This is a genomic window from Pantoea sp. UBA5035 (assembly GCF_002415245.1).
Classification (GTDB): domain Bacteria; phylum Pseudomonadota; class Gammaproteobacteria; order Enterobacterales; family Enterobacteriaceae; genus Pantoea; species Pantoea septica.
The window spans coordinates 1-106,791 of record NZ_DICD01000001.1 but is presented as its reverse complement, the minus strand read 5'-3'; the positions used below and the strand labels follow the sequence as shown (position 1 = coordinate 106,791).

Annotated in this window: 97 protein-coding genes, 1 tRNA gene, 2 pseudogenes and 1 riboswitch; of the genes and pseudogenes, 62 read left to right on the top strand and 38 right to left on the bottom strand. The window is 60.9% G+C overall.

Annotated features, from left to right (window positions below):
- Positions 1-27 precede the first annotated feature (27 nt).
- A tRNA-Trp gene (locus B3229_RS00495) sits at positions 28-103 on the top strand.
- Between the two features lie 108 nt (positions 104-211).
- Here B3229_RS00495 and hdfR read toward each other — a convergent pair.
- Positions 212-1,036 (bottom strand): HTH-type transcriptional regulator HdfR, encoded by an 825-nt coding sequence (gene hdfR / locus B3229_RS00490; protein ID WP_033753511.1) that lies wholly within the window; start codon positions 1,034-1,036, stop codon positions 212-214.
- A gap of 121 nt (positions 1,037-1,157) precedes the next feature.
- On the opposite strand from hdfR, the gene B3229_RS00485 reads away from it, so the two are divergent.
- Entirely contained in the window at positions 1,158-1,496 is a 339-nt protein-coding gene (locus tag B3229_RS00485; protein WP_033753510.1) for a DUF413 domain-containing protein, read from the top strand.
- A gap of 27 nt (positions 1,497-1,523) precedes the next feature.
- Here the strand turns inward: B3229_RS00485 and B3229_RS00480 are convergent, their stop codons facing one another.
- Positions 1,524-3,044: a YifB family Mg chelatase-like AAA ATPase gene (locus B3229_RS00480; RefSeq protein WP_286867687.1), complete on the bottom strand. Its 1,521-nt coding sequence runs from the start codon at positions 3,042-3,044 to the stop codon at positions 1,524-1,526.
- Positions 3,045-3,372: 328 nt separating this feature from the next.
- On the opposite strand from B3229_RS00480, the gene ilvL reads away from it, so the two are divergent.
- The 6 genes from ilvL (at position 3,373) to ilvA (ending at position 9,931) form a co-directional block, all read left to right on the top strand.
- Positions 3,373-3,471, top strand: coding sequence for an ilv operon leader peptide (gene ilvL / locus B3229_RS00475; RefSeq protein ID WP_071813600.1), 99 nt, complete (start codon positions 3,373-3,375; stop codon positions 3,469-3,471).
- A gap of 149 nt (positions 3,472-3,620) precedes the next feature.
- Complete coding sequence (gene ilvG, locus B3229_RS00470; protein WP_286867679.1) at positions 3,621-5,267, top strand: acetolactate synthase 2 catalytic subunit; 1,647 nt, start codon at positions 3,621-3,623, stop codon at positions 5,265-5,267.
- Entirely contained in the window at positions 5,264-5,527 is a 264-nt protein-coding gene (gene ilvM, locus B3229_RS00465; RefSeq protein WP_033753506.1) for an acetolactate synthase 2 small subunit, read from the top strand. The genes ilvG and ilvM overlap by 4 nt, the downstream gene beginning before the upstream one ends.
- A gap of 12 nt (positions 5,528-5,539) precedes the next feature.
- Positions 5,540-6,469 (top strand): branched-chain amino acid transaminase, encoded by a 930-nt coding sequence (locus tag B3229_RS00460; RefSeq protein ID WP_033753504.1) that lies wholly within the window; start codon positions 5,540-5,542, stop codon positions 6,467-6,469.
- 60 nt (positions 6,470-6,529) lie between these two features.
- On the top strand, positions 6,530-8,380 hold the full coding sequence (gene ilvD / locus B3229_RS00455) for a dihydroxy-acid dehydratase (protein ID WP_048783303.1): 1,851 nt from the start codon (positions 6,530-6,532) through the stop codon (positions 8,378-8,380).
- A gap of 3 nt (positions 8,381-8,383) precedes the next feature.
- Positions 8,384-9,931, top strand: a complete 1,548-nt coding sequence (gene ilvA, locus B3229_RS00450) for a threonine ammonia-lyase, biosynthetic (RefSeq protein WP_048783300.1) — start codon at positions 8,384-8,386, stop codon at positions 9,929-9,931.
- On the opposite strand, the gene ilvY is transcribed toward ilvA, so the two are convergent.
- A complete protein-coding gene (gene ilvY / locus B3229_RS00445; protein WP_286867675.1) occupies positions 9,932-10,813 on the bottom strand; it encodes an HTH-type transcriptional activator IlvY in 882 nt (293 codons plus the stop codon). It abuts the gene before it with no gap.
- A 162-nt stretch (positions 10,814-10,975) separates the two neighbouring features.
- On the opposite strand from ilvY, the gene ilvC reads away from it, so the two are divergent.
- The gene (ilvC, locus tag B3229_RS00440) at positions 10,976-12,451 is read left to right on the top strand and encodes a ketol-acid reductoisomerase (RefSeq protein WP_096072244.1); all 1,476 of its coding nucleotides are present in this window, start codon (positions 10,976-10,978) and stop codon (positions 12,449-12,451) included.
- Between the two features lie 61 nt (positions 12,452-12,512).
- Here the strand turns inward: ilvC and B3229_RS00435 are convergent, their stop codons facing one another.
- From B3229_RS00435 to B3229_RS00415, 5 genes are all read right to left on the bottom strand, one after another.
- Positions 12,513-13,511 carry an aldo/keto reductase gene (locus B3229_RS00435; RefSeq protein WP_286867696.1) on the bottom strand — a complete coding sequence of 333 codons (999 nt, stop codon included), beginning with the start codon at positions 13,509-13,511 and terminating at the stop codon, positions 12,513-12,515.
- Between the two features lie 81 nt (positions 13,512-13,592).
- Positions 13,593-14,513: a LysR family transcriptional regulator gene (locus tag B3229_RS00430; protein ID WP_286867671.1), complete on the bottom strand. Its 921-nt coding sequence runs from the start codon at positions 14,511-14,513 to the stop codon at positions 13,593-13,595.
- 80 nt (positions 14,514-14,593) lie between these two features.
- Entirely contained in the window at positions 14,594-15,928 is a 1,335-nt protein-coding gene (locus B3229_RS00425) for an MFS transporter (protein WP_048783293.1), read from the bottom strand.
- A gap of 275 nt (positions 15,929-16,203) precedes the next feature.
- Positions 16,204-17,220 (bottom strand): inner membrane protein YhjD, encoded by a 1,017-nt coding sequence (yhjD, locus tag B3229_RS00420; protein WP_033753488.1) that lies wholly within the window; start codon positions 17,218-17,220, stop codon positions 16,204-16,206.
- Between the two features lie 45 nt (positions 17,221-17,265).
- Positions 17,266-18,165: a LysR family transcriptional regulator gene (locus tag B3229_RS00415; RefSeq protein WP_286867668.1), complete on the bottom strand. Its 900-nt coding sequence runs from the start codon at positions 18,163-18,165 to the stop codon at positions 17,266-17,268.
- 115 nt (positions 18,166-18,280) lie between these two features.
- On the opposite strand from B3229_RS00415, the gene B3229_RS00410 reads away from it, so the two are divergent.
- Positions 18,281-19,039 carry an SDR family NAD(P)-dependent oxidoreductase gene (locus B3229_RS00410; RefSeq protein ID WP_286867666.1) on the top strand — a complete coding sequence of 253 codons (759 nt, stop codon included), beginning with the start codon at positions 18,281-18,283 and terminating at the stop codon, positions 19,037-19,039.
- 105 nt (positions 19,040-19,144) lie between these two features.
- Here the strand turns inward: B3229_RS00410 and B3229_RS00405 are convergent, their stop codons facing one another.
- Positions 19,145-19,993: a PhzF family phenazine biosynthesis protein gene (locus tag B3229_RS00405; RefSeq protein ID WP_286867664.1), complete on the bottom strand. Its 849-nt coding sequence runs from the start codon at positions 19,991-19,993 to the stop codon at positions 19,145-19,147.
- 98 nt (positions 19,994-20,091) lie between these two features.
- On the opposite strand from B3229_RS00405, the gene B3229_RS00400 reads away from it, so the two are divergent.
- Complete coding sequence (locus B3229_RS00400) at positions 20,092-20,715, top strand: glutathione S-transferase family protein (protein ID WP_033753474.1); 624 nt, start codon at positions 20,092-20,094, stop codon at positions 20,713-20,715.
- Here B3229_RS00400 and B3229_RS00395 read toward each other — a convergent pair.
- Positions 20,682-22,169: a PLP-dependent aminotransferase family protein gene (locus B3229_RS00395; RefSeq protein WP_286867662.1), complete on the bottom strand. Its 1,488-nt coding sequence runs from the start codon at positions 22,167-22,169 to the stop codon at positions 20,682-20,684. The two genes, B3229_RS00400 and B3229_RS00395, sit on opposite strands and share 34 nt — an antisense overlap.
- A 135-nt stretch (positions 22,170-22,304) precedes the next feature.
- Here B3229_RS00395 and B3229_RS00390 point away from each other — a divergent pair, with 135 nt between their 5' ends.
- The gene (locus B3229_RS00390) at positions 22,305-22,886 is read left to right on the top strand and encodes a LysE family translocator (RefSeq protein ID WP_286867660.1); all 582 of its coding nucleotides are present in this window, start codon (positions 22,305-22,307) and stop codon (positions 22,884-22,886) included.
- Here the strand turns inward: B3229_RS00390 and B3229_RS00385 are convergent.
- From B3229_RS00385 to B3229_RS00375, 3 genes are all read right to left on the bottom strand, one after another.
- The gene (locus tag B3229_RS00385) at positions 22,883-25,267 is read right to left on the bottom strand and encodes a phosphoketolase family protein (RefSeq protein ID WP_048783284.1); all 2,385 of its coding nucleotides are present in this window, start codon (positions 25,265-25,267) and stop codon (positions 22,883-22,885) included. The genes B3229_RS00390 and B3229_RS00385 overlap by 4 nt on opposite strands.
- A gap of 203 nt (positions 25,268-25,470) precedes the next feature.
- The gene (gene mqo / locus B3229_RS00380) at positions 25,471-27,087 is read right to left on the bottom strand and encodes a malate dehydrogenase (quinone) (protein WP_286867658.1); all 1,617 of its coding nucleotides are present in this window, start codon (positions 27,085-27,087) and stop codon (positions 25,471-25,473) included.
- A gap of 513 nt (positions 27,088-27,600) precedes the next feature.
- Entirely contained in the window at positions 27,601-27,843 is a 243-nt protein-coding gene (locus tag B3229_RS00375) for a DUF1158 domain-containing protein (RefSeq protein ID WP_033753469.1), read from the bottom strand.
- Between the two features lie 303 nt (positions 27,844-28,146).
- On the opposite strand from B3229_RS00375, the gene mntP reads away from it, so the two are divergent.
- From mntP to B3229_RS00325, 11 genes are all read left to right on the top strand, one after another.
- On the top strand, positions 28,147-28,722 hold the full coding sequence (mntP, locus tag B3229_RS00370) for a manganese efflux pump MntP (RefSeq protein ID WP_048783280.1): 576 nt from the start codon (positions 28,147-28,149) through the stop codon (positions 28,720-28,722).
- A 119-nt stretch (positions 28,723-28,841) separates the two neighbouring features.
- Positions 28,842-28,919: a stress response protein AzuC gene (gene azuC / locus B3229_RS21245; protein ID WP_120457375.1), complete on the top strand. Its 78-nt coding sequence runs from the start codon at positions 28,842-28,844 to the stop codon at positions 28,917-28,919.
- A 251-nt stretch (positions 28,920-29,170) separates the two neighbouring features.
- Complete coding sequence (gene dgcN / locus B3229_RS00365) at positions 29,171-30,178, top strand: N-acetyltransferase DgcN (protein WP_048783278.1); 1,008 nt, start codon at positions 29,171-29,173, stop codon at positions 30,176-30,178.
- A 1-nt stretch (position 30,179) separates the two neighbouring features.
- On the top strand, positions 30,180-31,145 hold the full coding sequence (gene dgcA / locus B3229_RS00360; protein WP_286867655.1) for an N-acetyl-D-Glu racemase DgcA: 966 nt from the start codon (positions 30,180-30,182) through the stop codon (positions 31,143-31,145).
- A gap of 17 nt (positions 31,146-31,162) precedes the next feature.
- Positions 31,163-33,025: an ABC transporter ATP-binding protein gene (locus tag B3229_RS00355; RefSeq protein ID WP_286867653.1), complete on the top strand. Its 1,863-nt coding sequence runs from the start codon at positions 31,163-31,165 to the stop codon at positions 33,023-33,025.
- 31 nt (positions 33,026-33,056) lie between these two features.
- Positions 33,057-34,598, top strand: a complete 1,542-nt coding sequence (locus tag B3229_RS00350; RefSeq protein WP_286867651.1) for a glutathione ABC transporter substrate-binding protein — start codon at positions 33,057-33,059, stop codon at positions 34,596-34,598.
- A gap of 30 nt (positions 34,599-34,628) precedes the next feature.
- A complete protein-coding gene (locus tag B3229_RS00345; protein WP_048783271.1) occupies positions 34,629-35,561 on the top strand; it encodes an ABC transporter permease in 933 nt (310 codons plus the stop codon).
- On the top strand, positions 35,558-36,442 hold the full coding sequence (locus B3229_RS00340) for an ABC transporter permease subunit (protein WP_286867649.1): 885 nt from the start codon (positions 35,558-35,560) through the stop codon (positions 36,440-36,442). The genes B3229_RS00345 and B3229_RS00340 overlap by 4 nt, the downstream gene beginning before the upstream one ends.
- A gap of 2 nt (positions 36,443-36,444) precedes the next feature.
- Complete coding sequence (locus B3229_RS00335; protein ID WP_286867648.1) at positions 36,445-37,497, top strand: P1 family peptidase; 1,053 nt, start codon at positions 36,445-36,447, stop codon at positions 37,495-37,497.
- Positions 37,494-38,315 (top strand): M55 family metallopeptidase, encoded by an 822-nt coding sequence (locus B3229_RS00330; protein ID WP_286867645.1) that lies wholly within the window; start codon positions 37,494-37,496, stop codon positions 38,313-38,315. Before B3229_RS00335 ends, B3229_RS00330 begins: the two co-directional genes overlap by 4 nt.
- Before the next feature lie 93 nt (positions 38,316-38,408).
- Entirely contained in the window at positions 38,409-39,245 is an 837-nt protein-coding gene (locus B3229_RS00325) for a fumarylacetoacetate hydrolase family protein (RefSeq protein WP_286867643.1), read from the top strand.
- Here B3229_RS00325 and B3229_RS00320 read toward each other — a convergent pair.
- Genes B3229_RS00320 through B3229_RS00295 form a run of 6 tightly spaced genes read right to left on the bottom strand, consistent with a single transcriptional unit; the run spans position 39,235 to position 45,822 of the window.
- Positions 39,235-40,746 carry a serine hydrolase domain-containing protein gene (locus tag B3229_RS00320; protein WP_286867640.1) on the bottom strand — a complete coding sequence of 504 codons (1,512 nt, stop codon included), beginning with the start codon at positions 40,744-40,746 and terminating at the stop codon, positions 39,235-39,237. The genes B3229_RS00325 and B3229_RS00320 overlap by 11 nt on opposite strands.
- Positions 40,743-41,483 carry an ABC transporter ATP-binding protein gene (locus tag B3229_RS00315; protein WP_048783265.1) on the bottom strand — a complete coding sequence of 247 codons (741 nt, stop codon included), beginning with the start codon at positions 41,481-41,483 and terminating at the stop codon, positions 40,743-40,745. The genes B3229_RS00320 and B3229_RS00315 overlap by 4 nt, the downstream gene beginning before the upstream one ends.
- Before the next feature lie 9 nt (positions 41,484-41,492).
- On the bottom strand, positions 41,493-42,320 hold the full coding sequence (locus B3229_RS00310) for an ABC transporter ATP-binding protein (RefSeq protein ID WP_286867636.1): 828 nt from the start codon (positions 42,318-42,320) through the stop codon (positions 41,493-41,495).
- Complete coding sequence (locus tag B3229_RS00305) at positions 42,321-43,217, bottom strand: ABC transporter permease (protein WP_048783263.1); 897 nt, start codon at positions 43,215-43,217, stop codon at positions 42,321-42,323.
- Positions 43,217-44,230 (bottom strand): ABC transporter permease, encoded by a 1,014-nt coding sequence (locus tag B3229_RS00300; protein ID WP_286867631.1) that lies wholly within the window; start codon positions 44,228-44,230, stop codon positions 43,217-43,219. Before B3229_RS00300 ends, B3229_RS00305 begins: the two co-directional genes overlap by 1 nt.
- Positions 44,227-45,822: an ABC transporter substrate-binding protein gene (locus tag B3229_RS00295; protein WP_048783259.1), complete on the bottom strand. Its 1,596-nt coding sequence runs from the start codon at positions 45,820-45,822 to the stop codon at positions 44,227-44,229. The genes B3229_RS00300 and B3229_RS00295 overlap by 4 nt, the downstream gene beginning before the upstream one ends.
- Positions 45,823-46,012: 190 nt before the next feature.
- On the opposite strand from B3229_RS00295, the gene B3229_RS00290 reads away from it, so the two are divergent.
- The 4 genes from B3229_RS00290 (at position 46,013) to B3229_RS00275 (ending at position 50,399) form a co-directional block, all read left to right on the top strand.
- The gene (locus B3229_RS00290; protein ID WP_286867627.1) at positions 46,013-47,101 is read left to right on the top strand and encodes a dipeptidase; all 1,089 of its coding nucleotides are present in this window, start codon (positions 46,013-46,015) and stop codon (positions 47,099-47,101) included.
- A gap of 2 nt (positions 47,102-47,103) precedes the next feature.
- A complete protein-coding gene (locus tag B3229_RS00285; protein WP_286867624.1) occupies positions 47,104-48,012 on the top strand; it encodes a LysR family transcriptional regulator in 909 nt (302 codons plus the stop codon).
- 82 nt (positions 48,013-48,094) lie between these two features.
- Positions 48,095-49,015, top strand: a complete 921-nt coding sequence (locus B3229_RS00280) for an alpha/beta fold hydrolase (RefSeq protein ID WP_048783255.1) — start codon at positions 48,095-48,097, stop codon at positions 49,013-49,015.
- On the top strand, positions 49,008-50,399 hold the full coding sequence (locus B3229_RS00275; RefSeq protein ID WP_286867620.1) for a hypothetical protein: 1,392 nt from the start codon (positions 49,008-49,010) through the stop codon (positions 50,397-50,399). Before B3229_RS00280 ends, B3229_RS00275 begins: the two co-directional genes overlap by 8 nt.
- A 27-nt stretch (positions 50,400-50,426) precedes the next feature.
- Here the strand turns inward: B3229_RS00275 and B3229_RS00270 are convergent, their stop codons facing one another.
- Together B3229_RS00270 and B3229_RS00265 are read right to left on the bottom strand one after the other, a co-directional pair.
- Complete coding sequence (locus tag B3229_RS00270; RefSeq protein ID WP_286867617.1) at positions 50,427-51,779, bottom strand: MFS transporter; 1,353 nt, start codon at positions 51,777-51,779, stop codon at positions 50,427-50,429.
- Between the two features lie 166 nt (positions 51,780-51,945).
- Positions 51,946-52,848, bottom strand: coding sequence for a GntR family transcriptional regulator (locus tag B3229_RS00265; protein WP_033792735.1), 903 nt, complete (start codon positions 52,846-52,848; stop codon positions 51,946-51,948).
- Between the two features lie 137 nt (positions 52,849-52,985).
- On the opposite strand from B3229_RS00265, the gene B3229_RS00260 reads away from it, so the two are divergent.
- Positions 52,986-54,014 carry a zinc-binding alcohol dehydrogenase family protein gene (locus B3229_RS00260; protein ID WP_286867612.1) on the top strand — a complete coding sequence of 343 codons (1,029 nt, stop codon included), beginning with the start codon at positions 52,986-52,988 and terminating at the stop codon, positions 54,012-54,014.
- On the opposite strand, the gene B3229_RS00255 is transcribed toward B3229_RS00260, so the two are convergent.
- On the bottom strand, positions 53,995-54,921 hold the full coding sequence (locus B3229_RS00255) for a nucleoside hydrolase (RefSeq protein WP_286867610.1): 927 nt from the start codon (positions 54,919-54,921) through the stop codon (positions 53,995-53,997). The genes B3229_RS00260 and B3229_RS00255 overlap by 20 nt on opposite strands.
- 145 nt (positions 54,922-55,066) lie before the next feature.
- On the opposite strand from B3229_RS00255, the gene B3229_RS00250 reads away from it, so the two are divergent.
- The 4 genes from B3229_RS00250 to B3229_RS00235 all read left to right on the top strand — a co-directional run bounded on the left by B3229_RS00250 (position 55,067) and on the right by B3229_RS00235 (position 57,294).
- Complete coding sequence (locus B3229_RS00250; RefSeq protein ID WP_286867608.1) at positions 55,067-55,336, top strand: type II toxin-antitoxin system Phd/YefM family antitoxin; 270 nt, start codon at positions 55,067-55,069, stop codon at positions 55,334-55,336.
- Complete coding sequence (locus tag B3229_RS00245; protein WP_286867605.1) at positions 55,317-55,757, top strand: type II toxin-antitoxin system VapC family toxin; 441 nt, start codon at positions 55,317-55,319, stop codon at positions 55,755-55,757. The genes B3229_RS00250 and B3229_RS00245 overlap by 20 nt, the downstream gene beginning before the upstream one ends.
- 117 nt (positions 55,758-55,874) lie before the next feature.
- Positions 55,875-55,951: riboswitch (Fluoride riboswitch) on the top strand.
- A gap of 89 nt (positions 55,952-56,040) precedes the next feature.
- The gene (gene crcB, locus B3229_RS00240) at positions 56,041-56,418 is read left to right on the top strand and encodes a fluoride efflux transporter CrcB (protein ID WP_033753408.1); all 378 of its coding nucleotides are present in this window, start codon (positions 56,041-56,043) and stop codon (positions 56,416-56,418) included.
- A gap of 72 nt (positions 56,419-56,490) precedes the next feature.
- Positions 56,491-57,294, top strand: a complete 804-nt coding sequence (locus B3229_RS00235; RefSeq protein ID WP_048783241.1) for a sugar phosphate isomerase/epimerase family protein — start codon at positions 56,491-56,493, stop codon at positions 57,292-57,294.
- Here B3229_RS00235 and B3229_RS00230 read toward each other — a convergent pair.
- The 4 genes from B3229_RS00230 to B3229_RS00215 all read right to left on the bottom strand — a co-directional run bounded on the left by B3229_RS00230 (position 57,291) and on the right by B3229_RS00215 (position 60,712).
- Positions 57,291-57,896: an alpha/beta hydrolase gene (locus tag B3229_RS00230; RefSeq protein WP_286867601.1), complete on the bottom strand. Its 606-nt coding sequence runs from the start codon at positions 57,894-57,896 to the stop codon at positions 57,291-57,293. The two genes, B3229_RS00235 and B3229_RS00230, sit on opposite strands and share 4 nt — an antisense overlap.
- Positions 57,897-57,906: 10 nt before the next feature.
- The gene (locus B3229_RS00225) at positions 57,907-58,848 is read right to left on the bottom strand and encodes a glutathione S-transferase family protein (RefSeq protein ID WP_048783239.1); all 942 of its coding nucleotides are present in this window, start codon (positions 58,846-58,848) and stop codon (positions 57,907-57,909) included.
- 76 nt (positions 58,849-58,924) lie between these two features.
- Positions 58,925-59,848, bottom strand: coding sequence for a LysR family transcriptional regulator (locus B3229_RS00220; protein WP_048783238.1), 924 nt, complete (start codon positions 59,846-59,848; stop codon positions 58,925-58,927).
- A gap of 39 nt (positions 59,849-59,887) precedes the next feature.
- The gene (locus B3229_RS00215; RefSeq protein ID WP_286867593.1) at positions 59,888-60,712 is read right to left on the bottom strand and encodes an oxidoreductase; all 825 of its coding nucleotides are present in this window, start codon (positions 60,710-60,712) and stop codon (positions 59,888-59,890) included.
- 144 nt (positions 60,713-60,856) lie between these two features.
- Here B3229_RS00215 and B3229_RS00210 point away from each other — a divergent pair, with 144 nt between their 5' ends.
- Positions 60,857-61,777 (top strand): AraC family transcriptional regulator, encoded by a 921-nt coding sequence (locus tag B3229_RS00210; RefSeq protein WP_286867693.1) that lies wholly within the window; start codon positions 60,857-60,859, stop codon positions 61,775-61,777.
- A 73-nt stretch (positions 61,778-61,850) separates the two neighbouring features.
- On the top strand, positions 61,851-62,978 hold the full coding sequence (locus B3229_RS00205) for a GNAT family N-acetyltransferase (protein ID WP_286867590.1): 1,128 nt from the start codon (positions 61,851-61,853) through the stop codon (positions 62,976-62,978).
- Here B3229_RS00205 and B3229_RS00200 read toward each other — a convergent pair.
- The gene (locus B3229_RS00200) at positions 62,972-64,804 is read right to left on the bottom strand and encodes an ABC transporter ATP-binding protein (RefSeq protein ID WP_286867587.1); all 1,833 of its coding nucleotides are present in this window, start codon (positions 64,802-64,804) and stop codon (positions 62,972-62,974) included. The two genes, B3229_RS00205 and B3229_RS00200, sit on opposite strands and share 7 nt — an antisense overlap.
- A gap of 63 nt (positions 64,805-64,867) precedes the next feature.
- On the opposite strand from B3229_RS00200, the gene B3229_RS00195 reads away from it, so the two are divergent.
- The 3 genes from B3229_RS00195 (at position 64,868) to B3229_RS00185 (ending at position 68,341) form a co-directional block, all read left to right on the top strand.
- Positions 64,868-65,374 carry a GNAT family N-acetyltransferase gene (locus tag B3229_RS00195; RefSeq protein ID WP_286867584.1) on the top strand — a complete coding sequence of 169 codons (507 nt, stop codon included), beginning with the start codon at positions 64,868-64,870 and terminating at the stop codon, positions 65,372-65,374.
- Between the two features lie 297 nt (positions 65,375-65,671).
- A complete protein-coding gene (locus tag B3229_RS00190; protein WP_286867581.1) occupies positions 65,672-67,063 on the top strand; it encodes an MFS transporter in 1,392 nt (463 codons plus the stop codon).
- 114 nt (positions 67,064-67,177) lie between these two features.
- A complete protein-coding gene (locus B3229_RS00185) occupies positions 67,178-68,341 on the top strand; it encodes an HD-GYP domain-containing protein (protein ID WP_048783227.1) in 1,164 nt (387 codons plus the stop codon).
- Here the strand turns inward: B3229_RS00185 and B3229_RS00180 are convergent.
- Both B3229_RS00180 and B3229_RS00175 read right to left on the bottom strand, forming a co-directional pair.
- Complete coding sequence (locus tag B3229_RS00180; RefSeq protein WP_286867577.1) at positions 68,338-70,428, bottom strand: TonB-dependent siderophore receptor; 2,091 nt, start codon at positions 70,426-70,428, stop codon at positions 68,338-68,340. The two genes, B3229_RS00185 and B3229_RS00180, sit on opposite strands and share 4 nt — an antisense overlap.
- A complete protein-coding gene (locus B3229_RS00175) occupies positions 70,425-71,522 on the bottom strand; it encodes an ABC transporter substrate-binding protein (protein WP_286867690.1) in 1,098 nt (365 codons plus the stop codon). Before B3229_RS00175 ends, B3229_RS00180 begins: the two co-directional genes overlap by 4 nt.
- A gap of 239 nt (positions 71,523-71,761) precedes the next feature.
- Here B3229_RS00175 and kdpF point away from each other — a divergent pair, with 239 nt between their 5' ends.
- From kdpF to B3229_RS00145, 6 genes are read left to right on the top strand one after another with little or no spacing between them, the layout of a single operon-like run.
- Positions 71,762-71,851, top strand: coding sequence for a K(+)-transporting ATPase subunit F (gene kdpF / locus B3229_RS00170; RefSeq protein ID WP_033753373.1), 90 nt, complete (start codon positions 71,762-71,764; stop codon positions 71,849-71,851).
- A complete protein-coding gene (gene kdpA, locus B3229_RS00165) occupies positions 71,851-73,539 on the top strand; it encodes a potassium-transporting ATPase subunit KdpA (RefSeq protein ID WP_048783223.1) in 1,689 nt (562 codons plus the stop codon). Before kdpF ends, kdpA begins: the two co-directional genes overlap by 1 nt.
- Positions 73,536-75,581, top strand: a complete 2,046-nt coding sequence (kdpB, locus tag B3229_RS00160; RefSeq protein WP_286867569.1) for a potassium-transporting ATPase subunit KdpB — start codon at positions 73,536-73,538, stop codon at positions 75,579-75,581. Before kdpA ends, kdpB begins: the two co-directional genes overlap by 4 nt.
- Before the next feature lie 10 nt (positions 75,582-75,591).
- Positions 75,592-76,155 carry a potassium-transporting ATPase subunit KdpC gene (kdpC, locus tag B3229_RS00155; protein ID WP_286867566.1) on the top strand — a complete coding sequence of 188 codons (564 nt, stop codon included), beginning with the start codon at positions 75,592-75,594 and terminating at the stop codon, positions 76,153-76,155.
- Positions 76,156-76,163: 8 nt separating this feature from the next.
- The gene (gene kdpD, locus B3229_RS00150) at positions 76,164-78,836 is read left to right on the top strand and encodes a two-component system sensor histidine kinase KdpD (RefSeq protein ID WP_286867563.1); all 2,673 of its coding nucleotides are present in this window, start codon (positions 76,164-76,166) and stop codon (positions 78,834-78,836) included.
- 54 nt (positions 78,837-78,890) lie between these two features.
- Positions 78,891-79,394 carry a TIGR00645 family protein gene (locus tag B3229_RS00145; RefSeq protein WP_033753356.1) on the top strand — a complete coding sequence of 168 codons (504 nt, stop codon included), beginning with the start codon at positions 78,891-78,893 and terminating at the stop codon, positions 79,392-79,394.
- Positions 79,395-79,417: 23 nt separating this feature from the next.
- Here the strand turns inward: B3229_RS00145 and B3229_RS00140 are convergent, their stop codons facing one another.
- Positions 79,418-80,359: a LysR family transcriptional regulator gene (locus tag B3229_RS00140; protein ID WP_286867562.1), complete on the bottom strand. Its 942-nt coding sequence runs from the start codon at positions 80,357-80,359 to the stop codon at positions 79,418-79,420.
- 95 nt (positions 80,360-80,454) lie between these two features.
- Between B3229_RS00140 and B3229_RS00135 the strand changes: the two genes are divergently transcribed.
- From B3229_RS00135 to B3229_RS00120, 4 genes are all read left to right on the top strand, one after another.
- Entirely contained in the window at positions 80,455-81,663 is a 1,209-nt protein-coding gene (locus B3229_RS00135) for an MFS transporter (protein ID WP_286867561.1), read from the top strand.
- A 59-nt stretch (positions 81,664-81,722) separates the two neighbouring features.
- Positions 81,723-83,072 (top strand): cation:proton antiporter, encoded by a 1,350-nt coding sequence (locus B3229_RS00130; protein ID WP_286867559.1) that lies wholly within the window; start codon positions 81,723-81,725, stop codon positions 83,070-83,072.
- Positions 83,073-83,101: 29 nt separating this feature from the next.
- Positions 83,102-83,452, top strand: a complete 351-nt coding sequence (locus tag B3229_RS00125; RefSeq protein ID WP_286867556.1) for a hypothetical protein — start codon at positions 83,102-83,104, stop codon at positions 83,450-83,452.
- Between the two features lie 166 nt (positions 83,453-83,618).
- Positions 83,619-84,515: an alpha/beta hydrolase gene (locus B3229_RS00120; RefSeq protein ID WP_286867554.1), complete on the top strand. Its 897-nt coding sequence runs from the start codon at positions 83,619-83,621 to the stop codon at positions 84,513-84,515.
- Here the strand turns inward: B3229_RS00120 and B3229_RS00115 are convergent, their stop codons facing one another.
- Positions 84,516-85,430, bottom strand: a complete 915-nt coding sequence (locus B3229_RS00115) for a bestrophin family protein (protein ID WP_048783201.1) — start codon at positions 85,428-85,430, stop codon at positions 84,516-84,518. It abuts the gene before it with no gap.
- Between the two features lie 237 nt (positions 85,431-85,667).
- On the opposite strand from B3229_RS00115, the gene B3229_RS00110 reads away from it, so the two are divergent.
- Together B3229_RS00110 and B3229_RS21240 are read left to right on the top strand one after the other, a co-directional pair.
- Complete coding sequence (locus tag B3229_RS00110) at positions 85,668-86,309, top strand: hydrolase (RefSeq protein ID WP_033753334.1); 642 nt, start codon at positions 85,668-85,670, stop codon at positions 86,307-86,309.
- 151 nt (positions 86,310-86,460) lie between these two features.
- Positions 86,461-86,586: pseudogene (locus B3229_RS21240) on the top strand (Rpn family recombination-promoting nuclease/putative transposase); the annotation flags it as partial.
- Between the two features lie 225 nt (positions 86,587-86,811).
- On the opposite strand, the gene gorA reads toward B3229_RS21240, so the two are convergent.
- Complete coding sequence (gene gorA / locus B3229_RS00100; protein WP_286867545.1) at positions 86,812-88,164, bottom strand: glutathione-disulfide reductase; 1,353 nt, start codon at positions 88,162-88,164, stop codon at positions 86,812-86,814.
- A gap of 124 nt (positions 88,165-88,288) precedes the next feature.
- On the opposite strand from gorA, the gene rnz reads away from it, so the two are divergent.
- On the top strand, positions 88,289-89,200 hold the full coding sequence (gene rnz, locus B3229_RS00095) for a ribonuclease Z (RefSeq protein ID WP_033753329.1): 912 nt from the start codon (positions 88,289-88,291) through the stop codon (positions 89,198-89,200).
- Position 89,201: 1 nt separating this feature from the next.
- Here rnz and B3229_RS00090 read toward each other — a convergent pair whose 3' ends face one another.
- Positions 89,202-90,044: a 23S rRNA (adenine(2030)-N(6))-methyltransferase RlmJ gene (locus B3229_RS00090; RefSeq protein WP_033753328.1), complete on the bottom strand. Its 843-nt coding sequence runs from the start codon at positions 90,042-90,044 to the stop codon at positions 89,202-89,204.
- Positions 90,045-90,268: 224 nt separating this feature from the next.
- On the opposite strand from B3229_RS00090, the gene prlC reads away from it, so the two are divergent.
- Positions 90,269-92,311: an oligopeptidase A gene (gene prlC, locus B3229_RS00085; protein ID WP_048783192.1), complete on the top strand. Its 2,043-nt coding sequence runs from the start codon at positions 90,269-90,271 to the stop codon at positions 92,309-92,311.
- 8 nt (positions 92,312-92,319) lie between these two features.
- Positions 92,320-93,078 (top strand): 16S rRNA (guanine(1516)-N(2))-methyltransferase RsmJ, encoded by a 759-nt coding sequence (gene rsmJ, locus B3229_RS00080; protein ID WP_286867539.1) that lies wholly within the window; start codon positions 92,320-92,322, stop codon positions 93,076-93,078.
- 115 nt (positions 93,079-93,193) lie between these two features.
- Here the strand turns inward: rsmJ and B3229_RS00075 are convergent, their stop codons facing one another.
- Both B3229_RS00075 and uspA read right to left on the bottom strand, forming a co-directional pair.
- Entirely contained in the window at positions 93,194-93,436 is a 243-nt protein-coding gene (locus B3229_RS00075; protein WP_033753320.1) for a hypothetical protein, read from the bottom strand.
- Positions 93,437-93,881: 445 nt separating this feature from the next.
- A complete protein-coding gene (uspA, locus tag B3229_RS00070) occupies positions 93,882-94,319 on the bottom strand; it encodes a universal stress protein UspA (protein ID WP_033753318.1) in 438 nt (145 codons plus the stop codon).
- Positions 94,320-94,744: 425 nt separating this feature from the next.
- Between uspA and uspB the strand changes: the two genes are divergently transcribed.
- Complete coding sequence (gene uspB / locus B3229_RS00065) at positions 94,745-95,080, top strand: universal stress protein UspB (RefSeq protein WP_033753315.1); 336 nt, start codon at positions 94,745-94,747, stop codon at positions 95,078-95,080.
- Between the two features lie 43 nt (positions 95,081-95,123).
- Here uspB and pitA read toward each other — a convergent pair whose 3' ends face one another.
- Entirely contained in the window at positions 95,124-96,626 is a 1,503-nt protein-coding gene (gene pitA, locus B3229_RS00060; RefSeq protein WP_048783186.1) for an inorganic phosphate transporter PitA, read from the bottom strand.
- Between the two features lie 241 nt (positions 96,627-96,867).
- On the opposite strand from pitA, the gene B3229_RS00055 reads away from it, so the two are divergent.
- The 3 genes from B3229_RS00055 to B3229_RS00045 all read left to right on the top strand — a co-directional run bounded on the left by B3229_RS00055 (position 96,868) and on the right by B3229_RS00045 (position 99,272).
- Positions 96,868-98,052 carry an NAD(P)/FAD-dependent oxidoreductase gene (locus tag B3229_RS00055; RefSeq protein WP_286867536.1) on the top strand — a complete coding sequence of 395 codons (1,185 nt, stop codon included), beginning with the start codon at positions 96,868-96,870 and terminating at the stop codon, positions 98,050-98,052.
- Between the two features lie 214 nt (positions 98,053-98,266).
- Positions 98,267-98,464, top strand: coding sequence for a hypothetical protein (locus B3229_RS00050; protein ID WP_033753308.1), 198 nt, complete (start codon positions 98,267-98,269; stop codon positions 98,462-98,464).
- Position 98,465: 1 nt separating this feature from the next.
- Positions 98,466-99,272 carry a hypothetical protein gene (locus tag B3229_RS00045; RefSeq protein ID WP_048783183.1) on the top strand — a complete coding sequence of 269 codons (807 nt, stop codon included), beginning with the start codon at positions 98,466-98,468 and terminating at the stop codon, positions 99,270-99,272.
- Here the strand turns inward: B3229_RS00045 and B3229_RS00040 are convergent.
- The gene (locus B3229_RS00040) at positions 99,250-100,269 is read right to left on the bottom strand and encodes a LacI family DNA-binding transcriptional regulator (protein ID WP_286867533.1); all 1,020 of its coding nucleotides are present in this window, start codon (positions 100,267-100,269) and stop codon (positions 99,250-99,252) included. The two genes, B3229_RS00045 and B3229_RS00040, sit on opposite strands and share 23 nt — an antisense overlap.
- Positions 100,270-100,863: 594 nt before the next feature.
- Between B3229_RS00040 and B3229_RS00035 the strand changes: the two genes are divergently transcribed.
- The 5 genes from B3229_RS00035 to B3229_RS00015 all read left to right on the top strand — a co-directional run bounded on the left by B3229_RS00035 (position 100,864) and on the right by B3229_RS00015 (position 106,225).
- Positions 100,864-101,577 carry a gluconate 2-dehydrogenase subunit 3 family protein gene (locus tag B3229_RS00035; RefSeq protein WP_048783179.1) on the top strand — a complete coding sequence of 238 codons (714 nt, stop codon included), beginning with the start codon at positions 100,864-100,866 and terminating at the stop codon, positions 101,575-101,577.
- A 32-nt stretch (positions 101,578-101,609) separates the two neighbouring features.
- Positions 101,610-103,382 carry a GMC family oxidoreductase gene (locus B3229_RS00030; protein ID WP_048783177.1) on the top strand — a complete coding sequence of 591 codons (1,773 nt, stop codon included), beginning with the start codon at positions 101,610-101,612 and terminating at the stop codon, positions 103,380-103,382.
- Between the two features lies 1 nt (position 103,383).
- Positions 103,384-104,694, top strand: coding sequence for a c-type cytochrome (locus tag B3229_RS00025; RefSeq protein WP_048783175.1), 1,311 nt, complete (start codon positions 103,384-103,386; stop codon positions 104,692-104,694).
- Between the two features lie 129 nt (positions 104,695-104,823).
- Complete coding sequence (locus B3229_RS00020; RefSeq protein WP_286867532.1) at positions 104,824-105,486, top strand: SDR family oxidoreductase; 663 nt, start codon at positions 104,824-104,826, stop codon at positions 105,484-105,486.
- Positions 105,487-105,565: 79 nt separating this feature from the next.
- Positions 105,566-106,225, top strand: a complete 660-nt coding sequence (locus B3229_RS00015) for an epoxyqueuosine reductase QueH (RefSeq protein WP_033753289.1) — start codon at positions 105,566-105,568, stop codon at positions 106,223-106,225.
- Between the two features lie 145 nt (positions 106,226-106,370).
- Here B3229_RS00015 and B3229_RS00010 read toward each other — a convergent pair.
- Positions 106,371-106,562: pseudogene (locus B3229_RS00010) on the bottom strand (AraC family transcriptional regulator); the annotation flags it as partial.
- Positions 106,563-106,633: 71 nt separating this feature from the next.
- On the opposite strand from B3229_RS00010, the gene B3229_RS00005 reads away from it, so the two are divergent.
- The coding region (locus B3229_RS00005) for an IS1 family transposase (RefSeq protein WP_349679541.1) at positions 106,634-106,791 on the top strand (158 nt) is incomplete at its 3' end.

The window sequence follows — 106,791 nt, the reverse complement described above, 5'->3', positions numbered from 1 at the left end:
AGTCCCGTCCGCACCGCCACCCTCTTTAGGGGCGTAGTTCAATTGGTAGAGCACCGGTCTCCAAAACCGGGTGTTGGGGGTTCGAGTCCCTCCGCCCCTGCCAGAAAAAAGAATCCTTTGCTTCGGCAAAGGATTTTTTTTGCTTTTTATTCGGCAAAAAGATCAAAAAAAGGCCGACAACGTCAGCCTCTTCCCTATTTAGCCTGCAATGTCAGCGCGCCAGTACCGGAAACTTAAGCAGCTGTCGAATATGCGCCTGCTGATCGCTGTTCTGCAGCCACACGGCATATAAAGGACGCACCGCAACCGGCGTATCCGGGATCACCATAAGATCGCTGTACAGGCTATGCCAGTAGTCTGGCAAAAAGGCGCAGGCGCCCGTGGTATAAAGCAGCTCGCGCGTCACGTGCGCCGAGGTGGTGGTTAGCACCGGAACATCATCGCCGCCTGACAAATAGCTTTCATGCTGATGAAAGTCCGCACCCCATTCCAGCTTGATGTAATCGTACTTCTCTCGCTTCTCTGTTTTACGCGCCCGAAACAGCGCCAGAGAGATATGGCCGATCTGCTGGCTGGTCAGCTCATCCATCTTCGGCGCTTCGGTAGTGATCAGCAGATCCAGCTGGCGCTCATGAAGCTGCTTAACCAGAAGATGCCTCTGTGCCACGCGCGCTTCAAGATGCAGGCTCTCTCGATTCTCATACAGGGTTTGCAGCCACGGCGTCAGATAGGCCTCCCAGAGCGACGCGCTGGCCCCTATTGACAGCTCGTGATGCTGCTGCGTATGCGAAACCTCTTTTTTCGCCATCATCCATGTGCTCATCAGGCTTTCCGCATAGGGCAGCAGGCGTTCTCCCGCCGACGTCAGCCGTATGTTATTGCGATGACGAGTAAAAAGGTTAACGCCCAGCTGATTCTCCAGCTGACGGATGCGAAAGCTGACGGCGGACTGTGTGAGGTAAAGTGCTTCCGCAGCCCGCCCAAAATGGCGAGTTCTGCTCACTTCCAGGAAAGTTTTCAGTAATTCCGTATCCACAGCTTTCTCCCAAAAAATGTTTGTCGTATAGATTTAAATGTTTTGTTTTACACTCTGTCAAGCCTATCTAATACTCCGCGCCATTAATAGCTCGGCCATAAGAGAATCAGGAGCGTGTAAGATGGCGGAAAGCTTCTCAACCACAAATCGTTTCTTTGATAACAAACATTATCCGCGCGGTTTCTCGCGGCATGGTGATTTCACCATTAAAGAAGCCCAATTGCTGGAACGTCATGGTTTCGCTTTTAATGAACTCGATTTAGCAAAGCGTGAGCCGACTACGGAAGAAGAGCGTCTTTTCTTAGAAGTATGTCGTGGTCTGCGTGAGCCGCAAACTGAAGCTGAGCGCGTATGGTCTAAATACACCACTCGCATTAAGCGCCCGAAACGTTTTCATACGCTCTCAGGCGGCAAGCCGCAGATGGATACGGTTGAAGACTACAGCGACAGCGATGACTAAACAAAATGGGGCAATCAGCCCCATTTTTTATTCCAGGCTGCGGTGAAGATGAATCATTAGCCGGTCGATGCTGCGATAAGCGACCGCCTCCTGCAGATGACTCCGTAAAATCCTCTCTTCACCCGTCAGATCGGCAATTGTCCGCGCCACCTTTAAAATGCGCTGCCATGCCCGCACGGATAATCCCAGCTGATTCAGCACCTCTTCGAGCCATTCCGCATCCTCTCTGGCGATATCGCACCACCTCTTGATGTCGACGTTACTCATATGCGCATTAATCTTGCCGGCACGCGCCATTTGCAGCGCGCGCGCCTTCATCACCCGCTCACCGACGCTGGCTGAACTTTCGCCCGCCTCGGGACGTCGGCTCAGCATCCCGCTCGGCAGCAGCGGCACCTCAATCGACAGGTCGAAGCGATCGAGAAAAGGCCCGGAGAGTTTGCTCAGATAACGCAGCACCTGCTGCGGCGAGCAGCGGTTATGCTGCCCCTGATAGTGACCTGTCGGGCTTGGGTTCATGGCGGCAATCAGTTGAAAGCGCGCCGGATAGGTCACTTTCGCGCGGGCGCGGGAAATGGCGATTTCGCCAGACTCGATAGGCTCCCGCAGCGCATCCAGCACCCGCCGATCAAATTCCGGCAGCTCATCCAGAAACAGCACGCCGTTATGCGCCAGCGAAATCTCTCCAGGCCGGGGCAGCGCCCCCCCGCCGATAAGCGCATAAAGCGACGCGCTATGATGAGGCGAGCGAAAAGGGCGCTTACGCCAGGCCTTTTGCAGCCTGACCTTATCTACCAGGCTGGCGATAGCGGCGCACTCCAGCGCTTCTGCGTCGCTGAGCGGCGGCATAATGCCGGGCAGTCGCGTAGCCAGCATGGTTTTGCCTGTGCCGGGAGGGCCAATCAGCAGCAGGTTATGACCGCCCGCTGCGGTAATCTCCAGCGCCCGACGTCCCTGTTCCTGACCAATGATATCGCTCAGGTCTTCCGTCGGTTCTTCAGACCGATCCTGCGGATAATGGGCGCGCGCAAGCTCGCCCTGATTTTGCAGCCAGGCGCAGACTTCCAGCAGATGGGCGGCGACAAGCGTATCGCCATGCTGAATCAGGCCGACATCCTGCTGATTCTCCGAAGAGAGGATCAGCTGCCGTCCGGCCCGCATCGCCGCCATCGCGGCCGGAATCGCGCCCTGAACGCCGCAGAGCGCGCCGTTGAGCGCAAGCTCGCCTACGAACTCATGCTGCGCCAGTTTCGCCTCAGGAAGCTGTTCAGACGCGACGAGAATCGCGAGCGCCATCGGCAGATCGTAACGTCCGCCCTCTTTAGGCAGGTCGGCGGGCGCCAGATTAATGGTGATGCGCTTTGCTGGAAAGCTGAAGCCGCTGTTAATAATGGCGCTGCGTACCCGTTCGCGCGCCTCTTTCACCGTGGTTTCGGGCAAGCCGACCAGCGTCAGCGCGGGCAGGCCGCTGCTGATATGCGCTTCTATGGTGACCTGCGGTGCTTCTACGCCTATCGCCGCTCGGGTAAGAACTCTGGACAATGTCATAACCGCTCCTTAACGGGGCGATTATGGCGAGGCCGAAAGGTGACAGCGAGAGCCAGAAATCTATCTTTCGGCAGAGTCCGCAGCAAAGCGGCGGGAGATTCACCCGAAAACATTTTTTCTGGAGCTGCTTAACAAATTGCGGGCTTAATTATTGCGTCACGGACGTGATGAATATTTGTCACGCATAAAATAAGCGTTTATTTACAGTCTGATATCTGATTAACGACGCAAGGGCCATAAAAAAACAGATGGAAAAAGTTGTCATCGCACCTCTAACTGTGATAACTCTGTAGGTATTACTTCGAACAAACGAAAAAACAGACAACAGATGAAAGCCCTTCTACAAGTGATTAGCCTAGTCGTGATTAGCGTGGTGGTGATTATTAACCCACCGTGCGGGGCTACGCTTGGAGAAAGAAAGGCTTAAAAATCAAGCCTGGAATTCGAAAAACCCCCGCACCGAAAGGTCCGGGGGTTTTTTTTCGACCAGCGCAAATATCAGCGGATTACCGAGGAGCAAACAATGAGCAGTAGCATAAAATTCTGTTGTTCCCCTAAGGATACAGGAGAATAACCATGACAGGTGCACAGTGGGTAGTTCAGGCTTTACGCGCGCAGGGTGTCGACACTGTATTTGGCTATCCTGGCGGCGCCATCATGCCAGTGTACGATGCGCTCTACGATGGCGGCGTGGAACACCTACTGTGTCGTCATGAACAAGGCGCAGTGGTCGCGGCGATCGGCTATGCGCGCGCGACCGGAAAAACGGGCGTCTGCATTGCGACCTCGGGCCCTGGTGCGACAAACTTAATCACCGGCCTGGCCGACGCGATGATGGATTCGGTGCCGGTAGTGGCGATCACCGGTCAGGTTTCATCGGCGTTTATCGGCACCGACGCCTTTCAGGAGATCGACGTGCTGGGCCTGTCGCTGGCCTGCACCAAACACAGCTTTTTGGTTGAGTCGCTGGATGAGCTGCCTTCCGTCATGGCGGAAGCCTTTGCTATCGCCCAGTCAGGCCGTCCTGGACCGGTGCTGGTCGATATCCCTAAAGATATTCAAATCGCCAGCGGCGAGCTGACGCCGCATCTGCTGCCGGTCGAAGAGACGTTCGCCCATTCGCCGCAGCATATCGAAGCGGCGCGCGCGCTGATGGCGCAGTCGCACAAGCCGATGCTCTATATCGGCGGCGGCGTCGGTATGGCGCAGGCGGTGCCTGCGCTGCGCGCCATGGCGCAGGAGACCGGCATTCCTGTGGTCGCCACGCTGAAAGGTCTCGGCAGCGCCGATAGCGAAAGCGAGGTTTATCTGGGCATGCTGGGTATGCACGGCACCAAGGCTGCGAACCTGGCGGTTCAGTCCTGCGATTTGCTGATTGCCGTCGGCGCGCGCTTCGACGATCGCGTCACCGGCAAGCTCGACACCTTCGCGCCGCACGCCAGCGTCATTCACATCGATATCGACCCGGCCGAGCTGAATAAACTGCGCCGCGCGCACGTTTCGCTGCAGGGCGACATGAATCAGATCCTGCCCGCGCTGAGCATGCCGATGCAGATCGCCGGCTGGCGCGAAGAGGTAAAGGCGATGAAAACGGAATTCAGCTGGCGCTACGATCATCCCGGCGAAGCGATCTACGCGCCGCTGCTGCTGAAACAGCTTTCCGATCGCAAACCCGCCAGCGCCGTCGTCACCACCGACGTCGGTCAGCACCAGATGTGGACCGCGCAGCATATGAACTTCAACGCGCCGGAAAATTTCATCACCTCCAGCGGCTTGGGCACCATGGGCTTCGGCCTGCCCGCCGCAGTCGGCGCGCAGGTCGCCCGTCCCGACGACACCGTGATCTGCGTCTCGGGCGACGGCTCGATCATGATGAATATCCAGGAGCTGGGCACCATCAAACGTAAAAAACTGCCGGTGAAAATCCTGCTGCTCGATAATCAGCGCCTCGGCATGGTACGCCAGTGGCAGCAGCTCTTTTTCGACGGCCGCTACAGCGAAACCATTCTGACCGATAACCCCGATTTTCTGACGCTGGCCAGCGCCTTTGATATCCCAGGCCAGCGTATTAGCCGTAAAGACGAGGTCGACGCCGCCCTTGATGCTCTGCTGAACAGTGAAGGTTCTTACTTCCTGCATGTTGCGATTGATGAGCATGAAAACGTCTGGCCACTGGTGCCGCCTGGCACCAGCAACGCAAACATGATGGAGAAAACCGTATGAACCAGCACCAATTGTCTATCGAAGCTCGCTTTCGCCCTGAAATATTGGAGCGCATTTTACGCGTCGTCCGCCATCGCGGTTTCCAGGTCTGCGCCATGAACATGGGCGCGGCGGCCAACAGCGAGAACATTAATATCGAAATGACCGTTGCCAGCCAGCGTTCAGTCGATTTACTGTCTTCGCAGTTAAGCAAATTAATGGATGTCGCTAATGTCGAAATCCAGCAACAAACATCACAACAAATCCACGCCTGGTCGTGAAAGGAAATAAGAATGAGCACGAAGAAAGCTGACTTTATTTGGTTCAATGGGGAGATGGTCAAGTGGGAAGACGCCAAGGTCAGCGTCATGTCTCACGCGCTGCACTATGGTACTTCTGTGTTTGAAGGCGTGCGCTGCTACGACTCGCACAAAGGCCCGGTAGTCTTCCGTCACCGTGAACACATGCAGCGTCTGCACGACTCAGCGAAAATTTATCGTTTCCCGTTGAAATACAGCGTAGAAGAGCTGATGGAAGCGACGCGTAAAGTGCTGCGCGACAACAACCTGAAAAGCGCCTACATTCGTCCGCTGGCCTTTGTCGGCGATGTCGGCCTGGGCGTGAACCCGCCGGACGGCTACACCACTGACGTGATCATCGCCGCCTTCCCGTGGGGCGCATACCTGGGTGCAGAAGCGCTGGAAAACGGCATCAACGCCATGGTTTCTTCATGGAACCGCGTGGCACCGAACACCCTGCCGACCGCCGCGAAAGCAGGCGGCAACTACCTCTCCTCGCTGCTGGTGGGCAGCGAAGCGCGTCGTCACGGCTATCAGGAAGGCATCGCGCTGGACACCAACGGCTATATCTCTGAAGGCGCAGGCGAAAACCTGTTCGAAGTAAAAGACGGCATTCTCTTTACTCCGCCGTTTACCTCTTCCGCGCTGCCGGGCATTACCCGCGACGCCATCATCAAGCTGGCGCAGGATATGGGCATTGAAGTACGCGAGCAGGTACTGTCGCGCGAATCGCTCTACCTGGCTGATGAGATCTTCATGTCCGGCACCGCCGCAGAAATTACGCCGGTACGCAGCGTTGACGGCATTCAGGTCGGTGAAGGCAAACGCGGTCCGGTAACCGAAAAAATCCAGAAAGCCTTCTTCGGCCTGTTCACTGGCGAAACCGAAGACAAATACGGCTGGCTGGATCAGGTTAACCCATAACAAGAGAGTCACGCGGGCGCAGCTGTGCCCGCGTCATTTACAGACTGGAGTAAACAGAGCATGCCTAAGTACCGTTCCGCCACCACCACGCATGGCCGCAACATGGCGGGTGCCCGTGCCCTGTGGCGCGCCACAGGAATGACCGACGCCGATTTCGGCAAACCGATTATCGCCGTGGTCAACTCATTCACCCAATTTGTGCCGGGCCACGTTCACCTGCGCGATCTCGGCAAACTGGTCGCCGAGCAGATCGAAGCGGCGGGCGGCGTGGCGAAAGAGTTCAACACCATTGCGGTGGATGACGGTATCGCCATGGGCCATGGCGGCATGCTCTATTCGCTGCCGTCGCGCGAGCTGATCGCCGACTCGGTGGAATATATGGTCAACGCGCACTGCGCCGATGCCATGGTCTGTATCTCCAACTGCGACAAAATCACGCCGGGAATGCTGATGGCGTCGCTGCGCCTCAATATTCCGGTGATCTTCGTTTCCGGCGGTCCGATGGAAGCGGGGAAAACCAAGCTCTCCGATAAGATCATCAAGCTTGACCTGGTCGACGCGATGATTCAGGGCGCCAACCCGAACGTGAGCGATGCCGACAGCGAGCAGATCGAACGCTCCGCCTGTCCGACCTGCGGCTCCTGTTCCGGCATGTTCACCGCCAACTCGATGAACTGCCTGACCGAAGCGCTGGGCCTGTCGCAGCCGGGCAACGGCTCGCTGCTGGCGACCCACGCCGACCGCAAAGAACTGTTTATCAACGCGGGCAAGCGCATCGTGAGCCTGACCAAACGCTATTACGAGCAGGATGACGAGAACATGCTGCCGCGTAACATCGCCACCAAAGCGGCGTTTGAAAACGCCATGACGCTGGATATCGCCATGGGCGGTTCGACCAACACCGTGCTGCACCTGTTGGCCGCCGCGCAAGAGGGCGAAATCGACTTCAATATTTCTGATATCGACCGCCTGTCGCGCAAGGTGCCTCAGCTCTGTAAAGTGGCGCCGAGCACCCCGAAATACCATATGGAAGATGTGCACCGCGCAGGCGGCGTCATCGGCATTCTCGGCGAGCTGGACCGCGCCGGACTGATCGATACCAGCGCCCGTAACATCCTGCAGCAGACGATGCGTGAGACGCTGGATCAGTACGACATCATGCTGACCAAAGACCAGGCGGTGAAGGATATGTTCCGCGCCGGTCCGGCGGGCATCCGCACCACCCAGGCCTTTTCGCAGGATTGCCGCTGGGACACGCTGGACGACGACCGCGCCGAGGGGTGTATTCGCACCCGTGAGCACGCCTATTCGCAGGATGGCGGTCTGGCGGTGCTCTACGGCAACCTCGCCGAAGATGGCTGTATCGTTAAAACGGCCGGCGTAGACAAAGAGATCCTGACCTTTAAAGGCCCGGCGAAAGTCTACGAAAGCCAGGATGACGCGGTCGAGGCGATTCTCGGCGGCAAAGTGGTGGCGGGCGACGTGGTCGTTATCCGCTACGAAGGGCCGAAAGGCGGACCGGGCATGCAGGAGATGCTCTATCCGACCACCTATCTGAAATCGATGGGCCTCGGCAAAAGCTGCGCGCTGATCACCGACGGCCGCTTCTCCGGCGGCACCTCCGGTCTGTCGATCGGCCACGCCTCGCCGGAAGCGGCCAGCGGCGGCACCATCGCGCTGGTTAAAGATGGCGACATCATCGAGATCGATATCCCGAACCGCGGCATCAAACTGGCGGTGCCCGACAACGAACTGCATGCGCGTCGCGAAGAAGAAGAGGCGCGCGGCGACGCGGCCTACACGCCGCACGACCGCGTGCGTCAGGTCTCTTTCGCGCTGCGCGCCTACGCATCGCTCGCCACTAGCGCCGACAAAGGCGCGGTGCGCGACAAGAGCAAGCTGGGAGGCTAACCGATGGCTGAGGCTCAACCGCTACCTGCGTCGCCCTGCGGCGCAGAATATCTGCGCGCCGTGCTGCGCTCGCCTGTTTATGAAGTCGCACAGGTGACGCCGCTGCAAAAAATGGAAAAAATTTCATCGCGTCTCGGCAACACCATTCTGGTGAAGCGCGAGGATCGGCAGCCGGTGCACAGCTTCAAGCTGCGCGGCGCCTACGCGATGATCGCCGGTCTAAACGAAGAGCAGAAAGCGCGCGGCGTGGTAACGGCGTCGGCCGGCAACCACGCGCAGGGCGTGGCGCTCTCCGCCAGCCGGCTCGGCATCAAATCGCTGATTGTGATGCCGGTGACCACGGCGGACATCAAGGTAGATGCGGTGCGCGCATTTGGCGGTGAGGCTTATCTCTACGGCGCTAACTTCGACGAGGCGAAAGCCAAAGCGATTGAGCTGGCGGAACAGCAGGGCTACACCTTCGTGCCGCCGTTTGATCATCCGGCGGTGATCGCCGGTCAGGGCACGCTGGCGATGGAGCTGCTGCAGCAGGACGCGCATCTCGATCGCGTCTTCGTGCCGGTCGGCGGCGGCGGTCTGGCGGCGGGCGTGGCGGTGCTGATCAAACAGCTGATGCCGCAAATCAAAGTGATCGCGGTGGAGTCGGAAGACTCCGCCTGCCTGAAGGCGGCGCTCGAGGCGGGCGAGCCGGTGGATCTGCCGCGCGTCGGGCTGTTTGCCGAAGGCGTGGCGGTAAAGCGCATCGGCAGCGAAACCTTTCGCCTGTGTCAGGAGTATCTCGACGACATCATCACCGTCGACAGCGACGCCATCTGCGCGGCGATGAAAGATCTGTTTGAAGACGTGCGCGCGATAGCGGAGCCGTCAGGCGCGCTGGCGCTGGCGGGCATGAAGAAATATATCCAGCAGCACGACATCAAAGGCGAGCGGCTGGCGCATATTCTTTCAGGCGCCAACGTCAACTTCCACGGCCTGCGCTACGTCTCCGAGCGCTGCGAACTGGGCGAGCAGCGTGAAGCGCTGCTGGCGGTGACCATTCCGGAACAGCAGGGCAGCTTCCTGAAGTTCTGCCAGACGCTGGGCGGACGTGCAGTGACTGAATTCAACTATCGCTACGCCGATGCCGACAACGCCTGCATTTTTGTCGGCGTGCGCCTGACGCGCGGGCTAGAGGAGCGCGGCGAGATTATCAGCCAGCTTACTCAGGGCGGCTATCAGGTGGTGGATCTCTCCGACGACGAGATGGCGAAGCTGCACGTGCGCTATATGGTGGGCGGACGTCCGTCGAAGCCGCTGCGCGAGCGCCTGTTCAGCTTCGAATTCCCCGAGGCGCCAGGCGCGCTGCTGAAATTTCTGCAAACGCTCGGCACCCACTGGAATATTTCGCTGTTCCACTACCGCAGCCACGGCACCGATTACGGCCGCGTGCTGGCGGCGTTTGAGATCAGCGACAACGAACCGCATTTTGAAACCTACCTCAACGAGCTAGGCTACGACTGCCACGACGAGGCCAACAACCCGGCGTTCCGGTTCTTCCTCGCCGGACAGTAGCTACAGCAGGTGCCAGAAGGCATGAATCAGCGGCTCCCCGAGCCGCTTTTTTTGTACGCAGACGCCCAGCTCCAGCGGCGCCACCGACTCCACGTCCTCCAGCGTCAGCACGCGATTGCGCACCGGCTCCGGGCTGTTCTCCAGCACCACGTCCGGCAAAAGCGCGATGCCGCAGCCGAGCGCCACCATCGACACAATCGCCTCATGGCCGGAAACCGTGGCGTAAATTTGCGGATTCGGGATGCGACGACGCCGAAACCAGAGATCGATGCCGCGCCGCGCCGGGCCCTGATCGGGCAGGATAAACGGAATCTGCGCCCAGTCGGGCGACGGTTGCGTCGCCTGGCTGCGCACCGGACAGGGCAGCGCCGGGGCGATCAGCACCAGCGGAATGAGGCCCAGCGGCGTAAAGTCGATGCTGGCGGGCAGCGACTCGGGCCGCCCGGCGATGGCCAGATCCGCCTCGCCGGACTGCACCATCTCAATGGCGTCGGCGGCGTCGCCGGTGGTCAGCTTGATCTCTACCTGCGGATGCTCGGCGCGGAAGCGATCCAGAATCGGCGGCAGATGGCTGTAGGCGGCGGTCACCGAGCAGAACAGGCGTAGCTCGCCGCTCAGCGACGGACCGTTGAGATCCATCACGTGGCGCAGCTGCTGATACTGCAGCAGCGTTTGCTGCGCGAACTGGCGCAGGCGTTCGCCCGCCTCCGTCAGGGCAACGGTGCGGTTATCGCGCAGAAACAGCGCGTGCCCCACATCCTCTTCGAGGCGCTGGATCTGGCGCGAGAGCGTTGAGGGGCTGACGTGCATGGCGCGCGCGGTGCGGCCGAAGTGGCAGCTTTCAGCCAGATGAAGAAACAGCTTCAGATCTCGTAAATCCATACGCCTTAACCTCTAAAGTAGCGTTGCAAATATTGCAATGTAACCTTGCTAATATATCAATTTAAGCAACGGATTTCCTGTCATATGATGGGGTCATTCGCGGCGCTGCTGTTCACGCCGTTACAGGACAAAAACAAACACAACATCTGACCGGAGTGCCCCATGGCTAACTACTTCAACACACTGAATCTGCGCAACCAGTTAGCGCAGTTAGGCAAATGTCGCTTTATGGCGCGCGATGAATTCGCCGACGGCGCCAGCTTCCTGAAAGGGAAAAAAGTGGTCATCGTGGGCTGTGGCGCACAGGGCCTTAACCAGGGCCTGAACATGCGCGATTCCGGTCTGGACGTCTCCTATGCGCTGCGCGCCGAAGCGATCGCCGAGAAGCGCGCCTCCTGGCGCAAGGCCACCGAAAACGGCTTCAAAGTCGGCACCTATGAAGAGCTGATCCCGCAGGCCGATCTGGTGGTTAACCTGACGCCGGACAAACAGCACTCTGCGGTTGTGCAGGCGGTACAGCCGCTGATGAAAGACGGCGCGGCGCTGGGCTACTCGCACGGCTTCAATATTGTTGAAGTGGGTGAAACCATCCGTAAAGACATCACCGTGGTGATGGTGGCGCCGAAATGTCCGGGCACTGAAGTGCGTGAAGAGTACAAGCGCGGTTTCGGCGTGCCAACGCTGATCGCGGTGCATCCGGAAAACGATCCGAAAGGCGAAGGCATGGCGATTGCCAAAGCCTGGGCCGCGGCTACCGGCGGCGACCGCGCAGGCGTGCTGGAATCCTCTTTCGTCGCGGAAGTGAAGTCCGACCTGATGGGCGAGCAGACTATTCTGTGCGGCATGCTGCAGGCCGGTTCGCTGCTCTGCTTCGACAAGCTGGTGGCGGAAGGTCATGACGCGGCCTACACCGAAAAACTGATCCAGTTCGGCTGGGAAACCATCACCGAATCCCTGAAGTTCGGCGGCATCACCCTGATGATGGATCGCCTCTCTAACCCGGCGAAACTGCGCGCATACGCGCTGTCAGAGCAGCTGAAAGAGATTATGGCGCCGCTGTTCCAGAAGCATATGGATGACATCATCTCCGGCGAGTTCTCATCCGGCATGATGGCTGACTGGGCCAACGACGATAAAAACCTGCTGACCTGGCGCGAAGAGACCGGCAAAACCGCGTTTGAAACCGCGCCGCAGTTCGACGGCAAAATCGAAGAGCAGGAGTATTACGATAAAGGCGTTCTGATGGTGGCGATGGTAAAAGCGGGCGTTGAGCTGGCGTTCGAAACCATGGTTGACGCGGGTATTATCGAAGAGTCCGCCTACTATGAATCGCTGCACGAGCTGCCGCTGATCGCCAATACCATCGCGCGTAAGCGTCTGTATGAAATGAACGTGGTTATCTCCGACACCGCAGAGTACGGCAACTATCTTTTCTCCTTCGCCGCGGTGCCGCTGCTGAAAGAGTTTATGACCACGCTGCAGCCGGGCGACCTGGGTAAAGCGATTGAAGGCACGCAGGTTGATAACGCGCAGCTGCGCGACGTCAACGAAGCGATTCGTCAGCATCCGATCGAAGCGGTTGGCCGTAAACTGCGCGGCTATATGACCGATATGAAGCGTATCGCCGTCGCCAGCTAACTCAGCCAGGCGCCACCTTTTTCAGCACTAAAAAAACCCCGGCTTGCCGGGGTTTTTCATTTCAGGCATTTACGCCCTTCATGCCTTCTTCCGTGTAGCGCGCGCCCTGCACCTGAACGCGCTGGTGAAGGCCGTTCAGCAGCGCCACGTCTTCCGCCTCCAGCATCACCTGCGCCGCCTGCGCATTTTCCACCAGGTAGCCGATCTGTTTCGTACCGGGGATCGGCACCAGCTTAGCGTACTGCGCCAGCAGCCAGGCGAGCGCTATCTGGCCTGGCGTGCAGCGGTACTTCTCCGCCAGCGGCCTTACCGCGTTCAGCAGCGCGGCGTTGTGATCGAGGTTTTCCTGCTGAAAGCGCCCGTTGTTTTTGCGGAAGTCGCCTTCGGCGAAGTCGCTGTTGCGGAGATATTTGCCGGTCAGAAAACCGCGGCCCAGCGGCGAGTAGGCGACAAGCCCAATATCCAGCGCCTTAGCCGTCGGCAGGATCGCCTCCTCGACGTCGCGCGTCCACAGCGAATATTCCGTCTGCAGGGCGGCGACAGGATGAACGGCGTGCGCGCGGCGCAGGGTCGCGGCAGAGACTTCGCACAGCCCGATATGGTTTATCTTTCCCTCTTTCACCAGGCGGCTCAGGCACGCCATGCTCTCTTCAATCGGCGTTGCCTGGCTGACGCGATGGAGGTAGAAAAGATCGATGCGTTCGACGCCGAGCCGCTTAAGGGAGTCGTGGCAGCAGCGAGTAATATAGTCCGGCTGATTGTTGATGGTGCGGCTGTAAGCTTCGTCGGCCGCGCGCTCGATGCCGCATTTGGTCGCGATTTTCATTTTGCCGCGCGTGGCGCTATCCAGCCCGGCCAGGAACTGCCCGATAAGCGTTTCATTGTGGCCGCGGCCGTACTGATCCGCCGTATCGATAAAAGTCTGGTCCAGCTCGATAAGTTTGTGTAAAACACGCAGCGACTGCGCATCATCCGCCGCGCCGTAGAACTCGCTGAGGCCCATCGCGCCGTAGCCGATGGCGCTGACCTCGAAGTTTTTTGCTAAGTAACGGGTTTTCATCATGCCTCCTGTTGTCCTGGTCTGATTCTTTCACCGGGTGGAACAGCAGGGAATTGCCGTTTTTGTGATGCTTAAAAGGTATTAAGGCGCGCCGTTGCTTAGCTTCTCCAGCGCCTGCATGAGCGCTGGACGCGCATCGTCATGACGCGTGGCGGCGTAAACGTCGATATGCAGCTGCTGCGCCTGGTCCTCGCGCAGCGGCCGGTAGCACAATCCTTCCTGATTAAAGACGCACTTTGACTGCGGCAGCAGAGCGAATCCTTTGCCGCGGGCGATATGCGCCAGCATCGTCAGCGAGTCGTCAGGCTCGTTGACTTTTTTCAGCGGCGTCTTCAGCTTTGCGAAAACCTGTTCGCACTTATCAAAGAAGGCGGGATTGGCGCGCCTGGCGAACCAGAACAGCGGCAGGTCGCTGACCGCGTCGAGCGAGACCTGCTGCTGCCGGCTAGCGGGATGCGTAGTCGGCAGCGCGATAAGCAACGGCTCGCGGCAGATCCAGCGATAGCGAACGTTCTCTTGCTCGCCGGCGCCTTTCTCTCCGGTCAGCACCAGATCGAGCCTGTTTTGCGCCAGACACTGCAGCAGTCGGGCGGAGGTCAGATCGGGCGAGTCGATCTCGTCGCCGGCATCCAGCTGCGCCAGCCGCGCGGCGACAGGCGCTATGCGCGTAAAGTCCAGCGTGCGGGTGAGCCCGATGCGCAGAGGATGCGGGCGGGAAAGAGCATCGGCGCTCAGGGCGTCAAGATCGGCAAGAATTTTCTCCGCTCTGGCGACCAGCGAGCGCCCGTCCTCGGTCAGGCTCACCGCGTGCGTGCTGCGGCTAAAGAGCTGCTGGTGGAGCAGCGCTTCCAGGCTCTGGATATGACGGGTCAAGGGAGGCTGAGTCATGTTGAGGCGCTCGGCGGCCTGGCGGAAATTGAGCGCGTACGCGACGGCGAGAAAGCACTGAAGTTGTTTAACGCTGGGAAGGTTACTGCTAATCAGATGCGCTGCCGTCGCCATGGTTCTTTTCCTGCATACCGAAACAGCAGGAACTATACCATGACAAAAAACCCGGCCTTAGCCGGGTTTCCTGATTTCGCTTACACCGCTTCGTATAACGTCTGATGACGCGTCTCTTTACAGGCGATGAGCGCAATCAGCGTCAGTACCGCCATAGATGCCAGATAGTAGCCTACCGCCTGCAAACCGTAGTGGGCGTTCAGCCAGGTGGCGATATAGGGCGCAACCGAGGCGCCGAGAATCGACGACAGGTTGTAGGAGAAAGAGGCGCCGGTATAGCGCACTTCGGTTGGGAAGAGCTCCGGCAGCAGCGCGCCCATCGGACCGAAGGTCAGCCCCATGACGCTCAGGCCGAGCAGCAGGAAGGCCATCACCAGCGCCTGCGAACCGGAACCCAGCATCGCCGGGAACAGGAAGGCGAAGGCGATAATCATCAGCGTAATAGTGATCATGGTCTTACGGCGACCAAAGCGATCCGCCAGCAGACCGGCGATCGGCACCATCACGCCGAAACCGATAACCGCCATCATCAGCATCCACAGGAAGCTATTGCGCGAGAAGCCGAGACCCGCAGGCGCCGGCGCGGTGCCGTAGCTCATCGAGTAGACCGTCATAATGTAGAACAGCGTATAGGTCGCCAGCATGATAAAGGTGCCGAGAATCGTCGCGGTGAGATGCTTGCTCAGCAGCGCAGCGATCGGCACCCGCACCTGCTTCTTCTCTTTCTGTACCTTCGCGAACACCGGGCTTTCGTGCAGCGACACGCGCACATAAAGGCCGATAATCACCAGCACCGCCGAGAGAATAAAGGGCACGCGCCAGCCCCACTGCATAAACTGCTCGTCGGTCAGCAGCCAGGAGAGCAGGAGAAAGGTGCCGTTGGCGAAGAAGAAGCCGATCGGCGCGCCGAGCTGCGGAAATGAGCCGTAGAGCGCGCGCTTTTTCGCCGGCGCGTTTTCCGTCGCCAGCAGCGCCGCGCCGCCCCATTCGCCGCCAAGGCCGAGCCCCTGGCCAAAACGCGCCAGCGCCAGCAGCAGCGGCGCCGCGACGCCAATCGACTGATAGCCCGGCAGCAGGCCGATAATCACGGTAGAGACGCCCATCGTCAGCAGCGAGGCCACCAGCGTCGCCTTACGGCCCACACGGTCGCCGAAGTGGCCGAAAAGGGCGGAGCCGATCGGGCGCGCCACGAAGGCGATAGCGAAGGTCGCCAGCGACTGCAGCGTCGCCACGGTATTGTCGCCCTGCGGGAAGAAAATATGAGGAAAGACAATCACCGCCGCCGTGGCGTAGATATAGAAATCGAAGAATTCGATGGCGGTGCCGACCAGCGAGGCCACCACGACCTTGCCGCGCGAATTCACCGGCGTTTCGTCTTGTGACTTTTTCAGGGGTTCTGTGATGGAGGCTTGCATAACTGTTTCTTAATTGTAAATAGAGACCAGGAATATTACGCACCTGGCATGCCGCATTCAACGCTGATAAACCGCGTCAGACCGGGCTTTTTCGGCGAAAAAGTGAATAATTTGTGTCGCGATGGAATGCGTGGATTAAGGCAGGGAGAAGCCCGTCTTTTGCAGCGGGAATCTCTATAAAAGGGGGAAATAAAAGTGACCCTTCAGCTATTCATCCTGCTGGATGATTAAAACATAGCCGAAGGGAAAAATTTTTCGCTGCCGTTAACGTTTTTTTACACCTGGTGACGTGAGGCGCGGCGCGAATCTGGCATCTGCGGATCGTCCTTATACTTCGCGGTGGCGATCCAGGCGGCGCAGAAGAGCGTCAAACGAGCGAAGAAGTAGAAGAACGCCATCAGCCCGAGCACAGAGCCGAAGGCTGCGCCGGAAGGCGAAGAAGCGAGCTTCGGCAGCGTCAGCGTCATCACGAATTTAATGATCTCAAAGCCGATAGCCGCCAGCAGCGTGCCGCGAAACAGCGCTTTCTTGCGGGGCTTATGGCGCGGCAGGATCCAGAAAATCCACAGGAACAGCAGATAGTTGGCCATAATCGAAATCGCCAGCGCTATGGCGGTCATCGCCGGGCGCAGCCACTCGATATCCGCCAGCCCCAGCGCGTTAACGATCGCTGCCTGCGCCGCGCCGGCGATAGAGGTCAGCGACAGGGTGATCACCAGCGCCAGCATCAGGCCGATCAGCGAAATCAGATCGCGCAGATACTTTTTCCAGAACTTCTCCTGATCGTCCGGCTTGCGCTCCCAGACGTCGCGCGACTGAGCGCGTACCGCTTCGCGCAGGTTGCCCATCCAGTTGATGCCGGAGTAGAGCGCCAGCAGCAAACCGGTGATGCCCACCGTGGCGCGCTGCTGAATAGCGGTGTTCACCGTATTTTTCAGCGTGGTGGCGAGCGTAGGATCGCTGATGCTGTTAACGATCTTATTGATCAGCTCCGACAGCAGATCCTGGTTCGATGCCAGCACGAACCCCACGGCGGCGAAAGAGACCATCAGGATCGGAATCAGCGACAAAAACGAGAAGTAGGTAATGGCCGCGCCGAACTGGCTGCCCAGACGATCGTTAAAGCGCTCCAGCGCGCGAATAAAGTGCGCCACCGCCGGAATCGCCTGAAACCAGGCGGCAAAGCGCGATACGCGACGAATTGAGCCATCAACGGTTTTATTGCCGGTCTGAATATCGATCAGCGGTTTAGGTTGCTCGGAACTGGTCGGGTTTTCCTGTTTGTCCGTCATAGACAGTTATCATCCTGCTTTACTTGAAAAGGCAATTATAGCCGCTCAGGTGACATACTCCTGTAACACCTGACTCAGCCACTCCATAAACACGCGCACGCGCCGCGCCACATTGCGCCGATGAGGGTAGAGCAGTGAGATCGGCATTGGCTTCGCCGGGAAGGCGTGCAGCACCTCCACCAGCTGTCCAGACTCCAGCAGCGGATAGATGCCCATCGCCGGCACCTGAATAATGCCCAGTCCCGCCAGGCAGGCGGCGCGATAGGTTTCCGTGCTGTTGACCGTCACAACGCCGCCGGTCTGCACGTAGTGGCACTGCTTGCCGTCAAAATACTCAAAGCCAGGCGAAGGCTGACCGAGCTGCTGCGTGTAGTGCACCATGGCGTGCGACGACAGCTCCTCCAGCCGCGTCGGCATGCCGAAGCGGGAAAGGTAGCCGGGGCTGGCACAGTTGATCAAGGTATAGGTGCCGATTTTTCGCGCAATCAGGCCAGAATCCTTTAGCTCGCCGACGCGGATAACGCAGTCGAAGCCTTCACGGATCACGTCTACCATGCGGTCGCTGCTGCTGAGTTCGATTTCAACGCCTGGGTAGTGCTGCAAAAACTCCGGCAGACGCGGCAGGATAAAGCCGGTCGCCATCGCCACCGACATATCGACGCGCAGTTTGCCGCTCAGCGTGGCGGGATCGTGCTGAAACAGACTGTCCATATCGTCGATCATCGACAGCAAATCCAGGCAGCGATCGTAGTAGACCAGCCCATCCTGGGTAAGCTGCACGCGGCGCGTGGTGCGATGCAGCAGCCGCGTTCCCATCTGATTTTCCAGCGCCTGTAGCTGGCGCGACACGCTGCCTTTGGGGAGGCCTAAGCTCTCCGCCGCGCGGGTAAAACTGCCCATTTCCGCCACCCGCACAAAAACCTCCATTGCGTGAATTTTGTCCATGTTGTTCACCGATTGTTGTTGTAAGTGAAACAGTGCTGCGTATTCCCGGGCATTTATAGATCAATTATTGGGGAATATCCTGATTTGGTGTTCAATTTTGCAACAGGATCGAAACATGAGTAATAAAATTGCACTGATTACGGGCGCCAACCGCGGTTTAGGCAAAAATGCTGCGCTAAAACTGGCCGCAAAGGGCGTTGATATCCTTTTTACTTACCGCAGCCATGACGAAGAGGCGCAGGCGGTGGTAAAAGCAATTGAGGCGCTGGGCGGCCGCGCAGCCGCGCTGCGGCTGGATGTTGGTGACAGCAGCCAGTTCAGCGGCTTTGTCGCGCAGGTCAAACAGACGCTGGAAACAGTATGGCAGCGCGAGCGCTTTGATTATTTAATCAACAACGCCGGACATGGTCACTATAAGCCATTTAGCGAGACCACAGAGGAGGAGTTCGACGCGCTGGTTAACGTTCACTTCAAAGGCCCCTATTTCCTGACGCAGAAACTGCTGCCGCTGATCAACGATGGCGGCCGCATTTTAAATATCTCCAGCGGCCTGACGCGCATGACCTATCCAGGCTCCGCGACTTACGCCTCTGTCAAAGGCGCGATGGAGGTGCTGACGCGCTATCAGGCGAAAGAGCTGGGAGAACGCCGCATTCGCGTCAATATCCTGGCGCCAGGCGCTATCGAGACCGACTTCGGCGGCGGGCGCGTGCGTGACAACAAAGAGATCAACGACACCATCGCGGCGCTTACCGCGCTGGGGCGCGTCGGGCAGCCGGACGATATCGGCGACGCCATCTGCGCTATCCTCAGCGAGGAAACCGGCTGGATCACGGCACAGCGTATCGAGGTGTCAGGCGGCCAGGCGTTATAAACCGCAGAGACGCACTTCAGGAATGAAATGCGTCTCTGCGCCGGGCGAGCAGAGATGCTCGGGACGTTGCTATCGGTTCATGTCACTTGCCCGGCAGCGTTATGACTACAGCCTGATGGTGCCGTCAATCACCGTGACGGTTTTGCCGCCGATCCAGATCTGGTCGCCTTCGTAGCGCACCGACACGCGCCCCTGACGCTGGATCGCCGTGCCCTGACGGGTGCGGTAATCCCGCATCTGGCCCTGCGCGGCAAAATAGCGCGCCAGGCAGGCGTTGGCGCTGCCGGTAATGGGATCTTCCGTCAGGCTGCCGTTCTCCACCAGCAGGCCGCGCACTTCATACTGCTCGCTCTCGCCGTGCGGCAGCGGGCCGAACGGCATCACGCCGGTAGCGCCCGCGTGGGCGAGCAGGCGCTGCAGATCGCTGACGGCGGGCTGAATCGCCAGCACCGCTTCGGCGCTTATCATCGGGATCAGCAGCCAGCGGATACCCATATCGACCACGGCGGGGGTATGCGTGGTGTCGAACAGCTCGCAGCCGAGCGCATTGCCCATCAGCGCGTCGGTGAAGGGCGTGATGGTCGCCTCTGGCGCGGCAAACGCCAGCGAACACTCGGCGTCGATGCTGACCGTCACGTTGCCGACGCCGCACTCCTGCACCATCCTGCCGGGATTTTTCGTCGGCCAGCCCGCTTCCAGCAGCGCATGCGCCGTGCCCAGCGTTGGATGCCCGGCAAACGGCAGCTCGCCTTCGACGGTAAAGATGCGCACGCGATAGTCAGCTTCGGGATGCTGCGGCGGAAGCACGAAAGTGGTTTCAGATAAATTCGTCCAGCGGGCGATGGTCTGGAGCTGCTCGTCGCTCAGGCCCTGCGCATCCATAATCACCGCCAGCGGATTGCCGTTAAACGCGGACGAGGTAAAGACATCTACTTGCTTAAACGCGACGTTCATGATTACTCCTTTCTCAACAGGGCATTTCCACGCCCGACATTTGCGTTTATGGCCTGACAGGGTTATCAATATGTTAACAATTCCTGCAGGAGATCGTTATGCTGAAAATTCTTGGGCGCGACTCGTCAATCAACGTGCGTAAAGTGCTCTGGCTCTGCGACGAACTGGATCTCGACTTCGAACGCGAAGAGTGGGGCGCCGAGCCAGATTCGCTGCGGAAGCCGGAATTCCTCGCCCTTAACCCTAACGCCTTAATCCCGGTATTAATCGACGACGACTTCGTGCTGTGGGAGTCGAACGCCATCCTGCGCTATCTGGCCAACGCCTACGAAGGCGACTGGCTCTATCCGCAAAACCCGCGCGCCCGCGCGCCGGTCGATCAGTGGATGGACTGGCAGTCCACCGAACTCAACACCTCCTGGCGCTACGCTTTTATGTCGCTGGTGCGCAACTCGCCGGCGCATCAGGATCCGCGTCTGCTGGCGGCGGCCTGCAAAGGCTGGGCGCACACCATGGGCATCCTTAACCAGCAGCTGGAGAAAACCGGACGCTATGTCGCGGGCCGCAACTTCACCCTGGCGGATATCGGCGTCGGGCTGGCGGTTAACCGCTGGTATGAAACTCCGCTGGATCATCCCAGCCTGCCTGCGGTGCGTAACTACTACGAACGCCTGACCGAGCGTCATCCCTACACGGTCTGGGGCCGCAACGGCAAACCTTGATCGAGCCCAGGCGCCAGACCCGCCAGCTCGCAGGCGATCGCGCCGGTGCGCTTCAGCGCCCAGCTATAACGCTCGTCGAAGGGATAGCAGCAGGAGAGACGCAGCGCGTGATTGTAGCGTTCGCTCAGCGAATAGAGCGCGCCCGGCGTCACGCAGATCTGCTCTTCCAGCAGCCGATGGAACATCGCCACCGTATCTACCTGTTCCGGCAGTTCGACCCAAAAAACAAACCCGCCGCGCGGCAGCGTGGCGCGCGTCCCCTGCGGAAAATAGCGGGCGATCAGGCCGCGCGCCTCATCCATATTGGCGGCGTAGCGGCGGCGCAGCGTGCGCAGGTGGTGATCGTAGCCGCCGTTGGCGAGGAATTCCGCCAGCGTCTCCGACAGCAGCCGGGATTCCGCCATAGAGGAGACCGCCTTCAGGCGCGCAATCGCCTCATGGAAGCGGCCGGCGGCGATCCAGCCGATGCGAAAGTCCGGCGCTACCGTCTTGGTAAAGCTGGTGCAGTAAATCACCCAGCCTTCTGAATCGAACGACTTAACGGTGGGCGAGAGCGGCCAGTCGAACTGCAGCTCGTCATAGAGACCGTCTTCCAGCAGCGGAACATTATAAGTATTTACTAACTTTGCCAGGCGCTGCTTGTTCTGGCGCGACATGCAGCAGCCCAGCGGATTCTGCGCGCTCGGCATGGCGATCAGCGCCTGGATGCGCTTCTCCTGCAGCAGCATCTCCAGCGCGTCGAGCGAAAGGCCGTGCTGCGGATCGGTGGGAATCTCCAGCGCCTTCAGTCCCAGCGACGCCAGCAGCGGAAAGAGGAAAAAGTAGGTCGGCGACTCCAGCCCGACGCAGTCTCCTGGCTGCGTCACCGCGCGCAGCGCCAGCTGCAGCGCCTCCATACAGCCGTGGGTCAGGGTAATCGCGTCACTGGTCAGCGACATGCCCGCATGCAGCGCGCGGCGCGCAATCTCCTCCCGTAAGCGCTCACTACCAGGCGGTAGCGCATAGCGGCCGATTAAATCGGGATTGCGTCGCAGCAGCGAGGCGGTAATGCGCGCCAGGCGCGCCGACGGATAAAGCTCGCCGTCCTGCGGGCAGGCCAGCGAAATATTGACGTAATCGGGATGGTTCTGCGCCGCGAACACCTGATCGATGAGATCGAGCTTTTCGCTGCTCGGGTCTTTGATGCGTGCGCGATGCGGAACAGGCTGCGTCAGAGCGGGCAGCACGCTGCGCACATAGTAGCCTGACTGCGGACGCGCCTCGATAAGGCCGCGATCCTCCAGCAGTTGCCAGGCATTGAGCACGGTATTGATGCTGACCTGATGGGTTTGCGCCACACGGCGAATAGCAGGCAGGCGCTTACCAGGCTTCAGCGTGCCCTGATGAATCGCCTCGGCAAAGCTATCGGCAAGCTGGTAATAGAGCGGCTGATCGGCTGAAGGAGAAAGGGACACAAAAGCCTCCGCGAGTCATGGGTACAATAGTTAAAATTGCAAACTGTAACCATGACAATAGTGATTTTGTGTCTCTGTTACCAATGCTTTTCGCGCCTTAGCATAGCGTTATGTTTATTTAACGAGAACGCCGCCATGCTCGATCCCTCTTTTTTCAGCTACGTCACCGTGATGTCTATCACCCCTGGCCCCAATAACTTGCTGCTGGCGACCTCCGGCGTCAATTTCGGCCTGCGCCGCACGCTGCCGATGATCTCCGGCATACTGCTGGGCTGTCTGCTGCAAACCGCGCTGGCGGTGCTGGCGCTGGAGTGGCTGCTAAGCTGGATGAGCACCGTTCGGCTGCCGCTGACGCTGGCGGGCTGCGCCTATCTGCTCTGGCTGTCCTGGAAACTCTGGCGGGCGGGCGCGCCGACCCAGCGGGAAAAGGCGCAGCCGATGACCGTCGCTGGCGCCATCAGCTTTCAGGCGCTGAACCCCAAAGCCTGGCTGATGGCGACCAACGTGGCGCTGCTGTGGAGCGCGCAGAGCGGGCTGCTGCCGGTGATGCTCGGCTTCGCGCTGGTCAACCTGCCCTGCATTTTAATCTGGGCGGCGCTGGGCGATCGGCTGGGCCTGCATCTGCAAACGCCGTGGAAGCGTCGTCTCTTCAACGGCGTTATGGCGCTGTCGCTGGTTGCCACGACGTTATGGATGCTGGCGGACGCCCTGCGCTAATCGGGCGCGCCGGCGCCGGTTTCCGACGGCCATTTCCAGCCGCGCACTTCCGGCACATCCTCGCCATATTCACGCACGTAGCGATGGTGCTCGGCGATGCGCTCCTGCAAATCGTCCAGCAGCTCCGGATGGCGATCCGCCAGCCCAGGCACGCGCAGGATCGCCTCCTGCGCCAGATGATAGCGGTCCAGCTCGTTCAGCACCGTCATATCGAAAGGCGTGGTGGTGGTGCCCTCTTCGTTAAAGCCCCGAACGTGGAAATTACGATGGTTGTTGCGCTGATAGGCGAGACGATGCACCAGCGCCGGATAGCCGTGGAAGGCGAAGATCACCGGCTTGTCGAGCGTGAACAGCGCGTCGAACTCCTCTTCGCTTTTGCCGTGCGGATGTTGATCCTGCGTTTGCAGCGCCATCAAATCGACCACGTTCACCACGCGAATCCGCAGGTCGGGCAGATAGCCGCGCAGCAGATCCACCGCCGCCAGCGTCTCCAGCGTCGGCACGTCGCCGGCGCACGCCATCACCACGTCCGGCTCTTCGCCCTGCGGCGTAGTGCCCGCCCAGCGCCATTCGCCCATGCCCGCCTCGCAGTGCGCGATGGCGCTCTCCATATCCAGCCACTGCGCCGAAGGCTGCTTGCCCGCCACTATGACGTTGATGCGGTCCCAGGTGCGCAGGCAGTGATCGCCGACCCACAGCAGCGTATTGGCGTCCGGCGGCAGATAGATGCGTACGATATCCGCTTTTTTATTGGCGACGTGATCCATAAAGCCGGGATCCTGATGGCTGTAGCCGTTGTGATCCTGGCGCCAGACGTGCGAAGAGAGCAGATAGTTCAGGGAAGAGACCGGCTTGCGCCAGCCGAGCTTGCGCGTCACCTTCAGCCACTTGGCGTGCTGGTTGAACATCGAATCGACAATATGGATAAAGGCTTCGTAGCAGTTGAACAGACCGTGACGGCCGGTCAGCAGATAGCCTTCGAGCCAGCCCTGACACTGATGCTCGCTGAGGATCTCCATCACGCGGCCGTCGCGCGCCAGCTGCTCGTCGTAGGGCTTCACCGGCTCCAGCCAGGTGCGGCTGGTGACGTCGAATACCGGCGTCAGGCGGTTCGAGGCGGTTTCATCAGGGCCGAACAGGCGGAAGTTGTGCTGGTTGCGCGCGAAAATCTCCGCCAGATAGCGGCCGAACTGTTCGGTGGCCTGCGCCAGCTGCGAGCCGGGTTCTTTTACGTCAAAGGCGAATTCGCGGATATCAGGGGTATTCAGCTCGCGGCGCAGCAGACCGCCATTGGCGTAGGGCGACGCGCCCATGCGTTTATCGCCCTGCGGCGCCAGCGCGCGCAGCTCCGGCTTCAGTCGACCCTGTTCGTCGAACAGCTCTTCCGGCTGATAGCTGCGCAGCCACTGCTCCAGAATCTGGCGATGTCCCGCATCTTCGCGGCAGGCGGCTACCGGCACCTGATGAGCGCGCCAGAAATCCTCTACCTTTTTGCCGTCGACCTCCTGCGGGCCGGTCCAGCCTTTAGGGCTGCGCATAATAATCATCGGCCAGCGCGGAATGCCTTCCTGCTCGCCGCCCGCGCGCGCCGCCTGCTGGTAAGCGGCGATTTGATCAAAGGCGTGTTCCATCGTGTCGGCCATCTGCTGATGCATCTTCTCTGGCTCGTGCCCGCTAACGAACAGCGGCTCATAGCCGTAACCGCGGAACAGCTGCTGCAGATCGTCGTCGCTGGCGCGTCCCAAAATAGTGGGGTTTGCGATCTTGTAGCCGTTGAGATGCAGAATCGGCAACACGGCGCCGTCGCGCTGGGGATTGAGAAACTTAATGCCGTGCCAGCTCGACGCCAGCGGGCCGGTTTCCGCCTCGCCGTCGCCAATGACGCAGGGCACGATGAGATCCGGATTATCGAAGGCGGCGCCAAAAGCGTGCGACAGCGAATAGCCGAGTTCGCCGCCTTCGTTAATCGATCCTGGCGTTTCCGGCGCGGCGTGGCTCGGAATGCCGCCGGGAAACGAGAACTGTTTGAACAGGCGCTGCATGCCTTCAGCGTCCTGGCTGACGTGCGGGTAAATTTCGCTGTAGCTGCCCTCCAGCCATGTATTGGCCACCATACCGGGTCCGCCGTGGCCGGGGCCGCAGATATAGATCATATTCAGGTCGCGCTGGCGGATAATGCGGTTGAGATGCGCGTAGATAAAGTTGAGGCCGGGCGTGGTGCCCCAGTGTCCCAGCAGGCGAGGCTTGATATGTTCCGGCTGAAGAGGTTCGCGCAGCAGCGGGTTCGCCATCAGGTAAATCTGCCCGACGGAAAGGTAGTTGGCGGCTCGCCAGTAGCGGTCCAGCAGGCGTAACTCACTGGCAGCGGTCGATTGTGACATCGGGCATTCTCCTGGTTAGCGAAAGGTGACGGGAAAAAAAGCGTTGCCTTAACCCTAATAGAGAATCCGCGACTCGACCAGGCGGCGGGCTGGCAGGGATGCCGTATTCGCCTCTTTGCGAGCGGTTTACACCCTCCGCTCAGGCACTGCGGCTAAAAACAAAAAAGCCCCGCATAAGCGGGGCTTTTATCAGCAAAACCGAATTACTTGCCGACAACGTACGCCGTTTCGCGCGCTTCGTCGTTTGCGGCGTTCGGCGTCACCGGCGGCGCGTAGGCGAGTTTCAGCACGCGGCTGGTATCCGCCAGCACTTTCTCCGTCAGCGTCACGTCGCCGTTAAGCTTGCGGCCCCATGAGGGCACCACTGCGCGAATGCGGTTCTGCCATTCCGTCGACGCCATCTGCTCCGGCCAGGCTTTCGCCATCAGCTCCAGCATAATCGGCGCGGCGGTTGAGGCGCCGGGCGAGGCGCCGAGCAGGGCGGAAATCGAGCCATCTTCCGAGGTGACCACTTCGGTGCCGAGCCGCAGCACGCCGCCCTCTTTGGCATCTTTTTTAATGATCTGCACGCGCTGGCCGGCGGTCACCAGACGCCAGTCGTCGGGATGCGCGTCCGGCACATAGGTGCGCAGCGCTTCCATGCGATCGGCGTCGCTCTGCAGCACCTGATCGACCAGATATTTCACCAGATCGAAATTCTTCAGTCCGACGTTCATCATCGGCAGCAGGTTGCCGCCGTTCATCGAACCGAACATATCGAGCAGCGAACCCTGCTTCAGAAACTTGGTAGAGAAGGTGGCGAACGGGCCGAACAGCAGCACTCTTTTGCCGTCCAGCACGCGCGTGTCGACGTGCGGCACCGACATCGGCGGCGCGCCGACAGAGGCTTTGCCGTAGACTTTCGCCATATGCTGGCGCACCACGTCCGGGTTCTCGGTCACCAGGAAGGAGCCGCCGACCGGGAAACCGGCGTAGCCGCTGACTTCCGGAATGCCGCTCTTCTGCAGCAGAGGCAGCGCCGCGCCGCCCGCGCCGATAAAGACGTTTTTCGCCGTTAACACGCGGCTCTCGCCCGTGGCCAGAGAATGCAGCGTCACCTGCCAGCGGCCGTCGCTCAGGCGCTTCAGATCGCGCACTTCCTGACGCAGACGCAGGCGGAAACCGGGATGCTTCTCCAGCGAGGCGATCAGCTGACGCGTCACTTCGCCAAAATTGACGTCTGTGCCCATCTCCGTCCAGGTCGCCGCGACTTTCTGACGGCGATCGCGTCCTTTCATCACCAGCGGGATCCACTCGGCAATCTGCTGCGGATCTTCGGAGTAGGCCATGCCGCGGAACAGCGTGCTTTTCTGCAGCGCCTGATAGCGCTTGCGCAGGAAAGCCACGTTCTCTTCGCCCCAGACAAAACTCATGTGCGGCGTGCTGTTGATAAAGCGTTCGGGCGAATGCAGGCGTCCCTTCTGAACCTGATAGGCCAGGAACTGACGAGAAACCTGGAAGGATTCGTTAATGGTTAGCGCTTTGCTGATGTCGATGCTGCCATCCGCCTTTAACGGCGTATAGTTCAGCTCCGCCAGCGCGGCATGGCCGGTCCCGGCGTTATTCCAGCCGTTAGAGGACTCTTCCGCCACGCTCTCGAGACGCTCGACCATTTCAATGGTCCAGTCTGGCTCCAGATCCTGTAGCCAGGCGCCCAGCGTCGCGCTCATGACGCCTGCGCCGATCAGCAGCACATCAACATCTTTACGCTCGGACATCTGCGGTTTTTCCATGCCAACGGCGCTCGGTGCGAGCGTAAGGTTTACAGCTGTTTTGCTCATGAGGCGACATCTCCTCTCTCTGTTGACCTGATGCTCAACAGGTTCGCAGGCGAAATAGTCGCGCTTCTTGGGAGCGCGTTGCGCTATTTCTCAAAGGTTAAGACACAGGTTCGTTTAAGCGGGATGCAGGTTAACTGCACGTTATGCTTTGTCTATTGAATATAACATTCTCGCCTCTGAATTAAACATTTGTTTATTTTTTAAATGCAGAAATGATTCAGCATAAGAATTAATCATCTCAGGCTGATTGGCATAAGGAATTTTTTATCGAAAACTCAGCGGGTTAACCGAATATGATGTTGCATAAATGCACGGAAGCAGTGCATGGCATGGAGAGGGGCGTAAATCGCCTTATTTTATAAACTAATGATTTTAAAAGATTATTCGAAAAGAGATCGATAAAGAATTTTTCACGACGCGCTGCTTTTCAGCCGATTCTGTAAAAGTAATGTTACATTTTTGTGATTCCTGTCTGCCCGCGCTGGGGCAATAGCCGCAGCGGCGGGCACAGCATCACGAGCGAAACCAGCGGCGATAGATAAAACGGATCGCATAGAACTCCACTACGCCCAGCAGCAGGAACCAGACGCAGAAGATCAGGGTGTAGAGCTGGTTGATATCCTGCAAATGCAGCCGCTGAGTCAGACTTCTGGCCATCGTCAAACCAAAATTAGGCGCAGGCAGCAGCAGCGCAGAGAGAAAGCCAAGCAGTAAGATGCCGCCGGGGATAATCAGAGATTCAAAAGGGTTTTTCATTAGCAGGTTCCGCATTAATCAGCGCGGCCATTTTCCGGCAATCTCCGTCAGGGTTCAATCCCCGCGGCGGCCGCGCGCCTGAACGGCGCATTAAGCCTTAAGAAAAGGCTTAAGTACCATTAACTTAGCGGCAAAACATAGCGAACGATAAAAGTTATAGCCTTTGCTATACTTAAACCCATGATTTTCTTGTCTTTTTATCAGGGGTGATGCGTGGTAGACTGCGCGCACTTTTACCAGACTGAACCTTTATTGCGGCAAAAAGCGGGCGTCTGAACGCTTTTTACCCTGACACTAGCCATTATGACTTTTATCGCAACTCTGATCCTTGCCTTCGGCATGTCGATGGACGCCTTTGCCGCTGCGCTGAGCAAAGGCGCGGCGCTGCATCGTCCCGGATTCAAAGAGGCGCTGCGCACCGGCCTGATTTTTGGCGCGATTGAAGCTCTGACGCCGCTGATCGGCTGGGCTGCCGGTCTCGCCGCCAGTCGCTATGTCATGGCCTGGGATCACTGGGTCGCCTTTTTCCTGCTGTCGTTTCTAGGCGGACGCATGATGATGGAAGGTTTTCGCCAGACGGCGACGGCAGAGCCGTGTGAAGCGCCGCAGCGTCACGGCTTTATGGTGCTGGCGGCCACTGCGGTCGCTACCAGCCTTGATGCGCTGGCCGTCGGCGTAGGTCTGGCCTTCCTGCAGGTCAATATTATTGCTACCGCGCTCACCATCGGCATGGCGACCACTATCATGGCGACTACCGGGGTGCTGGTGGGGCGTTTAGTCGGACCGGTGCTGGGCAAATGGGCAGAAGTGCTGGGTGGCGTGGTGCTGATTTCGATTGGCTGCACCATCCTTATTCAGCATCTCAACCTCTTCTCCTGAGGCCGCTGCTGGCGAATTAATGTCGTTTTTGTGATCTGGTTCAAAATTTATTGCCTGAAAAATGCACGGAAGCTATACTTTCGCTGCATTTCTTCAACAAATTTTGAATCAGGTAATCTATGAAACGCTTAGTGAAATATGTTTTCCGCGCTTATGTCGAAACCTTCAAATATGTCCCGCCAGGCGCGATGTACTGATCGTTTACGCTTTATACCGTCTCAGGCAATCACGGCAGCCCGCGCGCCGTGATGCCCTCGCGCCATAGCTTTTTCTTTCTCTCTCTGCGCCTCTTTTCCTCTATAAAGCGTCGATTCGGTCGCTATCATAAGCTCAGCTTTTAGCTATAGCCGCAGGTTATAACCAGCAGCTAAACAAGCATTCGTCCCGATTTCCCCACCGTGAAATAGTGCGTTTCAGACCCTCAACCCTGTCTGAAAGAGAACGCATCATGCTTATCCCGCAACCCTATCTGCTATTTCTCGGCGACGTCACCGATCCTCTGGCTGCTAAAACCGCGCGCGGCATTCAGGTATGGCGGCCCGAACAGTGCGTTGGCGAAATTCGTTTGCCGGGCTGTACCGTTTCCCTGGGCCTTGAAGAGCTGGACATCGCTACGGCCAGGGCGCGCGGCGCGAAAACGCTGGTGCTCGGCACCGCTAACGCGGGCGGCTATCTGCCGCAGCACTGGCTGGAAAGCGTTATTGCCGCCATCAAAGCAGGCATGAACGTGGCGAGCGGCCTACATCATCGTCTGGCAGACGAGCCAGAACTGGTGGCGCTGGCGGAGACGCACGGCGTCGAGCTGTTCGATATCCGTCATATGCGGCCGAAACTCAATGTCGGCAGCGGCAAAAAGCGCAGCGGAAAACGGGTGTTAACCGTCGGAACCGACTGCTCGGTCGGCAAAATGTATACCTCGCTGGCGCTGGAAGCCGCGATGCGCGCGCAGGGCATGAAGGCGGACTTTCGCGCCACCGGCCAGACCGGCATCCTGGTGGCTGGCGAAGGTATCGCTATTGACGCCGTCATCGCCGATTTTATCGCCGGCGCTGCGGAGGCGTTATCGCCCGCCAACGACGACGATCACTGGGATATCGTCGAAGGACAAGGCTCGCTGTTTCATCCCTCCTACGCAGGCGTCAGCATGGGGTTAATCCATGGCGCGCAGCCGCACTGGCTGGTGATGTGTCATGAGATGGGGCGTCCTCATATGCGTCATTTGCCCCATCAGCCGATGGTGGGACTGGCGGACTGCGTGGAAGCCAATCTGCGCGCGGCGCAGGTCACCAGCGACAACCCGCAGCTGGCCGGTTTCGCGATTAATACCTCTCACTTCAGCGAAGAAGAAGCGCGCGACTACTGCGCGCAGCTCAGCGACACCTTCGGCGTACCGGCGACGGATCCGGTGCGTTTCGGCATTGATGCAATCGCTACGCTATTGAAAGAGCGAGGCTAAGATGCGCCGCATGCTGACAGAACTCCTCACGCTGCCGCTGGCGCGGCCTTTCGCCATCGCGCGCGGCACCCGCACCGCCGTGGCGGTGATCCGCGTTACCCTGGAGCAGGACGGTTTTATCGGTCACGGCGAATGCACGCCGACGCCGCGTTACAACGAGTCCGTCGAGAGCGTCCACGCCCAGCTTAACGCGATGAAAGAGGCGATCGAAGCGGGTCTCAGCCGTCAGGCGCTGCAAACGGAACTCAGCGCAGGGGCGGCGCGTAACGCGCTCGATTGCGCCCTGTGGCGGCTGGACGCCGCGCGGGCGAAAAAGACGTTATGGCAGCAGGCCGCGTTGAGCGCGCCGCCGTCAGTCGTCACCGCTGAAACCCTCAGTCTCGACAGCGTAGAGAAGATGGCTGATGCGGCGCAGGACGCGGTGTCACGCGGCGCGCTGCTCCTCAAGATCAAGCTCGACCGCGAAGCGATTGTGGAAAAAGTCGCGGCTATCCGCGCCGTCGCGCCTGACGCTACTTTGATCGTCGACGCCAACGAAGCCTGGAGCGGGCTGGATCTGCCGCCGCTGTTTGCCGCGCTGCTGCCTTATCGCATTGCGATGATTGAACAGCCGTTGCCGGCGGGCGCAGATGCCGTCTTACAGCATATCGCCCATCCCATCCCGCTCTGCGCTGACGAAAGCTGCCACACGCGCAGCGATATCGCCGCGCTGCGCGATCGCTACGAGATGATCAACATCAAGCTCGACAAGTGCGGTGGCCTGACGGAGGCGCTGGCGATGGTCGACGAGGCGAAAAAGCAGGGCATGCGGCTGATGGTGGGCTGCATGCTCGGCTCTTCGCTGGCGATGGAAGCGGCGCTGCTGGTCACGCCGCAGGCAGAGCATGTCGATCTGGATGGCCCCATCTGGCTGGCGGCGGACAGTTCGCCTTTCCTTTCCTATTCACAAGGCCGCATCTGGCTGTAAACGCACAGGGAGCAACGATGACGAATACTTCTCGCCTGACTGGCGCCGCCAGCGTTGCCGGGTCAGACGGCGCGCCGGTGCTGGCGGTAGAGCATCTCAGCGTCAGCTTTCGCGGACGCAGCGGCGCGCATCAGGCGCTGCACGACGTCTCTTTCGCCATCCAGCCGGGTGAAATCGTCGCGGTGGTCGGCGAAAGCGGTTCGGGGAAATCGGTAACCTCGCTGGCGGTTATGGGGCTGCTGTCCGCCTCGGCGCGCATCGACGGCGGCGCGATCCACTTTCGCGACCGCTCGGGCGAAACGCGCGATCTCAGCCGGCTTAGCGCAGAGCAGCGACGCAGGCTGCGCGGACGCGAGATGGCGATGATTTTTCAGGAGCCGATGACCTCGCTCAACCCGGTGCTGCGCGTGGGCGATCAGCTTACCGAAGCGCTGCGCGACCATCAGCTCTGTTCCGGCGCCGGCGCGCAGGCCCGCGCGCGGTCGCTGCTGCGTCAGGTGCGCATCGCCGACGTCGATCGGGTAATGAAAAGCTTTCCGCACGCGCTCTCCGGCGGCATGCGCCAGCGCGTGATGATTGCGCAGGCGCTGGCGTGCGACCCGCAATTGCTGATTGCGGACGAACCGACCACCGCGCTCGACGTCACGGTGCAGGCGCGCATTCTGCATATTTTGCGCGAGCTGCAGCGAGAAAAAGGGATGGCGGTGCTGTTTATCACGCATGACATGGGCGTCGTCGCCGAAGTGGCGGATCGGGTAGTGGTGATGTATCGCGGCAACGTCGTCGAGCAGGGGCCGGTAGAGGCGATTTTTGCCGCGCCGCAGCATGACTATACCCGCGCGCTGCTGGCGGCGGTGCCGAAACCCGGAGAGATGCGCGACCAGCGCTGGCCGCAGCGTTTTCCGCTGCTGCACGGCGACGCGCTAGCCGAGGAGGCGCACATCACCGCGCGTTACGAAGAGAAACCGCTGCTTGACGTGCGCGGCCTGACCGTGCGCTTTCCCGTACGCAGCGGCATTTTTTCCGCGCTGACGCATCGCGTGCATGCGGTCGAGCAGATCGACTTCGCCCTCTGGCCGGGAGAAACCCTGGCGATCGTCGGTGAAAGCGGCTGCGGCAAATCGACCACCGGCCGCGCCCTGATGCGACTGGTCGACGGCGACGCCGACAGTATTCTGTTTGCCGGCCGCGAGATCGCCAGCCTGAAAGAAGCACAGTTTCAGCCGCTGCGGCGTGAAATCCAGATGGTGTTTCAGGATCCCTACGCATCGCTCAACCCTCGCCTGACCGTGGGTTTTACCATTGCGGAACCGCTGCTGCTGCACGGACTGGTGCGCTCGCTCGACGAAGCGACGCCGCAGGTTGAAGCCTTGTTAAAGAGCGTCGGCCTGCTGCCGGAACACGCGCGCCGCTATCCTCATGAGTTCTCCGGCGGACAGCGGCAGCGTATCGCCATCGCACGCGCCATGGCGCTTAAACCCAAAATTATTATTGCCGATGAAGCGGTCTCCGCGCTCGACGTGTCGGTTCAGGCGCAGGTCATCAACCTGATGATGGATTTGCAGCGGCAGACTGGCGTCGCCTGGATTTTTATCTCCCATGACATGGCGGTAGTAGAACGCATCGCCAACCGCGTGGCGGTGATGTATCTCGGCCAGATTGTCGAAATCGGCCCGCGGCAGTCGCTGTTTAATCAACCGCAGCACCCCTATACGCAGCGCCTGCTGGCCTCGGTGCCGGTAGTCGATCCGCGTCATCGTCCAGCGCGTCGTTTCGACGACGGGGAGATCCCGTCGCCTCTGCGCAGCGTAAAAGAGACGGTGAGCAAACACCGTTATCGCCAGGTCGCGCCCGATCACTGGGTCGCCGAAGAGCGTTAATTGCGCCTATTCATCAATACCAGGAGCCTCTATGAAGCCATTTTTCCGCCGCACTTCTCTCGCCCTCGGTTTAACAGCCTGTCTGGTCAGCGTCGCGCAGGCGCAGGATCTGCGTATTTCGATGTACGCCGATATCACCGGACTCGACCCGCATGATACCTCCGATAACATCAGCTATTCGGTGCAGAGCGGGATCTTTGAGCGCCTGTTTCAGTTCGACGCCAAAATGACCCTGACGCCCTGGCTGGCGACGGGCTATACCAGCAACGACAATGCCACGCAGTTCACGCTGACCCTGCGCGACGGCGTGACCTTTCAGGACGGCACGCCCTTCGACGCCGAGGCGGTGAAGGCTAATCTCGATCGGCTCGCCGACCAGAAAAAAGGCCTGAAGCGCAATAGCCTTTACCGCATGATCAAAAGCGTCACCGTGCTGGCGCCCAATAAAGTGCAAATCGACCTCAGCGAATCCTTCGGCGCCTTTATCAACACCCTGGCGCACCCGTCGGCGGTGATGTGGAGCCCGACGGTGCTGAAAGCCTTTCCCGACGAGGCGCAGCTGCGTCTGCATCCGGTCGGCACCGGGCCTTTTACCTTTGTGGAGTGGCAGCCTGGCAAGGGGGTGACGCTGACGAAATTCAACGGCTACTGGAACAAGGGCTGGCCGAAGGTGGATCGCGTGATCTTTTCGCCCAGCCCGGAAGACGCCACGCGGGTTGCGGCGCTGAAGTCGGGCCAGGTGGACGCCATCTATCCGCTGCCGTCCGATCTTGTCGGCGCGGTGCAGAGCGACAGCAAACTGGCGATCCAGCGCGATCCCAGCATCTATCTCTACTACATGGCGATCAATACTCAGCACAAGCCGCTGGCGGATAGGCGCGTGCGTCAGGCGATTAACTACGCCATCAACCGCGAGCTGTGGCTGAAAGTGGGGTTTGCCGGTATGGGCACGCCCGCCACCTCGGCGATCCCTGCCGGGGTGCAGTTCTATCAAAAACAGAGCGCGCCTAACTATCGCTACGCGCCGGAAGAGGCAAAAGCCCTGCTCACGGCGGCGGGCTATCCGAACGGCCTCGATCTTAAGCTCTGGTGCACCAATGCCACCGCCAGCGTCCGCGCCGCGCAGTTTCTTAAGGCGCAGCTGGCGACCGTCGGCATTCGCGTCACCGTGACGCCGATGGATTCCGGCACGCGCAACGCCAGACTGTGGGGTGTAAAGGATCCAAAACAGGCCGAGTACGATCTCTACTACGGCGGCTGGTCTACCTCGACCGGCGATGCCGACTGGGCGCTGCGTCCGCTGTTCGCCAGCGAATCCTGGGTGCCGACCTCATACAACGTCTCCTACTACAGCAACCCGGCGGTGGATAAGGCGATCGCCGGCGGTCTGGCGAGCGCCGAACCGGCAAAGCGCGCGACCGCCTACGCCGACGCGCAGACGCTGCTGTGGAAAGATGCGCCTGTCGCCTTTCTCGGCACGCCGGACAATCTGGTCGGCAAAACAGCGAAGCTGAGCGGCGTGTCGATGCTGCCGGACGGCAATCTGCTCTTTAATCAGGCCGCTTTTAAATAACGCCGAACGGCACAGCAAAAAAGGAAGGTTATGTTCGCATACATCCTGCGTCGGCTGCTGGAGATGGTTCCGGTATTGCTGGTGGTTTCGCTGCTGGTCTTCGGCTTTATCAAGCTGCTGCCCGGCGATCCGGCGCGTATCTACGCCGGACCTGACGCGCCGATTGAGGCGGTTGAGGCGGCGCGTCAGCATCTCGGCCTGAACGATCCGCTGCCGCAGCAGTACGTAAACTGGCTGGGCGGTATCCTGCGCGGCGATTTAGGCGTCACCTACCGCACCCAGCAGCCGGTGCTGGAGGTGATTCGCAAAGGCTTTATGCCGACGCTGTGGCTGGCGCTGGCGGGATTCGTCTGGTCAGTGGCGCTGGGACTGGCGCTGGGCGTCACGGCGGCGCTGCGGCGCGGCGGCTGGCTGGACTGGACGCTGATGAGCGCCGCGGTCGGCGGCATTTCGATGCCGGCATTCTGGCTTGGGCTGCTGTTGATCCAGTTCGTCGCCATGCCGTTCGGCCTCTTCTCGGTCAGCGGCTTTAACCAGCCTGCCGATATCATCCTGCCCGCTATTACGCTTGGCTCATCGGTCGCGGCGGTGATGGCGCGCTTTACCCGCTCGGCGTTTCTTGAGGTGGCGCAGGAAGATTATGTGCGCACCGCGCGCGCCAAAGGGCTACGGGCTGCGCGCGTCACCTGGAAACATGTGATGCGCAACGCGCTGATTCCGGTGATCACCATGCTGGGCCTGCAGTTCGGTTTTTTGCTCGGCGGTTCCATCGTGGTGGAAAGCGTCTTCAACTGGCCGGGACTGGGCTGGCTGCTGATTGAATCGATCAAGGCGCAGGACCAGCCGGTGATTCAGGCGCTGGTGATGCTGTTCGTATTTGAATTTATCGTAATCAACCTGCTGGTGGATCTGCTCTATGCAGTAGTCAATCCGGCAATTCGTCTCAGTCAGGGGGCCAAATGAGCCAGCAGACGCTAACCACCGTCGACAGCGAAGCGATCCGTTCGCCGTGGCGCGATTTCCTGCACGCTTTTGCGCGCAATCCGCTGGCGCTGGCGTCGGGCGGTTTCGTGCTGTTGCTGGTGCTGATCGCGCTCTTCGCGTCCTGGCTGGCGCCCTGGAACCCAATGGAGCCGGACTGGACGGCGCTCTCTATGCCGCCGTCAGGCGCGCACTGGATGGGCACGGACGAGCTCGGGCGCGACGTGCTGAGCCGGATTATCTACGGCGCGCGTATTTCGCTCTACGTCGGTATTGTGTCGGTGACGCTCGGCATGCTGGCGGGCATCGTGCTTGGCCTGCTGGCGGGCTACTATGGGCGCTGGGTCGATATGCTGATTATGCGCGGCGCCGACGTGCTGTTCGCCTTTCCCGGCATGCTGCTGGCGATTGCGGTGGTGGCGATACTGGGTCCCGGCCTCAACAACGTGATCATCGCGGTAGCAGTGTTCAGCGTGCCGGTTTTCGCGCGTATCGTACGCGCCTCGACGCTGTCGTTAAAACAGGCCGCTTATGTCGAAGCGGTGCGCTGCGCCGGCGCGCCGGACCGGGTGATCCTGCTGCGGCACATTCTTCCCGGCACGCTGCCGAACGTGATCGTCTACTTCACCATGCGCATCGGCACCAGCATCCTTACCGCTGCCGGCCTGAGCTTTATCGGCCTCGGCCCGGAGCCCGACGTGCCGGAGTGGGGCAATATCCTCGCCATGAGCCGCAGCATGATGATGGCGGGGCTGTGGCACGTCAGCGTCTTTCCCGGCCTGGCGATTTTTATGACGGTGCTGGCGTTCAACCTGCTAGGCGATGCGCTACGCGACACGCTGGACCCTAAATTAAAGAGCTAAAGATGGACTTTCACCAACAACAATGCGCGCTGTTGCTGCAGCGCTGGCGCGCCACGCGCCGCCTCGGGCAGCCGCGCGGCGTCTGTGGTCCGACTAATCGCATCAGCGACGTGCCCGGCGTGCGCGTCGGTCACTACACGCTGGACTGCGGCGAGCGGCAAACCGGCGTAACGGCGGTGGTGCCGCCGGGAGAGAACCTTTTCACCCAGCCATTGCCGTGCGGCGCGGCGGTCTTTAACGGCTTCGCCAAGCCGGTCGGGCTGGTGCAGGTCGCCGAGCTGGGCGTGCTGCAGACGCCGATTCTGCTCAGCAATACGCTAGCGGTCGGCACGCTATTCACCACTCTGGCGCGCGCGGCGATCCGCGCCAACCCCGAGCTGGGACGCACGCTGCCCACGGTCAATCCGCTGGCGCTGGAGTGCAATGACGGCTGGCTCAACGATATTCAGGCGATGGCGGTGACTGAAGCGATGGCGCAGGCCGCCCTCGACGGCGCCGACGCCGACTTTGCGCGCGGCAGCGTCGGCGCAGGACGCGGCATGAGCTGCTTCAGCCTGAAAGGCGGCATCGGCAGCGCCTCGCGCCGTATTGACGACCTTAACGCCACGCTGGGCGTGCTGGTGCTGGCGAACTTCGGCGCGCTGGAGGCGCTGACGCTGGATGGCGTGCGCCTTGGCGAACAGATCGCGCCGCTGCTGCCGTCGCTGACGCCGCAGCGCGACGCCGGCTCCATTATTATCGTTATGGCGACCGACGCGCCGCTCGACGCGCGCCAGCTGACGCGTATAGCGAAGCGCGCCGGCGCCGGTCTGGGACGGCTTGGCAGCTACTGGGGGCACGGCTCCGGCGACATCGCCGTTGCCTTCTCCACCCGGCCCGTGCCGCAACCGCCGCCGGACGCCGCGTTAGAGCCGATGCTGTCGGCAGCGGCCGACGCTACTGAACATGCGGTGCTGGACGCGCTGCTCAGCGCGCAGCCCGTTACCGGCTTTCGCGGCCACCATCGTCCGGCGCTCAGCGATGTGCTGGACCGCCTTGCAGGAGTCACACCGTGAAAATCTTTATCTCGGCCGATATCGAAGGCGTCGCGGGCGTCATGCGTCCTGAACAGTGCGCGCCCGGCCACGCCGAATGGCAGCTGGCGCGCGAGTTAATGGAGCAGGAGGTTAACGCCGCGATCGACGGCGCCTTCGCAGCAGGCGCGACCGAAGTCGTCGTCGCCGACAGCCATGCGCAGATGACCAACCTGCGCGCCGCAAACATGGATGCGCGCGCACGCCTGGTGCAGGGCAAACCGCGCGCGCTCTCGATGGTAGAGGGACTGGAACAACAGCGCTTCGATGGCCTGATGCTGATCGGCTATCACAGCGCGGCAGGAGAGCCTGGCGTACTGGCGCACACCATCAACGGCCGCGCCTTCTGGCGCATGTTGATCAACGATCGCGTGGTGGGCGAAAGCGATATTTACGCGGCGGCGGCGGCGGAACAGGGCACGCCGCTGTGGCTGGTGAGCGGCGACGACTGCCTGCAGCAGTGGATCGCCGAACGTCACCCCGAGGCGGAATATGTCTGCGTAAAGCGCGCGATTTCCCACACCTGCGCCGAATCGCTTAGCCCGCAGGCGGCGCGGGAGCGCATTCGCGAAGCGTCAGCGCGCGCGGTATCACGCGCGCCCGGGGCATGCGCCGCCTCTCTGAGCGCGCCCTATCGGCTGACGCTGCAGGCGAGCAGGCCGGTGCTGGCGGATCTTTTCTGCCTGATCCCCGGCGTCGCGCGCCTCGACGCCGTCACGGTCGGCTACCAGGCGGAACGCATGGCGACGCTGGTCAGCCTGCTCAGCGCCTTCTCTAATCTGGCGTCGACACAAAATTAAACCTTATGTCATCGGATGAGCGGAAGTTTGTACGATTTTCATCTCATCTTTTGCTAACCTGCGCGCGAATTTATCTATAACAACGAGGCAGTAATGCAGCTTTGCAGTTTTTATCTTCCAGACCAGGGCATTAAAAGTTTCGGCATCGTAAAGGAAAACGGCGTGGTAGATGTCGGCACGCGCATGGGCGCGCAGTGCCCGGATCTGAAAACCTTTCTGCAGCGCTCCTCGCTGGCGGATCTCGCGGCGTTTGGCGATCGACCTGCCGACTATGCCTTCGACGCGCTGCGTTTTCTGCCGGTGATTGATAATCCCGGGAAGGTTTTTTGCGTCGGCATGAACTACGCCGATAAGCGTAAAGAGTTCTCAGAAACCCAGAACGCGCCGACGCTGTTTATCCGCTTCGCGGACTCCCTGACCGGCCATGAGCAGCCGCTGATGAAGCCCGCCTCCACCAGCGAATTCGACTACGAAGGCGAACTGGCGGTGATCATCGGCAAACCGGCGCATCGGGTGAAGGCCGATGAGGCGCTGAGCTACGTGGCAGGCTATAGCTGTTTTATGGATGCGACAGTGCGCGACATGCAGTTTACCTGGTTTACCGCCGGGAAGAACTGGCCGCAGACCGGCGGCTTTGGCCCCTGGATGACGACGGCCGAGGCGATTGGCGACCCGCAGACGCTGGGGATCAAAACCTTCCTGAACGGGCGCGAAGTGCAGAATGATACCACCGGCAGCATGGTGCATAGCGTCGCGAATATTATCGAGTACATCTCCGCGTTCAGTCCGCTTTCGCCGGGCGACGTCGTTTTCACCGGATCGCCGGGCGGCGTCGGTAAGAAGCGCACGCCGCCGCTGTTCATGTTCAGCGGCGACGTAGTGGAAGTCGAGATTGAGAAAATCGGCAGGCTGCGTAACGTTATCGCGTAAACTGCACTACCCGGCTGCGGTTAAGCAGCAGACGCAGCCGGTTGCCGTCGCGCTTCAGCATAAAGCGCTTTTGCCAGGGACCGTCCTGCGCGGTCGCCAGCACGCGGTCGCCGCTCAGCGACTGCAGGCTGGCGATAATCGCCGCCGGGCCGATGCCCATGGTTAGCCTCTCGCCCTCAATCACCATTTCGCTGCGCCACTGCGGCAGGAACCAGCGTCCCTGCATCGCCTGTAAGCTGGCGCCGTCGGGCTGCGCCGGCACAAAGCGGCGCGGCGCATGGCCGATCTCGCCGACGATGGCGGCGCCTTCATGACGCAGCCGCAGCGGAAAGGTGCTGGAGAGCGAACGCGCCTCGCCCTGCGCGCCGCCGCGCCACAGCGCTTCGCTCGCGCCGAGCCAGGTCGCCGCGTCGCCAGCGATCTCCAGCCATTCCGCCTCTTGTTCCCCGACATAGAGGCCGGGCGCGAGATCGTGCCCTTTCTCCGGCAGCGCGCGGTTAAGCAGCGCCGCCATCACGCGCAGCGCGCCTTCAGAGGTGGCGACATCTTCGCGGTTCGCCACCAGCGCCACGCCCGCCTGGCGTTCAGGATGCAGCAGAAAATAGCTTTTATAGCCCGCGTGCGAGCCGCCGTGGCCAAACAGCGTCTGGGTGCCGATCTGCGTGCTGGCCAGACCCAGCCCGTAGCCGCTGACGCGTCCGTCCGCCAGCAGGCGCGGCGCGCTGAGGCGCCGCAGCACGCCCGCGCCGGGGCCATGGTCGCTCAGCATCGCCTGCAGCCAGCGCGTCAGATGGCGCAGGCTGCCGGCGACGCTGCCGGAGGCGGAGAGATGAAGGCCTGCGCTGGCGAGCTGCCAGCGGCTGCCGTTGAACCAGTAGCCCGGCGCCAGGCCGGGCACCACGTCGAACCAGGTTTCCGGGGCGGTCAGGCTGATATCCAGCGGCTGGCAGATATACTGCTGCAGCAGCGCGTCGAAATGCACCCCTTTGGCTTTTAGCGCCTCCTCCACCAGCCGATAGCCGGTATTGGTGTAAGAGACTTCGCTGCCGGGCGGGTAGTTTAGCTCGCTCTCCGCGGCGAGAAACGCCAGCAGATCGGCGTCGGTGGTAGCGTTGTAGACCGACAGGCCGATCAGCGACAGCGTTTCGCGCAGATCCGGCAGCCCGCTCGACATATCCAGCGCCTGGCCGACGGTGACCTGGCCGTTGGCGCCGCCCAGCTGCGGCAGCTGATCCGCCAGCCTGTCGTCAGGCGACAGATAGCGGCGTCCCGGCCCGGTCGCCAGCGCAGCGAAAAGATGTTTGGTAATGGAGGCGAAGCGCACCACGCTGTCGAGGGTAAACGGCGTCTGCTGCGCCAGATCCGCCAGTCCGGCGCAGTGCGACGAATGTACCTGACGCGCGTCGAACAGCACTATCGCGCCGCCCGGCGCGCCGGGCCGTTGCCAGCCCTGAACGATTTCTTCGGCGACCGCTGCCGCCCGTTGCCACTCCAGCGTCATGCCGGCTCCTCTAGTCCAATGCTCAAATCGAACAGCTGCGCGGTATGCGGATGATGAATACGCCGCGCGCGCAGGTCGTCCGCGCTTAACTGTTCTACCATTTCGCCATGCTGCATCACGCCGATACGCTGGCAAAGATGGGCAACGACCGCCAGATTATGCGTAACCAGAATATAGGTAAGATTACGTGCGCTGCGCAGATCGCTAAGCAAATTGAGAATTTCCGCCTGAACGGAAACGTCCAGCGCGGAGGTCGGCTCATCCAGCAGCAGCGCCTCCGGTTCGGCGATCAGCGCGCGGGCGATCGCCACGCGCTGGCGCTGCCCGCCGGAAAGCTGATGCGGATAGCGGAAGCGCGCGGCGGCGGGCAGGCCGACGTCGCTCAGCGCCTGATTAATGCGCTGCTCGGCGCGATCGAGGCGATGCACCAGCAGCGGCTCATGCAAAATACGGTCGATTGTCTGGCGGGGATGCAGCGAACCGTAGGGATCCTGAAATACCATCTGCACCTGACGGAAAAAAGGGCGGCCGCGTCGGGCGCTCAGCGCCATGCCGCCGAAGCGAATTTCACCGCGCCAGTCGTTGTTCAGTCCCGCCAGCGCGCGCAACACCGTCGATTTGCCGGAGCCGCTTTCGCCCACCATGCCGAAGCTCTCGCCGCTGCCTACCTGGAACGTGACCGCTTTGACGGCGCGGTGCGCGCCGAAACTGACGTCCAGATTGTTGATTTCAAACATAGCTTTCTCCTAATCGCGCCATGCGTCGTCGCGCTGCAGCGTCGGCAGGCGCGCGCGCGGGTGACGCAGCGACGGCAGGCAGGCCAGCAGCCCCTGCGTGTAGGGATGCTGCGCCTGGTGCAGCTGCCGGGCGTCAAGCTGCTCGACGATACGTCCGGCGTACATCACCGCCACGCGGTCGCAGAAGTGCGACACCAGCGGCAGGTCGTGGCTGATAAGGATGAGTCCCATGCCGCGCGCGGAAACCAGGTCGTCGATCAGGCGCAGAATCTCCGCCTGCACCGTCGCGTCGAGCGCGCTGGTAGGCTCATCGGCGATCAGCAGTTCGGGATCGGGCGCCAGCATCATGGCGATCATCACGCGCTGCCCCATGCCGCCGGAAACCTCATGCGGATAGCGCAGCGCCACGGCGGCGGCGTCGCGAATTTTCACCTGCTCCAGCAGGCCGATCGCCGCCTGCATCGCCGCTTTTCTGCTGCCGCCTTTGTGCTCGCGCCAGGCCTCGGCGATCTGCTGGCCGATAGTCATCACCGGGTTAAGCGAATATTTCGGATCCTGCAGAATAAAGCCGACGCGTCTGCCGCGAATTTGCCGCAGCGTTTTCTCGCTGGCGCCGCGCAGGTCGATGCCGTCAAAACGCAGCACGTCGGCGCTGACCTCGGCGTTGCCCGGCAGCAGCTGCATCAGGCTGCGCGCGGTGAGCGATTTGCCGGAGCCGCTCTCGCCGACGATGGCGAATTTCTCTTTGCCGACGCTAAAACTGACGCCGCGCACCGCCTCGAACCTTTCCGCGCGGCTGCGAAAGGCGATGCGTAGATTCTCTATTTCCACCAGCATTTAGCGCTCCCTGGGATCGAGGACGTCGCGCAGGCCGTCGCCGAGAAAGTTAAAGGCCAGCGAGGTGACAAAAATAGCAATGCACGGCATCAGCGGCACCCACCATTCGCTGAAGAGAAAGCGGCGCGCGGTCGCGATCATGGTTCCCCATTCCGGCGACGGCGGCTGCGCGCCCATGCCGAGGAAACCGAGGCTGGCGGCGGTGATGATGATAGAACTCATATCGAGCGTGACGCGCACGATCAGGCTCGGCACGCAGAGCGGCATAATGTGGCGCAGAATAATGCGCAGCGGCGACGCGCCGGTCAGGCGGCTGGCGGCGATAAAGTCGCTGTGGCGAAACTGCAGCGTTTCCGCGCGCGCCAGCCGGGCATAAGGCGGCCAGGCGGTAAGGGCGATCGCCAGCACCGCGCTCTCGACGCCCGGCTTGAGCGCGGCGACGAAGGCCAGCGCCAGGATCAGGCGCGGGAAGGCGAGAAAAATATCGGTGACGCGCATCAGCGCCTTATCGACGATGCCGCCGAGATAGCCGGCGATACAGCCAATCAGCAGGCCGAGCGGGGCGGTCAGCGCCACGACGGCGATAACCATGCCGAGCGTGGTGCGGCCGCCGTAAATAATGCGCGTCCAGAGATCGCGTCCAAGCTCGTCCGTGCCGAGCCAGTGCGCGGCGGACGGCGCCGCCAGACGGTTTTCCAGATGCTGCGCGCCGGCATCGTAAGGCGTCAGCAGCGGCGCGGCGATGGCCAGCAGCAGCATCAGCAGAATAACGGCCATACCGCCTGTCGCCAGCGGATTGCCGCGCAGGTTGAGCCACAGGCGATAGCGTCGGCCCCAAACCGCCTGGCGGCGGTTGGTCGGCGAATCGGCCAGCAGCCAGTTACGTGAAATAAACATTATTTTATCCGTGGATCGCAGAGTCGATAGAGAAGGTCGGCGAGCTGGTTGAGCAGCACGTAAACCGTGCCGACCAGCAGCGTGGCGCCCACCACCGGATTCATGTCGGCGTTCATTAACGAGGTGGTGAGATACTGCCCGAGGCCCGGCCAGGCGAAGACATTTTCCGTCACCACCGCGCCCTCCAGCAGCCCGGCATAGGTCAGCGCCAGCACCGTAATCAGCTGAACCGCGACCGTTGGGAACGCGTGACGCCAGATGACGCGGCGCGACGACAGCCCCTTGGCGCGCGCGGTAATCACGAACTCGCCGCTGAGCGCGTTGAGCATAAAGGTGCGGGTCATACGCGTGATGTAGGCCATGCTGAAGTAGGCGAGGATGCAGACCGGCTGCGCCATATGCGCCAGCGCGTCGCGGAAGGCGTCATATTCGCCCGCCAGCAGCGAATCGATGGTGAGAAATCCGGTAACCTGCGGGATCATATCCTGCCAGATGATGTCCTGCCGCCCCGGCCCCGGCGCAATCCCGAGCACGGCGTAGAACAGCAGCAGGCTGAGCAGCGCCAGCACGAATACCGGCAGCGAATGGCCCGCCAGGCAGATGACGCGAATGGTCTGATCGAGCCAGGTACCCTGGCGCACCGCCGCCCAGACGCCGAGAGGAATGCCGATCAGCGCGGCAATGACGATCGCCGCCGTCGCCAGCTCCATGGTGGCCGGGAAAAAGCGGGCGATATCGTTGGTCACGCTGTTCGACGTCAGCACGGAACGGCCCAGGTCGCCATGCAGCAGCTGGTTGAGATAGTGGCCGAACTGCACGTAGAGCGGCTGATCCAGCCCCATCTCCGCGCGCGCGCGCTCCACTACCGACTGCGGCGCGTTGTCGCCAACCGCCGCCAGCACCGGATCGGTCGGCATTACCCGACCAATAAAAAAGGTCAGCACCGTCAGGCCGAACAGCGTCAGCAGCAGGCTGCCCAGCGCGCTGACGCCGCGTTTTGCCGCGCCCGTCACGCTTTTTTCACCTGCTGATAAGGCCACTGTTCCAGCACGGTCATATGCACGTCAGAGAGGCTCTTCGCGCAGGCGGTGGTCTGAATCTGCTGCATCATAAAAATGAACGGACTCTTTTCCCGATGCAGCTGCTGAATTTTTTCATACAGCGCGAGACGCTGCGCCGGGTCGCTTTCGTGCAGCGCCTGCGCGGTGAGCTGGTTAAATTCGTCGTCTGACCAGCCGCAGCGCCATGCCAGGGTGCGGTTGCGCGCGGCGGTGGTGTTGTCGGTGTTGACGCAGAACGCTTCCGTATTGGAGTTCGGATCGAAGTAGTCCGCGCCCCACGAGGTGATCGCCAGCTGATGCTGACGCGCGCGCATCTTCGTCAGCACCTGACGGTTCTCCGAGGCGATCAACGACACCTTGATGCCGATGGCGCCGAGCTGGGTCTGAATCGCCTGGGCGATATCGGGATAGGGCTGCATCGAATAGTGGTCAAGAGTGATCTCGAAACCCTCCGGGTAACCCGCTTCCGCCAGCAGCGCTTTCGCTTTATCGACATCGCGATGAAAAGGGGTGTCGTCGAGCGCGGCCGGAAAGCCGGAAGGTAAAAAGCTCTGATGAACGTTGTAGGTCAGCGACAGAATATTTTTCTGGATGCTGTCGTAGTCGATCGCCCACTTAAGCGCCTGCCACACCTGCGGCTTCTGCAGCAGCGGATGGGTGGTATTGCAGGACATCAGCATGATGGCGGAAAGCGGCTGCTTCACCAGCGTCACCTCGCTGCTGGACTGCAGCGGTTTTAACTGCTCGGTGGTGAGATCGTAGGCGACATCCACGTCGCCTTTTTGCAGCATCAGCGACTGCGCGGCGGGGTCGGCGATATGCTTGAGGATGACGCGCTTGATCGCGCTCTTGCCAGCGTACTGCGGGCTCAGCTCCAGAATCACCGTTTCGCTCGCTTTCCAGCTGCGCAGCGTGAAGGCGCCGGATCCGGCGCTGTGCTGCTTCAGCCAGGCGTTGCCGAGGTCGCCGTTTTGCTGGTTGGCGAGGCAGGCTTTTTTCGACACGATGCTGCCGACCGTGGCGGAGAGGCAGTAGAGCAGGAAGGATTCTGAGGCGGGCGCGCCCAGCGCCATCTCCAGGGTATGGGCGTCTTTCGCCGTCACCTTGCTGGCGACATTTTCTTTAGTAAAGCCGAACTGGTTAATGATAAAGGCCGGGCTCTTATCCAGCCTGACGATGCGCTCGATGGAAAAGGCCGCATCCTCGGCGGTCACCGGCGTGCCGTCGGCGAATTTGGCCGCCGGATCGAGGCGGAAAGTAAATAGCGTGTTGTCGCCGTTCGCCTCCCAGCTTTGCGCCAGCATGCCGACAATCTTATCCGCCTGCTGCGGATCAGGCTGCACCAGCTTCTGGTAAAGATTGCCGCAGATCTGACCGCCGGTCGCTTCAAAGCTTTCATGCGGGTCGAGACTGGTCATATTGTCAAGCTGCATCGCCATGACCAGCATGCCGGCTGGCGCGGCGGCGAAGGCGGGGTTGAAGCTTAGCGAAGATAAAACCGGCGCGGCAGCGCAGCCTGCGATAAAGCGTCTTCTGGTGACCATTTCCACTCCAGGTTATTGATTATTAAAATTAAAAAATAGAATCACTCTGTTTTTTCGCTTGACAGGCGTCTGGCCGCAGGCGATTAATAATCGCTCTCTCCGCCGCATAAAACGCCTGCTCTGTTTTGGTGCGTCCGCGCCGCCTGCATGCCGCTTTTGTGCAATACCCTTTGCCAACGGAATCTAAAAAATGTCGGAAAATCATCATCAGGCGTGGCCGGACGTTCCCGTATTCGACGGTCATAACGACGTGCTCTGTCGGTTGTGGCAGCATCACCGCCCCGACGCGGTTAACGCGTTTTTGCAGGGCACCGCGTCAGGTCAGCTCGATTTTCCGCGCCTGCGTCAGGGCAAGATGGCGGGCGGCCTTTTCGCCGCCTGGGCGCCAGGGCAGGCCTCGCTTGCCGCCGCGGATGATGGGAGTGCTGCAAGAAGCGCGCCACTTCCTGTCGCTCTCTCTCAGGAGGCGAACGCCACCGCGCGCGACGCGACCTTCGCCATGCTGGCGCTGCTGTTGCGCATCGAGCAGACTTCGCCGGAGCAGATCAAAATCTGCCGCAGCGTGCGGGACATTCGCGACTGTATGGCCCGCGGCAGGCTGGCGATGGTGATGCACATCGAGGGCGCCGAGGCGCTCGATGTTGATGGCGAGCTGCTCGATATTCTTTACGCCAGCGGGCTGCGCAGCCTGGGTCCGTTGTGGAGCCGCCCTAACCAGTTCGGCGAAGGCGTTCCCTTTCGCTATCCGTCGTCGCCCGATATCGGCAACGGACTGACCGACGCGGGCAAGCAGCTGGTGCGCGACTGTAACCGGCGCCGCATTCTGGTCGATCTCTCCCATATGGATGAAAAAGGCTTCTGGCACACTGCCGCCATCAGCGACGCGCCGCTGGTGGCGAGCCACTCGAACGCCCACGCGCTCAGCGCCCAGTCGCGCAACCTGACCGATCGCCAGCTGGCGGCGATCGCCGAGACGCGCGGCTTTGTCGGGGTGAATTTCGCCGTGCCTTTTTTGCGCGAAGACGGCAGGCGCGACGCGCCGACCAGCCTGGAGGACATTGTCCGCCACGTTGAGTATCTTCTCGACAAGGTCGGCGAAGATGGCGTTGGTTTCGGCTCCGATCTCGACGGCGCCACCATGCCGGACGATTTTCGCGACGTCGCCGGCTTCCCTCGGCTGGTCGCCGCGCTGGCGGCGCGCGGCTATAGCGCTGAGCTGCTGCATAAAATCTGCTATGGCAACTGGCTGCGCGTGCTGGAAGCGACCTGGGGCGAATAACCATGCGTCTGCGTCATATTGAAGTTTTCCAGGCGATCGTTCAGGCGGGCAGCATCAGCGGCGCGGCGCGGCTGCTAAACGTGTCGCAGCCTAACGTCAGCCGCGTGCTCAATCATGCCGAGCAGCAGCTGGGTTTTGCGCTGTTCGAACGGCGCGCGCAAGGCCTGGCGATCACCGCTGAAGGACGGCGACTGCTGCCTGAAATCGACGCGCTTTACCATCGCCTTCAGGCGATTAACCAGCTGGCGGATCAGCTGCGGCGCGGCGAAGGGCAGACGGTGCGCGTCGGCGCGGCGCACGCTTTTGGTCAGATGGTGATGGCGCCCGCGCTGGTGCGCTATCGGCATCAGGCGGCGGCGGTCAACGTCGAGCTTGTGACCGAGCATTTTTCCACGCTGTGCCGCAACATCCTTGACGACCAGCTCGATTTTGCGCTGGTGTTTGGTCAGCAGGTCGATGCGGACTTGCTGGCGGAGCCGCTATTCCACTCCTCAATGGTGGCGCTGTTGCCTCCCCATCTCAGCCGCGAAGAGCCCGTGTCGCTGGAGTGGTTGTGCGCCAATAATCTGCTGCTGATGCAGGCGCAGGATCCGCTTGGCCGCGTGCTGCACCGCGCCCTTTACGATAAGCGGCTCTATCCGGCCGTTTCCCTCTCGATTAAAACCTACTCCGTTATCGCCGATATGGTGCTGGCGGGCGGCGGCGTCGGCGTGGTCGACCTTTTTACCGCCTGCCGCTACGCCGATCAGCTGACGCTGCTGCCGGTCGCGCAGCCGCTGCCGTTCGAGGTAATGCTCATTAGCCGTCGCGATCGACCGCAGTCGCAGTCCACGCTGCACCTGAAGCAGGTTATCCGCCATCGCCTGTGGGAAATCGCGCAGCAGTGCGAGGCGCGGCTGGCGCGTCCCTGACAATAACTTTCTCCCGCCTCGCCTGCTGGTCACGATTTCGCCGCCTACACTGAATTGACACAACTCTATTCAGGAGCGGGTAATGAGGCGTAAGGAACAACCGACGCGTTGGAAAAGCGGCGCGCTGCTGGCCGGTCTGGGGCTGGGCGCAGCGGCAACCTGGTGGGGCGTTCAGCAGTGGCGGCGGTTAAAACAGACGCCGCCCGTTTCGCCGCGCAGCCATCACGCCGGACTGGCCGGTTATTTTCAACAGGTTGGCGAGTGGCGCATGTTTACCCGCGTCACGCCCCATGACGCGCCCGGCCTGCCGCTGGTGCTGGTACACGAGCTGGTGATGTCGGGACGCTCGATGGAGGAGCTGGCGCTGGCGCTGAGCAACAACTATCGCGTGCTGGTGCCCGATCTGCCCGGTTTCGGCGCCAGCGTCTTGCCGGCATCGGTGCCTGTGCTGTCGGTCGAAGAGCAGGCCGACGCGCTCTGGCAATGGCTGCAGCATAACCAGCTGACGCGCGCTATCTGGATCGGCAGCGCCTCCGGCTGTCAGGTGCTCGCCGCGCTGGCCGTCAGGCATCCCGAAGCGGTGGCCGCGCTGGTTTTCCAGGGCCCGACGGTGGATCGTCACGCGCGCAGCCTGCTGCGTCAGGCGTGGCGCGGCTGGCGCAACAGCCGTCTCGAACGCCATCGCTCCTCCACGTCGCTGATGCACGTCGACCTCGCCAAAGCCGGCCTGTGGCGCGCGCTGAAAACCCATCGTTTGCTACTGCAGGATCGCATTGAACACCGTCTGCCCTATATCAACGCGCCGACGCTGCTGCTGCGCGGCTCGCGCGACACGGTGTCGCCCGCGCGCTGGGTTGACGAGCTGGGCGCGCTGATGCCGCGCGGCGAGGTGCTGACGCTGCGCGGCGGCACCCATACGCTGCACTATGTCTATCCGTGGAGCTTCCGCCACGCCATCCGTCCCTTTCTGACGCGCATTCAGCAGGAGAATCAGGATGAGTAAACTGCCCAAAGGCATCGCCCGCTTCGACTCCGCCACCGCCATGCTGATGGCGCTGGCCCACACGCTGCATGATAAGCCGGTCGACGACGCCGAGGCGTCGCCGATGCGCGATCGCCTGCTGCCGTCGCTCGACCGCCTGCCGACCCGGCTGAGAGAGTGGGGCTATGCAGTCGGCGGCATGGCGGAAGGCATCACCGAATCGCAGGCGGGCGATCTCGATATCGAAGGCATCGCCGAATGGATGGTGAGCGAATATCCGGAACGCGACTATCCCGCCGCCTTTATCGGCTCGTCGAACGGCGCGCTGACCCATCTGGCCGCCGCGGCGGGCGCGCCCTGGCTGCCGCAGACCTTTCTCTGTCCCGTGCGTTCGCCGCACAGCGATCCCGACGACGCTCAGGCAAGCTTTGAGCAGGGCAAAGCGGTAGCGGCGGCGCTGCTGGCCGCGTGGCCGCGTCTGGCGGTGCATCAGATCCAGGATCCCAATCAGGACCGGCTGATGCTCGACAAACTGCGCTACTTCCATCTGAAGCTGCGCGCGCTACCGCTCGCCTTTAATGAGTTCCTGATGCGCAGCCTGCCGGGCAAAAGCACGCTGTTTATCAGCCACTGCACGCAGCAGTGGCCGGTAACGCGCACCAGCGATCGCTCTTTCTTCCAGTTCGGCGCGCTGGGCGGCGCAACGGAGAAGGAGTATCTGCAGGGCGGCGGACGCGTAGCGGAACTGCTGGCGCGTTATGGCAGCGATCGCGAACAGTGGCAGGCGCCCGCGCCCACCGATCGGGTGCCGGAAGCGGAGTGGGGACTGGACGAATATCTGAAATCGCCGCTGAAAAAGCTGGCGGCGGATCAGGGCTGGCAGCTGATGGAGATACGCTATCAGGATCCCGAGGCGCTAAGCTTCGTGGTGGCGGAGATCTATCGCGACTGGTATCTGGCGGCGGGCATCAATGCGACGCGCCTGACGGTGGGCAGCTATCTGCTGATGGATCCCTGGTGCGCTATGCGTCAGCACGCCATTCCGTTCTGGCTGATGTCGGGCGCCGAGCCTTCCGCCGCCTCGCTGACGCGCTTCCTCGACCGGCAGCCGCGCTATCGCGATATCGATATGCTGCTCTATTCAACCGGGACGGAGAGTATCGGGCTGGCGCCGCTTGAGCGCTGGCGGGGATTGCTCGATCGCGCGATGAATGAGGGGGCGTTCGTCGGCGTCGATACCGAGCGCTATCCGCATGATTTGGCCGCTTTCGCGCACTTTGACGCGGCGCTGCGGGCGCGGGCGCCGCTCTTCGCGCCGCCGCCGCCGCTGAGCGTGGAGAAGATCATTTCCGGCATTGAGCGCTACGGCGCGCGCCACGGCGTGACGCTGCATAAACTGAGCTAGCCGGGCGAGCGCCCGGCTGCTTTATTGCTATACGCCGTCGGTAATCGGCTTGCGCACCAGCACCAGATAGGCGAGGGCGCCCACTACGGCGATACCGGCGCAGATCATCAGCGCGAGGCTGAACGACTTCGTGGTATCCAGCACCCAGCCGGTGATGACCGGCGCGAACGAGGCGAAGACAAAGCTGGCAAAGTTCTGGATGCTGCCGACCGACGCGGTCATGCGCGCCGTCACGTTGGCGTGGATCAGCCCCCAGCAGGAGGTGCCCGCGAAGTGGATGCAGAAGAGCGCCATCCCGATCAGCGTAACGGCGCTGGTGGTATCGGTGGCGCGCGTCACGAAGGCGGTAAAGGCCGCCGACAGCAGCATGCCGGAGATAATGCACACCTTGCGGGTTTTCACCGCGTCGAAGCCGCGGCGCACCAGCGCATCCACCGCGTAGCCGTTCAGCAGCATGCCCGCCGCGCCGAACAGGAACGGAATCGCCGCCAGCAGGCCGGTGCTCTTCAGATCCAGATGGTAGGTCGACTGCAGATAGCCCGGCAGCCAGGCGATATAGAGCCAGGCGGTATAGTTGATGCCGCTAAAGCCGATCATCATGCCCCACATGGTGCGCTGCTTAAACAGGCCGCGCCATTCGGCGAAGCTCAGCGGCTCTTTACGCGACGCCACGCTGCCCGCCTGCAGATAGTGGATCTCTTCCGCGCTGAGCTTATTGTTGTCGCGGTCGCGATAAATCAGGTACCAGCCAATCGCCAGAAACATGCCGAGCACGCCGATGGTAATAAACATACCGCGCCAGCCGAACGCCAGCATCATCGCGGCCAGCACCGGCGGCGCCACCGACAGGCCGATCATCGAGGCGGCGTTGAAGAAGCCCATCGGCATGCCGCGATCTTTAATGTTGAACCAGTCGTTGATCACCTTTACGCCGCACGGGTTCATCGGCGCTTCGCCGATGCCGAGGCCGATGCGCACCAGAATAAACTGGGTGAAGTTATGCACCAGCCCGGCGGCCGCCTGAAACAGCGACCAGACGAACATGCCGAGGCCAAGCATAATGCGCGGCCCTTTACGGTCCAGCAACGCGCCGCAGGGCAGCTGCGCCAGCCCATACGCCAGCGAAAAGGCGGAGAGCAGCATGCCGATCTCGGTGGCGTTCAGCCCCAGCTCCTCGCGAATGGTCATGTTGGCGACCGAGAGCGAACTGCGGTCGAGATAGTTAATGATGGCTGCGAACAGCAGCAGCAGCATGGCGGTGATCTGTATCTTGCGAATGCGCGGCGAGCGCACGATATCGCTGCGCGCCGGCACATATTCCTGCTCTGGCGGCGTTCCGACGACCGGATTTTTAGCGTCGCGGGTTGAGGTATTTTCCATGGCATTCTCCCGTAGCGGGGTCGTTATCGTTATCAGACAGCTAAGGACATAGCGGCCCAGCGGCCGTTATGAGTTGCAGTCGAGACTAGAAGCAATGCAGCCAGGATGTTGCGAAGATGTTTCTGATTCGTGCGGGAGCTAATGCTTTGCGGTTTTTAATCGGTTTTTAATTGTACTGACGGATCGAGCGCGCCATCGACGAGCGGGACGTAGCCAGATGATTATGCAGCGCCAGCAGCGCATCGACGTCCTGACGGCCGATAAGCGCGGAGAGCAGCGCCATATGCTCCTCCAGCGCCACGATATTGCGCTGCTTGAGATCGCGCTCGTCCCACTGGTAATGGGAATGAAAAATAACCGAAATAATCTCCAGCGAGTGGTTGAAAAAGGGATTGTTGGCGGCGGAGAGGATCAGCGAATGCAGCTCTTTATCCAGCGCGGCGAACTGGCGGTAGTCGCTGGCGATGGTGTCGCGCAAAGCGCGATGGCGATCCAGCAGGTCGCGCGCCTGAATCCAGCGCTCATCCTGCGGCGGCAGGTTGAGAAAGCGCGTCAGCGCGTGCGTTTCCAGCATCTCGCGCAGCTCGAACAGCTTGTCGGCGTAGTCCAGGGTGAACTTCTTCATGCGCCAGCGACCGCGCTTGACCGGCTCCAGCAGATCGTAACGCATAAAGCGCAACAGAAACTCGCGCACCACCACCGGACTGACCTTCACCCGCTGCGCCAGCTGTAGCTCGCTAAAGGCGTCGCCGGGCGAGAGCTGGCGCTGATTGATCATCTCGAAAAACGCCTGTTCGAACTGGCTTGCCTGCTGCTCAATCGGCGACGTCAGTTCGCTGAAACCATCCTCTTCCTGCGGCTGCCGCACGATCACGTAAGTTCCGGCCACTTTTTCCAGCACGCCGCGCTGCGCCAGATAGTGCAGCGTATGACGCACCGTGGTGCGGCTGATATTGAACATCTCCGCCAGCGCCGCCTGCGCGGGCAGCGGCGAACGGATATGACGCTGGGCGATCCCTTCCAGCATCTGGTTGATGACGTTCTGGCGCAGATTCAGATTGCGGCTCACAAGGACTCTCCGGTTTTTTATTTATTAAAAACCATTCAAATCCCAAAAAAAACGCCGTGCCTCACAGATCGCGCGGGCAAAACAGCCGGTGGGTGATCAATTCGTCATAACTGCGGCAGGACAACAGGAGAATTCCCATGACGACAATGAAAAGCCTGGTCATCGCTGAACCAAAGAAAATGATCTGGGCCACGCGCGAGCGGCCTGCCCCCGCCGCCGGCGAGGCGCTGATTAAAATCATCGCCGCCGGCATCTGCGGCACCGATATCCACGCCTGGGCGGGCAATCAGCCGTTCTTCAGCTATCCGCGCGTGCTGGGACATGAGCTGTGCGGCGAAGTGGTCGCGCTGGGCGAAGGCGCGACGGGCGTTGAGCCGGGCCAGCGCGTGGCGCTGATCCCCTATATCTCCTGTCTGCGCTGCGATGCCTGCCAGAGCGGCAAAACCAACTGCTGCGAACAGATTTCCGTGATCGGCGTGCATCAGGATGGCGGCTTTTGCGAATACCTCGCCGTGCCGGCCGGCAATCTGCTGCAGGTAGAAGAGGTCGCGCCGGAGGCCGCCGCGCTGATTGAACCGTTCGCCATCAGCGCGCATGCGGTGCGCCGGGCAAGCGTCGGCGCGGACGAAGATGTGCTGGTGGTGGGCGCGGGGCCCATCGGCCTGGGCGTGGCGGCGATCGCCGCGGCAGCGGGCGCTAACGTCGTGGTGGCGGACACCAGCGAGTTTCGCCGCGCGCACGTCGCGAAAGAGCTGGGCCTGGCGGCGATCGATCCGGCGCGCGACGATTTTTACGACGCGCTGCGCGCGCAGTTCAACGGCAGGCTGGCGCTAAAAGTGCTCGACGCCACCGGCAGCCCGGCGGCGATGAACAACGCCGTCAACCTGATGCGACACGGCGGCACCGTGGTCTATGTCGGCCTGCATAAGGGCGATCTGGTGATCCCGGACAGCGAGTTCCACAAGAAAGAGACTACGCTAATGGGCAGCCGCAACGCGACGCGCGAAGACTTCAATCGCGTGCGCGATTTGATGGCGAGCGGCCAGCTGCGCGCCGCGATGATGCTTAACGCGCACTTCGCTTTCACGACGCTGGCGGAAAGCTTCGAACCGCAGGTGATCAACAATCGCGAGCTGATCAAAGGCGTTATTCACTTCGATCGCTAAGCGTGCGGAAGAAGTGGTCGCGCACCCGCGCGGCGTCCACGCCCAGCGCCACGCGCTGGGCAGGCAGATGGCGAAACGGATCCTCCCGCGACGCCAGCGCGCTCAGCTTACGCACCGTTTGCCCGCGCGCGATGCCCTCGGTGATGACGCGCAGCGGGCCTTCGCTTAGCTGAAACGCCTCGGGCTGGCAGAGCCAGGCGATCGCCAGCGTGTCGTGCAGCGCCATGCCGTCGAACCCCTCTTTTTGCAGACTATAGGCAAGATAGGGCCGCACGATGGCGCTCAGCACCGGCTGGTTAAGCTGCTCGACTTCCTGGCCGCTGATCAACACCTTGTGGGTCACGTCGAGCGGCAGCACCACGATGTTAAGCGCCGAGCTGAGCACCTGATCGGCGGCGTGCGGATCTTTCCAGATATTGAACTCGGCGAAAGGCGTCACGTTGCCGCTGTGGCCGTCGGTGCCAAACGCGCCGCCCATTATCGCCAGCTCTTTCACCAGCGGAATAATGTCCGGCGCCTGATTGATGGCGCTGGCGATGTTGGTCAGCGGGCCAATCGCCACCAGCGTAATCTCATGCGGCCGGGCGCGCACGCTGTCGATAATAAACTGCACCGCGCCCGGCGCCGCGTCGCTATAAGGGTTGTCAAACGCGTCGCCTAAGCCGTCTGCGCCATGCAGCGTCGCCGGCTCGCTGGGCGCCAGCGCCAGCGGGCGCGAACAGCCGCGGTAGATCGGCGCGTCGATCTGCATCTTTTCGCAAAACAGGCGAGCGTTCTTTACCGCCTGTCCCACCGCCACGTTGCCGAACACCGTGGTGATGCCCAGCAGCCGCTGCGTGCGCGCCGCGTAAGCCAGCGCAAAGGCGTCGTCTACGCCAATATCGGTATCGAAAATCAAGGTGCGCATCACTTCTCCCTAAATCAGGACTCTACGAATGATTACATCAGTCTTCTCTGTGCATTCTGAATAAAAATTGACCAGGAAACGTGATGCCTTTAGACTAACAAAGCACACCATTTAGCCAGTAACTTGACCAACTAACAGAGGTTTTATGCACAAGTTGAACCTTTACGATGCGAAAACGAATTTTTCTAAACTCATCGCTAATGTAGCGGCTACAGGTGAGGAATATATTATCGCCCGCAACGGTCAGCCTATGGCGAAACTCGTTCCTTTGACGCCAGCTGAGAAAACGCCGCGCATCGGGTTTATGAAAGAAAAGGGCGAAATCAGCGTGCCAGACAACTTCAATGAACTGCACGCCGACAAAATCGAAGAACTGTTTTATGGGAATAGCGAGTATGGCGCCAGGGAAGAATAAAGCGCTTGTTCTGTCAGCAGGCGGATATTTAATTGATACTCATGCACTTATCTGGATAGGCTGGCAGCCAGAAAAACTCGCTAAAGAGACCATTGCTATTCTCGCCGACCACAATAATCGGCTTTATTATTCGCCCGCCTCAATTCAGGAAATCGCTATCAAGGCCGATTTAGGCAAACCCGATTTTGGCTTCGATCCAGCCAGCCTTACTGAAGGATTAAAAGAGGCGGGCTATATTGAACTCCCCATTACTTCGCGTCATGCCTGCTCCATTCGCAACTTACCGGAAAAGATGCATAAAGATCCTTTTGACCGTTTGCTCGTCGCTCAGGCTCGAGAAGAAAAACTGGCCTTAATAACCAATGATGAAAAGATTATTCAGTACTGCTCAGACTATATAAAAATTATCAAATGCTGTTGAAGATATAATCTTTTTTATTAAGAAAATTCGCCGCGGCAAAGCCTTCAGAATCTGCTTTTTCGCCGTCTGCTGCTCGTCTGACCCGCTTGTCTCTCCCTGCGCCTCATCGTATTATCAACGCCTTAAGGTGATGGCGTTCCACCTTCCCCAACCGCCTGCTGGCGATCCCAGCGGCTGATGACGCCTGACATCAACCCGAATCCTCTCGCAGGCGTTACTGGTGTGTCAGGCTAGTGCTCTCTCCGCCACGTCCCTGCGCGATCGCTGACTACAGGAGTTAATCATGTTGAAGTCGCTGTTCGCCGTGATGCTGGGCGGCGCTGCAGGCTGTACGCTGCGCTGGCTTATCTCGCTGCGCTTTAACGCGCTCTTTCCCAGCCTGCCGCCGGGCACGCTGCTGGTGAACCTGGCTGGCGGCTTTATTATCGGCGCCGCGCTCGCCTGGTTTGTCAAAAACCCCCAGCTCGACCCCGCCTGGAAGCTGCTGATCGTCACCGGCCTGTGCGGCGGTCTGACGACTTTCTCTACTTTCTCGGCAGAAATCCTCATGTTGCTACAATCAGGTAAGTATTTGTGGGCGATGACGAGCGTGCTGACGCACGTCGCCGGATCGCTGCTGATGACCTTTGCCGGCTTCGCGCTGGTGAATTTTCTCGGCTAAGGCAAATACCGGCCGCAGAGGCATTCCGCCTCTGCATTAACCGATTATTCCGGACGATTAAGGAGGACGTTCATGACTCAGCCTGCATTCCTTAACCTGGTGCTGTTAAGCGGTAACACCGAAGAGAAACTTCAGGCGGCGCGCGACGCCGGCTTCGATCAGGTCGAAATCTGGCGTGAAGATGTCGACGCCTCCCGGCAGGGCGCGGCGCATCTGGCGCAGCAGGGACTCGGCTTTACCAACCTGCAGGTGCTGCGCGATTTTACCGGCGCCCCCGGCGAGCTGCGTCGGCAAAAGCGGGACGAACTGCGCCAGTTTATCGAGATGGCGCAGGCGCTGGGCTGCGACACCCTTCAGGCCCCTGCTACCACGCGCGAAGATTGCATTGCCGGGCAAATCGACGAAGACCTTCGCTGGCTGGCCTCGGAAGCTGCGCGCTTCGACATGCGCATCATGTATGAGCCGATGGCATGGTGCAGCGTCGATAATACGCTGCCGAAAGCCTGGGAGCGGCTGCAGCGTCTCGATCAGCCCAATATCGGTCTGGTGGTCGATCTTTTTCATATCTGCGCGCTGGGCGGCGACGCCTCGCATCTCGACAACATTCCCGCCGAGCGAATTTATGAAGTGCAGCTGTGCGATATGGCGGTTCAGCCTTCGCCGCAGGATAAAGAGGCGATCATGACGCTGGCGAAACATCAGCGCCAGCTGCCCGGCGCGGGCATTATCGATATCGGCAGCTTTGTTGATAAGCTGAAAAGCGCGAACTATCAGGGACCGATAGGCATTGAAGTGTTTAATGACGACCTGAAGCGCCTGCCGCCGCATGAGGCGGCGCGGCAGGCGTATGCCGCGCTACGGCGTTTCTGGCCCTAGTCCTGCAGGCACTGCGCGATAAACGCGGCGGCGCGCATCGCGCCCTGCGCGGAAATGGTGTGCTCCGTCCTGGGTTCAAGCTGAAGCTCAAGGGGCACGCCGGCGGCTTTCAGACGCTGCGCGGCCGACTCGCTCTCGCGCCACGGGATCACCGCGTCGGCGTGGCCGTGGATCAGCAGCGCGGGGGTCTGAATCGCAGGCGACAGCGGCTCGTCGAACGCCAGCCGGCCGGAGAAAGCCACCACGCCCGCCAGCGGAAAGCGTCCTGACGCCAGCGCGTCGAGCGCCATGATCGATCCCTGCGAAAAGCCGACCAGCACCACCTTGTCCCACTGGTCGCTCAGCCCGTGGCGCGCGAGAATCGCTTTCAGCGTCGCGTCGAAGGTTTCGCGCGCGGCGCGCACTCGCGCCGGACGGTTCTCCGGCGTCACGCCGTCGAGGCTAAACCACTCAAAGCCTGCGCCATGGGGAAAAGAGAAGGGCGCATCGGGCGCGGCGAAGATGACATCCGGCAACAGCGGCGCCCAGTGACGGCCCAGCGCCGCTAAATCCTCGCCGTTGCTGCCGACGCCATGCAGAAAAATCACTAACGCTTTCGCCATCCGTTTCTCCTTAAAAACCATACTCGCTCATATCCGGGCCTGCCGGCACGATGCCGTTGGGATTGAGCGCCTTAATGGAATAGTAGCCCTGTTTGATGTGCTCGATATTTACCGTCTCGCGCACGCCGGAAATCGACAGCATGCTCTTCAGATAGCGGTTGAGCAACGGATAGTCGCGCACCCGACGCTGATTGCACTTGAACAGGCCGTAATAGGCGACGTCGAAGCGGATAAGCGTCACGAAAAGGCGAATATCGGTCTCGGTGACGCGCTCGCCGAACAGAAAGGTGCGGCCGTCCGCCAGCCGCGTTTCCAGCTCGTTCAACTGCTCGAACACCTCGCTGTAGGCCTGCTGATAGCTGAGCTGAGTGGTGGCGAAACCGGCGCGGTAGACGCCGTTATTCAGGCGCGGGTAGATCGCCGCGTTCAGCGTTTCGATTTCATCGCGCAGCGCGTCGGGAAAGAGATCGATACGGTTATCGGCAAGATCGCCGAAACCGCTGTTAAGCATGCGCACAATATCCGCCGACTCGTTGTTGACGATGGTTTGCGTCTTTTTGTCCCACAGCACCGGCACGGTGGCGCGTCCGGTAAAGTCAGCATCGGCGCGGGTATAGAGCTCGTGCAGGAAGCGCGCGCCGTTGAGGGTGTCGCGATCCGCGCCGGGAAAGTCGCCGAAGCGCCAGCCCTGCTCGCCAAGCTGCGGCTCAACCACCGAAACGCTGATAACCGACTCCAGCCCTTTTAGCTTGCGGGCGATCAGCGCGCGCGAAGCCCAGGGGCAGATCAGCGCCACATAGAGGTGATAGCGATCCGGCTCGGCGGCAAAGGGGGTGCTGCCGTCGCTGCTGATCCAGTGGCGAAAACTCGACGTCTGGCGAACGAATCCGCCCTGTTTATCCGTGGCCTGAACCGGATGCCACTCCGCACTCCATTTACCTCTGACTAACATTGCGCTGCTCCTCATGCTGATATAAGCAGCAGCTTATTACTCTTCCTCGCGGCTGATAATCGGGTCAAAACGACAATCATTCTTTCCATTCTGGAAGGGATCGGCCGGGCGGGAAACGATCGAAGTGATCCGCCAGAAAATCGACCAGCAGTCGCGTACGCTGCGGCAGATGGCGCGCGGCGGGATAGAGCGCGAACAGGCCGAGGGGCGGCACGTCGTAGCGCGCCAGCACCGGCACGATATCGCCGCGCTGCAGCGCGGGCGCGGCGATAAAATCCGGCAGCCGGGCGATGCCCAGCCCGGCGAGCGCCGCCTGCAGGCAGGCTTCGGTATTGGCAAAGCGCAGACGGCCGCGCACCGGCACGGTCACCGTCTCGCCCGTCTCGCTGACGAACGGCCAGTTCCAGGGATCGCGGAAGTTGGTGTCGGTAATGCACTGATGCTCGCTGATGGCGCGCCAGTGCTGCGGCGTGCCGTACTGCTGCAGATAGCGCGGCGAAGCGGCGAGCCGCACCGCAATTCCCCCCAGACGGCGCGCAATCAGGCTGCTGTCGCTCAGGTTGCCGATGCGTACGGCGATATCGAAGCCTTCGTCCACGATACTGACCGGGCGATCGGAAAAGCTGACGTCCAGTTCGATCAGCGGATAGCGTCTGGCGAAGGCGGCCAGCACGCGGGAGAGCACCGCGCTGCCGAAGGTCACGGGCGCGCTGATATTCAGCCGGCCGCTCGGGGTGCCGGCGCTTTCGCGTACGCTGACGTCGAGCGCGTCAAAGGCGTCAAGCAGCGTTTTGACCTGTTCGTAGTAAGTGCGACCGACGTCGGTGGGCGACAGCGCGCGCGTGCTGCGCTTAACCAGCTGCACGCCGAGCTGCCGCTCCAGCTTCGACACCAGCTTTGACGCCTGACCGCTGCTGACGCCGAGCCGCGCCGCTGCGGCGGCAAAGCTGCCCAGCTCCAGTACGGCGACGAACATTCGGTCGCAATCAAGCCGATCCATAGAGCGTTCCTGCAGATGAAAACGCCAATGTACAGGCTTTTAGCCGTCGGTTGAACGCGTGACGCTCTCCCATTCGGCAACGCTGCTCTCAAGGCGGCGCAGCTTATCGCGCACCAGCTGCAGCGCGTCGCTGCCCAGCAGCAGGTGCGCCGGCGGCGCGGGGTGGTCCAGCAACCCGAGGATCGCCAGCGCCGCTTTATGGGGATCGCCGTTCTGTCGGCCGCTTTTGGCGAGGCGCGCTTCACGCACCGGATCGAAGAGCGCGTCGTAATCACTGATGGCGCGCGGGCTGCGCACCATAGAGCGGCCTGCCCAGTCGGTGCGAAACGAGCCCGGCGCGACGGCGGTCACGGCGATATTAAAACCGGCCAGCTCCTGGCTCAGGGTTTCCGAAAAGGCTTCCAGCGCGAATTTGCTGGCGCAGTAGTCGCTGATGCCAGGCAGCGTAATCAGGCCGCCCATTGAGGTGATATTGATAATCTGCCCGCGTCGCCGCGCGCGGAAACGCGGCACCAGCGCCTTCATCATGGCGACCGCTCCCCAGACGTTGACGTCAAACTGGTGGCGCATCTCCGCCAGCGTCGCCTCTTCGAAAATACCCTCATGACCGTAGCCCGCATTGTTGATGAGCGTGTCGAGCGGGCCGTGCGCCTCTTCAAACGCCGCCACCAGCGGGGCGATGCGTTCTACGTCGGTAAGATCGAGTATCGCGCCGTGGGCGCGCGTCGGATCCAGCGCCGTAAAGGCGTCCAGCGCCTGCTGGCTGCGCACGGTGCCGAAAACGCGGTGGCCCGCCGCCAGCGCCGCCTGCGCCAGCGCCTGACCGAAGCCGCTGCTGACGCCGGTGATCATGATCTGTTTCATCTGCTTTCCTCTCTGTGGGTGAGGCTTTAGCCTGCGCCCGTCGCCCGTAAAAGAGGATGCCCGTTCCTCTGCCATCCTTGCCTGAAACGCTGAATTTCAGGCGCGGCAGCGGTAAATAGCGCCGCAGACGTGCATAATCCTCTTATGAACGCCGACTCCCTTCGCCTGATCGCCGCGCTTGCGCCGCAGGAAGGCTACAACCTGACGCCGCTGCCCGACGTGCGGCTGCTGCGATCCAACCGTCCGCTGAGCCGCACGCCGGTGCTCTACGATCCCGGCATCGTGATCGTGCTGCAGGGCCGCAAGCGCGGCTATTTCGGCGAGCGCGTCTATTGCTACGACGCGCAGCACTATCTGGCGGTCTCGGTGCCGGTGCCTTTTATCATGGAGACCGACGCCAGCGCCGAGGCGCCGCTGCTGGCGATCTATATGCATCTCGATCTGCCGGTAGCGGCGGAGCTGCTGCTGCAGATGGAGCAGGCGGGCGCAACGGTCACGCACCAGCCGGCCGGAATGGTTTCCACGCCGCTCGATGAGGCGATGCAGCGTTCGGTGACGCGGCTGCTGTATGCGCTGGGCGATCCGCTGCAGGCCGCGCTGCTTGGCCCGGCGCTGGTGCGGGAAATCTACTTCCACGTGCTGAGCGGCGAGCAGGGAGGCGAACTGCGCGCCGCGCTGACGCAGCAAGGCGCCTTCGGCAAAATCGCCCAGGCGCTGCGCCATATTCATCAGCACTATGCTCAGACGCTGGATATCGCCCAGCTCGCCCGCCGCGCCGGCATGAGCCATGCGACCTTTCACGCCCACTTTCGCGCCGTCACCCAGACGTCGCCGATGCAGTACGTCAAGTCGATCCGCCTGCATCAGGCGCGGCTGCTGATGGTGCGCCAGCAGATGACCGCCGCCGCGGCCAGCCTGGCGGTGGGGTATGAAAGTCCTTCGCAGTTCAGCCGCGAATTCCGTCGGCTGTTCGGTCTGTCGCCGGGCGAAGAGGCCAGGCGGCTGCGGGATGGCTTCGCGCTGCCGCCTGCCCAGCCAGACGCGCGCTTCGTCGCTTCACATTAGGTGCCGTCGCCCTTTCGCTGTGCGGCAAAACCTGCTTGACTAGCTTTTCGCCCGTTTTGGTCTGGAGTTCTGCATGTCTCTGCTTCACCTTGCTTCGCTGGCGGATGTCGACGCCGCTGAATGGGACGCGCTGCTGCCCGACGATCAGCCTTTTTTACGCCACGCCTTTCTGCTGGCGCTGGAAGAGAGCGGCAGCGTACGCGCCGAAAGCGGCTGGCAGCCGGATCATCTGCTGTGGCGGGAAGCGGGCGCGCTGCGCGCGGCGCTGCCCGGCTACCGCAAGCGCAACTCATGGGGCGAATATGTCTTCGATCACGCCTGGGCGGACGCCTGCCAGCGCGCGGGCATTCGCTACTATCCAAAATGGCTGGGCGCCATTCCCTTTAGCCCGGTGACCGGCGCGCGCCTGCTGGGGGACGCGCAGGCTGCCGCGCAGCTGCTCGCCGCGCTGCCGGAGACGCTGCATCAACAGGGGCTGAGCAGCGCCCATATCAACTTTACCGACGCGCCCGGCGACGCGCTGCTGCGTCAGCAGCCGGAGTGGCTGATGCGGCTCGGCTGCCAGTATCACTGGCATAATCGCGGCTACCGCGATTTTCAGGACTTTCTCGACACGCTGATGTCGCGCAAGCGCAAACAGCTGCGCAAAGAGCGCGAGCTGGTGGCGCAGAGCGGTTTTGAATTTAACTGGTATCGCGGCGACGAGCTGCGCGAGGATCAGTGGGATTTCGTCTATACCTGCTACGCCAACACCTATGCGGTGCGCGGCCAGCGGCCTTACCTGACGCGCGACTTTTTCAGCCTGCTGGCGGCGCGCATGCCGCACAGCATTCGCGTGGCGATCGCGCATCTGCAGCAGCAGCCGGCGGCGATGGCGTTCTGTCTGGTGGATGGCGAGACGCTATACGGGCGTTACTGGGGCTGCCTGGCGGAGTTCGATCGCCTGCATTTCGAAACCTGCTTCTATCAGGGCATGGACTACGCCATCGCCACGGGTCTGAAGCGTTTCGACGCTGGCGCGCAGGGCGAACACAAGCTGGTGCGCGGCTTTGAGCCGCAGCTCACCACCTCCTGGCACTATCTGACGCATCCCGGCCTGCGCGATGCGGTAGCGGATTTTCTACAGGAAGAGCGAGAAGGCGTGCGCGCCTGGGCCGATGAGGCGCGCGACGCCTTGCCGTATCGACGCGGCGATCAGTGATCGCCGACGAATCCGCTGGTCTGATGGCGCCACAGCCGGGCATAGAGGCCGTTGTGCGCCAGCAGCTCGCTGTGGTTGCCCATCTCGACGATATGTCCCTTATCCAGCACGATCAGGCGATCCATTTTGGCGATGGTCGACAAACGGTGCGCGATGGCGATCACCGTTTTGCCCTCCATCAGCGTGCCCAGGCTCTCCTGAATCGCCGCTTCCACCTCGGAGTCGAGCGCCGAGGTCGCCTCATCCATGATAAGAATCGGCGCATCCTTCAGCAGCACGCGGGCGATGGCGATGCGCTGGCGCTGACCGCCGGAGAGCTTCACGCCGCGTTCGCCGACGTGGGCGTCCAGCCCGGTGCGCCCTTCGGTGTCGGACAGGCGCGGAATAAACTCGTCGGCGCGCGCGCGGTGAATCGCCGCCTGCAGCTCCTCTTCGGTGGCGTCGGGACGACCGTAGAGCAGGTTTTCGCGAATTGAGCGGTGCAGCAGCGAGGTATCCTGCGTAATCATGCCGATCTGGCCGCGCAGGCTCGCCTGCGTCACCTCGGCAATATTCTGATCGTCAATGGTGATGCGGCCGCCGTTCAGGTCATAGAGGCGCAGCAGCAGATTCACCAGCGTCGACTTGCCCGCGCCGGAAGGGCCGATCAGGGCGATTTTCTCGCCGGGTTTGATGTTGAGGTTAAGACGGTTAATTACCTGATGACCGCCGCCATAGTCAAAGCGGATATCCTCATAGCGGATCTGACCGCGCGTCACCTTTAGCGCTTTCGCCTGCGGCGCATCCTGCACGCTGAGCGGCTGGGCGATGGTGTTGATGCCGTCCTGCACCGTGCCGATATTCTCGAAAATGCCGTTCACCACCCACATAATCCAGCCGGACATATTGACCAGGCGCACCACCAGACCGGTCGCCAGCGCGATGGCGCCGACGCTGATCAGCGACTGGCTCCACAGCCAGAGCGCCAGGCCGGAGGTCGAGACGATCAGCAGGCCGTTAAGCGAGGAGAGCGTCACGTCCATGCTGGTGACCATGCGGCTCAAACGCTGGTTCTTTTCGGTCTGCTCCTGCAGCGCTTCGCGGGCGTAGCGCTTTTCCAGATCGTGATGCGCAAACAGCTTGATAGTCGAGATATTGGTGTAACCGTCGACGATGGTGCCCATCAGCTTCGATCGCGCCTGCGACGCCACCACAGAGCGCGCCTTCACGCGCGGCACGAAGAAGCGCAGCGAGGCGATATAGGCGACGATCCAGATCACCAGCGGGATCATCAGCCGCCAGTCAGCTTCCGCAAACAGCACCAGCGACGTGATCGCGTAGATCAGCACGTGCCAGATGGCGTCGACCAGCTGCACCGCAGAGTCGCGCAGCGCGTTGCCGGTCTGGGTGATGCGCTGGGCGATGCGTCCGGCGAAGTCGCTGTGAAAGAAGTTCAGGCTCTGGCGCAGCACATAGTTATGCTGCTGCCACTGGATCATGCTGGTCATGCCGGGATTAATGCTCTGATGCACCAGCATGTCGTGTAGCGCGATAAAGACCGGACGCAGGATCAGCGCGACAAACGCCATCCACAGCAGAACAGGCCAGTGCTCGGCGAACAGCGTGGCGGGCGTCGCGCCGTTGACCAGGTCGATAATACGGCTGAGGTAGCTGAACAGCGCCACCTCGATTAGCGCCGATCCCAGACCCACCACCAGCAGCGCCGCGAAGCTTGGCCATACCTGACGCAGGTAGTAAAAATAGAAGGCGCCGATGCGGCCTGGCGGCGAATCGGATGGAGCATCCTGGAAAATATTGATAAAACGTTCGAAACGGCGATACAACATAACGTCTCTCTTTACGTCTGGGGAGAGTAAACAGCTTAGTGCAACTTAAAAGGGATTACCGATATGGAATTAGCCATTCGCGGTCGTGAACCCAGCGATGCCGCTGGGTTTCAGCGTCTTTACAGCCAGCCTGCGGTCTATCGCTGGACCACGCAGCTGCCGTTTCCCAGCGTGGCGACATGGCAGAAAAAATTCGAAAGAATGGATAGTGAAGGCTACATCGGTTTTGTCGCGGAGCTGGACGGACAGATGGTCGGCGAACTGACGCTGTTCATTGAAAACCGGCCGCGCACCCGGCACGGCCTGAGCTTCGGCATCGGCGTCGATCCCGCTTTCAGCGGACGCGGCATCGGCGAACGTTTAATTCGCACCGGCCTCGATTACGCCTTTAACTGGCTGGGCGCGACGCGCGTAGAGCTGGAAGTCTTTCACGACAACGCGCGCGCGCGGCGGCTCTATGAGCGCCTCGGCTTCGAGCAGGAGGGGGTGCGCCGCAAGGCCTGTCTGCGCGACGGCGACTATCACGATATTATTTTGATGGCGATGCTGCGCGACAGTTATTCACAGTAGCGGCGCGATGCTGGCGCGCCCAGGCCGCTGCGTTTCATAGCGCAGCGCGCCATGATTTCCTGGAGCTGGCGCACATTCCCCATGCGCCAGCCGACGTTTTTGCCGCTTATGTGCGGCGCCGCAAGCTGCGTTGTGAAGGCTGCCAAAATCAGTGCCAGATAGTGCGCATGATTTCACCACTCGCCCAATGACCAACCCTTCGCCTGCTACCTATATTTCCTCCACAGGGCGTTCAACGCGGTATTCCTGATCATTTTTTTCCGGGGCGGTACGCCTCCTTTTTAAGGAATTCACCTGATGACAACAGCGCACTCTGCCGCGCGGCCCACCCGCGTGCGTATCTGGATCCTCTGCCTGATCCTGTTTCTGTCGGTGGTGGCCTATGCTGACCGTTCGATCCTGTCGATCTCCGGATCGGCGATAAAAGATGAGTTTGGGCTGTCGGCGATCCAGCTCGGCCTGATCCTCTCTGCGTTTAGCTGGGCCTATGTGATCGGCCAGATCCCCGGCGGCCTGCTGCTTGACCGCTTCGGGGCGAAAAAAGTTTACGGCATCACGCTGGCGCTCTGGTCGCTTTCCACTATTGCGATGGGCTTCGTTGGCGAGCTGGCGGGCGGTATGACCGCCGCGCTGGTGCTGATGTTTACGCTGCGTTTTGCGCTGGGGCTGATAGAAGCGCCCGCCTTCCCGGCGAACGCGCGCGTGGTGATTATGTGGTTTCCCGGCGCGGAACGCGGCCGCGCCTCCGCGCTGTTTAGCACGGCGCAGTACTTTGCCGTGGCTATTTTCTCGCCGCTTTCCGGCTGGCTGGTGTCGCGCTTCGGCTGGGAGTGGCCCTTCTTCGTGCTGGGCGGTATCGGCGTGCTGGCGGTATTTGTCTGGGCAGCCTATATGCGCGAGCCGCGCAACCATCCTGGCGTCTCCGAAAGCGAACTGAACTATATCGTCGAGGGCGGGGCGCTGGTGGATATCGATGCGCCCCATACCCTGAAGGCGCGGCCTGCGCTGAACAAGAAAATGTTCAAAACTCTGCTCTCCAGCCGCATGCTCTGGTGCGCCTATCTCGGTCAGTACTGCACCATCGCGCTTAGCTACTTTTTTATTACCTGGTTTCCGATCTATCTGGTGCAGGCGCGCGGCATGAATATTATGGACGCCGGTTTCGCCACTATCGCGCCCGCGCTGTTCGGCTTTCTTGGCGGCATCAGCGGCGGCTATATCTCCGATATGCTGATCAAACGCGGCTGGAGCCTCTCCTGGGCGCGCAAAACGCCGTTTATCATCGGCATGCTAATGGCGGCGTCGCTGGTGATGGCGGCGGTGATCCCGAGCAACCTCGGCATTATCGCCATTATGTCTTTCGCCTTCTTCGGCAAGGGCGTAGCAGCGGGCGCAGGCACCTGGACGGTTATTAGCGATACCGCGCCGAAAGAGGCGGTCGGCCTTGCAGGCGGCATATTCAACGGCGTCAGCAATATCGCCGGCTTCGTCACGCCGCTGCTGTTCGGCGTGATTGTCGGGCTGACCGGCAGCTACAGCATCGGGCTGGGATTTGTCGGCGCGCACTGCGTCGTCGCCGCGCTGCTGTTCCTGTTCGTGATGGGGCCGATCGTGCGCGTCGGCGAAACGCAGACGCCGGAAGCGGCGCGCGAGGCGCAAAAAGCGGCGCACGGCATCAAGGCGATATAAGGTTTCCGCCAGGTCGGCGCGCTGCGCCGACCACCGACCACTTCATTCCCACTGAAGAAAATTTGCTCACTTGCCGATACTTCTCTACCAGGAGCGATCCTTAGGAGAGATATCGTGATTAAACAAATCACCGTCGACGAGCTGCGGCCAGGGATGTTTATCCATAAGCTCGAGGTCTGGTGGATTAAAGATAAACGCATTCGCAATCAGATGCTGGTAACCGATCCGCGGCAGATCGCGATGCTGCGCAACGAAGGGATCCAGCGGCTCTGGATCGATCTGAATCGATCGGTGCAGGCGCCTGCCGCGCCGTCGGCGGATAAAAAACCTGTCGAACGCACGCCCTTTTTTCAGGAGCTGGACCAGGCGCAGCAGATTTTCCAGCAGGGCAAAACGCAGGTGATGGCGATGTTCAACGAGGCGCGCCTCGGCCATCGTCTGAACCTGGCGGGCATGCTGGATCTGGTGGACGAGATCGCCGGCTCTATCCGGCGCGAACCGACCGCGCTGTTGAGCGTGGCGCGCCTCAAAAACCATGACGATTACACCTGGCTGCACTCTATGGCGGTTTGCGGGCTGATGATTACGCTGGCGCAGCAGCTCGGGCTGGATGACAAACAGGTGCGGCGCGTCGGCATGGGCGGGCTGCTGCATGACGTCGGCAAGGCGGCGGTGCCGCTGGAGATCCTCAATAAACCCGGCAAGCTCAGCGACGAAGAGTTCGAGGTGATGCGCCAGCATCCGGTGGTTGGCGCGCAGATGCTGATGGAGGCGGACGCCGACGCCGATCTGCTGGATATCGCCCTGCATCATCATGAAAAGGTTGACGGCAGCGGCTATCCGCACCGGCTGAAAGGCGACGAGATCTCGCTCTACTCACGCATGGCGGCGGTGTGCGACGTTTATGACGCGCTCACGTCGACGCGCGTCTACCGCAAGGGCTGGACGCCCGCCGAAGCGATGCACAATATGCTGAACTGGCGCGGCCACTTCGACCAGCAGCTCCTGCACCTCTTCGTGCGCGCCATCGGCATCTACCCGGTGGGGTCGCTGGTGCGGCTGGCGTCGGGACGCGTCGCGCTGGTGGTAAAGGCGGGCGAGCAATCACTGCTGAAACCGGTGGTGCACGCCTTCTGGTCGCTGCATGCGCAGCGCGAAGTCAGGCCGGAACGCATCGATCTCGGCGACAGCTTCTGCACCGACAGCATTATCGGCGCAGAAGAGAGCCCGCTATGGAAAGACGCCGATCTCAATCGCGTCTGGGCGCTGGCGAGTTAAAAATCGACGCTGGCGCGCAGCGCGATCTCGCGCGGCTCGCCCACCGCGACGCGCAGATTGTTGCCGCTGGACGGGTAATAGGTTTTGTCGAACAGGTTATTAACGTTGACCTGCCACTTCACGCGGTAATGGTTAAGCGGCGTTTGCCAGGCGACAAAAGCGTCCGCTACCGTGTAGTCATCCAGATAAAAGCTGTTGGCCGCATCGCCGGGACGGCGACCGACGTAGCGCGCGCCGACGCCGGCGCGCAGATCGTCCGCCGCCAGCAGGCCGGTGGCGCCGAAATCGTTGGTCAGGAACAGCGCGGCGGTATGGCGCGCGGTATTGCTCATGGCGTTGCCGTTATTGGCCGGATCGGCGGTGACGCGCGCGTCGGTCCAGGCGTAGCTGCCCACCAGGCTGAGCGAGTCGGTCAGCTTGCCCGCCAGATCCAGCTCGACGCCCTGCGAACGCACCTTCCCGGCGGTGCGCGTTACGCTCTCGCCATCCACCAGCTCATCCACCATCACGTTGCGCTTCTGAATATCAAACAGCGCCAGCGTGCCGGTCACGCCGTTGGGCAGATCGATCTTGCCGCCGACTTCCCAGGCTTTGCCCAGCTCCGGCGGCAGCGCGCCGATCTCGGTGGCGATAGAGGAGTTGGGCTTAAAGGATTCCGTGTAGCTGGCGTAGAGGCTTGACCAGCCGTTGAGGTTATAAACCACGCCCGCGCGCGGCACCAGCCGGCTGTCGGAACTGCGCGTGCGGGCAACGAACGGACGGCCTTTGCCCGCCATCACGTCGAAGCGGTCGTAGCGCAGGCCGCCCAGCAGCAGCCAGTTCGGCGTCAGGCGGATGGCATCCTGCAAAAAGAGGCCGCGGCTGCTGATATTCTCGCGCTGATCGCTGTCGGCGGCGCTCACCGTAGAACTGGATGACATCTCGTCATACACCGGATGCCAGATATTGAAGCGGCTGTTTTTCTTGCCGCGCAGCATATCGCCGCGGAAGGTGCGATCGGCTTCGTAGTCGAATCCGGCCAGCAGCTGATGATTGACGCGGCCCCAGTCGACGTCGCCGTTGAGCGTCAGCTGCACCATCTGCGAGCGGCTCTGCGCGTCGCCGGTGGCGTCGGCCTGACGCGTCAGCACGCCGGTATCGGCGTTGAAAGCGGTGGCGCGCGCCTGGTGGTCGCTATAGGCGTTGCGCGTAAAGCTGTAGTTGAGATGCGCCGTCCAGCTGTCGTTAAGAATCCGATCGGCAGCCAGCGTCAGGGTATCCTGATCGCCGCGCGTGGCGTTGAAACGCTCGTCGAAGCGCTCTTCGCGCGGCGTGTTTACCGGCTTGCCGGTTTTGGGGTTGATCACCGTACCGCGATCGAACGGCACCAGGTACTCCATATGCTCCCAGGCGACGCGCAGGGTGGTGCTCTCGCCAAACCACATCAGCGACGGCGCAACCACCGTCTGGCGCGTGCGGCCGAAATTACGCCAGTAATCGGTTTCGTCGTGATCGACGATTAGCCGTCCGGCAAAGCCGCTGGTGCCGAGCGGGCCGGTCACGTCGAGCTGCCCGCCGCCGCCGCCGAAGCTGCTGTAGCGGCCCTCCAGATGCGCCTGCGGCGTCAGCAGCGGCTTCTTGCTGATGACGTTGACCAGGCCGCCCGGCTCGTTCATGCCGTAGAGCATGGAAGAGGGGCCTTTCAGCACCTCGACGCGCTCGCTGGTGGGGGTGAAGTTGCGCGCCTGAATCGAACGCACGCCGTCGCGCAGAATAGAGCCGTCGCGGTTATCGCCGAAGCCGCGCTTGATCAGCGCATCCTGCGTGCCGCCCAGCGTATTGGCCTGGGTAATGCCGCTGACGAATTTTACCGCGTCGTCGAGATCCTGCGCGGCGCTATCCTGCAGCACCTGCTGCTGCACCACGGTGACGTTCTGCGGCGTGTCGATAATCTTCGCCGGCGCGCGTGTGGCGGTCACGCTGCTGTGCGGCTGGTAGCCATCTTCCTGCGGCGCTGCGTCCTGCGTGACCAGCAGCGTGGTTTCCTGCGCGTGCAGGCTGCCGGAGAGCAGCGCGCCGCCCAGCAGAAGAGAAGAGAGGGGTTTCATTGCGGTAACTGGCTCCAGAAGGTCCCTGATAAATTCAGCGGCAGAAAGCGCTGATAAAGTTGTTCCAGCGTGCGTTGCGGATCGAGGTCGGCGAACAGCTGCGGATAGAGCGCTTTTGCGAAGAGCTCTACCGCGACCACGTGCCACGGGCTGAGATAAAAGTTGTGCCACAGACCGTACGCGCGGTGGTTTTTCACCGCCTCAAGCTGGCTGAGAACCGGCTGCGCGGCGAGCAGCCTTTGCAGGCTGACGGCCGCCCGATCGGCGTCGATTTCCGGGCCAAGCTGCAGCGTGTTGTCGTCGTCCGCGTCCGCCATGCCGGTCGCGATATAGACCTGCGGCGGCTGGGCGAGCGCCTGTTCAGGATTGATCTCGCCGAACACCCCTTTTACCGCGCCGGCGGCGATATTGTCGCCGCCGGCAAAGGCGAGAAGCTGGCCGAGATTGCCGTTGACCGCCGTGGTGCAGCAGGTGTCGCGGCGGCCCAGATGCAGATGCAGCATCACGCGGTTTTTCGCGCCCTGATAGCTCGCCAGCCGGTCGCGCACCCTATCCATATGCTGCTGATAGAAATCGATAAACGCCTGCGCGCGCTGCGGCTGGTCAAATACCTCGCCCAGGATTTTCAGGCTGGGCACCGTGTTGTTGAGCAGATCAACGCGCAGGTCGACATAAATCACCGGAATATTGACCTGCTGCATCAGCTGGCGGAAATGCGCCTCTGGCGCGCCGCTTTTCGCCAGGCGCGGCAGGATAATCAGATCGGGATTCAGCCTGATCACCTGTTCAGGATTAAGGTCGCGCAGCGCGCCAGCGCCGAGCTGCGGCACCGCCTTGATCGCCGGGAACGCGGTGGTGAACTGGCGCCAGCTTTGCGGGTCGTACTTCGCCATATCCGCCGGCCAGCCTGCGATGCGCGCCGCCGGGTTGCCGGGCACGATCAGCGCCAGGGTATAGAGCATACGGCTTTCGCCCAGAATGATGCGCTGGGGACGATCGGGCAGGGTCACGCGCTGGCCGGTGATATCGACGATCGATTTGGCAACGGCGCTGGCGCTGCACAGCAGCAGCAGCAGAGAAAAAAGAACGCGCATCATAATTATTTCGCAAGGAAATCGAAATGATAATGAATATCAATCGTCTTCACAATGGCGGCGCAGCCGTTGCGCCTCGCCGCCGGGTTTTATAACTAAAAAAGGCGGAAGTGCGCAGTCATCTGGCTGTTTTTAAGCCATTTTTATAACTTTTTTACGCCCGCCCTCCGCAATTTAACCGCTTCTTTATACCGATGCGCGCAGGCTAACGCGAAACCCTGATCCCTCTGGAGGTCGCTGTGAGCGTGGGCGTAATAACCGGCATCGTGCTGGTGTTTTTGTTACTGGGCTACCTGATCTATGCCCTGCTGAATGCGGAGGCGTTTTGATGGCCGCCAATGCGTTTTTACTGATTGCCGTTTTTCTCGCGGCGTTAATGGCGCTGGCGCAGCCGCTGGGACGCGGGCTGGCCGCGCTGATCGCCGATAAGCCGGTGCTGCCGGGCGTCGAGCGTCCGCTCTGGCGTCTGCTCGGCGCGGAGGCGCCGACCATGCGCTGGCCGCACTATCTGCTGGCGATCCTGCTGTTTAACCTGCTCGGCCTGCTGCTGCTGACGGCGATACTGCTGCTGCAGGATCGGCTGCCGCTCAACCCGCAGCAGCTGCCCGCGCTGAGCTGGCATCTGGCGCTCAATACCGCGGTCAGCTTCGTTACCAATACCAACTGGCAGTCCTACGGCGGGGAGAGCACCCTGAGCTACTTCAGCCAGATGGTCGGCCTGACGGTGCAGAACTTCGTGTCGGCGGCGACCGGCATCGCGGTGGCGTTCGCGCTCATCCGCGGTTTCGCCAGCCGCGCCACCGATACGCTTGGTAACGCGTGGCGCGATTTGACGCGCATCACGCTCTACGTGCTGCTGCCGATCAGCCTGCTGATGGCGCTGCTGTTCGTCAGCCAGGGCAGCATTCAGAACTTCCTGCCGTACCACGCCGTCGCCACGCTGGAAGGGGCGCAGCAGACGCTGGCGATGGGGCCGGTGGCGTCGCAGGAAGCGATCAAGATGCTGGGCACCAACGGCGGCGGCTTTTTTAACGTCAACTCGGCGCATCCGTTCGAGAACCCCAACGCGCTGACCAACTTCGTGCAGATGCTGGCGATATTTCTCATCCCCGCGGCGCTCTGCTTCGCCTTCGGCTATGCGGTGCGCGACCGTCGCCAGGGCCATATGCTGCTCTGGGCGATGTCGCTGATGTTCGTCGTAGCGGTAGTGGCGGTGATGTGGGCGGAAACGCGCGGCAACCCGCACCTGCTGGCGCTTGGCGCTGACAGCGCCCTTAACATGGAAGGCAAAGAGACGCGCTTCGGCATCCTTAACTCCAGCCTGTTTGCGGTGATCACCACCGCCGCGTCGTGCGGCGCGGTGAATGCGATGCACGACTCCTTCACCGCGCTGGGCGGCATGGTGCCGATGTGGCTGATGCAGCTGGGCGAGGTGGTGTTCGGCGGCGTCGGCGCGGGCCTGTACGGCATGCTGCTCTTCGTGGTGCTGGCGGTGTTTATCGCGGGCCTGATGATCGGTCGCACGCCGGAGTATCTGGGCAAAAAGGTCGACGTGCGCGAAATGAAGATGACCGCGCTGGCGATTCTGGTGACGCCGACGCTGGTGCTGCTCGGCACCGCGCTGGCGATGATGACCGACGCGGGCCGCGCTGGCATGGCGAATCCCGGCATTCACGGCTTCAGCGAAGTGCTCTACGCCGTCTCGTCCGCCGCCAATAACAACGGTAGCGCCTTTGCGGGGCTGAGCGCCAACACGCCGTTCTGGAACCTGCTGCTGGCGTTCTGCATGCTGGTCGGCCGCTTCGGCATCATCATTCCGGTGATGGCGCTGGCGGGCAGCATGGCGGTGAAAAAGGCGCAGCCGGTGGGCAACGGCACGCTGCCGACGCACGGCCCGCTGTTTATCGCGCTGCTGATCGGCGCGGTGCTGCTGGTGGGCGCGCTGACCTTTATTCCTGCTCTGGCGCTGGGTCCAGTCGCCGAGCATCTGCAACTTCTTCAGGGTACGCACTCATGAGTCGTCAACAACAGGCGCTGAACGGCGCACTGATGCGCGTCGCGCTGGTCGACGCGCTGAAAAAGCTGGATCCGCGCGTGCAGTTCCGCAATCCGGTGATGTTCGTGGTCTGGCTCGGCAGCCTGCTCACTACGCTGCTGGCGCTGGGCATGGCGGGCGGCTGGCTTGACGGCCGCGCCAGCTTTACCGGCGCCATCGCCCTCTGGCTCTGGTTCACCGTGCTGTTCGCCAACTTCGCCGAAGCGCTGGCGGAAGGGCGCAGCAAGGCGCAGGCGAGCAGCCTGAAAGGGGTCAAGAAAACCAGCTTTGCGAAAAAGCTGGCTGAGCCGCGCCATGGCGGCCAGTGGCAGCAGGTCTCTGCCGACAGCCTGCGCAAAGGGGATATCGTGCTGGCGGAGGCGGGCGATATTATTCCCTGCGACGGCGAAGTGCTGGAGGGCGGCGCCTCGGTAGACGAGAGCGCCATCACCGGCGAATCCGCGCCGGTTATCCGCGAGTCGGGCGGCGACTTCGCCTCGGTAACCGGCGGTACGCGCATTCTTTCCGACTGGCTGGTGATCCAGTGCAGCGTTAATCCGGGCGAGACTTTTCTCGATCGCATGATCGCCATGGTGGAAGGGGCGAAGCGGCGGAAAACCCCTAACGAGATCGCGCTGACCATTCTGCTGGTATCGCTGACCATCGTGTTTCTGCTGGCGACCGTCACCCTGTGGCCCTTCTCGGCGTGGGGCGGCGCGCCGGTCAGCGTCACGGTACTGGTGGCGCTGCTGGTCTGTTTGATCCCGACCACCATCGGCGGCCTGCTCTCCGCCATCGGCGTGGCGGGCATGAGCCGCATGCTGGGCGCCAACGTAATCGCCACCAGCGGGCGCGCGGTTGAGGCGGCGGGCGACGTCGACGTGCTGATGCTGGACAAGACCGGCACCATTACGCTCGGCAACCGTCAGGCGACGCAGTTTCTGCCCGCGCCAGGCGTTAGCGAAGAGCAGCTGGCCGACGCGGCGCAGCTCGCCTCGCTGGCGGATGAGACGCCCGAGGGGCGCAGCATCGTGGTGCTGGCGAAACAGCGCTTTAACCTGCGCGAGCGCGACCTTAACAGCCTGGGCGCAAGCTTTATTCCCTTCTCGGCGCAGACGCGCATGAGCGGCGTCAACGTGCAGGACCGGCTGATCCGCAAAGGCGCGGTGGACGCCGTGAAACGCCATATCGAAGCCAACAGCGGCCGCTTCCCGGCGGAGGTCAACGCGCTGGTGGAAGAGGTGGCGCGCGCCGGCGGCACGCCGCTGGTGGTGTCGGAAGGTGCGAAGGTGCTGGGCGTGGTGGCGCTAAAAGATATCGTGAAAGGCGGCATCAAAGAGCGTTTCGCCGAGCTGCGCAAGATGGGCATCAAAACCGTGATGATCACCGGCGACAACCCGCTGACCGCGGCGGCGATCGCGGCGGAGGCGGGCGTCGACGACTTCCTGTCGGAAGCGACGCCGGAAGCCAAGCTGGCGCTGATCCGCCAGTATCAGGCGGAAGGCCGGCTGGTGGCGATGACCGGCGACGGCACCAACGACGCCCCGGCGCTGGCGCAGGCCGACGTGGCGGTGGCGATGAACTCCGGCACCCAGGCGGCGAAAGAGGCGGGCAACATGGTGGATCTCGACTCCAACCCCACCAAGCTGCTGGAGGTGGTGCATATCGGTAAGCAGATGCTGATGACGCGCGGCTCGCTCACCACCTTCAGCATCGCCAATGACGTCGCTAAATATTTCGCCATTATCCCGGCGGCCTTCGCGGCGACCTATCCGCAGCTCAACCTGCTGAACGTGATGCATCTGCATTCGCCGTCGTCGGCGATCCTGTCGGCGGTGATTTTTAACGCGCTGGTGATTGTCTTCCTGATCCCGCTGGCGCTGAAGGGCGTGAGCTACCGGCCGCTGAGCGCCGCGGCGCTGCTGCGCCGCAACCTGCTGATCTATGGCCTGGGCGGGCTGCTGGTGCCCTTTATCGGCATTAAAGCCATCGACCTGCTGCTGGTGCTGCTGGGTCTGGCATAAGGAGAAAAAAATGAGTCAGTTACGTCCGGCAATGTTAGTTTTACTGCTGCTCACCCTGATCACCGGCGTGGGGTATCCTTTACTCACCACCGGCCTGGCGCAGTGGCTGTTTCCTACGCAGGCCAACGGCTCGCTGATCGAAGAACGCGGTTCGGCGCTGATCGGCCAGAACTTTACCCGGCCCGGCTATTTCTGGGGGCGGCCGTCGGCAACCGGCGACGCGCCCTATAATCCGCTGGCGTCGAGCGGCAGCAATCTGGCGGCAAGCAATCCGGCGCTGGACAAGGCGGTGGCGGAACGCGTCGCCGCGCTGCGCGCCGCCAATCCGCTCTCGCCGCAGGCGGTGCCGGTCGATTTGGTGACCGCCTCGGCCAGCGGCCTGGATCCGGCGATATCGCCCGCCGCCGCGCACTGGCAGGCGCCGCGCGTCGCCACCGCGCGTCAGCTGCCGCTGAAAACGGTAGAGGATTTAATCGACGCCAATACGGAGCGGCCGCTGCTCGCCTTTAGCGGCGATCCCACCGTCAACGTGCTGCGGCTTAATCTGGCGCTGGACGCGCTGACTCAACCCTGAAGGACGCAATGAACGACGAACGCGAACGCCCCGATCCCGACGCGCTGCTGTTGCAGCAGGCCGACAGCCATCGCGGCAAGCTGAAAATCTACTTCGGCGCCTGCGCGGGCGTAGGCAAAACCTACGCCATGCTGCAGGAGGCGCAGCGGCTGCGCGCGCAGGGGCTCGACGTGCTGATCGGCGTGGTAGAGACGCACGGGCGGGAAGAGACCGCCAGCCTGCTGCATGGGCTCGCGGTGCTGCCGCGGCGCGCCACCGGCCGCTCGCGTCATGCCGAGTTCGACCTTGACGCGGCGCTGGCGCGCCACCCGGCGGTGATCCTGATGGACGAGCTGGCGCACACCAACGTGCAGGGTTCGCGCCATCCCAAGCGCTGGCAGGATATCGACGAGCTGCTGGATGCGGGCATCGATGTGATCACTACCGTCAACGTGCAGCACCTGGAAAGCCTCAACGACGTGGTGGGCGGCGTCACCGGCATTCGCGTGCGCGAAACCGTTCCCGACCCCTTTTTCGACAGTGCCGATGAGGTGGTGCTGGTGGATCTGCCGCCGGACGATCTGCGCCAGCGCCTGAAAGAGGGCAAGGTCTACGTCGGCGATCGCGCGGAGCGCGCCATCGAAAACTTCTTTCGCAAGGGCAACCTGTTCGCCCTGCGCGAACTGGCGCTGCGGCGCACCGCCGACCGCGTGGACGATCAGATGCGCGCCTGGCGCGACCAGCAGGGGCGCGACCGCGTCTGGCACACGCGCGACGCCATTCTGCTCTGCATCGGCGACAATTCCGGCAGCGAAAAGCTGGTGCGCACCGCCGCGCGGCTGGCGGCGCGGCTTGGCAGCGAGTGGCACGCGGTCTACGTTGAGACGCCGCGCCTTAACCGGCTGCCGGAAGCGCGGCGGCGCGGCGTGCTGAAAACCCTGCAGCTGGCGCAGGAGCTGGGCGCGGAGACCGCCACGCTCTCCGATCCCGACGAGGCGCAGGCGGTGTTGCGCTACGCCCGCGAACATAACCTCGGCAAGATCGTTACCGGCCGTCGCCCGCTGCGACGCTGGCATCGCGACAGCTTCGCCACGCGCCTCGGCAAGCTGGGGCCAGATCTCGATCTGCTGGTGGTGGCGCTCGACGAGCCTGCCGCCGAGGCCTCGACGGTAGCGGACGCGCGCGTCGGCGGCGACCGCTGGCGCCTGCCGCTGCGCGGCGTGCTGATGGCGCTGCTGCTCTGCATTGTGGTCACCGCCGCCGGGCGCTGGCTGCTGGCCGGCTTCGATACCGCCAACGGCGTGATGATCTACCTGCTGGCGGTGGTGATTATCGCGCTGCGCTACGGGCGCTGGCCGTCGGTGATCGCCACGGTGATGAATATTCTCGCCTTCGACCTCTTTTTCGTCGCGCCGACCGGCACGGTGGCGGTCTCCGACTTGCAGTATCTGGTGACCTTCGCGGTGATGCTGGCCGTCGGCGTGATTGTCGGCAACCTGACCGCCGGCGTGCGCTATCAGGCGCGCGTGGCGCGCTACCGCGAGCAGCGCGCGCGTCACCTCTACGAGATGGCGAAGTCGCTGGGCAGCGCGCTAACGCCTGAAGATATCGCCGCCACTACTCAGCGCGTTATCGACGTCACGCTGCAGGCGCGCAGTCTGCTGCTGCTGCCGAACGAACAGGGCGAGCTGGTGGCGACGGGCGCGGCGACGCCGGGCAGCGAGCCGGATCGCGCCATCGCCAAATGGAGCTACAGCAAGGGCCAGCCCGCAGGCGCGGGCACCGATACGCTACCCGCCGTGCCCTACCAGATACTGCCGCTAAAGAGCGGCGCGCACTGCCGCGGGCTGCTGGTAGTAGAGCCGCAGAACCTGCGCCAGCTGATGATCCCGGAGCAGCAGCGGCTGGTGGAGACCTTTACCGTGCTGATCGCCAACGCGCTGGAGCGGATGGCGCTGTCGCAGAGCGAGGCGGCGTCGCGGCTGGCGGCGGAGCGCGAACAGCTGCGCAACGCGCTGCTCTCCGCGCTGTCGCACGATCTGCGCACGCCGCTGACCGTGCTGTTCGGCCAGGCGGAGATGCTGATGCTGGACCTGGCCAGCGAAGAGTCGAAGTATGTGACGCAGGCGAACCAGATCCGCGAGCAGACGCTGAGCACCATCCGGCTGGTCAGCAATATGCTCGATATGGCGCGCATCCAGTCGGGCGGTCTGAACCTGCGCGAAGAGTGGCTGGCGCTGGACGAGGTGATCGGCGGCGCGCTCAGCAGCATGGCGCCGTCGCTGAAAGGGCACGGCGTCACGCTCGACCTGCCGTCGGAGCTGGTGCTGATCAAAGGCGACAGCGCGCTGCTGGAGCGCGTGCTGACCAACCTGATCGAGAACAGCCTGAAATATGCCGACAACAGCGCGCAGCGCGGCATTCGCGCCTGGCGCGACGGCGAGCGGCTGGAGATGGCGGTATGGGACAACGGGCCGGGCATCGCCGATAAAGACCTGACGCGTATCTTCGACAAGTTCGCCCGCGGCGATAAAGAGTCGTCGGTGCCGGGCGTCGGGCTGGGGCTGGCGATCTGCAAAACCATCGTCGAGAGCCACGGCGGCCGCATCTGGGCTGAAAATCGTATTGAAGGCGGCGTGGCTTTTCGCCTCTCTTTGCCGCTGCCGCCCGCGCCTGAAATTTCTGAAGAGGCGCTGAAATAACTTCACAGAGGATGGGTTATACTGCCTCACCTGTCTGATTACCTGTGGGAAATTATGGAACGTTTTACCGAAAACCTGATGTATGCGTCGCGCTGGTTGCTGGCTCCGGTTTACATTGGACTTTCGCTGGGTTTGCTGGCGCTGACGATTAAGTTTTTCGAAGAAATTTTTCACCTGCTGCCCAATATTCTCAGCATTGCGGAAAACGATCTGATCCTGCTGCTGCTGTCGCTGGTCGATATGACGCTGGTGGGCGGCCTGCTGGTGATGGTAATGCTCTCGGGCTACGAGAACTTCGTCTCTAAGCTCGATATCGACGACCATAAAGAGAAGCTGAGCTGGCTCGGCAAGATGGATTCCGGCTCGCTGAAAAACAAGGTCGCGGCCTCGATCGTCGCCATCTCCTCTATTCATCTGCTGCGCGTGTTTATGGAAGCGCGTAACGTGCCCAACGACAAGCTGATGTGGTATGTGATCATCCATCTGACCTTTGTGCTGTCGGCCTTTGTGATGGGCTGGCTGGATAATATGTCGAAAAACGAGAAGAAGTCCGCGTAACGATTAAGAGGCGGCTGCGCCTCTTAGCGCTTAAACGTCCCGGCTGGCCGCGTGCCGGTCAGCTGCGGCATCACCTCCCGCACCATCTCGAAAAACTTCTGCAGGCGCGCCGGATAGTAGCTTGCCCAGGGATAGGTGAGCCAGACCGGCAAAGGCGGCGCCTGCCACTGCGGCGTCAGCTGCACCAGTTCGCCGCGCGCTAAATCTTCCTGCACCACCCACGACGACATAATCGCCGCGCCCATGCCCATTAATGCCGCTTTGCGCACCGCGTAGAGGCTGTCGCTGCTCAGGCGCGGCGCAATCGCCATATTGACCGGCTGGCCGTCGTCAACCCGTTGTAACGCAATCTCGTTACGGTAAAAGCTGGTCAGCGCCAGCCAGGGCAGCGTCGCCAGCTGCTCCACGGCGTCGATCGGCGCGTGCCGCGCCAGCAGATCCGGCGAGGCCACCACGATGCGCGGCACTTCCGCCAGCAAAATCGCCACGATAGCGGGATCGCTCAGCGCGCCGACCTGAATCGCGCAGTCGACATTCTCGGCGATAAAGTCGGGCGTGCGATCGTTGAGCATCCACTCCACGTTAAGACGCGGATAGCGCATCAGGTATTCCACCAGCGGCGCGACCAGCTGATCCTGGCCAAAGGCGTGCGGCGCGCGCACCCGCAGCGTGCCGACCGGTTCGTCGTTGGCGTGGGTCAGCTCATCCTCCAGCGCGTGCCAGGTCGCCAGCAGCTGGCGCGCATGGGCGTAGCAGCGCTCGCCGTCGTCGGTCAGCTTGAGCGCGTGGGTGGTGCGCATGATCAGCTTCAGCCCAAGACGCTGCTCCAGCGCCTGCAGCCGACGGCTGATGGTGGGCTGGGTGGTGTTGAGCTGCGCGGCCGCGGCCGACAGACTGCCGCTTTCCACGATGCGGATAAAGGTCTGCATCAGTTCAATACGATCGGGACTGGATAGGTTGTTCATACGTACCACGCATAACAGTTTTGCTTTTTACCAGTCTACCGCGTATGGCGGCAATCCGCTTTACTAAGCGCCATACCCCTGTGGAGATGATGATAATGTCAGCGATTAACAGCATTACGGCCAGTCCGGCCGAAAGATTGCCCGGTCCCCTGGTCTTTACCCTTGCCGCAGGCGCAGGGTTGAGCGTGGCCTCGATTTACTACAGCCAGCCGATGCTGGATATTATCGGCAAACAGTTCAACGTCGGCGTTGGCGCGGTCGGTATGGTGCCGATGCTGACGCAGATGGGCTATGCGCTGGGCATTCTGCTGCTGGCGCCGCTGGGCGACCGTCACGATCGCCGCGCCATCATCCTGATTAAAGGGCTGCTGCTGGTAGCGGCGCTGTTGCTGTGCGGCTTCTCCGGCGGCCTGAACGCGCTGCTGATCGCCAGCTTCGCCACCGGCCTGACGGCGACGGTAGCGCAGGATATCGTGCCGGCCTCCGCCGCGCTGGCGCCCGAGCGCAGCCGCGGCAAGACGGTCGGCACGGTGATGACCGGCCTGCTGGTAGGCATTCTGCTGTCGCGGGTGGTGAGCGGCGTAGTGGCGGAGTATTTCGGCTGGCGCGCCATGTACTGGCTGGCGGCGGCGCTGGTGCTTTTCATCAGCCTGGCGCTGTGGCGCGCGCTGCCGCGCTTTACGCCCGGCACCTCGGTAAGCTACCCGCGGCTGCTGCTGTCGCTGGCGCATCTCTGGCAGCATCATCAGACGCTGCGTCGCGCGGCGCTGGCGCAGGGCCTCTTGTCGGTCGGTTTTAGCGCCTTCTGGTCGACGCTGGCGCTGATGCTTAGCGATCGCTTCCACCTCGACAGCGGGGTTGCAGGCGCCTTCGGCCTGGCGGGCGCGGCGGGCGCAATGGCCGCGCCGCTGGCGGGCAGCATCGCCGACCGTATCGGCCCGGCGCGCGTCACCATCGTCGGCGCCGGACTGGTCACCGTCTCCTTCGCGCTGATGTTCCTGCTGCCTGCGCTGCCGATCCCTGCCCAGCTGGCGCTGATCGTGCTCAGCACCATCGGCTTCGACTTAGGCGTGCAGGCCACGCTGGTGGCGCACCAGACGCTGGTTTACAGCCTGGCGCCGGAAGCGCGTAGCCGCCTTAACGCGCTGCTGTTTACCGTGGTGTTTATCGGCATGGCGACCGGCGCCGCGCTGGGCAGTCTGGCGCTGGCGCGCTGGGGCTGGAACGGCGTCGTGACGCTCGCCACGCTGGCCGGTGCCGCCAGTTTCGCGCTTCGCCTGGCGAGCCGGCACCTGAAGAACTGATCCCGCTTTCGCGCTCTTGTGCCAGGATTAAACATAATCTTTAGGGAAAACGGAGCGTTATGAACTTTCTTGCCTGGATGGCGGCCACTGGCTGCCTTCTGTTATTAATGTCGCTGGCGTCGGGATGGATCCATCGCGGGCCGGTGACGTCGTTTGGGCTTTACCTGTTAGCCGGGATCCTCTGCGGACCCTGGGTGTTCGACGTCGTGCAGATCGATATTCTGAAACATTCGGAAGCCGCCGCGCATATTACCGAGATCACCATGGCGGCCTCGCTGTTTATCACCGGGCTGAAGCTACGGCTGCCGCTGCGCGCGCACAGCTGGCGGCTCGGCATGCGGCTCGCCTTTCCGGCAATGCTGCTGACGGTCGGCGGCATGACGCTGCTGGCGCACTGGCTGGTGGGCTTCGACTGGCCGCTGGCGCTGGCGTTTGGCGCCATCGTCGCGCCGACCGATCCGGTGCTGGCGAGCCTGATTTCCGTTAACGACGCGCGCGACGACGACGCGCTGCGCGTGGCGCTCTCCAGCGAAGCGGGCATGAATGACGGATCGGCGCTGCCGCTGCTGGTACTGGCGCTGCTGCTGTTTAACGGCGAAAGCCTCACCTGGAGCAGCTTTGGGCACTGGACGGCGGTCGAGGTGATCTGGGGCATCGGCGGCGGCCTGGGGCTCGGCTTTCTGTTTGGCCGCCTTGTGGGTTTACTGGCGACGCGTCTGCGCAATGCGCACGGCGACGTGGCGCCCAGTGATTTTCTCGCGCTGGCGCTGATCGCGCTCAGCTACGCAGCGGCGGAAGCGCTGGGCGCATCCGGCTTTCTGGCGACCTTCGCCGCCGGCGTCGGGCTGCGCCGCGCCGAGCTGCGCGTCTTCAAAAGTTTCCCGCCGGAAGAGCTAAGCGAAGAAGAGCGGGTGCTGCCCGCCGAGGCGCTGGTCAATCCCAACAATCGTCTGGAGCACGCCGGGGAAAGCGGCAACATGGTGAAATCGGTCGGGCTGGTAGTCAGCGACGCGCTTTCGTTTGGTGATACCATTGAGCGGTTGCTGGCGGCGGCGATGATGGTGGTGCTGGGCGTGACGCTTGCCCATCACTGGAACCTCGACGGCATCCTGTTGGGACTGGCATTATTTATCGTGGTGCGACCGCTGGCGGTCTGGCTGACGACGCTGCGCTGCGGCATTCCGCCGGTGCGCCGTCTGCTGATCGGCTGGCTGGGAATTCGCGGTATCGGCAGTATTAACTACATCGCCTTCGCCTGGGTACACGGCATGGCGGGACAACAGGCCGAAACAATGGTTGATATGGCGCTGACACTGGTGGTGTGCAGCATCGTCATTCATGGCGTGACGGTTACGCCGCTGCTGAACTGGCGCTCGGCGCGCCTTTCCGCCCGGCAGAACGAAGAGTAGACCGTCACCAGGTTAAAACAGGAGTGGATATGAAAAAGTCGTTATTGATTTTACTGGGGATGCTGGCGTCGTCCGCCGCGCTGGCCGCTGACGATGAGAGCAACATCCCGCAGGAGAACGTCTATGCCAGCAAGCTGTGCCATATCGTCAGCGGGGAGACCCAGGTCGGCACGGCGGATGCCTACGTGCAGAAAATGAAGAGCTATACGGCGATGAGCAAATCCTCCAGCGCAATGAACCAGCCGGAGTTTGATGAAGATATTGCTAACGAAGTGGCCAACGCCTGGCTGCAGCTGGGCGAAGAGGAGCGCGGCAAACTCCGTGCCGACGAGCAGCTGTGCGAGCAAACGGTGATGACGCAGTTTCAGCAGGAAGATTAAGCCGCTTATTTACGCTACACAAACGCGCCTCAGGGCGCGTTTTTTTGTGGCATTTTGTGCCGAATTGCGTACATAATCGCCAGCGATTGATATGCGTCACATAATAACAGCGCCGCCGCAGACAGGCGCGCCTGAATCAGCTACTGGCATTGACTCAACGGGCATCATGATCACGCGTCGACACTTTCTTTTGGGTTCCGGAGCCCTCCTTCTTTCTATGACCGCAGGCAAACTCTTTGCCCGTGATGAGGTCATTCCGCTGTGGCCGGACGAGCCGCCGGGCGGCAGCGGGCCGTCTGGGCCGCTGCGCGTCAACAAGCACGGCTCCTGGTCCAATATCGTCAGCCCGACGATCCAGCGGTTTAAACCGGAAAACCCCAACGGCGAAGCGGTGCTGATCGCGGCGGGCGGCGGCTATAAGTTTATCGGCATGGGGCGCGAGGCCTGGCCGGTGGCGCGCTGGCTCAACAGCAACGGCTATACCGCCTATGTGCTGAGCTATCGCCTGCCGGAAGAGAAGTGGCAGGCGGGCCATCTCGCGCCGCTGCAGGATGCGCAGCGCGCCATTCGCCTGGTGCGGTCGCTGGAGCGTAAAGTGCACGTGCTGGGGTTCTCCGCCGGCGGGCATCTGCTCGGCATGGCGGCGGCGCGTCCAGATTTTCGCTCCTATGAACGGCAGGATGAGCTGGATCTGGTGGTGCCAAAAGTCGACAGCGTCGGTTTGATCTATCCGGTGATTACCCTGGAAGCGCCCTATACCCATACCACCACGCACCGCATTCTGGTGGGCAACGGCGCGACGCCGGCAGAAGAGGCGAACTGGTCGGTGCAGAACTACGTGACGCGCAGCTATCCGCCTACCTTTCTGGCGCAGGCGGAAGATGACCCTGTCTCTAATCCTTACAACACTGAACTGATGCGCGATACCTGTCGACGCAACCGCGTGCCGGTGGAGCTGATCGAGATCAGCCGCGGCGGCCACGGCTTCGGTCTTGGCAAAGCGGGCACGCCGGCCGCCCTGTGGGATCAGGCCTACGCGCGCTGGCTCGACCGCCTCAGCTGATCAGGTCAGTATCCGGCGGCTGTCGGGCTGCAGCGACGGCGGCAGCGGAAAATCGTCGTTCATCTCCCGCAGGCTGCGCTCGATAGTGACGCAAATGGCGTTCAGCGGCAGGTCGTTAGCCTCGACGCCGAAGGGATCCTCCAGCTCTTCCGACACTGATTCCAGCGCCAGAAAGGTGTAGGAGATAAACATCGAGACCAGCGGCGTCATGCCGTGCAGATCGCTGACCAGCGCGAACGGCAACAGCGTGCAAAACAGCGACACGGTGCGGTGCAGGATCAGCGAGTAGGCAAAGGGGATCGGCGTTGAGGCGATGCGCTCGCAGCCGCCCAGCACCAGCGACAGCCGGTTCAGATTTTCATCCATGCTCTGCCAGAGAATATCGGACAGGTTTCCCTGCTGGCGCTGCTCGCCCAGCCATTTGCCCAGGCAGAGCAGCGCGCGGCTGGCGGGCATCGGGCTGTTCAACACTTCTTCGCGCCAGCGTAACGGCAGCAGGCGCGTCAAATCGTCGCGCGGGTCGCTGCCGCGCAGCTGGTGCTTCATGCTGTAGCTAAACGCCATCTGCAGCGCCGCGAACTCATGCGCCTTTTCCGCTTCCAGCGGCACGCTCTTGATCTGACGCAGCAGCGAACGATGGGTGATAAGCATGCTTCCCCACAGCGTGCGCGCTTCGGTAAAACGCGCATAGCTGGCGTTGTTGCGGAAGCCCAGGAAGATGGCCAGCGCCACGCCGAGCAGGCTAAAGGGCGCGGTGGTCAGATGCACGCCCAGCGATTCGTACCACTGAAAGCAGACGATGGCGATAATCGACATCAGCAGGTTTAACGACAGGCGGAAGCCGATTTTCGGCAACACCGAACCGTGCCAGCCCAGCAGCCGACGGAACCAGTGTTGGTAAGGACGAACAATCATAGTGAATGCGATGTGGTGAAGTTATTTTTGTAGGTAAAGCCTACGCCGACCGCGGTGCGAATGCGAATTCTCGCGTGCTTTCCCCGGCTTTAATCTTAAAAAAATTAAAAATATCAATCATCTAAAATAAATTTTGATAAGTTGTAAAATTCTTTCCGTTATCTCTTAACAGGCAGGCTGCGTAAAGTTCATCTCAACGGAAACACAACATTCAAACCCCCTGAGAGGAACAAAATTATGTCTAAATTCGACCTGCTGGACCCGCAAAACTCAACGCTGATTTTCATCGACCACCAGCCGCAGATGTCTTTCGGCGTGGCAAATATCGATCGCCAGCAGCTTAAAAATAATACCGTCGCCCTGGCCAAGGCCGGAAAAATCTTTAACGTGCCGGTGATTTATACCTCGGTGGAAACTGAAAGCTTTAGCGGCTATATCTGGCCGGAACTGCTCGCGGTCCACCCGGAGTCGAAGCCGATTGAGCGTACCTCGATGAACTCCTGGGAAGACGCGAAATTCGTTGAGGCGGTAGAAAAAACCGGACGTAAGAAGCTGATTATCTCTGCGCTCTGGACGGAAGTTTGTCTGACGTTCCCGGCGCTGATGGCCATGAAAGAGGGCTACGAAGTTTATGTGGTGACGGATACCTCCGGCGGCACCAGCGTCGACGCTCATGAGCGCTCGGTGCAGCGTATGGTGCAGGCCGGCGCTATCCCGGTGACCTGGCAGCAGGTGCTGCTTGAGTACCAGCGCGACTGGTCACGTAAAGAGACCTATGACGCGGTGATGGATCTGGTGCGCGAACACAGCGGCGCATACGGCATGGGCGTTGATTACGCTTATACCATGGTGCATAAAGCGCCGGCGCGTCAGGCCTGAATATGGCGTGCTAAAGAGCGCGCCTGACAGCAGGGCGAAGGTTCGATTTCGGACCTTCGCCCTTTATTCTCTGTGACTTACCTGTCTCACTAATGACACTGTTTTTCAGCTGTGTCAGGCTCTGGAGATGTTTTTTTCAGAGTCAGGAAAGATGAAGAAGAAAAACAGTACGCCGACCCCGCACGACGCCGTCTTTCGCCAGCGTCTCAGCCAGCCGGACGTGGCGCGCGACTTTATGGAAATCCAGCAGAAGGATACACTGATGACCATTGCAGAACAGCTTAAGCAGGAAGGCAGGCTCGAAGGAAAGCTAGAAGGGGAGCGTGAAGGCATACTTAAAATCGCACTCAGTCTGCTGAAAATGAAAATGCCACGCGAGACGATTATGCAGGCTACGGGGCTGACGGAAGAAGAGCTAAATCGCATTCAGTCAGCCTGACGAGCCCTGGCTTCGCCGCTAAGCTTAGGGCCAGCATCCGCTGGCCCCTCTGTCCGCGCCAGATCAGCGCATCGTCACAAACTCTTCCGCCGCCGTCGGGTGAATCGCCACGGTATTGTCGAAATCTTTCTTCGTCGCGCCCATCTTCAGCGCCACCGCAAAGCCTTGCAGCATCTCGTCCATGCCGGAACCGATACCGTGAATGCCGACGATCTTCTCCTCCGCGCCGACGCAGACCAGCTTCATGCGGCACGGCTGGCGGTGCTGCGTGACGGCGGTATACATGGCGGTAAAGGAAGATTTATAGACTTTCACCTGATCGTCGCCATATTGCTCGCGCGCCTGCGGTTCAGTCAGACCAACGGTGCCGATTGGCGGATGGCTGAATACCACCGTCGGCACGTTGCTGTAATCCAGATGCTCGTCAGGCTTGTTGTTGAACAGGCGCTCTGAGAGACGACGACCCGCCGCGACCGCAACCGGCGTCAGCTCGACCGCGCCGGTGTTGTCGCCGACCGCATAGATGCCGTCGACGTTGGTGTTCTGATACTTGTCGACGTTGATATAGCCTTTTTCATTCAGCGCCACGCCGGTCACCGTCAGGTTCAGGTTATCGGTCGCTGGTTCGCGGCCAATGGCCCATACCAGGCAGTCGACGGTCTGCTCGCGCCCGTCTTCAAGCTGCAGCGTCAGGCTGCCGTCGGCGTTCTTCACCACCGCTTTCGGCACGGCGTGGGTGTGCAGCGTCGGGCCTTCAGCGTTCATCACTTCCACCAGCGTGTCGGTGATCAGCGGATCGAAGCTGCGCAGCGGCGCGTGCTTGCGTACGAACAGATGCGTTTCGGAACCCAGCGCGTTAACCACGCCCGCCAGCTCGACGGCGATATAGCCGGCGCCGATAACCGCGGTACGCTTCGGCAGCGCCTCCAGTTCAAAGAAGCCGTCAGAGTCGATGCCGTATTCCGCGCCCGGTACGTTGGGATGGCTCGGACGGCCGCCGGTAGCGATCAGAATATGGTCGGCGGTAATGCGCTCGCCGTTCACTTCCACGGTATGGGCGTCGACGAAACGGGCGAAGCCCTTGATGACGTCGACGTTGTTTTTGCCCAGCACGTTATCGTACGAGGTGTGAATGCGATCGATGTAGGCGCTGCGGTTTTTCACCAGCGTCTTCCAGCTAAAATGGTTAACCGTGGTATCGAAGCCGTAATCCGGACCGTAGAGATGGATAGCCTCGGCGATCTGCGCCGCGTGCCACATCACTTTTTTCGGAACACAACCCACATTCACGCAGGTGCCGCCCAGTTCTTTGGCTTCAATCAGGGCGCATTTCTGGCCATACATGGCGGCACGGTTAATCGAGGCGATGCCGCCGCTGCCGCCGCCAATGGCGAGATAGTCATAGTGTCGTGTCATGGTGTGTCCATCCGGTTGCAAGAGTTTGGTCTGGATTGTAACGCTGAGAGGCGAGACGGCGCAAAGATTGCGCCTATGATTGTAATAGGGTTGAATTCTCTCTTCACTGACAGGGAAGCATAGCATGCAGCTTACATTTCTCGGCACCGGCGGTGGCGCGCCCAGCCTGCAACGCAACGTCACCTCCATTGCTTTTACCTATTCGCCGCGCGGCGACACCTGGCTCTTCGACTGCGGCGAAGGGACGCAGCTTCAGTACATGCGTTCGTCGCTCAGGCCGGGACGCATGAACAAAATCTTTATCACTCACCTGCACGGCGACCATATTTTCGGCCTGCCCGGTTTGCTCACCAGTCGCTCCATGGGCGGCATTACCGAGCCGCTGACCATTTACGGGCCTGAAGGCATCCGACGCTTTGTCGAAACCGCGCTGTCGCTCAGCGGCTCTTATACCGACTATCCGCTGGAAATCGTCGAGATCGAAGCGGGGCCAGTGCTCGACGACGGCGAGTTCCGCGTCAGCGCCTGGCCGCTGGTACATCCGCTGACCTGCTTCGGCTATCGTATTGAGCAGCACGATAAGCCGGGCTTTCTCGACGCCGCGCGTCTGAAAGAAGAGGGCGTGCCGCGCGGGCCCTGGTATCAGCAGCTAAAAGCGGGAGAGAGTGTAACGCTGGAGGATGGACGGGTGATTAACGGCGCGGACTATCTCGGTCCGGCGACCAGAGGCAAAACCCTGGCGATTTTTGGCGATACCGCGCCGACGCCGATGGCGCTGCAGCTGGCAGCCAATGTCGATTTAATGGTGCATGAAGCGACGCTGGAGGCGGCTCTGCAGGAGAAGGCCAACGGGCGCGGCCACTCTACGACGCTGCAGGCGGCGCAGGTGGCGAAAGAGGCGGGCGCGAAGCGCCTGATCGCCACGCACTTCAGCTCCCGCTATCTGCCGCGCGACATGCAGCGTTTGCTGGACGAGTGCCGCTCGGTATTTCCCGACACCGAGCTGGCACAGGATCTGGCGGTGTTTACGCTGTAGCTTATTCTGCGACGAGCTGCGTCACGGTGGCGTGACCGGTTCCGGCAGGCACCAGCTTCTGGTGCAGCCAGGGCAACAGCTCGTTCATCTGCTGCGCCAGCTTCCACGGCGGGTTGACAACGATCATGCCCGAAGCGGTCATGCCGCGCTGATCGCTGTCCGGGCGCACCGCCAGCTCGATCTGCAGAATATTGCGGATGCCGGTCGCTTCGAGATCGCGCAGCATATGCTTGATCTGCTGGCGCAGCACGACCGGATACCAGAGCGCGAAAACGCCGGTGGCGAAGCGCTTGTGGCCCTCATGAATCGCCTTCACTACCGCCTGATAATCGCTTTTCAGCTCGTAAGGCGGATCGATCAGGATCAGGCCGCGACGGGTCGGCGGCGGTAGTTTCGCCTTCAGCTGCTGATAGCCGTCGGCGCGCTCTACGCGGGCGCGGCTGTCTTTCAGGAACTCGCCGCGCAGCAGCGGGTAGTCGCTGGAGTGCAGCTCGGTAAGCTGCAGCTTATCCTCTGCGCGCAGCAGATAGCGCGCGATCAGCGGCGAGCCGGGATAGTAGCGCAGCGTGCCGTTTGGGTTCAGGTCGCGAATCGCGTTGAAGTAGGGCTTCAGCAGCTCCGGCGCGTCCGGCTGCTGCCAGATGCGGGCGATTCCTTCCAGATATTCGCCGGTCCGCTCGGCATGCTCGCCGCTCAGCAGATAACGGCCTGCGCCGGCATGGCTGTCGAGGTAGAGGAACGGCTTTTCTTTCTCTTTCAGCGCGCTGATGATCAGGCTCTGTACGGTGTGTTTCAGCACGTCGGCATGGTTGCCGGCGTGAAAACTGTGGCGATAGCTCAGCATAACAGTGGGGATTCCGCGGTTGGCGTAAAAAGGCGTACTGCAAGTTAGCGGGATTATACCTGCTGAGGGCGAAAAATGCTGGCCGATTCTCCATCGCCCGCCCGCCCGACGCGTTTCTTCGCCGCTCAGCCTGGCTGGCATTGATTTTCGCTACACTTAACCGCATGTTAGTAAGATTGCGTTGCGCGCCTCGCGCGCCCCATACATTGAACAAGGACTGCGCTATGACCAATCCATTACTCCAGCCTTTTACGCTGCCGCCTTTCTCCGCCATTCAGCCTGAACATGTGGTGCCTGCCGTGACCGAGGCGCTGAACGAATGTCGCGCGGCGGTGGAAAAGGTGGTGGCGCAGGGCGCGCCCTACACCTGGGACAACCTGGTGCAGCCGCTGGCTGAAGTCGACGATCGTCTCGGCCGCATCTTTTCGCCGGTCAGCCATCTTAACTCGGTGAAAAACAGCCCGGAGCTGCGTCAGGCCTACGAGCAGACGCTGCCGCTGCTGTCCGAATACAGCACCTGGGTCGGCCAGCATGAAGGACTCTACCAGGCCTATCGCGATCTGAAAGAGGGCGAGAGCTTCGCTACGCTCGACGTGGCGCAGCAGAAAGCGGTCGATAACGCGCTGCGCGATTTCGAGCTCTCCGGCATCGGCCTCGATAAAGAGAAGCAGCAGCGCTACGGCGAGATCGCCGCGCGTCTCTCCGAGCTGGGATCGGCTTACAGCAACAACGTGCTGGACGCGACCATGGGCTGGAGCAAACTGATCACCGACGAAAGCGAACTCTCCGGCATGCCGGAAAGCGCGCTGGCGGCGGCGAAAGCGCAGGCCGAAGCCAAAGAGCAGGAAGGCTGGCTGCTGACGCTGGATATTCCAAGCTACCTGCCGGTAATGACCTACTGCGACAACGCCGCGCTGCGCGAAGAGATGTATCGCGCCTATTCGACGCGCGCCTCCGATCAGGGTCCAAACGCCGGTAAGTGGGACAACGGTCCGATCATGGCGGAAGAGCTGGCGCTGCGTCACGAGCTGGCGCAGCTGCTGGGCTTCGACTCCTACGCCGATAAATCGCTGGCGACCAAAATGGCGGAGAACCCGTCGCAGGTGCTCGACTTCCTGAACGATCTGGCGAAACGCGCCCGTCCGCAGGCGGAAAAAGAGCTGGCCCAGCTGCGCGCCTTCGCTGAAAAAGAGTACGGCGTCAGCGAGCTGAATCCGTGGGATCTCACCTACTACGGCGAAAAACAGAAGCAGCATCTCTACACCATCAGCGACGAACAGCTGCGTCCTTACTTCCCGGAAGCGCGCGCCGTCAACGGCCTGTTTGAGGTGGTTAAACGCATTTACGGCATCACCGCCAAAGAGCGCACCGACGTCGATGTTTACCATCCCGACGTGCGTTTCTTCGACCTGTTCGATGAGAGCGGCGAGCTGCGCGGCAGCTTCTATCTCGACCTCTACGCGCGCGAGCACAAGCGCGGCGGCGCCTGGATGGATGACTGCGTCGGCCAGATGCGCAAAGCCGACGGCACGCTGCAGAAGCCGGTCGCCTATCTCACCTGCAATTTCAACCGTCCGGTGAACGGCAAGCCTGCGCTGTTTACTCACGACGAAGTTACTACGCTGTTCCACGAATTCGGTCACGGCCTGCACCATATGCTGACGCGCATCGAAACCCCGGGGGTTTCCGGCATCAGCGGCGTGCCGTGGGATGCGGTCGAGCTGCCGAGCCAGTTTATGGAAAACTGGTGCTGGGAGCCGGAGGCGCTGGCCTTTATTTCCGGCCACTTTGAGACCGGCGAACCGCTGCCGAAAGAGCTGCTCGACAAGATGCTGGCGGCGAAGAACTACCAGGCGGCGCTGTTTATCCTGCGTCAGCTGGAATTCGGCCTGTTCGATTTCCGCCTGCACGCCGAGTTCGACCCGGCAAAAGGCGCGCAGATCCTCGAAACCCTGCGCGAAGTGAAAAAGCTGGTGGCCGTGGTGCCGAGCCCGGAATGGGGCCGTTTCCCGCACGCCTTTAGCCATATCTTCGCAGGCGGCTATGCGGCGGGCTACTACAGCTATCTGTGGGCGGATGTGCTGGCGGCAGACGCTTATTCGCGCTTCGAAGAAGAGGGCATCTTTAACCGCCAGACCGGGCAGTCGTTCCTCGACAACATCCTGACGCGCGGCGGTTCTGAAGAGCCGATGGAGCTGTTCAAACGCTTCCGCGGCCGCGAGCCGCAGCTGGATGCGATGCTGGATCATTACGGCATCAAGGGATAACGGCTGCAGTGAAGATCTGTTTGATTGATGAATCGGGCGCCGGAGACGGCGCCTTGTCGCATCTGGCGCAGCGCTGGCAGCTGGAGCATGACCAAGGCTGCGTGCTGGCGCTGGTGCAGACGCCGACGCACCTTGAACTGCGCAAGCGCGACGAGCCGAAGCTGGGCGGCATTTTTGTCGACTTCGTCTCCGGCGCGATGGCGCACCGCCGCCGCTTCGGCGGCGGACGCGGCGAGGCGGTGGCGAAAGCGGTTGGCGTGAAGAGTGGTTATCTGCCGGACGTGGTGGACGCTACCGCCGGATTGGGACGCGATGCCTTCGTGCTGGCGGCGATTGGCTGCCGCGTGCGCATGCTGGAGCGTCATCCGGTCGTGGCGGCGCTGCTGGACGACGGGCTGCAGCGCGGCTATCAGGATGCGGAGATCGGCGGCTGGCTGCGCGAGCGGCTGACCCTTATCCATGCGCCCAGCGCGCAGGCGCTCGGCGATATTACGCCTGCGCCGGACGTGGTCTATCTCGATCCGATGTATCCCCACCGGCAGAAGAGCGCGATGGTGAAAAAAGAGATGCGGGTGTTTCAGTCGCTGGTCGGCGCCGACGAGGATGCCGATGCGCTGCTGGAGCCGGCGCGCCGTCTGGCAAAAAAACGCATCGTGGTGAAGCGGCCCGACTATGCGCCGCCGCTGGCGGGGGTCGCGACGCAGTCGGCGGTGGTGACCAAAAGCCATCGCTTCGATATTTATCCGCCGCTCGGCCGGGAAATATAATTCTCTAACTGCATTAAATAAAAAGCGTGCCTGGCGTAGCGTCAGGCACGCTTAAAGCTGCCATGCTTAACTGCTCATTTAATCTCAGCGTCTGTGCTGAAAAGATGAAATTAAATCAGGAAGCCAGTTTAGTCAGAAAGCTTGAAAAGGAGGTCAGAAAACCTTTCGCGATGCTTAGGCCGAAAGCTTTATAAGACAGGCCGATCTCTTCTTCCAGAACCGTCGTCTCGGTCAGGGTTTTAACGGTGCTGTCGAGCAGCGTAGAGACCTGGGACAGCGCCTCGTTCACGTTGTTGATAAAGGTGCTCAGGCCAGCGCCGCTAACGGCGGCAATTTCAGTCTGATTAATTTCTCTCATAATCAATATCCTTATTTGGTATTTAAGCCATTAAATAGCGCTTTATCCGCCGCGCATGCAGCAGCGAAAGCAGGTTGAATATAAAGAGCGTGAGCCATCTTGCATATAGTAAAATATTTAAAATCACTCTTTTGATATAAATAATTAACTAAATAGCCGACTGTTAATACATTGCTGATATTACAGGTGGGTTTCTTTGTGCAGAGCGGGAAGATATTGTCAAGTAAATAGCGCGGACTGGCTGTCGTACGACAGCGCGCTATTATCGTCTGTTTTTTTGTTAATTAGCTTAAATAAGCGTGCTGGATGCGTTACGCGTAATAAAGAAATAGTTTTGTTTTACGTAATCAGGAAGCAATAAAAAACCGAGAGCGCGGGTTCGACACATGACGCGCCGCCTGAATGGCCAAAAAAAAGCCGACTCGCGCCGGCTTTTTCTCTGCAGTTATTCGTCTTCTGCGTCGCGCAGCGGAACGATCAGCATATCAATATGCACGGTGTTAATCAGCTGGCGCGCCGACGACATCAGCTTGCTCCAGAAATCCTGATGGTGGCCGCACACCACTAAATCCACGTCATATTTTTTAATCGCATCGACCAGCACCTGGCCGAGATCGCCGCTGCCGCTCAGGGTCTCGCTGATAGGGTAGCCTGCTGCATCCGACAGCCCGCGCAGCGCGGTATGCGTCTCTTCCGAGATACGCTTCTGCATATCGCCCAGATTGACGTCAATCAGGCCGGTATAGAGATCGGAGTAGTTCACGTCGACGTGAATCAGCGAAATTTTGGCGTCATAGGGGCGCGCCAGCGAGACGGCTTTATCCACCAGCAGCTGGCTTTCGGGAGAAAGGTCTACCGCAATCAGGATATGTTTATAAGCCATGATAAAACTCCTTTCACAAGATTCAGGATGGCGACCTGTCTTCCTCTCGCGTCATTGCCTGCGCAATCCTTTACGCGAACGGGCGATATTTGTCACCAGTTGTTCTGTCGGCGTTCCCGACAGATAGTTGTTATGCCTTTAGTATAGCGGCGACGGTTAACAAATGCTGCGGTACAGGCTTCTGTTGTGAATAAGATCAAGGCTTAGCGCCTTTTTCGCTCGCGGCGAACGAAAATCATCGCTGGAAAAGAGTTAAAAACTTCTCCTACACTACAAATTAACGGTGGTACTTCTCAGGTGCCGACCGCGTAAGCTTGTCAAAAAACAGAGATCTGTTCAGGTCATTCAGTGGTCGGCTTTTCCCGTGGAGCATGAAGCGCAGCCGCGCTTCATCCCGTCTCCGCGGCTCCAGCTGGGAGGGAAATATGATCAGCACTATCGCGCTTTTCTGGGCTCTTTGTGTGGTGTGTATTGTGAATATGGCGCGCTACTTTTCTTCTTTGCGCGCGCTGCTGGCGGTGCTGCGAGGCTGCGATCCCTTACTCTATCAGTATGTCGACGGGGCCGGCTTCTTTACCTCGCACGGTCAGCCGAGCAAGCAGGTGCGGCTGGTGCGTTATATCTGGGCAAAACGTTATCTCGACCATCATGACGAGGAGTTTATTCGTCGCTGCGAGCGGGTGCGCGGTCAGTTCATCTTAACCAGCGCCTTGTGCGGGTTAGTGATTCTCAGCCTGATTTGTCTGGCGATCTGGCACTAGAAATAAAAAGGGCGACCTGCGTCGCCCTTTATTTTTGCGTGGCTTACACCAGCTTCAGCGCCAGCCAGTAGAGGCTGCCCGACAGCACAATACAGACCGGCAGCGTAAAGACCCACGCCATGGCGATATTCTTGATGGTGCGGCTCTGCAGCCCGCCGCCGTCCACCAGCATGGTACCCGCCACCGACGACGACAGAATATGCGTGGTCGAAACCGGCATGCCCGTATAGCTGGCGATACCGATGGAAACCGCCGCGGTGACCTGCGCCGACATGCCCTGCGCGTAGGTCATGCCTTTTTTACCAATCTTCTCGCCAATGGTGGTTGCGACGCGACGCCAGCCGATCATGGTGCCGATGCCGAGCGCCAGCGCGACCGCCATAATGATCCATACCGGCGCATACTCGATGGTGCCCAGCAGATCGGTTTTCAGCTTGCCGAGGAAGCGTTTATCGTCGGCGCTGGTTTCCGGCAGCTTGGCCGCCTTATCGGCGGTATCGGCGATGCACAGCAGCAGACGACGCATCTGGCTGCGCTGCTCGACGCTAAGCTGGTCGTAGCTTTGCAGGTTGGTGTTCAGCAGGCCCTGCGCGCGCTGTACCGCCTGCAGCGCACGGGCGCTGTCGCAGTGGAACTCTTTCGGGCCAGATGGCATCTCTTCCGGCGTCGGCAGGGCAGGCGGCGCCATCTGAATGATATGCGTCAGCGCCTCGCTGTGCTGCTGATAATACTGTTCGAGGTGATTGACCGCGTCACGCGTGCGCGTGATGTCGTAGCCGCTGGCGTTCATATTGACCACGAAACCCGCTGGCGCGACGCCAATCAGCACCAGCATAATCAGGCCGATGCCTTTCTGGCCGTCGTTGGCGCCGTGCGAATAGCTGACGCCGATTGCCGAGACGATCAGGGCAATACGCGTCCAGAACGGCGGCTTTTTCTTGCCGTCGATTTTTTCGCGATCAGCGGGCGTCATATGGATGCGCGCGCGCTTTTTGGTGCTGCTCCAGTAGCGACGCAGCAGGAAAATCAGGCTGCCTGCGATGATCAGACCGACAATCGGCGACAGAATCAGCGACAGGAAGATATTGATGACTTTGGGGATATTAAGCGCGTCGATCACCGAGGTGCCGGTCATCAGCGCGTTGGTCAGGCCGATGCCGATAATGGCGCCGATCAGCGTGTGCGAACTGGAGGCCGGCAGACCGAGATACCAGGTGCCGAGATTCCAGATAATCGCCGCCAGCAGCATGGAAAAGACCATCGCCAGCCCGTGCGCGGACCCAACATTTAATAACAGATCGGTAGGAAGCATATGCACGATAGCGTAAGCGACGCTTAAGCCACCAAGCAGGACGCCAAGGAAGTTAAATACGCCCGCCATCACCACAGCAAGCTGTGCGCGCATCGCGCGGGTATAGATCACCGTGGCAACTGCGTTGGCCGTGTCGTGAAAGCCGTTGATTGCTTCATAAAACAATACAAACAGCAGGGCAAGAACCAATAACAGGCCGGTACTGAGGTCAAGACCAGCGAACAAATGTAGCATACACATTACGCCATTTTGAGGACATGAGCGCGGCGCATTATCTGCGACAACGCAGGGTATGGGAAAGCAAAATATAGCCTTGTTTTGACTTAAGAATGTCTAAAGTTGCCTGGTTTCTCCTAAAAGTGCCGTAAAATGAACCGTTTACATTATGACATAATTACGACAAATTTTTGACGCTGGCGTCATGCAGAGCAGACCTCTACAATCAGCGCCTCTTGAAACAGGCGGGACGAAGGCAGTGGAAAAGTTTGACGTTATTATTATCGGCGCCGGCGCGGCGGGACTGTTTTGCGCGGCGCAGGCCGGGCAGCGAGGCCGACGCGTGCTGTTGCTGGATAACGGCAAAAAGCCCGGGCGCAAGATCCTGATGTCAGGCGGCGGGCGCTGCAACTTCACCAATATGTACACCGATCCGGCCGCCTATCTGTCGCACAATCCGCACTTCTGCAAATCCGCGCTGGCGCGCTACACCCAGTGGGATTTTATCGATCTGGTTAACCGCCATAAGATCGCCTACCACGAAAAGACGCTGGGGCAGCTCTTCTGCGATGACTCGGCGGCGCAGATTGTCGATATGCTGATGGCGGAGTGCGAAAAGGGCCAGGTGACGCTGCGTCTGCGCAGCGAGGTGCTGAGCGTGACGCGCGAAGCGTCTGGCTATACGCTGCAGCTCAACGGCGCGACGGTGCAGGCGGAAAAGCTGGTGATCGCCAGCGGCGGACTCTCTATGCCGGGCCTGGGCGCCACGCCATTCGGTTATAAGATTGCCGAGCAGTTCGGTCTGAAGGTCTATTCGGCCCGCGCCGCCCTGGTGCCTTTTACCCTGCATAAGCCGCTGCTGGAGCGGCTACAGACGCTCTCCGGCGTCGCGATCGATACCACCATCGAGGCGCAGGACGGCACGCTATTCAAAGAGGCGATGCTCTTCACCCACCGAGGCCTCTCCGGTCCGGCGGTGCTGCAAATCTCCAGCTACTGGCAGCCGGGTGAGCACGTTACCGTCAACCTGTCGCCCGCCACCTCGATAGAAGAATTCATTCACGCGCAGCGCGAGGCGCATCCGAATCTGAGCCTGAAAAATAGCCTGGCGAAGCTGCTGCCGAAACGACTGGTCGAGGTGTTGCAGGAGCTGGGGCAGGTGCCGGACGTCACCCTGAAGCAGCTTAACGGCAAGCAGCAGGCCGAACTGGCGCAGACGCTGCACCAGTGGCGCGTGCAGCCCAACGGCACGGAAGGCTATCGCACCGCCGAGGTGACGCTGGGCGGCGTCGATACCAAGCTGCTCTCGTCGAAGACGATGGAAGCCCGCGACGTGCCGGGATTATATTTTATCGGCGAGGTGGTGGACGTGACCGGCTGGCTGGGCGGCTATAACTTCCAGTGGGCGTGGAGTTCAGCCTGGGCGTGCGCGCAGGCGCTGTAACGCGCGTCGGGCGTCGATTCCGGGCTTTTTCGCGGCCTGGTCGACGCCTTTTTTAAATCCGATTTTACCCCGCATTAACGCCATTTTACCGCCTTATTCTCCCTCTGCCGCTTCGCTAATTAGCTGACTCGCAATACTTTTAGACTAATCCGCCTGGCGCGTTTGTCGCCCCGATTTCATACTTCTGATTTACCACAGAGGAGATTAGCCCCCAATGCTCACCTTTATGCGTTCCCTGTTTTCCAGCCCCGAGAGCTTTATCAGAGGCATGTCACGTCAGGATCTGAATGAATCCATCGCCGACGGCGAGCGCATCATTATCGATGAAGACGGCAACGCTTCGGTAAACGTGCTGAGTGAGGAAGTGCATGAGGATTTCGCCCGCCACGTCGAAACGCTAAAAGGAGTTTAAGATGGGTACGGCGATATTCATGGTGCTGATGGTCTGCGGCTACTGGTACACCAGCCGCGATCTCTCCAGCCGGTTTAAAATCCGTCGCAGCTTCGGCTGGGATGTCTATTTTCTGGTGGCGCTCTACGGCTGCATTTTTGTCCTGCAGGGCATGCTGGCGACCGCCATTATCTGGCTGCTGCTGTTGATTATCTCCAGCGTCGCCAACGCGCTGCAGGTGGTGCCCGGCGAACATCTGCGCTGGCAGATGGAGTTTATGAACTGGAGTTTCCTTGGCATCCAGGCGCCGGTGGTGGTGATGCTCGCCTTCGCGGTGCTGTTCTGCATGTACCGCTCAAACTGGTCGGCGAGCGCGCGCCTTAACAGCAGCGGACGCCAGGATCTCTATCAGCAGCTCTCTAAATCCAACGGCGTTGAGCAACTGCTTTACCAGTGCATGCAAGAAGGCGAACTGGCGTGGATTACCCTCAAGTCGCGCCGTATCTATATCGGGATGGTGCATGCCGCCACCTTTGAGTATGAGAACACCGCCAATATCGTGATTATTCCTATGCTCAGCGGCTATCGCGACAGCAAAACGCTTAGCATGTCGATTGAACATAACTACAGCCGCTGGTACGCCGAGCACGGCATCACGCTGACTTCCGAACCGAAAAACGCTATGGCGTTTCGTAAAGTGCTGATGGTGGATCAGATTGAGAGCCTGTCGCTATTTGATCCCGCCAGCGCCAGTTCGCTGGCGATGACGCACCATGACGGCGTGCCGATGGAGGTAGAGGGCACCTTTACTCCACATTCTCCGCCGTAAACAGCCGTAGGGCGACGTTGCCGTCCCGATAGATATCGGGCTGATAGCCGCTCTCCAGATGACGCAGCAGCAGTTCGATCGCCAGACGCGCGTGCTGCTGCGCGTTCTGATCCAGCGCAAAGTCCAGCTCATTATGACGCAGCAGCTGACGCGTAATCGAATAGAGTTCGTGGGTGATATAGCCGCACCGGCCAAGAAGTTGATGGGCGCGCAGCGTTTCGCTCACTTCGCTGTTGCCCATACCGGTGTTATACAGGCCCGCCACGTGCTGGGACTGCGCCAGACTCTGGTCCAGCAGCGTGCGGATGGTGTCGCGCTGATCGAGGCCGAAGAGTACTTCGCGTAGATGACGCTGCGGCGCGCGCTGCATCATTACTTCGCGAAATCCTGCGATACGCTGACGATGCGCCCAGTAATCGAAGCGACCGCTCACCATCACAATATCGCCTGGTTGATGCACCACCTTGCTCATCAGCAAACCAGCGGTGCGGCCCGCCTGATACTGATCGATACCGACATGGCAGAGGCGATCCGCGTCGGGCAGGTCGGTGACAATAGTAATAACCGGCACGCCGCGGCTGCGGCACAGCGCCAGCGCACGATAGATGGGCGGGTAATCATGGCCGAAAACGATGATGCCGTCGCGCGTGCTGCTGCGCGCGATAATGCTTTGCGCCAGCTTGTCCGGCTGCGACTCCGCGACCAGCGTTTTGTGCAGCGTAATACGCCGATAACCCAGTTCGCCCGCGGCCTCGCTGAAGTAGCGCACCAGCTGCTGGAAAAACGACGAGCCGTTATTGCTGAGAAATACTTCTATTTGCCATGGATGACGATACTCCTCCGGCAGCAGCCGCTTGAGTCCGATGTCGCGCGCGGCTTTTAATACCTTGCGCGTCGTCTCCGGGGATACGCCGCCGCGTTCGTTTAATACCCGATCGACGGTCGCGATGCCGACGCCCGCTATTTTTGCCACCATCTCAAGGGTGAGTTTTTTCATTATTGCTCCAGGCATAACTTTATTTGTCATGCCGTTACCGCTGCGTGCTTTAAACGGGCGCCGTTTTACCGGCAGGCGTCTGATAAATATGGTCGCCATTTTAATAAGCGCGCCAGACGTTGCGCTAGCCTGATTTAATGAAATTTTATGTCGCAGTAAAACGTGCGTTAATTCTGGCGAAAAATGCAGCGAATAAAGGGTAGAGACTAACATTACGATCGTTATTTCAGCAGCCATTCATCACGCATGTTTATAATGTTGCGGGTAGTGTGGGTTTTAACCTAATGAAAAATAGATAGTTATAGCCATTTATGATGGCTTTCCATCAACGCTGCGCTTTCCGAAAGTAGGTTAAAAATTTATGATTATTTTGTTGTTAATTAATGGATAGCGCTTTTTCTTATTAACAATCAGCCTCTGGGCGGAACAGAGCTTTCCGCCGCTGAGCAGGACTCATAATAAAAACAATGACGCTGTCGCCAGATAAAAGGCGCGCAGGAGATAACTATGCCCGAAATAGTCTATCTGGCATGGTTTTCTTTCCGTTAAATAAATCAATGCCGTTAATGTGATCAATTTGTTGGCAGGGAAAATATGAAACGCAGAGAGTTTCTCACCTCCGTGGCTGCCCTGGGCGTGGCGTCGTCGCTGCCCATCGCAAAAGCTGAAACCGTTCAGGGCGGTCAACCCTGGGAACCCGGAAAAATCAATACGCCGCCGGCGCCGCGCAAAGGCGGCCTGCAATACCTGACGCAGCACGAGTTCGACACCGTCGGCGCTATCGCCGAACGCTTTATTCCCGCTGACGCGCTGAGCATCAGCGGCAAAGAGGCGGGCTGCGCTATTTTTATCGATCGCCAGCTGGCGGGCGATTACGGCAGCGCGGCGGCGGTCTATCGACTGGGCCGCTTTGTGAAAGGCACGCCTGAGCAGGGACCCCAATCGCCGCTGACGCCCGCGCAGCGCTACCGACAGGGTCTCGCCGCGCTTGATGCCTACACGAACAAAAAATTCAGTCAAACCTTTGTGGCGCTGAGCGGCGACCAGCAGGATGAACTGCTGCGCCGAATGGAGGCGAACCAGCTCGATCTGGGACCGGACGTAGAGACCAAAGTTTTCTTCGAATTGCTGCTGCAAAACGTGCGGGAAGGCTTTTTGTCCGATCCCCTCTACGGCGGCAACAAAGAGATGGCGAGCTGGAAAATGATCGGTTTTCCCGGCGCGCGCTACGACTTCCGCGACCTGATTGGTAAAAAAGGGAAGAAGCTCAACATCATCCCAACCAGCCTGATCGACAACACCCTTTGACTCTTCAGTCTGACTGAGCAGTGAGTTAACACATGCAAAATATTCGTCCAAAAGCTGACGCCGTGATCGTCGGCCTGGGTTGGTGCGGCTCGTTAATTGCCGAAGAGCTGACGCGCGCCGGCCTGAATGTGGTCGCCATCGAACGCGGCCCGTGGTTTGAAACCGCCACCGATTTTCCGCCCTCTATCGACACCGACGAGCTGCGCTGGGATACCCGCCGCAGCATGCTTTTGCCGCCTGCGGTGGAGACCACCACCTTCCGTAACCATCGCTCAGAAACCGCGCTGCCGACGCGTGAATGGAACCTGAACGAGCTGGGCTATAACGTCGGCGGCTCCGGTACGCACTGGGCCGGTATGGCCTGGCGCTTTACGCCGTGGGATTTCCAGCCTTACACCCAGACGGTCGCGCGCTACGGCAAAGAGAAGATCGCTAAGGGCGTGATCCTGCAGGACTGGGGCGTGACCTACGACGAGCTGGAGCCGTTTTACGATCGCTTCGAGAAGATCGCCGGCGTCTCCGGCAAGGCGGGCAGACTCAACGGCGAAATCGTGCCTGACGGCAACCCCTTCGAAGGCAACCGCAGCAGCGACTATCCGCTGCCGCCCCTGGAGAGCACGCGGCTGACCGACCTGTTTCGCGACGCGGCGAAATCTCTTGGCCAGCATCCTTTTATGGTGCCCGCCGGGCAAACTTCGCGTGCCTACGTGAACCCGCTCGGCGTGCGCATGGGGCCTTGCACCTATTGCGGCTACTGTCTCTATTACGGCTGCGGCAACTTCTCCAAATCCAGCCCGAACGCCTGCGTGATCCCGGCATTGATGCAGCGTGAGAACTTTACCGTGCTGACCGATTCCGCCGTGGTACGCGTGAATAAGGCGGAAGACGGCAAAACCGCCACCGGCGTCACCTATATCGACAAGAACAAGAAAGAGTGGGTACAGCCTGCCGATATCGTGATCCTGTCGGCGTTTCAGATGCAGAACGTGCGCCTGCTGCTGCTGTCGAAAATCGGCCAGCCTTACGATCCGGAAAGCAAAACCGGCACGGTAGGGCGCGCTTATAGCTTCCAGACCGTCTCCGGCGCCAGCCTCTTTTTCGAAGATGAATACCTCAACCAGTTCATCGGCGCTGGCGCGCTCTCACAGCAGGTAGACGACTGGAACGGCGATAACTTCGACCACAGCGACAAAGATTTTATCGGCGGCGCCGGGATTCTGGTAGTGGCGCGCGGCGCGCGTCCTATCGGCAACGCCGATGCGCTGCCGCCGGGCACGCCGCGCTGGGGCAAGGAGTGGAAAAAGGCCTATACCCACGCCTTCCAGAACGCCACCTTTATCTTCGGCCAGGGCACCAGCTTCTCGCACGAAGATTACTACCTCGATCTCGACCCGGAATACAAAGACGACAACGGCAATCCGCTGCTGCGCGTCACTTTCGACTACAACGAAAACGACCGCCGTTCGGCGAAGTTTATCGAAGAGAAGAGCGTCGAGATCGGTAAGGCGATGGGGGCGAAAACCGTTATCGGCACCAACTCGGCGGCGGGCAAATATTCGCCCTACAACTTCGCCAGCGACCACACCATCGGTGGCGCGGTGATGGGCGTCGATCCGAAAACCAGCGTGCTTAACCGCTATCAGCAGAGCTGGGATATGCACAACCTGTTTGTGCTTGGCGCCTCTTCTTTTCCCAACAATGCAGGCTACAACCCAACCGGCACCATTGGCGCGCTCAGCCTCTGGACGGCGAAGGCGATTATCGATCGCTACCTGAAAAATCCCGGCCCACTGGTAAAGGTGTGATATGAAAAAAACAACCCTTGCAGGCGGCGCGGCGGTGATCGCAGGCGTTATCGCCGCAGGTTTGCTGTGGCAAAACGGCGATACCTCTGCCGATGACGTGGCGGATAACCAGACGCTGACCAGCCAGCCGCCCGCGGCGGCGGATGCCGCGGCGGTGGCGCGCGGCCGATACGTAGCGATAGCGGGCGACTGCGTGGCGTGCCATACCGCGCCGGGCAGCAAAGAGGCCTTCGCGGGCGGCTACTCGATCAGCACGCCGTTCGGCGGCATTTATGCCAGCAACATTACGCCGGATAAAGAGACGGGTATCGGCAGCTGGACCGAACGCGACTTCTACCGCGCGGTGCGGCACGGCAAAGGCAAAGAGGGCGAACATCTTTATCCGGCGATGCCCTACAACGCCTACGTGAAGGTCAGCGACCAGGATATGCACGACCTGTGGATGTACATGCGTTCGGTAAAACCGGTGCGCTACAGGGTGCCGGAGACCAATCTGGGTTTCCCGTATAATATTCGTCTGGCGATGATGGGCTGGAATCTGCTTTTCTTCCGCAACAGCGGCTTTGAGAGCGATCCGGGCAAGTCCGCCGAGTTCAATCGCGGCGCCTATCTGGTCGAGGGGCTGGAGCACTGCGGCGCCTGCCATACGCCAAAAAATCTGCTCGGCGGCGACACCGGCGACTATTTGCAGGGCAGCAACCTCAGCGAGTGGCACGCGCCGGACCTGACATCGAACCGCGATGTCGGCATCGGCAGCTGGAGCAAAGAGCAGATTGTGGACTACCTGAAGCTGGGCAGCAATCACGTCGCGGTGGCGTCCGGCCCGATGGCGGAAGCGGTCACCAACTCGACGCAGCATCTGAGCGACGCCGATCTGCGCGCCATCGCGACCTATTTGAAAGCGCAGCCCGCCTCTGCGACGCAGCTGCCTCCGCCGCAGGCCCGCGACAGCGCGCAGATGAAAATGGGCGAGAATGTCTATAGCGCCAACTGCAGCGCCTGCCACAACAGCGACGGCAAAGGGATCCCGAACCTGGCCGCCAGCCTGGCGAACAACCCGGGGCTGCTGGCTGACGACGCCTCCTCCATCATCACCACGGTGCTGCAGGGCGGCCGCGGCGCGGTCACGCAGGGCAATCCCACCAGCGGCGCGATGCCGAGTTTTGCCTGGAAGCTGACGGACGAGCAGGTTGCGGCGGTATCGACCTATATTCGCAACAGCTGGGGCAACGCCGCGACGCCGGTGAAAGCCGACGAGGTCGCTGGCAAGCGCAAGCTGCTGAAGCTGCCGGAGCAGATGGCAGCGCACTAAACAGATAAGGCGGCGCAGGCCGCCTTTTTTACACCCCGTGCTCTCACTGCGGTTAATTTCTTCTCTCGCCTTCTGATCCGCTCATCAGGCTATAAGCTGTTTAAGTCACTTCATCAGAGAGGAACGGATATGACAGGCAAAGCATTAGTTATCGGTGCCTCGCGCGGCATCGGTCTGGCGGTGGTCAAGGCGCTGGCGGCCAGGGGCTGGCAGGTCACGGCCACCTGGCGCAGCAGCGCGCCGGAGGCGGACGCCCGGTGGCACGCGCTGGATATGACCCATCAGGATGAGGTGCGTCAGCTGGCGGAGCGGCTTAAAGACGAAACCTTCGATGCGATCCTGATCAACGCCGGCATTTCCGGCCCGTCGCATCAGAATCTGCTGCAGAGCAGCGACGAAGAGCTGGCGCAGCTGTTTTTGACCAACGCCATCGCGCCGGTGCGCAGCGCGGAAGCTCTGCTGCCGCTGCTGGCGAAGCAGAACGGCGTCATCGGCTTTACCACTTCGATTCTCGGCAGCCTGAACGAGAACGATACGGCGGCGATGCCGATCTACTCCGCCAGCAAGTCGGCGCTTAATATGCTGAGCCGCGCGCTGCTGCCGCAGATTAACCAGCATAACGCGACGCTGCTGTCGCTGCATCCGGGCTGGGTGAAAACCGATATGGGCGGCGACTCCGCGCCGGTTACGGTCGAACAGAGCGGCGAAGGACTGGTGCAGCAGCTGGAGGCTTATCGCGGACGCGGCGGCCATCACTACGTGGACTATGCCGGGCAGCTTTTGCAGTGGTAAAACAGGGCGCGCCAGCGTCTTTTTTGCATCTGCATCGGCGAAACACTACACTCGCGGCATAGTCTGACAAGGAGTTAGTATGTCTCAGTCCCTTCAGCGTAAGCCGCTGCCGCTGCCTGGCGGCCACAATAAAGTCCTGTTGCACTCCTGCTGCGCGCCCTGTTCGGGCGAGGTCATGGAGGCGATGCTGGCGTCCGGCATCGATTACACCATTTTCTTCTATAACCCCAATATCCATCCGCTGAAAGAGTACGAGCTGCGCAAAGAGGAGAATATCCGCTTCGCTGAGCAGTTCGGCGTGCCCTTCGTCGACGCGGACTACGATCGCGATAACTGGTTCGAGCGTGCAAAAGGCATGGAGTGGGAGCCGGAGCGCGGCGAGCGCTGCACCATGTGTTTCGACATGCGCTTCGAGCGCACCGCGCTCTATGCCCATGAACATGGCTTTCCGGTGATCACCAGTTCGCTGGGCATCTCGCGCTGGAAGAACATGCAGCAGATCAACGACTGCGGCGCGCGCGCTGCAAATCGCTATCCCGATATGATCTACTGGGATTTTAACTGGCGTAAAGGCGGCGGATCGGCGCGCATGATCGAAATCAGCAAGCGCGAGCGTTTTTATCAGCAGGAGTATTGCGGCTGTATCTATTCGCTGCGCGACAGCAATCGTCATCGCGTGGCCAGCGGGCGTGAACGCATTAAGATCGGCGTGCAATATTATACGCCGGACGAAGAGTAGAGAAATAAAGGGCGCAGCAGTCGCCCTTTATTTCCTGCGGTAACGGCAGAGTTTAGCGCAGGCCATTACAGGCCTCGGCGGTGTCGATATTGCGAATATCCAGACGCGAAGAGGTAAAGCGTTTGTGGTTGTTGACGGCGGGCTGCGCCTGTCGACAAAGCTCGCAGGGATTAATATTGCCTTCCAGCAGCGCCTGTGTTTCTGGATCTAACTGACGTTTACGACAGACGTAAGGCGTACAGCCCATCACCTGCTTAAAAGAGCGCGTGAACGATTGCTGGCTTTCGAAATGGTATTTCATCGCCAGCGTAATAATCGGCGTATTGCTGCTTTTCATGGGTCATGCCGCCAACTTAATGAATTAATGTATGAAGGTGTTTCTAAGGAGCGCCAGAGGCTGCTGTTTCTATCACCTGTCCCTCCTATTCAGCTACTGACGGGGTGCTGCGTAACGGCACAAGCCCAGCCGAACACAAGCGCTATCCCTGCTCGCCCCACAGTAAAACACAGACACGGCAGTCCACTTACCCACCCTCCCAACCCGGTACGCAGCAAAAACTCATCAA

Excerpts from the sequence above, each read along its gene's own strand:
- B3229_RS00485 (WP_033753510.1), top strand. The coding sequence starts at position 1,158 with ATGGCGGAAAGCTTCTCAACCACAAATCGTTTCTTTGATAACAAACAT.
- B3229_RS00480 (WP_286867687.1), bottom strand. The coding sequence starts at position 3,044 with ATGACATTGTCCAGAGTTCTTACCCGAGCGGCGATAGGCGTAGAAGCA.
- ilvL (WP_071813600.1), top strand. The coding sequence starts at position 3,373 with ATGAAAGCCCTTCTACAAGTGATTAGCCTAGTCGTGATTAGCGTGGTG.
- ilvG (WP_286867679.1), top strand. The coding sequence starts at position 3,621 with ATGACAGGTGCACAGTGGGTAGTTCAGGCTTTACGCGCGCAGGGTGTC.
- ilvM (WP_033753506.1), top strand. The coding sequence starts at position 5,264 with ATGAACCAGCACCAATTGTCTATCGAAGCTCGCTTTCGCCCTGAAATA.
- B3229_RS00460 (WP_033753504.1), top strand. The coding sequence starts at position 5,540 with ATGAGCACGAAGAAAGCTGACTTTATTTGGTTCAATGGGGAGATGGTC.
- ilvD (WP_048783303.1), top strand. The coding sequence starts at position 6,530 with ATGCCTAAGTACCGTTCCGCCACCACCACGCATGGCCGCAACATGGCG.
- ilvA (WP_048783300.1), top strand. The coding sequence starts at position 8,384 with ATGGCTGAGGCTCAACCGCTACCTGCGTCGCCCTGCGGCGCAGAATAT.
- ilvY (WP_286867675.1), bottom strand. The coding sequence starts at position 10,813 with ATGGATTTACGAGATCTGAAGCTGTTTCTTCATCTGGCTGAAAGCTGC.
- ilvC (WP_096072244.1), top strand. The coding sequence starts at position 10,976 with ATGGCTAACTACTTCAACACACTGAATCTGCGCAACCAGTTAGCGCAG.
- B3229_RS00435 (WP_286867696.1), bottom strand. The coding sequence starts at position 13,511 with ATGAAAACCCGTTACTTAGCAAAAAACTTCGAGGTCAGCGCCATCGGC.
- B3229_RS00430 (WP_286867671.1), bottom strand. The coding sequence starts at position 14,513 with ATGGCGACGGCAGCGCATCTGATTAGCAGTAACCTTCCCAGCGTTAAA.
- B3229_RS00425 (WP_048783293.1), bottom strand. The coding sequence starts at position 15,928 with ATGCAAGCCTCCATCACAGAACCCCTGAAAAAGTCACAAGACGAAACG.
- yhjD (WP_033753488.1), bottom strand. The coding sequence starts at position 17,220 with ATGACGGACAAACAGGAAAACCCGACCAGTTCCGAGCAACCTAAACCG.
- B3229_RS00415 (WP_286867668.1), bottom strand. The coding sequence starts at position 18,165 with ATGGACAAAATTCACGCAATGGAGGTTTTTGTGCGGGTGGCGGAAATG.
- B3229_RS00410 (WP_286867666.1), top strand. The coding sequence starts at position 18,281 with ATGAGTAATAAAATTGCACTGATTACGGGCGCCAACCGCGGTTTAGGC.
- B3229_RS00405 (WP_286867664.1), bottom strand. The coding sequence starts at position 19,993 with ATGAACGTCGCGTTTAAGCAAGTAGATGTCTTTACCTCGTCCGCGTTT.
- B3229_RS00400 (WP_033753474.1), top strand. The coding sequence starts at position 20,092 with ATGCTGAAAATTCTTGGGCGCGACTCGTCAATCAACGTGCGTAAAGTG.
- B3229_RS00390 (WP_286867660.1), top strand. The coding sequence starts at position 22,305 with ATGCTCGATCCCTCTTTTTTCAGCTACGTCACCGTGATGTCTATCACC.
- B3229_RS00385 (WP_048783284.1), bottom strand. The coding sequence starts at position 25,267 with ATGTCACAATCGACCGCTGCCAGTGAGTTACGCCTGCTGGACCGCTAC.
- mqo (WP_286867658.1), bottom strand. The coding sequence starts at position 27,087 with ATGAGCAAAACAGCTGTAAACCTTACGCTCGCACCGAGCGCCGTTGGC.
- B3229_RS00375 (WP_033753469.1), bottom strand. The coding sequence starts at position 27,843 with ATGAAAAACCCTTTTGAATCTCTGATTATCCCCGGCGGCATCTTACTG.
- mntP (WP_048783280.1), top strand. The coding sequence starts at position 28,147 with ATGACTTTTATCGCAACTCTGATCCTTGCCTTCGGCATGTCGATGGAC.
- azuC (WP_120457375.1), top strand. The coding sequence starts at position 28,842 with ATGAAACGCTTAGTGAAATATGTTTTCCGCGCTTATGTCGAAACCTTC.
- dgcN (WP_048783278.1), top strand. The coding sequence starts at position 29,171 with ATGCTTATCCCGCAACCCTATCTGCTATTTCTCGGCGACGTCACCGAT.
- dgcA (WP_286867655.1), top strand. The coding sequence starts at position 30,180 with ATGCGCCGCATGCTGACAGAACTCCTCACGCTGCCGCTGGCGCGGCCT.
- B3229_RS00355 (WP_286867653.1), top strand. The coding sequence starts at position 31,163 with ATGACGAATACTTCTCGCCTGACTGGCGCCGCCAGCGTTGCCGGGTCA.
- B3229_RS00350 (WP_286867651.1), top strand. The coding sequence starts at position 33,057 with ATGAAGCCATTTTTCCGCCGCACTTCTCTCGCCCTCGGTTTAACAGCC.
- B3229_RS00345 (WP_048783271.1), top strand. The coding sequence starts at position 34,629 with ATGTTCGCATACATCCTGCGTCGGCTGCTGGAGATGGTTCCGGTATTG.
- B3229_RS00340 (WP_286867649.1), top strand. The coding sequence starts at position 35,558 with ATGAGCCAGCAGACGCTAACCACCGTCGACAGCGAAGCGATCCGTTCG.
- B3229_RS00335 (WP_286867648.1), top strand. The coding sequence starts at position 36,445 with ATGGACTTTCACCAACAACAATGCGCGCTGTTGCTGCAGCGCTGGCGC.
- B3229_RS00325 (WP_286867643.1), top strand. The coding sequence starts at position 38,409 with ATGCAGCTTTGCAGTTTTTATCTTCCAGACCAGGGCATTAAAAGTTTC.
- B3229_RS00320 (WP_286867640.1), bottom strand. The coding sequence starts at position 40,746 with ATGACGCTGGAGTGGCAACGGGCGGCAGCGGTCGCCGAAGAAATCGTT.
- B3229_RS00315 (WP_048783265.1), bottom strand. The coding sequence starts at position 41,483 with ATGTTTGAAATCAACAATCTGGACGTCAGTTTCGGCGCGCACCGCGCC.
- B3229_RS00310 (WP_286867636.1), bottom strand. The coding sequence starts at position 42,320 with ATGCTGGTGGAAATAGAGAATCTACGCATCGCCTTTCGCAGCCGCGCG.
- B3229_RS00305 (WP_048783263.1), bottom strand. The coding sequence starts at position 43,217 with ATGTTTATTTCACGTAACTGGCTGCTGGCCGATTCGCCGACCAACCGC.
- B3229_RS00295 (WP_048783259.1), bottom strand. The coding sequence starts at position 45,822 with ATGGTCACCAGAAGACGCTTTATCGCAGGCTGCGCTGCCGCGCCGGTT.
- B3229_RS00290 (WP_286867627.1), top strand. The coding sequence starts at position 46,013 with ATGTCGGAAAATCATCATCAGGCGTGGCCGGACGTTCCCGTATTCGAC.
- B3229_RS00285 (WP_286867624.1), top strand. The coding sequence starts at position 47,104 with ATGCGTCTGCGTCATATTGAAGTTTTCCAGGCGATCGTTCAGGCGGGC.
- B3229_RS00280 (WP_048783255.1), top strand. The coding sequence starts at position 48,095 with ATGAGGCGTAAGGAACAACCGACGCGTTGGAAAAGCGGCGCGCTGCTG.
- B3229_RS00275 (WP_286867620.1), top strand. The coding sequence starts at position 49,008 with ATGAGTAAACTGCCCAAAGGCATCGCCCGCTTCGACTCCGCCACCGCC.
- B3229_RS00270 (WP_286867617.1), bottom strand. The coding sequence starts at position 51,779 with ATGGAAAATACCTCAACCCGCGACGCTAAAAATCCGGTCGTCGGAACG.
- B3229_RS00260 (WP_286867612.1), top strand. The coding sequence starts at position 52,986 with ATGACGACAATGAAAAGCCTGGTCATCGCTGAACCAAAGAAAATGATC.
- B3229_RS00255 (WP_286867610.1), bottom strand. The coding sequence starts at position 54,921 with ATGCGCACCTTGATTTTCGATACCGATATTGGCGTAGACGACGCCTTT.
- B3229_RS00250 (WP_286867608.1), top strand. The coding sequence starts at position 55,067 with ATGCACAAGTTGAACCTTTACGATGCGAAAACGAATTTTTCTAAACTC.
- B3229_RS00245 (WP_286867605.1), top strand. The coding sequence starts at position 55,317 with ATGGCGCCAGGGAAGAATAAAGCGCTTGTTCTGTCAGCAGGCGGATAT.
- crcB (WP_033753408.1), top strand. The coding sequence starts at position 56,041 with ATGTTGAAGTCGCTGTTCGCCGTGATGCTGGGCGGCGCTGCAGGCTGT.
- B3229_RS00235 (WP_048783241.1), top strand. The coding sequence starts at position 56,491 with ATGACTCAGCCTGCATTCCTTAACCTGGTGCTGTTAAGCGGTAACACC.
- B3229_RS00230 (WP_286867601.1), bottom strand. The coding sequence starts at position 57,896 with ATGGCGAAAGCGTTAGTGATTTTTCTGCATGGCGTCGGCAGCAACGGC.
- B3229_RS00225 (WP_048783239.1), bottom strand. The coding sequence starts at position 58,848 with ATGTTAGTCAGAGGTAAATGGAGTGCGGAGTGGCATCCGGTTCAGGCC.
- B3229_RS00220 (WP_048783238.1), bottom strand. The coding sequence starts at position 59,848 with ATGGATCGGCTTGATTGCGACCGAATGTTCGTCGCCGTACTGGAGCTG.
- B3229_RS00215 (WP_286867593.1), bottom strand. The coding sequence starts at position 60,712 with ATGAAACAGATCATGATCACCGGCGTCAGCAGCGGCTTCGGTCAGGCG.
- B3229_RS00210 (WP_286867693.1), top strand. The coding sequence starts at position 60,857 with ATGAACGCCGACTCCCTTCGCCTGATCGCCGCGCTTGCGCCGCAGGAA.
- B3229_RS00205 (WP_286867590.1), top strand. The coding sequence starts at position 61,851 with ATGTCTCTGCTTCACCTTGCTTCGCTGGCGGATGTCGACGCCGCTGAA.
- B3229_RS00200 (WP_286867587.1), bottom strand. The coding sequence starts at position 64,804 with ATGTTGTATCGCCGTTTCGAACGTTTTATCAATATTTTCCAGGATGCT.
- B3229_RS00195 (WP_286867584.1), top strand. The coding sequence starts at position 64,868 with ATGGAATTAGCCATTCGCGGTCGTGAACCCAGCGATGCCGCTGGGTTT.
- B3229_RS00190 (WP_286867581.1), top strand. The coding sequence starts at position 65,672 with ATGACAACAGCGCACTCTGCCGCGCGGCCCACCCGCGTGCGTATCTGG.
- B3229_RS00180 (WP_286867577.1), bottom strand. The coding sequence starts at position 70,428 with ATGAAACCCCTCTCTTCTCTTCTGCTGGGCGGCGCGCTGCTCTCCGGC.
- B3229_RS00175 (WP_286867690.1), bottom strand. The coding sequence starts at position 71,522 with ATGCGCGTTCTTTTTTCTCTGCTGCTGCTGCTGTGCAGCGCCAGCGCC.
- kdpA (WP_048783223.1), top strand. The coding sequence starts at position 71,851 with ATGGCCGCCAATGCGTTTTTACTGATTGCCGTTTTTCTCGCGGCGTTA.
- kdpB (WP_286867569.1), top strand. The coding sequence starts at position 73,536 with ATGAGTCGTCAACAACAGGCGCTGAACGGCGCACTGATGCGCGTCGCG.
- kdpC (WP_286867566.1), top strand. The coding sequence starts at position 75,592 with ATGAGTCAGTTACGTCCGGCAATGTTAGTTTTACTGCTGCTCACCCTG.
- kdpD (WP_286867563.1), top strand. The coding sequence starts at position 76,164 with ATGAACGACGAACGCGAACGCCCCGATCCCGACGCGCTGCTGTTGCAG.
- B3229_RS00145 (WP_033753356.1), top strand. The coding sequence starts at position 78,891 with ATGGAACGTTTTACCGAAAACCTGATGTATGCGTCGCGCTGGTTGCTG.
- B3229_RS00140 (WP_286867562.1), bottom strand. The coding sequence starts at position 80,359 with ATGAACAACCTATCCAGTCCCGATCGTATTGAACTGATGCAGACCTTT.
- B3229_RS00135 (WP_286867561.1), top strand. The coding sequence starts at position 80,455 with ATGTCAGCGATTAACAGCATTACGGCCAGTCCGGCCGAAAGATTGCCC.
- B3229_RS00130 (WP_286867559.1), top strand. The coding sequence starts at position 81,723 with ATGAACTTTCTTGCCTGGATGGCGGCCACTGGCTGCCTTCTGTTATTA.
- B3229_RS00125 (WP_286867556.1), top strand. The coding sequence starts at position 83,102 with ATGAAAAAGTCGTTATTGATTTTACTGGGGATGCTGGCGTCGTCCGCC.
- B3229_RS00120 (WP_286867554.1), top strand. The coding sequence starts at position 83,619 with ATGATCACGCGTCGACACTTTCTTTTGGGTTCCGGAGCCCTCCTTCTT.
- B3229_RS00115 (WP_048783201.1), bottom strand. The coding sequence starts at position 85,430 with ATGATTGTTCGTCCTTACCAACACTGGTTCCGTCGGCTGCTGGGCTGG.
- B3229_RS00110 (WP_033753334.1), top strand. The coding sequence starts at position 85,668 with ATGTCTAAATTCGACCTGCTGGACCCGCAAAACTCAACGCTGATTTTC.
- gorA (WP_286867545.1), bottom strand. The coding sequence starts at position 88,164 with ATGACACGACACTATGACTATCTCGCCATTGGCGGCGGCAGCGGCGGC.
- rnz (WP_033753329.1), top strand. The coding sequence starts at position 88,289 with ATGCAGCTTACATTTCTCGGCACCGGCGGTGGCGCGCCCAGCCTGCAA.
- B3229_RS00090 (WP_033753328.1), bottom strand. The coding sequence starts at position 90,044 with ATGCTGAGCTATCGCCACAGTTTTCACGCCGGCAACCATGCCGACGTG.
- prlC (WP_048783192.1), top strand. The coding sequence starts at position 90,269 with ATGACCAATCCATTACTCCAGCCTTTTACGCTGCCGCCTTTCTCCGCC.
- B3229_RS00075 (WP_033753320.1), bottom strand. The coding sequence starts at position 93,436 with ATGAGAGAAATTAATCAGACTGAAATTGCCGCCGTTAGCGGCGCTGGC.
- uspA (WP_033753318.1), bottom strand. The coding sequence starts at position 94,319 with ATGGCTTATAAACATATCCTGATTGCGGTAGACCTTTCTCCCGAAAGC.
- uspB (WP_033753315.1), top strand. The coding sequence starts at position 94,745 with ATGATCAGCACTATCGCGCTTTTCTGGGCTCTTTGTGTGGTGTGTATT.
- pitA (WP_048783186.1), bottom strand. The coding sequence starts at position 96,626 with ATGCTACATTTGTTCGCTGGTCTTGACCTCAGTACCGGCCTGTTATTG.
- B3229_RS00050 (WP_033753308.1), top strand. The coding sequence starts at position 98,267 with ATGCTCACCTTTATGCGTTCCCTGTTTTCCAGCCCCGAGAGCTTTATC.
- B3229_RS00045 (WP_048783183.1), top strand. The coding sequence starts at position 98,466 with ATGGGTACGGCGATATTCATGGTGCTGATGGTCTGCGGCTACTGGTAC.
- B3229_RS00040 (WP_286867533.1), bottom strand. The coding sequence starts at position 100,269 with ATGAAAAAACTCACCCTTGAGATGGTGGCAAAAATAGCGGGCGTCGGC.
- B3229_RS00035 (WP_048783179.1), top strand. The coding sequence starts at position 100,864 with ATGAAACGCAGAGAGTTTCTCACCTCCGTGGCTGCCCTGGGCGTGGCG.
- B3229_RS00030 (WP_048783177.1), top strand. The coding sequence starts at position 101,610 with ATGCAAAATATTCGTCCAAAAGCTGACGCCGTGATCGTCGGCCTGGGT.
- B3229_RS00025 (WP_048783175.1), top strand. The coding sequence starts at position 103,384 with ATGAAAAAAACAACCCTTGCAGGCGGCGCGGCGGTGATCGCAGGCGTT.
- B3229_RS00020 (WP_286867532.1), top strand. The coding sequence starts at position 104,824 with ATGACAGGCAAAGCATTAGTTATCGGTGCCTCGCGCGGCATCGGTCTG.
- B3229_RS00015 (WP_033753289.1), top strand. The coding sequence starts at position 105,566 with ATGTCTCAGTCCCTTCAGCGTAAGCCGCTGCCGCTGCCTGGCGGCCAC.